An 87,651-nucleotide genomic window follows, 5' to 3' on the forward strand; every position below is an offset into this window, starting at 1 on the left:
AACCGGTTGGTGTCGATCGTCGCACCGGGGCCAACGAGTTGCTCCCACCAGCCTTCCTCATCGGTGGCACCGCGGGCCACGTGCGTGCTTCCCGTCAGTGCGTGCTGAACCAGGACGGCGTTGGACGCATCCTCGTTCAACTGACCCCAGGTCTCGTAGGCAAGCACAACGTCCGGGAGAAAACCGCCGGCTTCAAGTTCCAGCGAACCTACGCCGGCGTACTTGACCGTCCCATCTTCTTTGCCTGGTTTTGGGGGTGCTGTAGCAGTAATGGTCATTCCTTTGACACCTAACCTCGCGCTTGCCTGCCGCCTTGCGTGCGACAGGCCAGGTCTTCACCCGGGGCACCCCACCGCGGAGGAGGGTTGCCGGCCAGCAAGCCGGGGCTGTCACTGGCACTCATGACCTAATACGTAGAGTCTAGGAAAAATACCGCTGTTTTGGCGAAGAATGTGACAGCTGTGTGACGGTTTGGGGCCGCTTCGTTCAGGAACACGCACTGCGGAGGGCCGCCCGGCGAATTTTCGTCGACAGGCGGCCACGCCGCGCAGGCGTTGTCTTAACGGCTCAAACGCGAGGTTCAGCTGCCGTAATCGGACTCCCCCTAAGCGCCTTTGGCAGCCCGGAAACCGGCCTCCAGGTCAGCAATGATGTCGTCCACATGCTCTATTCCCACGGACAGGCGGACAAGGCCTGGATTCACGCCCGCAACCAACTGCTGTTCGGCCGTGAGCTGGCTGTGGGTAGTCGACGCCGGGTGGATAACCAGCGAGCGGACGTCACCAATGTTGGCAACATGGGAGTGCAACTCCAGGCCATCGACGAATCGCTTACCGGCCTCGACGCCACCCTTGATGTTGAATGCCACCACTGCACCGGTACCCCTGGGCCCGTACTTGCGGCCACGGTCGTACCAAGGGCTGGACGGCAGGCCCGCGAAGGCGACTGACTCGACGTCGTCATGGGCTTCCAACCACTCAGCTACTTTGGTGGCGTTCGAGACGTGGCGCTCGACCCGCAGGCTCAGGGTTTCCAGCCCCTGGGCGATGAGGAAGGCGTTGAACGGGGAAACCGCCGAACCCAGATCACGCAGCAACTGCACACGTGCCTTGAGAATGTAGGAGAGGTTGGCTCCAAGCGCGCCGTCCTTGCCAAGGTCACGGGCGTAAACGAGTCCGTTGTAGCTGGGGTCGGGAGTATTGAATCCAGGGAAGCGCTCCGGGTCCTTGCCGAAGTCAAAGTTTCCGGAGTCCACGATCACGCCGGCGATCGCTGCGCCGTGGCCGCCCAGATACTTGGTAGCCGAGTGCACCACGATGTCCGCACCCCACTCGATGGGACGGATGAGGTAGGGGGTGGCGAGCGTGTTATCCACGATGAGCGGCACACCAGCCTCATGCGCGGTGCGCGAAATACCCTCGATGTCCAGCACGTCTTGGCGCGGATTGGACACCACCTCGCCGAAGAACAGCTTGGTGTTGGGCTGCACGGCGTCCCGCCACTGGTCCAGGTTGTCCGGATCCTCCACGAACGTCACGGAGATGCCGAACTTCTTCAGCGTGTGCGCCAGCAGGTTGTAGGTGCCGCCATAAAGGCTGGGACTGGCGACGACGTGGTCTCCGGCCTCGGCAATGTTCAGGATGGCGAAGGTTTCCGCGGCCTGTCCTGAGCTAAGGAGCAACGCGCCCAGCCCGCCTTCGAGGCTGGCGATCCGTTGCTCCACGGCATCCTGTGTTGGGTTGCCGATACGAGTGTAGATCGGGGCGAGCTCGGCCAGTGCAAAGCGGTTGGCTGCGCTCTCTGCGCTCGGGAAAACGAAGGACGTGGTCTGGTAGATCGGAAGCGACCGCGCTCCCGTGGCAGAGTCAGGCTCCTGGCCTGCGTGGATCTGGCGGGTTTCGAAAGACCATCCTTGGGACATTGAATTCTCCTCTTAGTGGCGCGCGGATTTGCCGTTGATCGCTGTAGGCGTGGGCTGGGGCCAGTCTAGGAAGCGCCCGGGGACTTGGACAGTTTTGTGACGAAGACAGTATTTTTCAGTCTTTACGCGACCCGGCGTGACGCGTTCCGGTAGCGCGGAATAACGTCCCATGTTAGTTAGGCTCGCCTTAGCTGAGACCCCGATCACAAAGTGCCAAGATGAAGCCATGCGCATGGATCACGTCTCTTACGCTTGTGAACGAGATGGCCTTTTGGCCACTACCGAACGAATTTCCGCAGCTCTGGGAGTGGACGCAGTCCGGGGCGGAGTGCACCCGCGCTTCGGCACCCGGAACATGATCATTCCCTTGGCGGATAACAAATACCTGGAAGTCGTAGAGGTCCTGGACCACCCTGCTTCTGACAAGGCACCCTTTGGCCAGGCAGTCCGCGCACGCTCGGCGGCTGGCGGCGGTTGGATGGGCTGGTGCGTCGCCGTTGACGACCTCGCCCCCTTCGAGGAACGCCTCGGCCGCTCCGCTGTTCCGGGCAACCGCAAGTTCCCGGATGGCCGCGAACTCGTGTGGCAGCAGATCGGCATTCTCGGCTTGATCGCCGATCCCCAGGTGCCGTACCTGCTCAAGTGGGAGGGCGATCCCTCACTGCACCCGTCCAAGGTCTACGAGAGTGACGTCAAGATGTCCAGCCTCACGATTGCGGGCTCGGCGGAACGCGTTACCGAATGGCTGGGCGAACCCGTGGAGAAGCCGCTCGAGGACGTCGCTGTCCAGTGGATGGCCCCGCACGGTACGCCTGGCATCATGTCCGTCACTTTCGAAACCGCATCCGGCGCCGTCACCATCTGACGCACGCCTTCAAGCTTCGGCCGCCATCAGCGGGTGCCAACGACGTCACCCACCGATGGCGGCCGAATTTCTCTTTAAGGGTCCACTAGCTTTAAGGGGCCCTACCCCAGGCCGATCGCCTTGCCGAAGAGGCTGAAGCCAACGAACGCGACGATGTCCAGCAGCGCATGTGCAATGACTAAAGGCATCACTCGCTTCGTCTTTGTATAGATCCAGGCGAAGACCAAGCCCATGGCGAAGTTGCCGATGAACGGCCCGAAGCCTTGATACAAGTGGTAGCTGCCACGAAGGGCCGCGCTCACGACAATGGCCAGCGGCGTACTCCAGCCGAATTTTCCGAAGCGGTCCATGAGGTATCCCACGACGATCACTTCCTCAACGATCGCGTGGCGAATCGCGGAGAGAATCAACACAGGTACTGTCCACCAGTAAGCCTCCAGGCCGCTGGGCACAATGGCGGTGGTGATTCCGAGGGCGCGACCGGCCGCGTACAGGCCAAGTGAAGGAATGCCAATGGCGGCTGCGAGTCCCAGTCCGTGCAAGAGGTCCTTGCCGGGGCGTGCGAAGTTGAACCCCAGGCGGGCAAAGCCACTTGCACTTTCCCGGCCACCTTGGGCATGCGATGACAGGAAATAGAACACCAGGACCACCGGCACCAAAGCGAAGATAATGTCCAGCAGTTGGTACGTGAGGTCGAAGTACTCGCGGGTGCTTTGGGACCTGTTAAGCGTCGACGTTGCCTCGGACAGCGGCGCGCGCGTCATCTTGTCCAGTAGCTGCACCACGGAGTACACAGCGGACTGGCCCAAAGACAGGCCCAGTACGATGAGTACTTCGGCGCGCAGGCGGCGGCGGGAAGCAAGGAGCATGTACCTATCTTGCCTGTAGTTCCTGCCACTTTGCCGTGAACTGCGCACGTTCCCGTTCCACCCTTAGGCAGCCCCCCTATGCTTGGTGGGATGAGTGCCCCAGGGAGAATCTTCATGATCCGGCACGGCCAGTCAGCCGCGAATGCCGACACGTCAATCTACAACCGTGTGCCGGACTACCGCATTCCGCTGACCGAACCCGGAATTGAACAGGCCCGGATAGCGGGCGAAGCCCTTCGGCGGAAGCTCGACGGCGAGCAGGTCTGCGTTTATGTCTCCCCCTATTTGCGGGCGTACCAGACTCTTGAAGCGTTGGACCTGGGACCGCTGATCGAGCGCGTGATCGAAGAACCCAGGCTCCGTGAGCAGGACTGGGCCAACTTTCAGATTGCCGGGGAGATCGAGGACCAGAAGGAACTGCGCAACCTTTACGGCCACTTCTTCTACAGGTTCCGCGAGGGCGAGTCAGGCTCGGATGTCTACGACCGCGTGTCCTCGTTCATGGAGACCCTTTACCGCCATTGGGAAAAGCCGACGTATGCCCCAAACACCCTGTTGGTCACTCATGGACTGACCATGAGGCTGTTCTGCATGCGCTGGTTCCACTGGACTGTTGAGTATTTCGAATCGCTGAACAACCCTGACAACGCCGAACTCCGAACGCTGATAAGGACCGACGACGGCCAGTACAGTCTGGACAAACCGTTCAGCCAGTGGGTGCCAAGGGATGTTGACGATTCAGTGCTTCACGCGCCGAGAATGCGTTTCTAGCACTTGTCACGTAGTTGCAGGATCGCTTAGGTGGCAGGTGCGACGATGACTTCCGTGCCCTTGGCTTCAAATGCGGCCTTGTCCTCGGCGCTGATCCCGGCGTCCGTGATGAGGTGCCGGAAGTCGTACCCGGACATGGCCGCAAAGGAGCGGCGGCCCACCTTGGAAGAGTCCGCCACCACGTAGGACTCAGTGGCCCGGCGCGCCATGACGGTGTTCACCATGGCTTCGCCTTCATCGGTGATGGTGGGGCCGAGGTCCGGGTCAACGCCGTTGACCCCGATGAACGCAATATCCAGGGCAACCTTCTGCATGATGACGTCGGTGTACGGCCCCACGAGCTCATAGGAGCGCGGATTCAGGATGCCCCCGGTAACCATGATCTTGATGTTCGGACGAACGGCGAGCTGCGAGGCAATGTTGATCGCGTTGGTCACCACCGTGAGGGTGGGCCTGTTGGACGGCGCGTTGAGGTCCTCGCGGGTGGACAACAGCTGCGCCAGCGCCGTGTTGGTGGTTCCCCCGCTCAAGCCGATCACCGCGCCGGGGCGGATCAGGGCCGATGCCGCCTGGGCGATCTCCTGCTTGGCCACGGCGTGGTCATCACGGTTATAGCGGCCCGGGAGATCATAGGCTACGGATCCGGTGGTGGCGCCACCGCGGGTACGGCTGAGCAGTCGTTGTTTCGCAAGGCTGTCCAAGTCCCGGCGTGCCGTGGCCGGTGACACGCCAAGCCGCGTCACGATGTCCTCGACTTCCACATGGCCGGATTCGGCCAGGAGGTCAAGGATGGCGGTCAGCCGATCGGTGCGGGTCATGACGAGCCTTTCGCGGGGTCTGGCTATTTCGCTTTGGCGAACAGCGTGAGCAAACGTGCGGATTCCTGCACCAGTGCGTCCCGGCCGGCCTTGATGTACTTCCGGGAATCCACCACTGCAGGGTTGGCATCGAGGTACTCACGGACGGCGCGGGTGAAGAACCCGTTCAAATGTGTGGATACGTTGATCTTAGTCATACCTGCGCCGATCGCAGCTACAAGCATCTCGTCTGTGACGCCCGAAGAGCCGTGCAGGACCAGCGGTTTTCCGACCGCAGACTTCAGTCGAGTGATCAGGTGCAGGTCCAGTGCGGCGCTGCGTTCGGTCATGGCATGGGAGGAACCAACGGCCACCGCGAGCGCATCCACACCCGTTGCTTCAACAAACGCCTGCGCCTCCGCAGGGTCGGTCCGGACACCGGGTGCATGGGCGCCGTCCTTGCCTCCAACTTTGCCGAGTTCAGCCTCCACGTAAACGCCTCGCTCATGGGCGTAGCGGGCTACCCGTTGTGTGGCTTCCACGTTCAAGTCATAGGGCAAGTGCGCGCCGTCGAACATCACGGAGCCAAAGCCCAGGTCCACGGCCGCGATGGCGAGGTCCTCGGATTCAGCATGGTCCAGGTGAACCGCAACGGACACTGATGCGTCGCGGGCGATCGCCAAAGCCGCCACCGCGATCGGTTCGAGTCCACCGTGGTACTTGGCGCAGTTCTCCGAAATCTGCAGGATCAGTGGAACTCCCGCCGTCTCGGCACCCGCCACCAGCCCCTCCGCTGTTTCCACATGGATGACGTTGAACGCACCTTGGCCCGTACCGTTGGCCGCGGCCCTGTCCATCAATTCCCGCGTGCTGACAAGGGTCACCGGGTCTCCTTCCATGTCACGATCAGTTGTTCTTCGAGTTCCTGGTACCTCGGCGAAATTTCGCCCGCTGCAGGCATGAGCACTGCTGCGGCGGACCAGGCGGTGGCCCGGCGAAGAATCTCGCGGGGTTCGGTAATGCCTTCGGCGAGGGCGACGGCGGCAGCCGCCACACCGGCGTCGCCCGCCCCTGTGGGGTTGCCGCTCAGCGGCCCGGGGAGGCTAGCGCTCCAGTACCCGCCGGGTGCTGCGTGGTCGAAGGCGAGCATTCCGTCCGCACCGGCGCTGACGAGGACCGTGCGGGCGCCCATGGCAATCAGCGAGAGCGCAGCTGCTTCCACGCTGGACTCCCCCGTGGCTTCCGCGAGCTCGTGGTGATTGGGTTTCAGGACATCGGCCCCGGCCTGGGCAGCGGCGATGATTCCGGGTCCTGAGGTGTCAATAATGGCCGGGATGCCGGCGTCGTGTGCCAGCTTCACCAGGGACGGGTAGAAATCCGCCGGTGCATCCGGCGGCAGGCTGCCGGACCCCACCAGCACAGCGGCGGGAGCTTCTCCGTCGTCGCCGCGTATGGCTTTAACGACGGCGGCGGTCAGCGAGCGCCAATCGTCCGGCAGGAGCGCCTGGCCTTCCTCGTTGAAGATGGAGGTCTCGCCGGCGAGGGTGTCTACGAGCGCGATACTGCGGCGTGTTTCGGCGGCGACGGACACCAGCGTGTGGGGCACCCCGCTCGTCCAAAGTTCAGCAGCCAGGGTCTGTCCCGCGGCTCCTCCGGTAGGAGCAATGGCCAGCACGGGATGACCTACTTGGTGAACCACCCTGGCGACGTTGAGCCCTTTGCCTCCGGCGCGGCTGATGGGTGTGGGAACCCTGTGGCTGGCGCCCTCGGTGATTCCGTGGACGGTATAGGTCATGTCGATGGCTGGGTTCGGGGTGACGGTGACGATGCGGGTTGCGGCGGAGCCGGTCATCGCGCACCATCCAGGAGTGCGCGTGCGTTCAACGCTGCGCCAAGGAGCCCGGCGTCCTGGCCAAGCTGGGCTTGGATGAGGCGTGGGCGTCGTTGGAAGTCCAGGATCTGGTCCACCCGCGCCCGGAGCGGTTCGAGGAGGTCCTCGCCTGCTTCGGCCAGGCCTCCCCCAATCACTACGGCTTCAGTGCCGATGATGTTTACGCATTGGCAGATGGTGAAGGCCAGGGCGTCCACGGCGTCTGCCCACACGCGGGCAGCCACGGCATCTCCCTTTTGGGAGCGGAGCAGGACATCCCGGGCACCGTCTACCGTATTCCCCGACTTCCTGCTGTATCGCTTGGCGATGGCGCCTGCCGAACCCACGGCCTCTAGGATGGTGGCCCCTATTGGTTCAGTTATGGTTGCTGCAGTTCCGGCGTCGGGGTCCGGTACCTGAGCGTGGCCGAGCTCGCCGGCGAAACCACCGGCCGTGACGGGCACGCCACCGGAGAAGACTGCGGCGGCAATTCCAGTGCCCACCACCATGACCACTACGTCGTTGAACTCCTTGGATCCGCCAAAAGCGCGTTCCACGGCAGCGGCGGAGCGGACATCGTGATCGAACGCCACGGGAAGCCCCAGCCTCTTTTCGGCTTCAGCAGTGAACGGGAAGTTACGCCACCCGAGATTTGCGGAGTAGATCCCGATCCCTCCCACGGAATCCACGATGCCGGGGACGATGACCCCCGCTGCTTTGGCCGGGATGTCCGGGAACTCGGATGCGAGCTCATCAGCAAGCCCTGCGAGCCTGTCCAGCACGGCTTCCCCTGGATTCAATGGATCCAGGGGCGTGGGGACGCGACGCATGCCAAGGACGTTTCCGGATGGATCCACGAGTCCGGCCTTCACATCGGTACCGCCAACGTCGAAGGCCAGGACTGCTGATTCTGCGTGCCCGAGAACCATGGCGGGCGCCTAGGCGGAGGGGTCAAGGATGACGGAGCGCGTCAGGTTCCGGGGCAGGTCCGGGTTGAGGCCGCGGACGCGCGCACGTTCCAGGGTCACTTTGTGGACGCGGGCCAGTTCAGCCAGCGGGTGCTTGTCCGTGTGGAGGTAAAGGGCACCCGTGGCCGCCATGTCCTTGTCAAGGCCCTCGGGCTGTGCGCCAAACAACCAGGTTACGCGTCCTGGCGCCGCGATGGAGATGGGACCATGGCGGTATTCCATTGCAGGATAGGACTCGGTCCAGCCCTGCACGGCTTCGCGCATCTTCAGTCCTGCCTCGTGGGCCAGGCCAACAGTCCATCCGGTACCGAGGAAGGTGAATTGCTCAGCATCCAGGAGTTCCTGGGCCACGGGACCTGAGACTGCATCCCTTGCGTCTTCGACCGCTTGCTTCAGGTCAATCCCAAGGCTGGCGAGCAAGTACACCAGTGCCGAAGTTGCGAAGCGGGTCTGCACCACGGATCGCTCATCTGCGTACGGGAGGCCGATCACGGCGTCGGCCAGGTGAACGATTGGAGACGCCGTATCGCCAATGATGGCAACAGTGGGGACGATGCCCTTCAGCCCGGCCAGAATCTCCAGCACCTCAGTGGTGGTGCCGGACCGCGTAATGGCCACAACGGCGTCGTACTGGCGCTCCGGGCTGTTGCTGTTCAGGAAAGCCTCCGACGCCGCAAAGGCATCCGTCACGCCTTTGCCCGCGGATTCACGGGCGGCAGCATAGCTCTGGGCCATGAACCAGGAGGTGCCACAGCCGATGACGGCGATCCGCTGGCCGTCGGCGGGAAGCATCTGCTCAGAAGCGGCCTGCTCGATGGCCCGCTGCCAGACATCGGGCTGTGATACCAGCTCTTCTTCCATGAAGGCGCCCTGTGTGTTCTCGCTCATCGTGTGTTTCGCTCCTGCTCAGTCAATGACGTTTTATGATCTATAGAAACACTAAACGATCAGTTTCGATCTCACAAGGATCATCTACAGGAGTGGAACGGGCAATTGGGCACTTGTTCCCTTTAGCCGATGATGGGCCGTTCTTCGGGCAGGTTGAACAGGCGGGGGCGGGAGGATAGGGCCAGTGCCGAAGCTACCGTGACGCTCCCGATGCGGCCGGTAAACATCAGAACCATGAGTACCCACTCAGCCGATGGAGGGAGGTTGTACGTGATTCCTGTGCTCATCCCGACTGTGCCGAAAGCCGAGATGGATTCGAACAGGACCTTCTCGAGGCTGTAGTCGGTGAACACGAGCAGCAGCATGGTTCCAGTAATGACTGCGCCTATGCCGAGCAGGGCTACCGAAAGGGCCTGCCGTACCGAGGCAGGGCTAATGGATCGGTGGGCTATGGTCACATCGTCCCGGCCGCGGACTTCATTCCAGATGGCGAATGCCAGGAGGAGGAAAGTGGTGATCTTGATTCCCCCTGCAGTTCCAGCGCTTCCCCCTCCGATGAACATCAGAATGTCGCTGACCATCAGCGTCTCCGGTGCAGCCACCCCGTAGTCGATGCTGTTGAATCCCGCGGTGCGCGGGAACACGCTTCCAGCGAGGGACCCGACGATCTTTCCGGGGACGGACAGCGGCCCCAGGGTTTCGGCCCGGTTCCATTCGAACGCGGCGAACAACACGAAGCCGGCTATGAGCAGGAAGACCGTCCCGAACACTGTGAGCCGCAAATGTACCGTCCAGTTCCGGACCCGCAGTCCCCCGCCGTTGAGCAAATGGATGAGTACGGGGAATCCGAGGCCACCGGCAATGATGGCCAGGCAGATCGGTACCAGGATGTAAGGGTCCTCGCGGAAACTGATGAGGTTGTCGCTGTAGAGCGCGAACCCGGCATTATTGAAGGCGGACACTGCGTGGAAGACTCCATGCCACAGGGCAACGGCTGGGTTTGGGTCGTAGGCGAGCCAGAACCTGACAGCCAGGATTGCTGCCGTTACCGCTTCAAAAACGACCATGATCCTGGCAACCCGAAACAGCACGGAGCGGACATCCCCGAGGTTGAGGGTGTGCGTTTCTGACTGCACAACAAGCTGCCCGCGCAGGCCGATGCTTTTACGCACGAGCAGGGCAAGCAGGGTCGCAAGGGTCATGATGCCGAATCCGCCAACCTGGATGAGCGCCAGAATCACGACCTGCCCGAAGGGTGTCCAGTAGGTTGCCGTGTCGACGGTAATCAGGCCCGTGACACACGTCGCGGACACGGCGGTGAACAGGGCCGTCATGAACGTCTCTGGATCACTGCCATTGTGGGAGATGGGCAGCATCAGCAGGCCTGCGCCGAGGAGGATGACCGCCAGGAAAGCGATGGGTACTGAGCGGACTGGATGCAAGAGGGCGCGACTGAGGACGTTCTCACGGCGCGTCTGTGGGTCACGGTGCTTCCAGAACGTGCGTGCGTGGCCGCGGCCCAGCAGGTGTTCAGGGTTTGGGATGCTGTCCGGAATGTCCTTCCGGGCCGAAGTTGTCACTGCCTCGTCTCTCTGTTTGCTCACGTGATCTCCGGGAGCGTAGCACCGGAGAAAATGTGGAAACAGGAAAATCGGGAATCCTTAACGGTTCCTTTACGCTGGCCCATTCATGCCAGGAACGGAACTACACGCCAACGCGGGGAATGCCCGCGGCAACGTTTGCAGCCTCTTCGTAGCTGGAGGGCAACTTTTGGTGGAAGGCGGCATCAGCGTCCGCACGGAGTACGTCGGTGGCCAGCACCCGTATGTGAACAAGCTCGTCGTAGGATTCGCTGCAGCCCAGGACATCTCCACGAACCTTGGGTCCGTGAGAAAGCGGGTCGGGAGATACCTGGAAAATGATCCACCAGGTGTCGCCGGCTTTATCCCTGAAGAGGTAACCCCCCGGAGGGCGATACGCTGCGCCGTCTACACCGCGGCCTCCGTAACCCTCCACTGAGTCCGGCGGCGCAGCGAACCTCAATCCGCCGTCGAAATCGTCTCGATGCGGGCCCATGCGCGAACACCTCCTTGGTCAGCCGACGTGGACCCACGGGCGTTGGGTGACATCGGGCACTGCCTCACGCAGCACCTCCCTGGTGACGGGAGCGATTTCGCCCTCGCCCAGGAACAGGAAGCGCAGGAGATTGGTGAAAGGATTTCCTTCGGTCCACCGGAAGTAGATATGTGGCATGAGCCCGGTGACGTCCCGGATGTGGAGCAGGACGGACGCGATCGTGTTCGGTACCACGGGACCGTGGACCTCCAGGATCCGGTACCCGTGCCGCGTCACGCCGTGTACTTGTAGTTCCGTTTCGAAGTCCGATGAATCGTCGACTATCACTTCGAGGAAGATGGCTTGCTGTTCCAGCGGCAGATGGCTGACCTCGATCGCTGAGGTGAGCTTGTCCCGGTACGCTGCGGCGGTGAGCCGGAGCGGTTCGTGGGCAATGATCGCGATGGGGCCTTCGAGGGTGTCGGACATGAACTCCAGGGCTTGGCGGTCCAGATGGACGCGTGTGGCGTGGAGTTCGAAGGAGCGGCGGATGCGGGAGAGCAGGGAAATTACGATGATGCCCAGAATGAAGACTGCTGCAATCCTGATGCCCTCGGGCCGTTCGAAGATATTGGCGATCGTGGTGTATGTGAACACCAAGGAGATGATGCCAAAGCCCATGGTACGTTTTCGCTGCCTGCGCCGGCGTGCAGAGAGCGTGACGGCAACGGCTGCCGAGGTCATGAGCACAAGAACGCCGGTGGCGTAGGCACCGCCCTGGGCGTCGACGTCGGCTTCAAAGAGGAAGGTGATGAGGAAACCGACGAGGGTGAAGACGAGCACAAGGGGGCGGACAGCCTTGGCCCAGCCGGGGGCCATCCCGTAGCGGGGCAGGTATCGCGGGACGAGGTTGAGCAGTCCTGCCATGGCGGACGCCCCGGCGAACCACAGAATGGCGATGGTACTGATGTCGTAGATACTGCCGAACCCCACGCCGATGTACTCGTGGGCGAGGAACGCCAGGGCGCGGCCGTTCGCCTGTCCACCGGGTTGAAATTCCTGCTCCGGGATCAGCACGACGGTGATGAAACTGGTGGTGATGAGGAATCCACTCATGATGACAGCTGCGGTAGTGAGCATTCTGCGGGTTCCGCGGATGCGGCCCTCCGGGTTTTCCACCGTATCGGCCTCGTCTCCACGGACCTGGGGCATGACGGCGACACCTGTTTCGAACCCTGACAGACCGAGGGCAAGTTTGGGAAACACGAGCAGGGCGATTCCCACCACCATGATCGGGTCCCCGTGCGAGGTCCAGAGCGCGTTCCACCAGCCGCCCATGGCCACCGGGTGCATGAACACCTGGGTAAGGGTCACCACTACGACCACGGCGTTCAGGCCTAGGTAAAGAACGACGAGGACGACGGCCACTCCGATGGCTTCCTTGAAGCCGCGGAGGAAGACGGCAGCCAGCAGCGCCAAAAGGAAGAGTGTGACGAGGATGTTCTGGCCCTGCAACCAACCCGGGGCCACCGGGTTCTGAATCAGGTGCGCGCTTGCGTCCGCGGCGGAGAGGGTCATGGTGATCATGAAATCCGTTGCGGCGAATCCAAGCAGGATGAGGACGAAGAGCTTGCCGCCCCAGCGTGGCAGGAGCCGTTCAAGCATCGCGATGGAGCCTTCGCCGCGATGGCTTTCCCGGGCCACGCGACGGTAGACCGGCAGGGCACCGAACAGCGTGACGGCGATGAGGACCAGGGTCGCCAATGGCGAGATCACACCGGCGGCCAGAGCGGCGATGGCCGGCTGGTAACCCAAGGTGGAGAAGTAGTCGACGCCGGTTAGGCACATGACCTGCCACCATGGATGCTTCTTCTCGTTGGCGGCGGTTATCCCGCCGGGACCCTGGTGGGTGCCTTTGCTGTCCTGGAGCCCGAACAGCAGCCAGTTTTTCAGCGCTGCTTTGCCGGCCGGCTTGGGGGCCGATGGGTCGGCCGGGGGCCTGCTCAACGTGGTCATTGTTTCCTTTCCGCGCGGAACAACGCACCGCGGTCACAGCCGAAGCTAACACCCACGGAACGCATCAAACCGGGAAAGGCGTTTCTATTTACGAATCATTTACGCCGCGTCCGTACACTCCCACTGTCCCCTAAGGACATGCGCGACGCGGCCGGTTATGGCTCGAACCGGTACCCCATTCCGGCTTCTGTGAGCAGATGCTTGGGACGGGCAGGGTCGGCTTCAAGTTTGCGACGCAACTGTCCCATGTAGACGCGGAGGTAATGCGTTTCTCCGTCGTAACCAGGACCCCAGATCCTGGCCAGCATCTGCTGCTGGGTAATGAGTCGCCCCGGGTTACAGACCAGCAGTTGCAGGATGGCCCATTCGCGCGGGGTGAGCCGCACTGGAGAGCCGTCGCGTGTCACTTTCTTCTTTTCGAGGTCCACTGCGAAGTCCCCGACGTCGACAACCACGACTTGTTCGCCGAAGTCGGAAGAGCCCAGACGGCGTTCGGCGACGCGCAACCGCGCGAGTAGTTCATCCAGGCCAAAAGGTTTCGTAACGTAGTCATCCGCCCCGGCGTCCAAGGCACGGACTTTGTCCACGGACCCTTGCCTTGCGGACAAGACTATGATCGGCGTGCTGCTGGAACGGCGGATCGCGGTGATGACGTCAACGCCGTTAATATCCGGCAGTCCAAGATCCAAAACGATAAGGTCCGGATGATTGCCCGAGGCATGCTGCAGAGCCGTGGTGCCGTCCAGTGCCGTGAGCACCGTGTATCCCTCAGCGCGCAGATTTACCTGTAAAGCACGCAGCAGTTGTGGTTCGTCGTCTACTACGAGTACGGTCCTCATGGCTCACTTCGTTCTTCACTGCCGAGTGCGTGACGCGGGTTCCCGTCGCCGGTGGAAAGAGGAAGCCGGATGACAACCGTCAATCCCCCTCCCGGTGTCGGTTCAGCACTTAGCTGGCCGCCCATCGCTTCGGTAAAGCCCTTCGCAACGGCCAGTCCGAGTCCTATGCCCAGGCCAGCCGGCGCGTCGTCCAGCCTCTGGAACGGCTCAAACATGGCGATCACGTCCGCGGCGGCCACACCTTGGCCGTGGTCTACGATCCTCAGTTCTCCGCAGCGGCGCCCTTCAATCGTGGCCACCCCTGCTCCATTGGCAGCTCCCACGATGGCGATATCCGAGCCCGCCGCGTATTTCAGCGCATTCTCGACGATATTGGCAATGACGCGTTCCAGCATGCCCAGGTCGGCATCAATGGCTGGCATATCAGGAGCCAGATCGATGCGGATGGCTCCTTCCGGCAGTCCCCGCAGCGCGTCTTCGATGGCATCGCGCCATGTCACCGAGGATGTGAGCGGGGCGGTGGACCCGCTGGAGATCCGCGACATGTCCAACAGATTGCCCACCAAGGAGTCAAGGCGGTCCGCGTAGGAGTCGATGGTATGGAGCATCTCGTCCCGTATATCTTCGGGAAGCCGCCGTTTCTGGCGCTGCAAGGCGGTCACAGCCAGCTTGATTCCGGCCAACGGTGTCCGTAAGTCATGGCTGACGGCATTCAGAATGGACGTCCGGATGCTGTTGCCCTCAGCCAGTTTCGCGGTCGCCTTCAGCTTGAGCTGGAGTGCATGACGTTGCCGGAGTAAAAGCAGGTGGGTCGCGTGGGCCGCCAGCAGCCGCCGCTCGCCGGCCGTGAGGGTCCTGCCGGAAACCATAAGAGCCGTCCGGGTATCTGCCATCTCGTACGCACCGTCCCCTGATTCAGCCGAGCCCGGAGGCTGGGGCGGCGATTCACCTGACTGGGCCTGGAGCTCCCAGCCGTCGCCTGTGCGGGAAGTTCTGGTAAATAATCCCACCGAGCGGACCTGGAAGGTCTCACGGACCTTATCCAGAAATGCCGCAATGGTGTCGTCCTCCACCAGGGCGTTCCTGGCCAGGTCCAAGAGTGTCGCAGCCTCGGCACGGGCATAACTAGCCTCCTGAGCCCGCTTGGCCGAGAGGCCTACGACCAAGGACACAGCAATCCCCGCCCCCAGGAACACGAGCACGGCAAACAAAATCTGCGGGTCATTGATTCTGAAAGTCCCAACGGGTTCGGTCTCGAAATAATTCAGCAGCAAAGAGTCCAGAATCGCGGCCAACACAGCAGGCCAGAGACCACCGATGAACGCCACCGCCATCACCCCGGTCAAATGCACCAGGACATGGGTAGCAAAGTTCAGATCCGGGGCAAACGACATCACCGTCGTGGTCAGCACAGGGATGAAGACCGCTAAAACAAAACCCACCGCGGTCCTGGCCCGGCCCAGCCCTCCTGAGCGTATGCGAAGAATTCCCCTTGCCATGTCCCCCAGTCTGTCAGCTATTTTCAACCTGTCTTTAGACGGCGCGCACGCCCGCCCGCCACACCGAATGCGTCAGAGGAATCCCAGGCCGGTACGCCAAGTGCGTGGCCGAAGGCGCCTTCAGCATGTGAAGGTCTGCGCGATGACCGATGGCGAGCGAACCCACCGCGCGTTCGCCGTCGACGTCGTTCCCGGACTCCCGGCCCAACGCCAGAGCGCCGCCGAACGTCGCCGCCCGAACTGCCTCGTGGACGCTGAGGTGCATCTGCAGGACCGCCGTGGTCACGCAGAACGCGATGGAACTCGTGTAAGAGGTGCCGGGGTTGCAGTTGGCTGCCAGGGCGATCTGGACGCCGGCATCGATCAGCTCCCGGCCTGGCGCGAGCGGCTGTCGCGTGGACAAGTCACAGGCAGGCAGGCAGGTTGCCACGGTTCCACGGACGCCACTTCCCGTAGCCGGGTCCCAGCCCGCCCAGGTTCCCGCGAGCGCGTCAATGTCCTTCTCCGACAGATAGTTCACGTGGTCCACGCTGGCGGCCGCGAACTCCACGGCCAACGCAACGCCTGGCCCCTCGCCCAGCTGGTTGCCATGCACGCGCAGTCCCAGCCCGGCATCCCGGGCAGCCGTCAAGACCCGGCGCGACTGCTCTTCCGTGAAGGCACCGCGCTCGCAGAATACGTCCGCCCAGCGCACGTGCGGCAGAACGGCGTCGAGCATTTCACCGCAGACCAGGTCCGTGTACTCCTCCGGATCGGACCCGGCCGGCACTAGGTGCGCGCCGAGGTAGGTGACCTCGTCCACCAGGGCAGCGGCGATGCGTGCACTGCGGGCCTCGTTCTCCACGTCCAAGCCGTAGCCAGTTTTGCTCTCAAGGTAGGTAGTTCCCTGCGAGACGGCTTCAGTGACGCGATCCCTCACCAGCCTCGTCAGTTCATCGTCACTCACGCTTCGCGTGGCACCAGTGGTGACGGCAATCCCGCCAGCGCTGTAGCTCTGCCCCGCCATCCGGGCCTCAAACTCGGCTGTGCGGTCACCAGCGAAAACGAGGTGCGAGTGCGAGTCGACCCAGCCAGGAAGGACGGCGCGGCCCTCGGCGTCGATCTTTGTATCGGCTACGGGAGCGTCGTTGATGGACCCGATCCAGGCAATGCGCTCGCCTTCGAACACGATCGCGGCGTCCTTGAGGACACGATGCTCCAGGTCCTGGGTCATCAGCTCGCCGATGTTGGTGATGAGAGTGCTGTTTTGTCCTGGACTGCTGATTCCGCTCATGTCCCTATTGTTCAGCGCCGGATCGACCAGCGAACGGCCGCAAGCTGCTCAGCTGTCCGGGATTCCGGACTGTCCGCCTCTACATTCCCCAGGATGAGGTCTGCGGCAAGTTCTGCGATGGCCGAGGACGTCTGGAATCCGTAACCGCCCTGCCCGGCCAGCCAGAAGAAGCCCTTCGCTTCGGCGTCGAAACCAACCACCGGGATTCCGTCCGCAGCTTCTGTGCGCAGCCCCGTCCACGCCCGGTCCACTGAACGGATGCCCAAGGATGTCAGGGAGTTGAGCCTGCTGATGAGTTTGTCCACGTCGCCGGCATACGGTTTGGCGTCTTCTGCCCCACTGGGCACGGTTTCCGACGGCGAGATAAGCACTTGGTCGCCCTCTGCGCGGAAGTAGAACGAGTGGTCGGCCGCAGCCACCATGGGCGTTTGCCGCGTCAGCGATTGCTCGACGTTCACAATCGCCGCAGTCCGCCGATACGGCTGCAGTCCGAGCTTCTCCACGCCGCTGATGACGGCCAACTCATCCGCCCACGCGCCCGCGGCGTTAACCACGACGGCGGACTGGAAACCTTCCGTTCCGGCACCCGCCTGCCAGCCGCTTCCGAGGCGCTGGGCGGAGTGGACACGCGCACCGGTGATGATGTCGGCTCCTGCGGCCTCGGCCCTAATCCGGTGATCTTCCAACAAGGCAGGTGCGTTGCAACCAAACGAGCCATTATCCAACCCTGCCGCCGTGAACGACTCCGGCTTCAGGACCGGGCAGAGCTGCATGGCTTCTGCGTGGGTGATTGTCTGCATGTTGCCGCTGGCCTCTGCCCGGACTGTTTCCTCATCGCCAACCAGCATGAAGCCGCGCGGTGTAAGGACCGGCTCAGGAAGTTCAGCGTCGCGCGCCCTCATCATTTCCAAGGTTCGGACGGTGAGTTCCTGCACCACGGGCGGCCCGTAACTCGGAATCAACTGGCGGGCTGAGCGCGAGGAGGTGTGGAAGGCCAACGATTGCTCGGCCTCTACCAGTGCCACCGTGCACTTCCCTGCGAGCGCGGACGCCAGGGAAAGCCCCGCAATGCCGCCGCCAACGATTACCACGTCATAATTCGAAGCCATGGCTCCATCCTGTCAGAAGGCACGAGGGGTGCACAGATCGATCTTCTCTCACATCCAACCCCCAACGGCCCGATCTTCTCTCACATCCAACCCCCAACGGCCCGATCTTCTCTCACATCCAACCCCCAACGGCCCGATCTTCTCTCACATCCAACCCCCAACGGCCCGATCTTCTCTCCCTTGCGTCAAGAAAGTGAGAGAACGTCCGGTCAAAAGCCGCAGGATGTGAGAGAAGATCGGGGACGGTTAGGCGACCGCTGCGCGACTCTTCACGAACGCCTGAACGCAAGCTTCGACGTCGTCGCTGCTGTGCGCGGCTGAAAGCTGGACGCGGATGCGGGCTGCTCCCTTCGGCACCACGGGGTAGCTGAAGGCGGTGACGAACACGCCGTGGCCGAGCATCTCGTCAGCAACCTTGGCCGCGACCACGGCGTCACCGAACATCACGGGAATGATGGCGTGCTCACCCTCAAGGAGCTCGAAGCCTTCCTCGCTCATGCGGCGGCGGAACAGGGCTGCGTTCTCGAAGAGGCGGGTGCGGAGCTCCCCGGATTCCTGGACGAGCTCGATCGCCTTGATGGTGGCGGCGACGATGGCAGGGGCCAGGGAGTTGGAGAAGAGGTAGGGGCGGGCCTTCTGGCGCAGCATCGCGACGATTTCGCCGCGGCCTGAAACGTAGCCGCCGGAGGCGCCACCCAGGGCCTTGCCGAACGTGCCCGTGTAGATGTCCACGCGGTCAGAAACTCCGGCGTGCTCAGGGGTACCGGCACCGGTGGGTCCCATGAAGCCGACGGCGTGTGAGTCGTCAACCATCACCAGGGCGTCGTGCTTCTCGGCAAGATCGCAGATGGCTTCAAGCGGCGCGAGGTATCCGTCCATGGAGAACACACCGTCCGTGACGATGATCTTGCGGCGGGATCCCTCGGCCTCAACCAGCTTGGCCTCAAGGTCAGCCATGTCCTGGTTGGCATAGCGGAAGCGCTTGGCCTTGCTCAGGCGGATGCCGTCGATGATGGATGCGTGGTTGAGGGAGTCGGAGATGATGGCGTCTTCAGGGCCGAAGAGGGACTCAAATACGCCGCCGTTGGCGTCGAAGCAGCTGGAAAACAGAATGGTGTCCTCAGTGCCCAAAAAGGCCGAGACACGCGCCTCGAGTTCCAGGTGAAGATCCTGGGTGCCGCAAATGAAGCGCACAGAAGCCATGCCAAAGCCGCGCTCGTCCATCGCGGACTTGGCTGCGGCAATGATGTCCGGGTGGTCGGCAAGGCCAAGGTAGTTGTTGGCGCAGAAGTTCAGCACGGTGTTGGCTGGCTGGCCGAGTTGGCCTGCGGCGATGTGGCTAGCCTGCGGGGAATCGATGTGGCGTTCGGTCTTGAAGAGGCCTGCGCTGCGGATCTCGTCGAGTTCGCCTTGGAGTTGGTCTTTGATGGCTGAGTACATGGTGTGCTCCTGAATACGTCGGGAATGGTTCGGTGGCGGCAGCGGAGGTTAAAGTTCGGTCCAGTCGAGGACTACCTTGCCGCCGGTTCCGGCGCGGGCGATCTCGAAGCCCTTCTCCCAGTCGGCCGCAGACAGCTTGTCGGTGACCACCGCGGAGATGTTCCGGTGCAGCACGGGGTTGGAAGAAAGCATGGCGCTCATCGCGTACCACGTCTCGAACATTTCGCGGCCATAAATGCCCTTGAGCGTGAGCATGTGGGTGACTACCTTGCCCCAGTCGATGTCGATGGACTGGCTGGGAAGTCCCAGCATGGCGATCCGCCCGCCGTGGTTCATGTTGTCGATCATCTCAGGCAGCGCCGTGGGGTGTCCGGACATTTCCAGGCCGATATCGAATCCTTCGCGCATACCCAGCTCCCGCTGTGCGTCACGGACTCGCATTTTGGAAACGTCGACTGCGAGGTCGACGCCCATTTGACGGGCCAGTTCCAGCCGCGGAGCGGATACGTCAGTGATGGCGATCTTGCGGGCGCCGGCGTGGCGGGCGACGGCAATGGCCATCAGCCCGATGGGTCCTGCGCCGGTGATGAGGACGTCTTCGCCCACCAAGGGGAAGCTGAGGGCTGTATGGACGGCGTTGCCGAAGGGATCGAAGATGGCGCCGAGTTCCGGCGTCACGGATTCGTCGTGGTGGACCCAGACGTTGGTCTCGGGAATGACTACATATTCGGCGAACGCGCCATCGCGCTGCACTCCAACGGATACGGTGTGGATGCACATCTGGCGGCGTCCTGCACGGCAGTTGCGGCAGATTCCGCAGACCACGTGGCCTTCGCCGGAGACCCGGTCTCCTACTTTGACGTCACGGACGTCCTCCCCGACTTCCACCACTTCACCGTAGAACTCGTGACCCGCGATGAGCGGCGTTTCGATGATGCTTTGGGCCCAGGCGTCCCAGCTCTGGATGTGGAGGTCGGTACCGCAGATCCCCGTGGTCATGACACGGATCTTGACGTCGCTGGGTCCCGCTTCGGGCTCGGGACGGTCAACGAGTTCGAACCCTGCGTGGGGTCCGGATTTGTAGAGAGCCTTCATGGGATTCCTCACTGCTGGGGCTGCTTCGCTGCTGCTGACTCCATTAGAGCGCCGCCAACGATTTAGCACAACTAGATTCTTCTCAATCAACGATTTAGGATTTGCTAATGGAAATCCACCAGTTGCAGATGCTCCGTGAACTCGGTGACCTCGGGAGTGTCAAAGCTGTGGCCGAGACTCTTATGGTCACCCCATCGGCCGTTTCGCAACAGCTCGCGCTCCTGCAGAAATCGGTGGACGTCCCGCTGACACGCAAGGAAGGTCGCGCCCTGGTGCTGACCGACGCCGGAAAGGTGCTCGCCGAGGCGGGGGCCGCCGTCGTGAACGCCATGGCGGATGCACGGGCAGCGATCGGCGCCTTTCACGACGCTCCGGATGCGCCGGTGAGCGTCAGCGCCTTCCACAGTGCGGGGCAAGCGCTGTTCGCGCCGTTGGCAGCGCTGGTGGCGTCCGACGGCGGAAAGTCGCCAAGGCTTCGACTCTCGGATGAGGATGTGGCCCAGGAAGATTTCCCGGGCTTGGTTGCCCGCTACGACCTCGTCCTGGCACACAGGATGGATAACAGCCCGCCGTGGCCCCAAGACAAAGTGGCCGTGGTCCCGCTGGCGGACGAACCCCTGGACGTCGCCCTGCCCGCGGACCACCCACTGGCATCCCGGCGCGAACTGAAGCCGTCCGACGTCGTGGGCGAAACCTGGGTGACCAGCCGCGACGGCTACTCCCCCGCGGATGTGCTCGCCGCCGTCGTTGCCGTGAGTGGACGGCCCGCAGAAGTGCTGCACCGCATCAACGACTACTCAACCGTTGCCGCGCTAGTGGCGGCGGGCGGCGCGATCGGACTCCTGCCAAGGTTCACGGCACGGCGTGTCCTCGATGCCGGCGTTGTGCTGCGGCCCCTTTCCGGAGTGAACTCGGTGCGCAAGATCGACATCCTCGCCCGCCCGGAAACGTTGAAACGGAAATCGGTCATGACGGTTTGCGAGTCACTTCAAACCGTCATGACCGAGCTTATCGAGCTATCCAGCAGGGCCTAATCCCGGATCAGGGCGGGTTGACCGGCGTCGAAGTATGCCACGAGCCCGGCGGGCAGGGCAGGGACTTCCCGTGCGCACCCGTCGCCGCGCAGCGATTCGGCGGCGAGGATACCGGCCACCACTGCCTGCCGTGCAGCCACCGGGCTGGTTTGCGTCGGGCCACCCTGGGCGGCGAAGCGCAGGAATTCCTCGATCAGGCGCGGGTCTGCGCCCCCATGGCCTCCGTCACCGGCCTGGATGGTATGCACCTCGTCCGGTGCCGCGTAGCCGGAAGTCCGGCTGGTCCAGACGTTGATGGTGTTCCCGGGGCCGTCGCCGAAGTTCTCGATTCTGCCCTTGGTGCCGATGATCGTGTAGTTGCGCCAGTAATCGGGTGTGAAGTGGCACTGCTGGTATGAAGCAAGGACGCCGTTGTCCAAGACCATGTTCATCATGGAAATGTCCTCGACGTCGATCACCTCGGCCAGGTCTTTCTGCTCCGTGGGGGGCCAGTTGTCCACCGAGAACCATTCGCCCATGCGCTTGCCGGCGTTATTGCCGCGGTTGGTGACGTTACCGTAGACGGCAAGATCGCCGACGGCGGCAACCCGCTTGGTGTACGCGCCGGCAAGCCAGTGGATCACATCGATGTCGTGAGCACCCTTTTGGAGGAGCAACGAGGTGACATTGGCGCGCTGGGCATGCCAGTCCTTGAAGTAGTAGTCCCCACCATCGCCAACAAAGTGCCGGCACCAGATGGCCTTGACCTCACCGATCCTGCCCTCCTGAATGATTTGGCGCATCTGTACTACAACCGGCATGTGCCGCATGTTGTGCCCAACATACAAGCGCGTTCCGGTCTCGTACGCCGTCTTCAGGATCAGGTCCGCTGCCTCCACGGTGATATCCAGCGGCTTTTCGCAGAAGGTCGCAAAGCCAGCCTTGAGCGTACGGACTGCGACGGCGGCATGCTGGTTATCGGGGGTTAACACCAGGACTGCGTCAAGGCCGCTGGCGAGCAATTCCTCGAGGTCGTCCGTTATGCGGGCTGACGGAATGCTCGCCGCGGCGTCCGCCCGTCCCCTCTCGCTCACGTCACAGACGATGGTGACTTCAGAGCCCTGGCCCGGCTTATGGGCGTGCCTCCACAACCCGGAGCGCAGACCGAAACCCACGATGCCGACCTTCAAATCCTTTTCCATGAGGTGCAATTTCCTTCTGCTGGTTCGTTTAATAAAGTCTGGTTGCGGAGCTGCGGTGGGGTGCCGATTCACGCACGAACAAGTGCCACGGGAAGTCCAGGACCGCAGGCTCGCTCTTGGCGTCAGGCGTAGTGGGCGACGTGGCCCGCTGCAAAAGAAGCCGGGCAAGCTTGCCGAAGAAATCCACGGGGCCCACCGTGCTGAGCGACGGCGACATCCGTTCCCCCTCCACCGTGTTGCCCACACCGATGATGTCCACGTCCACACCAGCGGCGAGCCCGATCCGTTGGGCCGCATTGATGGCTGCGACGGCGGCGAAATCCGTGGTGGCGTAGATGGCAGTAGGCCGGTCCGGCAGGCTGAGCAGCCGTGTTGTGGCAGCATACGCACCGGCAGACGTGCCATCGAAGAGGCCCACATAGTCCTCGTTTTCCGGAATGCCGGCTTCCATCAAGGCCTCTGAGTAGGCCCGGTAGCGGGTGCCGCCAGAGGCACCGCCAGCCGTGGCCGGGGTGAGGCAAGCAATCCTCCGATGGCCGTGGAGGAGATGCTGCACGGCCATGCGGCACCCCGGTCCCGCAATTGACCTGATGACGTCAAAGCCCTCGGGTTCAAGCCCTTCGTCGAAAACCACCAGCGTGGTCCCGTGCTCCGCGAGCTTCCGCAAGGCATCACGTTGCCCGGGGCGGACTGCATCCACGAAGACGGCATCGGCGCTATGAGTGCCAAGGACCTTCACCCAGTCGGCGTCGCCGAGGATCATCGGCGTAATTCCCAACGGAGCAGCCGCCTTTTGCACCGCCTCGATGACGGACAACGACCAAGGATCGGACAGCATCGTCAAAGACAGGATGACGGTGTTCGTCCGCCCTGTCCGGATAGCCCGGGCTGCCTGGTTGGGACGGTAGCCAAGCCGCTCCGCAACAGCCTTGACCTTCTCCGCCGTCGGGTCCGAAACTCCCGGTCCCGCATCGCCCCGGCGACCGGACAACACATAGGAAACCGTGGCCGTGGAAACACCCGCGAGTTCGGCGACCATACGAATGGTGGGCCGGACTCCCGTGTTACTCGCTTTTCCCATGATTCCCCCTGCTTGTGATGCCGTCTAATATCTGATTTCGTCTTATTTTTGAGGCTAGCTCCTGAACACCGGAGCGGCGGGATCCAACGCGGCCTGGTATTCGTCGCGCATCTTGTCGCCACCTTCGCTCTTCCAGCGTTTGACCGCGTCCTTGAGTTCATCGATCTTGGCCCGTCCGGTGATGATGTCCACCACCTTGTCGCGGAGCTGTTTGGTGATCTTCGCCCCCACCTTGGCGTTCGTATCCGAGTAGGAACCATTCGTGGGGTTGCGCCACGCGAGCTCCAGCAATTTTTCTTCCTGTTGGCTGACATAGCGGGTGTCGTCGTCGAATCCCGGATTGAAGATGACGTTTTCCGGGCTGGACATGATGTTCAACGCCGATACCAAACCAGGCGCATTGGTGGTTCCAGTTTCCGTACGCACCGGGTTGCCCGAGCCATCCAAGGTGTAGTCCTGGCCGAGCTCGCCGAAGTTCTTCTGCATGTACTCCACGGTGCCGAACGGTGCAGACAGGTAGTTGATGAGGGCCAGAAGTTCGCGGACCTTGCTTTCCCCAGCCTTCTTGAACGGTGTGAAACCCACCGTTCCATAGCCCATGTCGTAGGTTGGCTTGACCTTGCCGTCCGCGCTGAACGGAATGAGGATGTCGAACTTGGCGGTCCTGTTCAGTGCCCGGTAGCTGCGGAGGTCATGGGGACCCACCACAACCTGCGCCGCAACGCTGCCATTGGCAACGCGGGAACGAATGTCCGTGGCCTTGGAGTCCGGATAGAAAACGCCCGCTGCAAACATCTTGGCCGTGAATTCAACGCCGGCCATGTACTCGTCCGTTTCGTATAAATGCGTCAGGGTACGGTCCTTATTGACGGCCCAACTGTTCGGAGCGCCAAACCACTCGGTGACCATGTGCAGAGCATTAATATAGGCGGGCTCAAGGGCATACTTCTGATCGCCCGGACGCGTCAATTCCTTGGCCTTGTCCAGGAACTCGTCCGCGCTCGCAGCCTCGAAACCACCTACTTGGGCCCATACATCATGGTTGCCCAGGTACACCTGCCCGAACGGAGTGCTCGGGATGGGCGCACCCCAGATCTTGCCGTTTACGACGGCGGTCTTCCAGGAATCGGGCTTCAGCGCGGCCAGGTTGGGGTACTCAAGCACTGCGTCACCTGAGAGGTAGGGCGTCAGGTCCTGGAACTTCGCCTCGAGCATGGGGCCGACATTGGGAATTCCCTGGTTCGGCGGCACCCACATCATGTCCGGCAGGTCATTGCTGGCCAGGACAGTGGCGAACTTGGCCGGATAGCCGTCTCCGATGTCCTCGGCGATCTGCAGTTCGAGGTCGCCGCCGAGCTTGGTGTTGAGGCGTTGCCAGAAGGGGTTGTCCTTCAGCCCCGGACTCATGGTGTCGAAGGTTTCGGTCAAACCGGTCACCTTGCCCTTAAGCGGCGGTGTCTTCACGGACTGCACAGCGGTGGGCAGCTTGAAGTAGCCGGCCTGCAGGCCTTTGGCGTTACCGGCAAGATCCGGAGTGACGCCTGTGAATTCCTTGTAGGTGGGCAGCTTGACCGAAGCGGAGGCAGCTGCGCCTCCGCTGTTCGAAGCTCCGCCACCCCCGCAAGCAGACAGGCCGACGGCGGTGACGGCCAGGCCCGCGAGGCCAAGGAAGCCGCGACGGCTGAATCCAGCCTGTCCTGAGGTAGTGCTCGTCATGGCATAACCCTTTCTGGTTATTTACTGGTAATTGATGCTGTGCTTGTTGCAGGCATGCCGCGGCAGCGGCTAACCCTTCACTGCGCCGGTGATGACGCCCTTGGCAAAGTGCTTTTGAAGGAACGGGTAAACCATCAGGATGGGAACCAGCGCCACCACTACTACAGCCATCTGGATGGATTGCGGGGGCGGAGTGGTGGTAATTCCGAGCTGGTCTGCCGCCCCGCTGCCCTGGACCACGAAGTTGCGGAGCAGCAACTGGATGGGCCATTTGCTGTGGTCATTGATGTAGAGCAGTGCGTTGAAGAACGAATTCCAGAAACCAACGGCATAGAACAAACCGACGACGGCGATGACGGCTTTGGACAGTGGCATGACGATCCGCCACAGGATCTGCCAGTCATTGGCGCCATCGATCCGTGCGCTTTCGATCAGTTCGCCCGGGATGTTCATGAAGAACGAGCGCATCACCACAAAGTTGAAGGCCCCGAATATGCCCGGGAGGATCAGCGACCACAGGGAATCCAGCAGCCCGAGCTGTCGAATCATCAGGAAGGACGGGATCAGGCCCGGAGCGAACAAGAGCGTGAACAACACCGCGAGTACCACAGGGCGGCCGAAGAGGACTGACCGGCTGGTGGCGTACGCCATGGTGATGGTGACGAACAGCGCCAGGATGGTGCCCACAACAGTGATGAGCATGCTCACGCCGAGGGACTGCAGGACCATGGGACCCTTGAAGATCGTGGCGTAAGCCTCCAAGGTGGGCCGCTCAGGCCAGAGCACGAATCCACCGGCCTGCACGAGTTGTTCAGTGTCCGCCAGGGACGTGGACACCACCAGGAGGATCGGCGTCAGGATGGACAGACTGAAAAGGACGAGGACCACGGCCTTTAGCGTTTGGTACAGAGGTGAAGGGCGTTCCTTCCATACGGGTCGTTTGGGGTTGTAGCTCAATTCCCGCGGTTTCCTCGTGAAAAGTGTTGTTGCCATGGGGTTCTCCTTGTGCAGCAGCCGCGTGGGCTCAGCGTGCTTGCTTAGCAAAAATTCCGTCTTCGCCGAAGCGGTGGGCGAGTTTGTTGGCGCCGTAGATCAGCAGGGCACTGACCACACCCTTCGCCAGGCCCGCTGCGGCACCTGAACTCCAGCCGCCACCAACCACACCCGTGTAGTAGGTAAAGGTGTCCAGCACTTCCGCTGCCCCTGCGCCCACGGCGTCGCGTTGGAGGATGAACTGCTCAAAACCGACGGAGAGGATGTCGCCAATGCGCAGGATCAGGAGGAGTACGATCACGGGCCTTAGCCCAGGCAGGGTGATGTGCCACATCCGGCGCCAACGTCCCGCGCCGTCAGCAGCCGCTGCTTCATACAAGGAGGCATCGATGCTTGCCAGGGCGGCGAGGAAAATGATCATGGCCCAGCCGGCGTCCTTCCAGATCATCTGGATGACCACCATGACGGGGAAGGTTTCCGGATTGGTCATGAACGGAATCGGATCCATGCCCATATCGCGGAGCAGGTTGTTCACGAAGCCCGCACCGCCCAACATCTGCTGGAAGAATGCGATCACCAGGACCCAGGACAGGAAGTGCGGCAGATAGGCGATGCTCTGGAAAATCCTGCGGACCCGCGTGCTGATCAGTGAGTCCACAATCAGTGCAAGCACTAGCGGCACCGGGAAAAGGAAAACCAGCTGCCACGCCGCAAGGTAGAGCGTGTTCCAGAACGCATGGATGAAGTCGGGGTTGCCGAACAGGTCCACGAAGTTCTGCCAGCCAACAAAAAGGCTATCCCCGATGCCGAGGTAGGGCTGGTAGTCCTGGAACGCGATGACGTTGCCCAGGATCGGGATGTAGAAGAAGAGCAGCAGGAAAGCAACACCCGGGAGCATCATCAGGAGCATCTGCTTATCGCGCCTCAGCCTTGAGCGGAAGCTTTGCTGCGGTGCCCTGTTGCCCTTGCGCCTCGCCCTGCCGGATTTACCGGGCAATGGCTCCGGGACGCGGCGCGCTTCCGGCAAAGCCGGAGCTTGTTGCGTCGTCGAGTTCATGCTGTCTCCTCAGTGCTGGGGCAAGGGCCATCAATGTTTGCTTGAAGAGTGTGATTCAAAACACCTTCGTTAACCGTTTAACAAACCATAAACGACCTCGTTCATGTTTGCAAGATCATGATTGAAACTGACGATAGAAATCAGTTTTGATCACTGTCGGGCAGTGTGGCCGACGCCACTAAGATTGATGGAGAACCGCAGAGGGAAGGTTGAAATGGCAGATTGCTGCAGCCCGGGCGCCGGCGCCCGGGAACACACCAAACCCGGACTGACGCTCCCCCTACGCGCGGCGGGCGGACACCGGAACCCGAGCACCGGCGTCGTACATTCGGGCAACGACGCCGCGACAGCGGGTCATAACGACGTCCGGATCCCGTCCGGGACCTTCGCCATGGGCGATCCTTTCGGTGAAGGCTACGACGGAGATGGCGAGACGCCAGTCCACGAGGTGTCCGTTTCCGGATTCATCATCAGCGCCACCACCGTCACCAACGCCGAGTTCGCGGCGTTCGTGGATGCCACAGCGCACCGCACGGAATCGGAAGAGTTCGGGACCTCTGCGGTGTTCCATCTTGCCGTCAAGGCCGAGCCACGCGACATCCTGAACCGGGTCAACAACGTCCCTTGGTGGCTCAATGTCCGTGGCGCCGACTGGGCCCATCCGGCCGGACCCCTCTCCCACTGGACGGACATCCCGGACCATCCAGTGACGCACGTGTCCTTCAATGACGCCATGGCCTACTGCGCGTGGGCGGGCCGACGACTGCCCACCGAAGCGGAATGGGAGTATGCAGCACGGGGCGGTGCGGCCGGGCAGCGCTATCCATGGGGCAACGAGCTTCACAATGACAGCGCCGAAGGCAGCGCCCGGCACAACTGCAACATCTGGCAGGGCGAGTTCCCCGTGCGTAACGACGTCGAGGACGGCTACCTCACTACGGCACCGGCCAGGTCCTTCGCCCCCAACGGTTATGGGCTCTACCAGACCAGCGGCAACGTCTGGGAGTGGTGCAGCGATTGGTTCCTGCCCAAGTACTACAAGACGTGCCTGACCGCCGGAACCGTAGAAGACCCCCAAGGCCCAACGATTGGCCGCGGACGGGTTATGCGCGGCGGCTCATACCTGTGCCACGACTCCTACTGCAACCGTTACCGGCTGGCCGCACGGAGTTCCAACACGCCTGACTCGGCCAGCGCCAACCTCGGATTCAGGACAGTGGCTCTCTAAAGGTTCCGGCTTCGACGAGGAGAATCGTCAGTTGATGATTTCGCCGCGCTCGTCCGCAAGTATTGCTGCCAGGCGTTCCTTCCACGCTCGCAGCGCCTCGGGCTCCAGGCGCGTCCAATCGGTGACTTCGCTGAGGACCCTGAGCGGCGCCCTGCTGCGGTATGACCGGGTGGGGTTGCCGGGGAATTTCTTATCGGTCACGTTCGGATCGTCCTCGAAGGCGCCGGTCGGCTCGACGACGTAAACGCGCGGCTCAGTTTCACCGGCCGCGAGTTCGGCAGCCAGTCCTGCGCCATCCCGCAGAGCTGTGAAGTAGATGTGGTTCATCACGACCTCGGGCCGGTAGTTCGACCTGAAGCCCGCGCTCAGGAGATCCCCTTCCCGAAGGTCGGCTTTTGTGCCATGGAAGAACGGACCTTCGTCCAACGGCTGATTCACAGTTACACCCTAATCGCAGAACTCACCGAATCACTGGTTAGGGTCTGGTGCTGTGCGAACTCCAGTCAAAGCACCTTATGTCCGTGCCCCTTGAGATGCCCTTTGAGGATAGCCGGAAGCTCACCGGCCACAATGCGCTGTGCCGTCACGGTGTCGCCGTCCTTGGTCCCGGCAATCCTAACGGTGTCGCCGGCCTTGAGATCCGCCGCGGTAGCTGATGGCAGCGCGGGCTTGCCCTTGCCGTTGCGCAGTTCTGAGACCGCGGTGGGCATGCGTGAGATGCGGGTCCCGGAGTTGATCGCGTACCTCTGCGTGAAGCCATCTTCGCTCTTGACGGTGATGGCAGAATCACTCACGGACTCGATCTTGCCTGTCTGTGTGACCACAGTGCGGAAGGTGCCGTCCTGCTGTTTCACAACGTGCTCGCCATGGATCCCCTGGGCTCGCCCCTCTGGGCGCTTGGCGCCGTCAGATGCGGAGGGACTTGGTGAGGCAGTAGCGCTCGACGGCGATGGGCTCGGTTGGGTGCCTGCCCACACTGCGGCTGCCCCGCCGCCGGTCAGGGCGACGGCGATGCCGCTGGCGATGAGGGCCTTGCGAAGGCCCGGCGTGATGGTGGCCATGAATCAATTGTGCGCCCGGCCGGACAAAAAAGTAGCTGGCAGTTGGGGTTGTTCTGAGCGCTCAAATCAACAACAACTGCCAGCTACTTGGGTGCTTAGGCCTGGACGCCGAGCTTCTCCAGGATGAGCTCCTTGACACGGCCGGCATCGGCTTGGCCGCGTGTGGCCTTCATGACTCCACCCACGATTGCACCAATGGCTTGGAGCTTGCCGCTACGGATCTTCTCCGCAACGTCAGGCTGCGCAGCAAGTGCGGCGTCGATGGCTTCCAGCAACGGACCGTCGTCGGAAACCACCGCAAGGCCGCGCTTTTCAACGATCTCGGCCGGTGTACCTTCGCCGGCAAGAACGCCGTCCAGGACCTGGGTGGCCATCTTGTTGTTGATCTTGCCGTCCTCGACCAGCTTGTTCAGCTCGACGATGACCTGCGGTGTGACACCGAGGGCCGAAGGATCGACGTCGGCAACCTTGGCGCGGCCAACGATCTCACCCATCCACCACTTCCGGGCAACATCTGCGCTGGCACCAGCCGCGATGGTTTCCTCGATCGAGTCCATGACGCCGGCGTTGACCACGTCGCGGAACTCCAAATCCGAGTAGCCCCAGGCTTCCTTGAGCCGCTTGCGGCGTTCGGCCGGCGGCTCTGGAAGGGTGGCACGAAGCTCCTCCACCCACTCGCGGGAGGCGACGACGGGAACCAGGTCCGGCTCGGGGAAGTAGCGGTAATCGTCGGCGTCGGACTTTGCGCGGCCCGACGTCGTCGAACGCGTGTCCTCGTGCCAGTGGCGCGTCTCCTGGATCACCGGCTGGCCGGAGTCCAGGACGGCAGCGTGGCGCTGGATCTCGTAACGAACGGCGTGCTCGACGGCGCGCAGCGAGTTAACGTTCTTCGTCTCCGAGCGGATGCCGAAACGTTCCTGGCCGTGCGGGCGCAGGGAAACGTTGGCGTCGCACCGGACGTTGCCGCGTTCCATCTTGGCATCCGAAACACCAAGGTTCTTCACGATTTCGCGGACCGCGGCAACGTAGGCCTTGGCCAGCTCCGGAGCACGGCTTCCCGCACCCTGGATCGGCTTGGTGACGATTTCCACCAGGGGAACACCCGAACGGTTGTAGTCCACCAGCGAGTAGTCGGCGCCCTGGATGCGGCCCGCGGAACCACCCATGTGGGTGAGCTTTCCGGCGTCCTCTTCCATGTGGGCACGCTCGATCTCGACGCGGAAGACCGTGCCGTCCTCAAGCTCGATGTCCAGGTAACCGTCGTACGCGATCGGCTCGTCATACTGTGAGGTCTGGAAGTTCTTCGGGGTGTCCGGGTAGAAGTAGTTCTTCCGGGCGAACCGGCAGTACTCGGCGATCTTGCAGTTCAGGGCAAGGCCGATCTTGACGGAGGACTCCACAGCCGTCTTGTTCACCACCGGGAGGACGCCGGGCATGCCGAGATCCACCTCGTTGACGTTGGTGTTCGGCTCATCGCCGAAGACGTTCGGGGCGGAAGAGAACATCTTGGTCTTGGTATTGAGTTCCACGTGGACCTCGAAACCCAGAACAGGATCGTACTTCTCCATGGCCTCTTCGAAGCTCAGGGTTGCGTCGACGGACATTAGTTTGAACCTCCGGCGGAGTTGGATGCGGCACCGAGAGCAGGTGTCTTCAATTCAGGAGCCTGGGCAAGGAGCGGGCCGCCCCACTTTTCTTCCAGAATGGATTCAAGCACAGCACCCACACGGTACAGGCGCGCATCCTGGCGGGCAGGGGCCAGCAACTGCACGCCAACAGGCAAGCCGTCCTCATCAGCCAGGCCGCCGGGCAGCGACAAGCCCGGGATACCAGCCATATTGGCGGGTATGGTGGCGACGTCATTCAGGTACATGGCCAGAGGATCGTTCGCCTTCTCCCCCAATTTGAACGCTGTGGTGGGAGCCGTAGGCGAAATGAGGACATCCGCGTTGGAGAACGCGGCGTCGAAGTCGCGCTGAATGAGTGTGCGGACCTTCTGCGCCGAACCGTAGTAGGCGTCGTAATAACCAGCGCTCAGGGCATAGGTCCCCAGGATGATGCGGCGCTTGACCTCATCACCAAAGCCGGCGGCGCGGGTCGCACCCATGACGCGCTCGATCGTCATTGGGCCGTCCTGGGGCAGGGCACGCAAGCCATACCGAACGCCGTCGAATTTGGCCAGGTTGCTGGACGCCTCGGACGGCATGATCAGGTAGTACGCGCCCAGGGCGTACTTCAGGTTGGGGCAGGAAACCTCAACGATGTCCGCTCCGGCATCCTTGAGCAGCTGAAGGGACTCGTTGAAGCGGTTCTCGACGCCGGCCTGGTAGCCCTCGCCGTGCAGCTCCTTGATGATGCCGATCTTCATGCCGGCAACATTGCCCACGCGGGCAGCAGCAGCGAGGTTGTCGAACGGATCGGTCAGGGACGTCGAATCGAACGGGTCGTGGCCACCGATGACTTCCTGCAACAGTGCCGAGTCCAGCACCGTGCGGGACACCGGGCCAATCTGGTCCAGCGAGGATGCCATGGCAATCGCGCCGTAGCGGGAAACTGCACCGTACGTCGGCTTGACGCCGACGGTTCCGGTGACAGCACCGGGTTGGCGGATCGATCCACCGGTGTCCGTGCCCAACGCCAGCGGCGCTTCGAAAGCAGCGACGGCGGCAGCCGAGCCGCCCCCTGAACCACCAGGAATACGGTCCAGGTCCCAGGGGTTGCGCGTGGGCCCATACGCCGAATGCTCCGTGGAGGAACCCATGGCGAACTCGTCAAGGTTGGTCTTGCCAAGGATCGGCATCTTCGCAGCACGGAGCTTCTTGATCACCGTGGCGTCGTAGGGGCTGTGCCAGCCCTCAAGGATCTTGGAACCAGCGGTGGTCGGCTGGCCAATCGTCACGATCAAGTCCTTAACCGCGATCGGCACACCAGCCAGGGCATGAAGTTCCTCGGCCGCGGCGCCACCAGCGGCGCGCGCAGCGTCAACCTCGGCCGCAACAGCCAGGGCTTCTTCGGTATTAACGTGCAAGAACGCGTTAATCTGGCCGTCCACGTCAGCAATACGGTCAAGGTGCGCCTGCGTCACTTCAACAGCGGAAACCTCGCGGGCAGCAAGCTTCGCAGCAAGATCGGCAGCGGAGTGGCGAATGAGTTCGTTCTTCAGCTCAGTCATAGTAATTAGTCCTCATCCAGGATTGCCGGGACCTTGAAACGGTTCTCGTAAGCATCCGGAGCACCGGACAACGCCTGCTCAGCCGTAAACGTGTGGCCCACGACGTCCTCACGGAACACGTTGGTCAACGGAATCGGGTGGGACGTGGCCGGGACATCCTCCCCGGCGGCTTCGCTGACGGACTTCACCGAATCCACGATGACGGCAAGCTCAACCGCCATCCTGTCCAGCTCTTCGGCACTCATTTCAATGTGAGCCAGACGCGCAAGATGCGCGACGTCGTCACGGTTGATCGCAGCCATGGATCTCCCCTGCAAAGTTCAAATGGTTTTCCGAACCAGTCTACTTGGCTTGGGTGAGCCGTCGTACGCCGCAGCACACAACAACGCGGGGTCACTTAGGGCCCATCCAAAGTGTCTGGATGGGCCGCAAGTGACCCCGCGTTGCTTGATGGGGTTGTTTAGCCGATGCCGATTGCTCCGGTCAGGACTCCGACGGCCAACATGACGATCGAGATGACTGCCGTGCGCCAGAGGACCTTCTTGTGGTGGTCACCCAGGTCTACCTTGGCCAGCGACACCAGCAGCAGGATCGCGGGGACCAGCGGGCTCTGGAGGTGGAACGGCTGGCCGGTGATGGAAGCCCGGGCCATGTCCGCTGCGCCAACACCATAGTGGGCTGCGGTTTCACTGAGGACCGGCAGTACACCGAAGTAGAAGGCGTCGTTGCTCATGAAGAACGTCATTGGGATGCTCAGCACACCCGTGATGACTGCCATGAACGGACCCATGTCCGCGGGGATGATCTGGACGAGCCACTCGGACATTGCTTTGACCATGCCGGTGCCGTTGAGGACACCGGTGAGGACTGCAGCGGCCATGACCATGCTGACGACGGCGACGATCGACGGTGCGTGGGCGATCAGCTGGGCGCCCTGGTCCTTGACCTTGGGGAAGTTGACCAGCAGTGCGATGGCAGCGCCCACCATGAAGACGAACGGGAGCGGGACGATGTTCGCTACCAGAGTGACCATGACGGCGACAGTGAGCCCAAGGTTGAACCAGAACAGTTTGGGGCGCAGCGTGGTGCGGTTGGGATCCAGTGCGGTATCAGCCATGGCGGTGTCGTGATCGTCCACCAGCTCTTCAGTACGTTCGAGAACCGCGACGCCGGCGCCTCCGCCGGTTACCGGCTTGGGTGCAGTTGTGGTTGAGCCGGTGCGGCCAAAGCCGAAGCGGCCCTTGCTCGCGCCCGAACCGCCGCGGCCGTTGCCGCCGTCGAACGCGTCAGAAGGATCTGCGCCGTCGCCCCAGATTTCGGGGGCGGTGGTGCGGAGGCGGTTACGTTCCTGCAGGCCGAGCAGCCAGGAGAAGACGAGTACAACGATGAGGCCAACGATGAGGGACGGGACCATGGGGACGAAGACGTCGTTGACGTCCAGCTTCAGTGCTGTTGCAGCGCGGGCTGTGGGTCCGCCCCACGGGAGGATGTTCATGGTGCCGTTGGCGAGGCCGGCCACGCAGGTGAGGACCACGGGGCTCATCTTCAGGCGCAGGTACACCGGAAGCATGGCTGCGGTGGTGAGGATGAAGGTGGTTGAGCCGTCGCCATCGAGGGAGACTGCTGCAGCGAGGATCGCCGTGCCCAGGACTACCTTGGCGGGGTCATTGCCGAGCTTGCGCAGGATGAACTTCACCAGGGGGTCGAACAGCCCGACGTCGATCATCAGGCCGAAGTAGATGATGGCGAACATGAGGAGCGCGGCCGTGGAGGTCATGGACTTCATCGAGTCCATGACCATAGGGCCAATGCCCAAGCCTGCCCCTGCAAAGAGACCAAAGATGGTGGGGACGATGATCAGCGCCAAGACGGGCGTCAACTTTTTGGTCATGATCAGGACCATGAATACCGCAATCATTGCGAATCCAAGCAAAACCAGCACGGCCGGCTCCTTACTACTGTGAATGGCACCACTTCGATGTGATGCGCACTACAGACGTTATAGTGGCGCCCGTCACGGGCTGGGGTTTCCGGGAATTGTTGGGAATACTGATCATTGCGAGCGTTTTGCGCATTGTGCTCAGTGCTTCAATGGAGCTGGAGGAAAGGAGTAACGGTGCCGCGCTTTACCAAGGTCAGTATGCGTTTCTCCACCCAGACGCTCCTCCTCCAACTGGGGGTAGTTCTTCTTGTTGTGCTCCTGAGCGGTGCCGTCCATGCGTGGCTGGTCTACGAACGGATCGGCGACGAAGCCGAAAACCAGGCACTCACGCTAGCCCGCACAGTTGCGGCGGATCCCGATATCCGGGAAGACGTGCAGGCCATCAGCAAAGAAGAAGGAACACCGCCAGCCAGCGTTTTGGCCGCCGGCCCCTTGCAGGCAGCAGCAGAAGCCGCCCGGATCCGCACTGGCGCACTCTTCGTCGTCATCACGGACGAAACGGGACTTCGGCTTGCCCACCCGGAAATTGCACGCCTCGGCGAACGCGTCAGTACCGATCCCTCGGTGGCATTGGCCGGCCAGGAGATCACCACGCGCAACACTGGCACATTGGGGCCGTCGGCGGGGGCCAAGGTCCCCGTGTATGCGCCCGCATCCGCACCCTCACCCGATAATGCAGCCACCCCGGGACCCATCGTGGGCGAAGTCAGCGTCGGCTACTCCATGCAGTCCCTCAGCAAGAGCCTGGCACAGGACATTGTGCCCATTGCCCTGACCGCCGGCGGCGCTCTCCTGGCTGGTGTCCTCGCTTCATTCCTGCTTCGGGCCCGCTTGCAACGCCTCACGTTGGGCTTGGAACCAGAGGAGATCAGCACCCTCGTCCACGACCAAGTGGCAGTGCTCCAAGGCGTGGACGAGGGCGTGATCGGGATCGCAGCCGATGGACGCATCTCCGTGTTCAACGCCGCTGCCGCCAGGCTTCTGGACCTGCCCGACGCCACCGGCCAGGACTGGACTACAGCCAACGTTCCCGGGCAACTCAAGCAGCTCACCCGACCCGCAGCCCGCGACGCCGAAGCCGTGGAGCTGGTAGCTGGCGGAAGGGTCCTGGTGGCCAGCGCCCGAAAAGCCTGGCACCGCAAGGAAGACCTCGGCTGGGTGGTCATGCTCCGAGACCGCACCGAACTGCAACAACTGACCCGCCAGTTGGACGCGGTAGGAACCATGTCCACAGCCCTGCGCGCCCAGCGCCATGAATTCGCCAACCAACTCCATACGATTGCTGGCTTCATGAGCATCGGCCAACACGAGCAAGCCAAGGAATACCTGGCAAGGATCTCCGCCACTGGCCCCCTGAAATTCCCTGTGGAGCAGGCCGAGCTCCTTCAGGACACATACTTGCAGGCATTCGTGGGCGCCAAGAGCGTGGAGGCGTCCGAACGCGGAGTGGCGCTCCGGATCGGGCCTGAAACGTTGGTCCGGGGGCACGTGGCCGATCCGCAGGACGTCACCACAGTGCTCGGCAACCTGATCGACAACGCCGTAAGTGCCGCCGTCGCCGGTTCCGCTTCGGAGCGCTGGGTAGAACTTGAGTTGCTTGACGACGCCGGTCAGGACAGCGGAACCCTGCATATCGTCGTCGGCGATTCCGGAGACGGTTTGGGTGGCCTGGAACCCGAGGAAGTCTTCGCCGAAGGATTCACGACGTCGGAACAACCCGTACGCCCGGGGGCTGGACAAGGTTTGGGCTTGGCTTTGGTGCGGCAGTTGGCCCGGCGCAGGGGTGGGGACGTACGCGTCTTGGAGACCGGCAGGAAAGGCGGCCCCGGAGCTGTCTTTATGGCGACAATACCTGGCGTAATGGGGCGAGCGTCCGACGGCGGCGCTGAAGCCCCAACCGGCACGGCGTCGGGCACGGAAGCCGGTACGACTATGCGGGAGGACAGCAGTGGCTGAGGATTTGAGGGTGCTCATTGTGGACGATGACTTCCACGTCGCCAGACTGCACGCAGCCTACGTGGACTCGGTGGCCGGATTCATGGCGCTCGCTCCGGCCGGTTCCGTGTCCCAGGCTCTGCAGGCGATCCACAGCCTGCGTCCTGACCTGGTGTTGCTTGACGTCTACCTGCCGGACGGTTCAGGGCTTGATTTGCTGGGCCAGCTGGACATCGATGCCATCATGCTGACAGCGGCCTCTGACGCCCCGTCCATCAGGGTGGCGATGCGCCGCGGCGCGCTGGGGTACTTGTTGAAGCCTTTCACCGCGGAATCCTTGTCCCAACAGCTGAGGTCCTATGCACGGTATCGCCGGATCCTTGGGCAGCAAACGGGTGTTGATCAGACATCGATTGAGCGTGCCAAGCGGGCACTGATCCCAGGTGACGTGACGCCCGCTCAAAAACCAAGGTCAGCAACCGAAGCCGCAGTCCTGGAATCGCTGCTTCCCGGCGAACAGTACTCAGCCGCCGAAGTCGCAGACCGGGTGGGCGTTTCCCGGGCGACCGCGCAGAGGTACCTGTCCTCGCTGGCCGACGATGGCGCCGTCGAAATCCAATTACGCTACGGAAGCACGGGCCGCCCGGAACACCGCTACGGCATTCCGGGCTAACCCGGCCAGGCAGCTAAACGTCCGGGTTACGCGGACTTCTGCGCGACGAGCTCGATCTCCACGAGCATCTTGGAATCCAGGAATGGCAGCACGTGCACCAAGGCCAGGGTGGGGCGGATCTCGCCGAAAACCTCACCGTGGGCGCGGCCGGCGTCTTCCCATTTGCTGATATCCGTCAGGTACAGCTTGGACTGTACGACGTCCTCGTAGGAGAACCCTGCTTCTTCGAGGACCGCTCCGAGCTTCTCAAGGATGTATTTGGTTTGCGAGTAGAAGTCATCGCCCACTATCCCATCAGGTCCGGAAGCCGCCGTAGCAGAAATGAAGAGTGTGTTGTCCACATGGACCGCGCGGGAGTATCCAAGGGTCTGTTCCCAAACGGAACCCGTGCCATATGTCTTGCGCATGCCGCGCCTTCCTGATCGCTGTGCCCGTTCCGGTTGTACAAACCTAGCGGGGTTTACGAAAGGAAACTTTATGGCTGCGGGAGGTCCAGCCTGTAAACGAACAGCTTTATGTCGGTGCCGGGGACGAACCAGTCGCGGTGCGGAGCGCGGGCAAAACCGGTCCGGGCGTAGAGGGCGTTAGCACTCTCCCACGTGGCTCCCGTGGTGAGGGAGACAGCACCGATGCCGTCCATCGCTTTGGCTTGCTCGACGACGGCCTGCACCAAAGCGCGTCCGGCGCCGGAACGCTGCACCGCGGGATCTACCACGAGGGTGCGCAGTTCCAGTTCGTCGTCCAGGCCGATGTCGGAGAAACCGCCACCCGCTGGTGCTGCCGTGACGGAACCGATCACCTGGCCGTTCCGTTCCGCGACGAAGATATCGGCGTGCTCCGCCCGCGCTGCCACGTCTTGGAGTTGCTGCAGGTACGGATGGTCCGCGCTGCCGTAGTACCCCGCCGTGACGTATGAATCCTGCGTGATGCGGGCAACGTCGTCGTAGTCTTCGGGCAGGGCTGGGCGGACAGTAATCGACGAATGCACTTATCAATGGTAGTGGCGGGCTCGCCGCACCACGCGCCAAACAGCCCTTTCCGTGACGGAACTATCAGTCCGGCGTTGAATTCCCGACGGCGGATTGTTGCGTCACGTTGATCCCTGGCCCGCCGTTGGGCTGCTTTTTGTGTTGCTTTCCGTGGCTCTGGATTGAGTCCTGTGGCTCGCCATTAAGCCCGGTTTCGCGCTGTTGCGGCCGCATGTCGAGGAGCTGGCGAGGGGTGTTGTGGCCGTGCTTGAGTTGCCACACCCTCACCTGGATCAAAGGAGAAACCCATGTCCACGCCACAGCGCCAACTCCACCTCAACGCTTTCCTCATGAGCACAGGCCACCACGAGGCCTCCTGGCGCCTGCCTGAAAGCGACCCCCTTTCCTCCACCAAAGTGGAGCATTACCAGCACCTGGCCCGCACGGCCGAGCGCGGAAAGCTAGACTCGATCTTCTTTGCCGACTCCCCTGTGCTGTTCGGGGAGGTCGGGCGCCGTCCAGCGGGCAAGCTTGAGCCAACCGTGCTGCTGACCGCCATCGCTGCAGCCACAGAAAAGATCGGCCTGATCGCCACTGCTTCCACCACCTACAACGACCCCTTCAACCTGGCACGCCGCTTCGCGTCGGTGGACTGGGTCAGCGGTGGCCGGGCAGGCTGGAATGTGGTGACGACGGCGGGACCTGACGCTGCGCGCAACTTCGGCGTGGATGACCAGCCCGCCCACGCTGTCCGCTACGAGCGGGCTGCCGAATTCATCGAAGTGGCGCAGAAGCTCTGGGACAGTTGGGAAGACGACGCCGTGCTCGCCGACAAGGCCGAGGGAGTCTGGGGTGATGACACCAAGATCCGCGCAATCGAGCACGAAGGCACGCATTTCCGTGTCCGTGGCCCGCTCAACGTACCCCGTTCACCACAGGGCCACCCGCTGATCGTTCAGGCCGGGTCCTCGGAAGACGGTAAGAAGCTTGCTGCACAGTACGCGGAGGCTGTTTTCACCGCCCATCAAACCCTGGAGGATGCACAAGCTTTCTACGCCGATTTGAAGGCCCGTACCTTGGCCGTGGGGCGCGATCCGGAGGGCATCAAGATCCTGCCGGGCATCGTCCCCGTCATCGGCTCAACGGAAGCAGAGGCGCTGAAGCTCGAGGGTGAACTCGATGAACTGATCAAGCCGGAATATGCCCGTGAGCAGCTGGCAAAGACCTTGCGCCTGGCACCGGAGGACTTGCCACTGGACCAGCAGCTGCCTGCGGACCTCCCCTCCGAGGACGAGATTGAGGGAGCCAAGAGCCGGTACACGCTGATCGTGGAGCTGGCCCGCCGTGAACAGCTTACTGTCCGGCAACTGATCGGCCGTTTGGGCGGCGGACGCGGGCACCGCACCTTCTCCGGCACACCGGAGCAAGTGGCCGACGCCATCCAGGACTGGTTCCAAGCCGGCGCCGCCGATGGCTTCAACATCATGCCGCCGGTCCTGCCCTCGGGCTTGGAGGTCTTCGTGGACCACGTGGTGCCGATCCTTCAGCAGCGGGGCCTGTTCCGCACCGAATACACGGCCTCGACCCTGCGTGGACACTACGGGCTGGCCCGGCCTGGAAACCGTTTCTCCGGTTCCGCGGTGCAGCAGCTCACATCCATCGGCTCGGCTTTCTGACAACCGGCTAGCCTCCGCGTGCTCAGCGCTTAGGCCAACTCCACAACGGGCCTTCGAGGGAACCGAGTCCCTTGATCCGGGTTTCGCCGAGGTCCTTGTAGAGCTCGTGCTCGTGGGCGGCTCCACTTTCCCGGAGCGCGCTGAGCAGTGCTTCGGAGTGCGTCACCACGATCATCTGGCTGTTGGCACTGGCTTGGACGATGAGTCCAGCCAGTGCCGGCATCAGATCGACATGGAGGCTCGTTTCGGGTTCGTTGAGGACCATCAACTCCGGTGGCCGCGGAGTGAGCAGGGCAGCGGTCAGCAGCAGGAACCGCAACGTTCCATCAGAGAGTTCTGACGCCTTCATGGGCCGCAGCATGCCAGGTTGCCGCAATTCCACACTGAAGCGGCCGTCGCTCACGGCAATCTCCAGGCGGCTCCCCGGAAAAGCGTGATCGACGGCGGCATCCAACTGACGCTCAAATCCCACTTCCCGCAGTGTCTGCAGGGCCGCGGCCAGATCCTTTCCGCTGTGGTGCAGCACAGGAGTGCGGGTGCCAAGCTGTGCTTGCCTGGCGGGCGCTTCCGCATCTGTCCGGAAGTGATCGTAGAACCGCCAGGAACGCACAGAGTCCCGGACCCGGAGAACTTCGGGAGCCCTATCCTGGTCCGATACTTCGGTCAACATGCTCTGGAAAGTGTCCAGCCGCCGCGAAAGCTCAGTCCAGTCCCCATCAGCTCCCCGGAGCTTCGCCAGGCTTCCTTTACGATCCACCAACAGGGAGCCTGGCCTTGCCACTGGTCCGGAAAAGATCTGCTCGCGCTTGATCTCGGGATCCAGGCTAAAAGCCGAAGGGCGGGGCCTGCCTGTTTCCTGATCGAATCCGGCGCCACTGGACACGGGCATGCCCAAGTCCACGAGGTAGCCGAAGTCGTCCCCGGAATACCCCAGTTTCAGGTTGACGGAGTCCCTGCGGACCGTGCCTTGAACAGGTACTTCACCACGCCGCATCGCCTCGCTGATCGACTCAGGGCCGGCCCAGAGCGTGGACGCCAGCCCGCCATCCCTGGCCAAGGATCCCACCACGTTTCCGGAGTCACCCCCGGCGCATTCGGCCAGCAGGCGCAGCGCACGGTAGAGGGAGGATTTCCCGCTGCCATTCGCCCCCGTGACCACGTCCAGGCCATGGAGCTCAACCGCCAGGTCCCGGATGGAGCGGTAGTTGGCGATGGCGAGGGTCTTGATCACGGGAACAGGGCGTTGATCAAAGGGGGAATTTCCCGGAGAGTTCCAGGGCGCCTGCGCACGTCCACGCGGCCAAGCGATCCTCGATAGTTGGGCCTCCGTCGAGTGGGCTCTCCAGCCGTGGCCTGCGCACCCAACAGCCCGCTTCCTCGGCGATCAGGGCGCCGGCAGAGAAATCATGCTCGTTCAATCCGCGCTCCCCAAAGGCGTCGTGGGTGCCGTCTGCCACCAGGCACAGATCCAAGGCCGCTGAACCCAGCCTCCGAACATCCGCGAAGCCGTTCATCAGTTCAGCGAGGCCTTCCGCTTGATTGGCGCGGGTATCGGGATCGTAACTGAATCCTGTGGCAAGGATGAGGCCGGTGCGTCCGGGAACGGGGCCAGCCAAGCGGGTTGTCTCCCCCGCGACTTCCAACCAGGCGCCCTTGCCCCGGGCGGCCGAGTAGACCCGTCCCAGGGCCGGCGCATGAACTACTCCCGCCCGCCAGACGCCGTCGGCATCGGCGACGGCCACTGATGTGGCGTAATAGACGATGTTGCGGATGAAGTTGGTGGTGCCATCAAGGGGATCAATGGACCAGCGGTAACCCGAGGGTTGCTCGGGCCTCGTGGTCCCGTGCTCCTCGCCCGTAATGGTGTCATTAGGCCGTTCGGCCAGGATTGCCTCGCGGACTGCGTTCTCTGCTGCGACGTCGAACTCGGTCACCCAGTCGCCGGCATCGCCTTTGTTGGACATTCCCAACCCGGCGCCGCCTGTGCCCGCGGCAGATCTCCGGGACAGGACAGCCGCGCCCGCAGCAGCAGCGCGTTTCGCTACGGCGAGCAACTCGATGGCGTCGGTCATTCTGCGTCTGCTTTCACTGTCTCTGCAGCGTCGGCTTCGGATTCAAACTCGGCCCCTGCCTCGGAGTCAGCATCGGCCTCGGAGTCAGCGTCAGCATCCGCCTTTGCCGGGCCGTTCGCCAACAGCTCGCGGAAGCCGTCCTCATCCAAGATCGGAACGCCGAGCTGCTCGGCTTTATCCAGCTTGGTCCCAGCACTTTCACCAGCAACGAGGTAGCTGGTGTTCTTGGACACCGAGCCGGAGGCCTTCCCGCCACGGATGATGATGGCTTCCTTGGCCTCGTCCCGGCTGAAGTTGGGCAGCGTCCCCGTGACCACGATGGTGAGTCCCTCCAGGGTTCGCGGCATGCTGGTATCGCGTTCGTCTTCCATCCGCACGCCGGCAGCGGCCCAGCTGTCCACGATCTCGTTGTGCCAGTCCACAGCGAACCATTCCTTTAGGGCTTCGGCGATGGTGGGTCCAACTCCGTCAACATGCGCAAGCTGATCTTCAGTGGCGTTCCGGATCGCGTCCATGCTGCCAAAGGCCGTCGCCAGGGCACGGGAGGCAGTGGGTCCCACATGGCGAATGGACAAGGCCACGAGGACGCGCCACAGGGGCTGCTTCTTCGCTTTCTCCAACTCGGCAAAGAGTTTTTCCGTGGTTGCCGTTGGCTTCGATGGCGACTTTGCCGTCCCACGTGAGTAGAAGTACGGAACAAGCTCGTACTGGCCCGTGCCTACGCCCTTGGACCTCTTCTCCCGGCGGATCATGACATTCGCCAGATCCTCACGCTTCAAATTGAACAGCCCGGCTTCGCTGGTCAACGGCGGAGTCTCCGGCTCTGCCGGCTGCGTCAAGGCGATCGCCGCTTCCCAGCCCAGGGCCTCGATATCGAACGCACCGCGGCCAGCCAGATGGAAAACACGCTCACGCAGCTGTGACGGGCAGGACTTGGCATTGGGGCAACGGATGTCCACGTCGCTTTCTTTTGCCGGTGCCAGCGGGGTGCCGCAAGACGGGCACTCGGTGGGCATCACGAATTCGCGCACGGGTGGATCCTGTTGGTCGCGCAGCGCCAGTACAGGTCCAACGATCTCGGGAATCACATCACCGGCCTTGCGGAGAATCACGATGTCGCCGATCATGACGCCCTTGGCCTTGACCACATCCTGGTTATGCAGAGTGGCCATTCCCACGGTGGAACCCGCCACCTTCACCGGCTCCATCATGCCAAACGGCGTGACGCGCCCCGTGCGGCCCACGTTGACGAGAATGTCCAAAAGTTTGGTGTGGACTTCCTCCGGCGGGTACTTGTAGGCGGCGGCCCATCTGGGGACGCGGGAGGTGTAGCCGAGGGCACGTTGTGTGGCGAAATCGTCAATCTTGACCACGATGCCGTCGATTTCGTGGAGGAGATCATGCCGGTGCTCGCCATAATGGGCGATAAATTCCAGGACGCCTTCAAAGGAATCCAGAACTTTGAAGTAGGGGCTGACAGGCAGCCCCCAGTCAGCCAGCAACTTATAGGTTTCGGATTGGCTCATGGCATTAAGGCCCTCCCGGGCGCCGATACCGTGAACGAACATGCTCAAGGGACGCTTTGCTGTTTCTGCCGGGTCCTTTTGGCGGAGCGAGCCCGCAGCCGCATTGCGTGGATTGGCGAGGGGGGCTTTGCCTGCGGCAACCAGGGCTTCGTTGAACTCCACGAACGCCTTGGAGGGAATGAACACTTCCCCACGAATTTCAACTTCCGAGGGATAACCCGAGCCGCTGAGCTGACGCGGGATCTCCTTGATGGTGAGGACGTTATGGGTGATGTCCTCACCTGTTGTGCCGTCACCTCGGGTGGCCGCCCGCACCAATTTTCCGTCCCGGTACAGCAGGTTCACGGCGAGCCCATCGATTTTCAGTTCAGTCAGCCAGGCGATCGGCGGGACGCTGTCCCCGAGCCTCGCTACTGAAGATTCAGCCTTGCGAACCCAGGCTTCGAGCTCCTCGAGGGAAAAGACGTCGTCGAGGCTGTACATCCGCTGCAGATGCGCGACGGCGGTGAAGGCAGCCGAGACTTCGCCGCCAACTTCCTGCGTGGGCGAGTCGTTGGAGACGAGTTCCGGGTGCAGCGCCTCGATTTCTTCCAGGCGACGGTACAGTTCATCGAACTCGGCGTCGGAAACCGTGGGCGCGTCCTCTTGGTAATAGGCATAGCGATACTTGCGAACGAGGTCGGCAAGTTGCTCATACTCGTCCCGCAGGCTCTCCGAAGGAGGTGTTCCCTCTTCTGCGACTAAGGCCGCAGCGCCAACCTGGGTTGTGGTGTCGACCGGATCTGGATTCTCTGGTGTGCTCACAGGTCTATCTTGCCGCAACCCACGGACATTATTGACCCATCAGGATGTGAGCCAACGCCCATCGATTCCTAGCTGCGGTTCTCCGGCGGCATGGCGATCTGCAGCTTGCGGACCTTTCCACGTCCCACGATGTACCCGCGGCCCGGGATGAAGTCCTTGCTGATCCTGCCCAGCGATGTGTTCAAGAGGGTATCCCCTTCCACATCTCCAGGGTTAAGCAACAGTCCACGCCTGCCCGACTTGAAGGGTTGGGCCAGGGACCACGCCTGGGACCATGTGGACGTTTCGGACTCACCGACCACCCATTGATCGGCCTTGATGGCAGCCGTGACCAACCGTCCCACGCCCGATTCCGCCAACGTGTCCGTGAACTCCGTCAGGCCCTCGATGAAGATGGCCATGCTGCCCGGGTTGTCCGTGGCTTTGTCGATGAGATCATCCACCACGTCCGAGACCTCGTCCGGCCCCACCAGGGACCTGCTCCAGATGTTCAGGGAGGCAACCGCGGAGCGACGGGACCCGATGTAGATAAGGTCTGTCCGCGGGTTGGACCGCCGCAGGGCGTACGCCAACGTGACCAAGGCAACTGTGCGGCCGGCACCCGGCGGCCCCGCGAGCAAGAGCGAACCCTTGGCAGCGATGGTGGCCGAACCCAGGGTCTCGTCGTCCACGCCAATAACAGGATTGTCCGGGGCGCCGGTGGGCAGGATATCCAAATCCACGAGTTCCGGAAGCCGTTGTATCTGTGGAGCCTGCTCCAGGCCCTGACGCACCATGGCCTGGCTGAGCTTGGACACTTCGCGGGCTTGCAGCGCCAGGTTCGAGTTGCCACCCAGCACGGCCAGTTGGACTTCCAGCCCATCGAGCAAGCCGCGGCCGGGAGGCGAGGCTGCGTTGAGGACGTCCTTGGGCACATCGAGCGTCATGTAGTCGTCTTCGGAGCTAAGACGCAGGACCAATCGTTTTTGGATCGAGGCAAGGAGCGACGCCGGTACAGAGTTGGTTCGGTCACCGCTCACTACCAGGTGGATACCCAGGGGACGTCCATCGGTTGCCAGTTGGAGGAAGATGTCCCAGAGTGCGGACAGGTTGCTGTACTCATAGCCTTCACGGAACGCGGACATACCGTCCACCAGGATGAAGATACGTTTTTCGTCCGGACGGTTTGCGAGTTCACGGTATTCAACAATGGTGGAGGCCCGGACCTCGGCGAAGCGCGCGGCACGGTCATCGGCAACCTCCTTGAGCCAGCGCAGAAGGCGGCCAACCCGCTCGACGTCGTCACCGTTGATGACCTCCCCCACGTGCGGAAGTCCTTCCAGCATCTTCAAACCTGAAGAACCACAGTCAATGCCATACACGTGGACGGGCCCACCACGAGGGGTGACGGCGGCGGCGATGGCGATTCCGCGCAGCGCCGCTGACTTGCCCGAACCACCCGTACCGTAGACGGCCATGTTGCCGTCCTTGTCCGGTTCATAGAACACGGTGGGCTGGTCCTGGTGTGCGGGGTCATCGGCCACGCCCAGCAGGAGTCGCTCGTCCGTGCGTGGGTTTGGCAATTTGGAGAAGTCGTAGGTCATGGCGAGTTCGTTCAGCCACGGCTTGCGTGGAGGTGCAATCGCCAGGAAGTCCGCGGCGCGGATGATGTTGCCGGTCATTCTGGCGATGTCGTTGGGGCCAGCGGGTTCTTCCTCCACAGTTGTGGCAGGCGGTGGCTCCCACGAGGGACCGGATCCGAAGGCCATCTCAACGATGTCGATCCGGGGGCGCTGCGGCTTCTCGGTGGTCCAGCCACCCGCATATCCGGTCTGGAACCCCTGGATGCGGCCGGGGCCGGTTTTCGCCGCACCGCGGCCTGGAATGGAAGGATCGAAGTAGGCTGCCGTGGGGACGCCAAGAATGTCCACCGCATCCACTTCATCTGCCATGCGCAATGCAACGCGAAGGTTCGTGTTTGCCCGCAGATTGTCCTTGATGACGCCCGCAGGGCGCTGGGTGGCGAGGATCAGGTGCAACCCCAGGGATCGTCCACGGGCAGCAACGTCCACCACGCCGTCAACGAACTCAGGAACCTCAGTGGCCAGCGCCGCGAATTCGTCCACGATGATGATGAGGTACGGCGGTGCCTCGGGGTCTGCTTCCCGCTGCAGCGCCAGCAGGTCCTTGGCCTTTTTACGGTTCAGCAGGCGTTCACGATAGTGAAGTTCGGCCCGCAACGAGGTCAGGGCCCTGCGGACCAGGTGCGGAGACAAGTCGGTGACGAGCCCCACGGTGTGTGGCAGGTGGAGGCAGTCGGCAAAGGCAGCACCACCTTTGTAGTCCACGAACAGGAAGCTGACGCGGTCCGGGCTGTAGGCTGCTGCCATTCCCATCACCCAGGACTGAAGGAACTCCGATTTACCTGCGCCAGTGGTTCCGCCTACGAGGGCGTGGGGTCCTTCGTTCTTGAGGTCCAGGTAGAACGGTTCAACGCCTTTGGAGCCAACCAAGGCACGCAGGCTTCCGTTGTCCTTGCGGTTGGGCACTGCCGTGGCATGGACTGAATTGTTCTCCTGCCAGCGTTCGGCAACGGCCTGCGGGTTGTCCATCAGTTCCTTGCCGATCAAGGTGGCGTAGGAAACGGCACGCGGGAGGTCCGAATCGTCCTCGAGCGGATTTCCGACATCCACCAACGGCGACATCATGCGCGCCAGCTGTGTGGCGAGACCGGCGTCGAGGCTTTCGCAGCTTACAGGGTAGGTGTGGCGGCCAAGCCGTACCTGGCCGGTAGTGGTGCCGTGATCGCCGTCGACGGAGAGGAAGTCCCGGCAAGCAGCAGGCAGGGACTGCACATTCGCTGCCACCCACATGACGTGCACCCCGAAGTCCGGGCCGCGTTCCACCAGCCGCGTCAGCCGTCCCCGGTCCACCGGTGCATCGTCCTCAACGACCACCAGGACAGCAGGTACCACGGGGCCGGGAATCTCTTCGTGCTCGTCCTTGAGCGCGGGGCGTGGCTGCGCCCCGGGCTCTTTGGCCTGGGCCTCGCGCTGCTCCACAAGGTCTTCCAGGCGGGAGAGCAGCGAGGTGCCGGCAGCAGGGCCGGCGGCCAGATGGTCCCCGGAGAGCGGGCTGTGGCCGGAACCAACGTGCGGGAGCCACTGCAGCCAGTCCCAGCGCTCACGCGAGCGGGCCGAGGTCAGTGCAGTCAACACCACCTCCGCGGGCGAGTGGAGTCCCACCAGCTGAAGCACCATGCCCCGGGCGACATCGTCCACCACGTTGCGGTCCCCTGCCACGCCGAACGAACCCGAAGTACGCAGCTGGGACACGATCGGCACGCCATCAATGACGCGGACCTGCTGCAGGCATTCCTGGATTTCCCTCATGTACCGGGGTTCGGTTTCGTTGGCCCCGGGTTCTTCGAACTGAATCCGAGAGGGCGAAGATCCGAGTCCGAACCGGACACCAAGGAAATGCTGATGCTCAGGACGGTTGGTCCACAGGAGCGGGCCGAGTTTGTAGATCGCATCCACGGTATCGCTCACCGACGGCGCTTCCTGAAGGCGCACGGCCCGTTCAATGTTCTGTTGCCGGTCAATGTCCTCCCGGAACGCAAGCATGGAAGCCTGGAATTGCTTATGGCCTTCCTTCGCCTGGCGCTTGCTCTGCATCTTGTGATCCACATAGTGGCCAACGATGAACAGCGGCATCATTGCCATGAAAAGCACCGAGAGCAGGTTCTGGGTGAATGCGAAGAGGACGCCACCCATCAGCAGCGGCGCGATCAACATGATGTACGGGAATGGTTGGTGTTCAGGGCGTTTGGGCCCAGCCGGCGGCACACGTTTGGGAGACTCAAACCTCGGCAGCACACGCGGCGAGCGGTTGAAATCGACCAGCGGCGATGATGGGCCGCCTCCATGGTTCCGCGACAGTGAAACAACCCCAACGGTGGTATCGCCCAGGGTCACCGTATCCGAGGATTCAAGCGTTGCCCGGGTGACCGGCAAACCTTCCATGAGGAGTCCGTTGGCCGAGTTCGTGTCCACGATCTCCACAGTCTCGCCAACGGTGATGCGTGCGTGGCGCTTGGACGTCAGCGGATCCGAGAGGCGGATGTCGGCGTCCCTGTCCCGGCCAATGTAGCTGGTACCGAATGGCAGCGAAAATTCGCGTCCGACGTCGGGCCCTGACATAACGCGCAGGGTCGCCGCGGCAGGTCCACGGTTTTGGCCGTTGGTACCCCCGTTGCCGTTCGACGCAAACTGCTCGCTCACCTGCGCAAGCGAAACCTTGGAACCGGGCCGCAGGCCGGACTCGAGCAGGTTGTCCGAGGGCCTGAGGACATGGCCGGACAGCCCGCCGCCAACGAACGCTTCGTCCACGCTGATGGACAGGTTCGACGGCGGTTCAGTGCCCTTGCGCGCGGGGTCGGCAGCCCACAGTTCGGTGGCGATGTCCGCCACCGTTGCGCGACCATCCACGGTAACGGCGAGGTCCTTTGCTTCCGCGGGGTCTCGCCGCAAGGTCAAGCGGAACTTCATGCTTCGTCTGCTCCAGTCATGGTTTCCAGAAGGTACAGGTCCGCGGCAGTCACCAGGTGTGAGGTCACGGCGTGCTCCACCAAGCGGGCGCGGCGGTTGGTGGCGAGTTTGCCGGCGCCACCACGCAGGCCCACGACGCCCACGCGGTCCAACTTGTCGCAGACGTTATCCAGCTTGCGATTGAAGCGGGTCAGGGCCCAACCAAGCCTCTTGGCTGCCTGCGCCGAGGACGGAATCGCGCTGAACCCGGTGCCATCCCGGCGCAGCATGGGCTCAGCGAGGGCGACGATCAGTGCTTTCTGCGAGTCGGTAAAGACGACAGGGCCTATGGTGGTGTCCCCCGCTTGGTCCTCGTCCCTGGCTTCATGCCGGAACGAGGGCGTCTTCAAATGCACGGCGAACTCATAAGTGGTGGGCCCAGCGGTGAAGATGACATTGGTGTGGCTGAAAACGAGCGGAATCCGGGCGCCGGGAGCCAGCCAAGCCTGCATGCCGCCCGATCCGTCCGCGACGGTTGCAGAGAGCATGCTGCCTACGTTGCTCAGCCACCACATGCCGTCATAACGTGCAATCTGCAAAAAGCGCCGGTGCAGGTACGGGTTGTCGTCGACCTCCAGGTCGCCTTCCCGACCGATGTCAAAGACGTCTTCGTCGGATGGTTCGTACCATTCGCCACAGAAATCTATTGCTAGATCCCCCATGATCTGTGCCTCCTCAGTCGGCTGTAAGTGTGTGTCATGCGGCCGCTTCTAGTCCACGCAGGCGATGGAACCCTCGCCCCCGGACGAGGCACTGCCATCAGCGCGGACAATGATCACCTGGATGCAGAGTGGCGATTCCGTGCCATAAGCCCGTGCGCGAGGCTCCTTTTCGGAGGTGCTGTAGTCACTTTCGGTGAGGACGACAGTCCTGTAACGCCACTTGTAGGTATCACCGTCCTTGGGCTGCGGGTTCTTCCACTTGAAATCAGCGAAGTCCGGATTTTTGGGGTCCCGGGTGCCGATCAGCCCCTCCACATCCGGAACCCCGCCATCTCCCAAGGCATCCACGGGGGATTTGCTCCCGCTCTCCGTGGGGACAACCTTCGGCTGCGCCTGGGCACCCAGCACCACACCCACAACAATCGCGACAACCAAGACTGCGGCGCCCGTCGCCGCCAGCCAGAGGTTGCGTTTGCCGTGGTCGGCAACTGCGGCTTCCTCCGGGCTGTCGGTGGGGGCCTGCACAGCGTAGCGGGCCACCGTCGCGTCTACTTCATGTTGCCGGCCCGAAGGCTGCCAGCCGCGAAGGACCGTGGACTCGGCGGGGTCGGGTTCAGGCGTGCCAGGCTGAGGAGCGTGGAACGGCGGATAGGTGTGTGCCGAAGGAACCTGCGGTGGCTGCGACCGGGGAGGTGACGGCTGCGGGTGTGCGCTGCTTCCGGGAACAGTGGCGCTTCCTGGAACAGTGGAAGGGAAGGTCCGTGCCGGGAACGTGGGAGCCGAGCCGGTTGTAGCCGTCCCGGGCGCGTCCGGATCAATGGACGCGATGCTCCTGACCCTGGTTTCTTCGTAGGTGTCGTCCGGGTGCTCGTCGCCGTGCGCTTGTTCTTCGAGCACCTCAAAGGGCGTCACGGACAAGTTCAGCTCTGTCTGGATCCGCTGCAACGCCAAGGCAAAAGCGTGGGCCGAGGAATAGCGGGATTCCGGGGACTTCGCCATGGACGTAGCCAAGACGAGTTCCAAGGACTCCGGAACGTCGGCACGGCCGAGCCTGGGCAGCGGCGAATTGGTGATGCGGGAGATCAGTTCCCGCTGCGAGTTGTCCTGGCCAGGAAGGACAAACGGTGAACGACCCGCAAGGAGCGTGTACAGGGTGGCACCGAGGGCCCAAATGTCCACTGGAACGCCGTCAACTGCCCCGCCCCGGAATTGCTCCGGCGGTGACCACGGGATGGACATTCCGGCGTCGTCCTCGGTATCGGCCCCAATGGTCCCGGAAATGCCGAAGTCGGTGAGGGCGGGACGGTTGTAGTCGGTGACCAGGATGTTTGCGGGCTTAATATCCCGATGCACGATGCCAGCCCTGTGCGCGGTCTCGACGGCGGATGCCACCTGGATGCCGACGGCCAGGACCTCATCCACGCTGAAGCGCTGGCGGCGGTAGCGCACATCGAGGCTGGGCCGGGAGCAGTACTCCATGGCCAGGTAGGAATGGCCGCTCTCCGTGATTTCCGCCTCGAAAATCGTCACGATGTACGGGTGCGAGGACAACTGCGCCATCAGGTTCGCTTCGGACTCGAAACGGCGGCGTGCACCCTCGGTCTTCAAGTCGGACAGCAGCACCTTGACGGCCACTTTACGGCGCGGCCTGTCCTGCTCGTACAGGTACACGTCAGAGAAGCCACCTGAGCCCAGCAGGCTTACGTACTTGAAGCCGGGAATCGGTGGAGGCGGCGCGGGGGGCCTCTTGGAACTCAAAGAATCTCCTCGAAACGCAATGAAATGTCGTCGCCCAATTCAGCGATGTCGCCGTCCAAAAGGATGGCCATCTCGTTTTGGGCGAGTCGGCGGGGTGCTTGGCCTTCTCGAATGAGCACTGTTCCGTTCGTCGCTTTGAGGTCGCACAGCATGACGTGCCAACCCTCCAACCGAACCTCGACGTGTGAGCGGGAAATGTCCCCTCCGGGGCTCTCCACCTGGACCAGTCGTGGCATGGTGCCGCCCTGCACGCGGGACACTGACGGCTGCCTTCCAATGATGAGTGACTGGTCCAAATCGATCAGCTCACCAGTGGATAACCGCATCCTGCCCAAGCGGGGTCGCGGGACCTGAAGCGAATCACCGGATAGCGCGAAACCACACGTGGCACATTGAGAGTACGTGGGCGGGTTGGCATGACCTTGGGAGCACACCCGCGCTAAAACGCTGGGACCGTTGCCGGTCGGGGCATCCTTCGGTGCAACCTTGGGCTCGGCACCTTGTGCGTCCTGGCCGGCGATGCTGCTCTTCATGATCGTCTGGCCGTCATGGTCAGCATCCTCCGCCGCGGGGACGCTATCCAAGCGCGGACTATTCATGGGCATGGTGGGCCGAAGCGCTGGCATCGACGCCAAACCCGCCGGGGCAGACTCCCATCCCGCCGGAACCTGAGGCGCAGGCCGGTTGCCATTCGCTGAAGTGGAAGGGGCTTGTGGCGGAGCAATCGATTCGGCCCGGCCCTCAGGGGCGGGTACTTCGCCGGGGCTGCGCAGCCAGGGAACGGACTCGATCAGTGCAGGCACATGCCCGACGCCGGATCCACCGTCCGCTGCCTTGTCACTTCCCGCTTCGGCCGACCCAGGCGCGGGACTTGGTGCCGAAGCTGACATTGGTGCTTCTGACGTGGGTGTTTCCGAGCCCGATGTTTCTGATGCCGGAGTTTGTGCCGCAGGGGCATGGGCCGCCGGAGCATCGTGATCGTCAGATTCGTCGTCCACGCGCACAGCTGCGTCTTCGATGTTGCGCACCACCGTCTTGTCCCAAAGGTGGTCATAGTTGGTGGTGGTCTCCAGCGAAGGAATTATGGGATCCGTGGTGCTGGTGTGGACGGGAACGCCCGAGGATTCTTCAGCGCTTTCGGGCTGTTCAGTGCTCTCGGGGTGTTCAGTGCTCTCGGGCTGTTCGGGCTGTTCAGTGCTCTCGGCATGACCTTCGGAATGTCCGGGCGCGATGGTGAGACCCAGGTCTGCGTCGGCGTAGCCAATCATGGTTTCATCGGACACCACAGCCGGCGCCGGAACATTCACAGCGCCGGGTTGGAGCACCACCTCGAGGGAGGCAAGGAGAACCACGCCCTCCCCCAGCGGCAAGCTGCCGCCCGGCGTCGAGGTTTTACCAGCTTTTGCCGGGATACCAAGGTTTGCCGGGACGGAAGGGGAACGCGTTCCCGAGCCTATCCGCAAGCTGTATGAATCAGCGCCGGTGAGCCGGCGCTCCGTCCAGGTAGTCACGTCCCGTCCAGAGAGCACCTCGTCCCCGGCGGACATTTTCACAACGAGTTCAAGGTCGCCGCGAAGAAACACGCGCAGCGCGTCCTTGGAGTCGATGATTCCAAAGGGTGGGATGCGGCTGAGGGAAACCCCGAAAGCCTCGGTCACTTCGTGGAGGACCTCATGGGCTTCAGGCGCGGACGCTAGAAGTTCCCACACCGAATCGATCAGGGCAGGCGACGTGTCGGGGCCCAACAGCACCACAGTGCCCTGACGCACGACGCCGAACCAGTCACCACGCTGGTATCGGGCGTGGGGTGGGTTGTTAGTGCTTGCCATCTACGCCCTCCTCCTGGTCAGTTCCTGTCACCCAGGCCCTGGGGAGGGTGTCCTCCTCCACCTCTGATTCGCTCTCCGGGCGCGGCGCGGTGGTGGCGATGCCGGCGTCGTTAAGGACGTTCTTGGCGTCAACCACGATCACCGTGACGTTGTCCCGTCCGCCGCTGCGCAGGGCAGCCTGGATCAAAGCATCTACTGCGTCCTGCGGGTGGGCCACGGTGCTGAGGATGCGGAACAGATGGTCATCCCCCAGTTCGCCGTTCAGACCATCGGAGCAGACCATGATCCGGTCCCCCTCCTGAATGGGCAGCAACCAGAAGTCCGCCTCGGTTTCGTCGCCAGTGCCCAAAGCGCGGGTGACCACATGCCGGCGCGGATGAACGGCCGCTTGCTCGGCCGTGATGTCACCGGAGTCCACCAGTTCCTGGACTTCTGAATGGTCCACGCTGATCTGGGCGAAATGACCCTGGCTGAGGCGATACGTCCGGGAATCCCCAATGTTCATGACCAGCCAATAGGGAACGCCCATCTGTTCCACCACCACGACGCCGGAGAGCGTAGTCCCCGCGCGCGCTCCTGTGGCTTCGCGGATGCTGGCATCGGCCTTCAAGAGGCACTCCTGCAGGTCCGCTGCCGAAGCCGAACGGACCCCTGCCGCCAGGACAGGGGAACTGCCCAGGGTGCGCACACACACGCCACTGGCGATCTCGCCTGCCTCATGGCCCCCCATGCCATCGGCCACCGCGAAGACGGGATCCGATGCAATGAAGGAGTCCTCGTTCAGTTCGCGGCGCAGTCCGCGGTCCGTCCCGTATCCATAGCTGAGTTGAAAGGAGGATCCAGCGGCGTTGGCATCCGCATCGGCGGGACTGGCCGGCTGTGAGTTCATGCTTGTCCTAGGTGGAAGGAACGGTCCCCGAAGTGAACGGTGGAACCTGGTCTGACGAAAACTGCTTCCCCCGGATGAAGCCGGGTCTGGAGGCCATCGGGCGTAGTGACGGCACTGCCATTGGTTGAGTTGCGGTCTGTAACCCACACACCATCGCCATCAACCCGGAGATGCAAGTGGGTCTTGGAGATGGACCTTCCTGGATCCGAAACGGCCAGCAACTGCTCGGCAGCTTCCCCAGGCTGGGGTGCCGGATTGCGGCCAACCAGAACGGTTCCACCGAGTTCCACATTCTGGCCGTCGTCAACACGGATCCGCAGCACGGCCTCCGCCCGGGCAGTTCCGGGCCGCATCTGCGTCCTCTCCACGTCATCGTCCGGGTGCGCAGGGGCAACAGGAGCTGGCTGCTGAACCGCCTGCGCCGTCCCTGCCGGAGCCTGCTGCGAGTGAGTCCCAGGACGCGGGGCAGCAGGAGGACGCCACTGGTTGGGATTGTGGGAAGGTTGCGCTGTTGGCATTGGGGCTGGGGTGGGTGCTGGAACAGGGTTTGCCGTTGCTGGTGCGCCGGACGTTGCTGATGCCCTGGACATTGACGGCATGGGTGACACCACTGGCTGCACGGGCGGTAGCTCGACGGGCGCGAAACTGTAAGGCCCCTGGATCCCTCCAGTAGCAACCGGGTTGCGGCCTGCGTGGACATCGAACACCAAGGACTTCGCAGCTTTGTCATGCCAGCCACGCAGCTTGCCGTTCTTGTCCCAGGCATTGGAAACAACCACCAGGACGGCCCAAACCACACCTAGGACCATGAGCGGGAGGGCGATCCACAGGACCAATCCAAGCAACCCAAGCCCCAACAGCACGGCGCCGAGGATTGCCCCCAGCAGGAGGAGCCCGCCCGTGAGAATGCCACGGACAAAGACCACACCCCCGCCCGGAGCGTAGCCGTCGGCATCGGCACTTCTGATGCCCATCAGTTGATTACCAATGGTGTTTCCAGACCGGGCTTCGATTCCAAGAAGTACAAACACGTACACGACCGTGACACCGAGGCCGATGCTCCCCAACAGGACCAGCAGAGCGGTGTCGTAGACGATAAAGCCGTTCCGCCGGGTTTGGGTGATGCCCGCGATGCCAAGTGCGAAGGTGGTCGCCAGGACGGCCACAGGTCCCAACCAGTCCAGCACTGCCGCACCGAGGCGTTTTCCCGCGGATGCCGGTACCAGGTCGAGCTGTGTAGTCATTGTGGTCCCTCCCCCTGGCCCCGGATGTACGTTTGCAGCTGCTTCACGTCCCGGCTGCATCGGTGCTGTTGACGCCGGCACTACCGAGATACTACCGGCATCGGGCAGGCCTTGCCGGGTTGCGAAGTCGAGGGCGGCAGCCTGGGCACGGTTGACGTTGCGTTCCTTCCGGGCTCCACGATTGGTCAGCGGCGATCCACAATGAGTACAAAAAACTGCGCCGGGACGCACCGGGTGTTTGCAGGCCGGGCACAGCTCAGCTTCACTACTCATCAATGCTGCCCTTCTTCTTGAACAGGTTGCCGGCGGTGAACTTGCCACCCTTCGTGGGGTCCGGGGGTGTCTGTTCCCGTCGGCGCAGCGCGGCCCTGCCATCGGAAAGCAACGATCTAGGCGAGAACCTGGCCTGCTGCCGCTTCCAGAAACCAACGCTTCCGGTGATGTCCTCAAGCGAGGAATCCACGATTTCCCAGTACTCCTTGACTTCTTCCTCGCTGGGTTGACCCGCTCCGAAGACTGCGGCGTCAGCCCTGTGCGCCAGCATCGTGGTGGTAGTTCCGGTCACCGGGAATGCCTCCGCGATGACGGTGGCCGATTCCCGCCGCGTGGACTTGTTGTCTATCGAGGCGCCCATGTCGGTGGCAAGGCTCAACACTTCGTTCCACCCACCGCCCACCCGCTGGGCGGGGTGGCCATCACGAAAACGTGCCTTCCGGCGTCGTGATTTGAGCAGAAGGATCAGCAGGAGCGGCACGGCGAGAATTCCGAGCGGAATCATTGCCACGCCGATCGCGGCCAGCAGCGGCCCCCAGAACAGCCACGGGTTGTTTTTCTTCTCGTCAGCATCCAAGGCATCCGGGGTGGAGTCCGGCGGGAGGTCCGCGGGCTCCTGCGGCGGGGGCGGCGGCTGCAGCACCTGCGGCTTGGGCTTGGACTTGTTCTCGGGGTCCGGCGGGATGGGTACGTTGTCCTTGGGCGGGGTGGGATCGAACGACACCCAGCCGACGCGGTCGAAGGCCACTTCCACCCAGGCGTGCACGTCCTTGCCCGTGATCTTGACGTCCCCTGCACCGTTTTCCGGGCTCTTGGGATCGGGATAGAACCCCATGACGACGCGCGAAGGGATGCCGAGGTGACGCAGCATGAGCGACATAGCCACAGCGTATTGTTCGTCGTCGCCCAGCATTTGCTTGGCGGAGAGCAGGCTGCGAACGCGTGCTGCACTGTGACCAGGCAAACTCGGCAACTGGCCATCAACCACGAGGCCGTTACTGAACGCCCCGCTCTTCTGGAAGTGGGCTTCGATCTGCCGAACACGGTCGATTGCCGTGGGAGCGTCAGCCGAGAGCTCGTTCGCCTGCGAGGCGACGATCGGCGGTACTTCCTGGGCTTCGGGCAACGTGAGCTTGGCGAAGTCGTACTGCGTCAGCTGGCCATGTTCAAGAGTTCCCGGATCAGAAACCTGGACCGTGTAGTTGTCGCCCTTTGCCAGGCCCTTGGTGGTCACTGCGGTATCGGTGCCGGCGTTGAAGTACAGTCCCGACGCCGCCCCGGAGCTCTCCAGGAAGCTCATACCTGTGGTGTGGCGGCCTCCTGGGACAAAGTATCCCTGGTAGTCCTCGATGTTGATTTCCAGCGTGTAATTGGTTCCGGCTACGGGGCTTCCCGTATCGGCCAGCGTGTTCAGCGAACGGGCATCACCCACCTTGCTGAAGTTGCCGGAACTGTTGGGATCCATGGTGTAGTTCAGGCCGTTAAAGGCATCCAGCGCCGCGAGTCGCACGCGCGCGTCCTTGGGTAGGCCCTTCACAGTGAACAGCGTGTGGTCTTTCTCGTCCTTCACGAAATTCCGGAAGCTCGCAAGCGGCGTGATGTAGTCGCGGGGGTCGAACGGCGGAACGATCGTGTTGCGCAGTACCTTCCGGTCGTCGCTGGCGGTCACCAAAGGCGAAGCGACTGCGGTGATCCCGACGGCGGCGACCACCACGGCAGCAGCAGTCCCCAGGCGGCGAAGCTTCCCGCGGCGGGCCGCACCGGCGTCGGACTCAGCCCTGTTGGCCGAAACGGTCTTGGTGCTGCTCTGCCGGAATGCGTCACGGCGGAACGTCGCCCAGACAATCGAGACAATGGTCAAGGACACGCCGCGCTCCACATTTAGGAAGCCCGCGCTGGTACTGAAGGCGATGCCGGTGACGAAAAGGACCAGCACCGGCAACAGCGGCCAATACGGGCTCTTCAGGCGCCAGGTCAACAAGCCCGCAGCCAGTGCTGTGATCAGCGAGCTGAGGAACGGCACAATGAGCATGCCGTTGGCCGTGCCCACGGGCACGCCCACCGTGAGCATGTCCTTCCACGCAAAGACGATCCCCAGCAGCAAGATCCGCAGCGAGTCCAGGCTCGGCAGGAACCCGAGGACGGCTGAGTCGGGCACTGCCAGTGCCGAACCGAACAGCATGTACGCGCCGAAACCCAGTGCGGTGGTGATCAGCAGTCCCAAGCGAAGGTGCGCGTTCAGGATCGCGATGCCGAGTCCCAGGAAAATGCCGCCCAGGCCCGCGATGATGTAATGCGGATCGCCACCGAAGCTCAGGCTGAAGCCAAGCACGCCCAGGAACAGCAGGACCACCAAGGCGCCGCAGTCCACGGCAAAATGCCAAAGGGGCCGGCCATCGGCGAAGACCGAGCCAGCGCTGGCGCGCCTGGCGCCGCTGGTGTCCCTGCGGCGTGCGCGAAGATTTGGTGCGGTGCTCATGCTGCCGCCTTTCTCAGCACGATTGCCAAGTCATCGAGGTCGCCAACGGTGAGGACCGTCAGGTCTGCAATGTTGGCCCGCGACGGCGCCGCTCCGGGTTGGACGCGGACGGCCAGGCTGCGGACACCCGGCGGAACGGACGCCGCCGCGGTGCGAAGCTGCGTGGCCGTAACATGGCTCCCCGCCACGAAAAACACCACGGATGCGTTGGGAACGGTGTCCGAGAGGTTCCGGGCGAGGTCGACGGCGGTCTTCCGTAGGGGTGCCCCCACAATCCTGGTCATGTCGTCCAGCAGGTTGCGGCCAGTTTCACAGCGGAGCGGTCCCTTTTGCGTCAGGACGTCCAGCTCACGCTGCTCCCGGATGGCTTGTCGGCCGATGGAGGCGGCAACGGAAATGGCCATTTCGAATTCGGGTTCGGAATCGTACTCGTCGGTGTTGATGGAGAGCGAAATAGCCAGGTGCGCTCGGCGCGTTTCCTCGAACTGCCGGACCATAAGTTTGTTGGTGCGGGCCGTGGTCTTCCAGTGAATGTGACGGCGATCGTCCCCGGGAACGTAGTCGCGCAGTGCGTGAAAGGACACATCGGCACTGGAAAGTTCCGTGGTGGGCATGCCTTCAAGGTCTCGGATGAAGCCGGCAGCCGAGCCTCCCAACGGTACCGTGCGTGGGTGGACGAAAAGGTCCACCGGCTCAGTCCAGAGCACGCGCCGCCGCAGTAGATGGAGCGGGTCAGCACGCACGGATCGTACGGGACCGACAACAATCACAGCGCGCCGCGCCGTCGGAATGGTGAAAAGGTCCTCATGTACCTGGGCCGGCTTCATGCGGGGCAAGTGGAAGATAGCGGTCGCGGCGCCCACCGGCAACTCCAACGCCGCGGGCAACAACGGCCTGACCGAAACGTTGGACACGGCGATGCTACCCACGGCGTCGTCCCCCACTGCCACGCGGGTTCGGGCCAGATCCAGGACAACGCCGTAAGCCGAGCGGCCCACGATGAAGCCCACGGCCAACACAAAGAGCAGGAAAGCAACCATCGCGGCAGACTTCGCCTCTTGCCACCCCCAGGCCTGCCCGGCGATCCACAGCCCAATAGCCGCAGCAAGGACCACCCAGCCGAGCACGCTCACCACGGAAAGGACAGGCCAGGCGAAGCGAAGCCACAGCTCCCGCACCTTGGCCCATGCCGGCGCGACAAACTCGCCCGCCGTTCCCACAGCTTCAGCCCATACGGCCGAGGGATGGAGTTTGCCGGGTTTCTGGATGCCGGGTTTGCGCTGCCAGGCACCGACTACTTTGTTAAGCGTTCGCACAGCCCTATGCGCTCGCGCGTTGCTGCGGGGCGGCGACGTCGGCCAGGACACGCGTGAGCACGACCTCCGGCGTCGCGCCGGAGAATTCGGCCTCGGGATCCATCACCAAACGGTGCGTCCAGACCACGGGGGCAAGTTCCTTGATGTCATCCGGAAGGACAAAGTTGCGTCCCTGTCCGGCTGCCCAAACTTTCGCGGCGCGAACCATGGCCAAGGCACCACGGACCGAGACGCCAAGGCGGGTCTCGGAAGCGTTGCGCGTCTCTTCGCAGAGCCGTGAAATGTATTCCAGCACTGCAGTGTCCACGTGGGTGGTGGCGGCGAGGTCCGCCATGTCAGCCACGGCCTGGGTGGTGATGATGGCAGTGAGGTCCTTGGAACGGTCCTTCAAGTTGGCCCCTCCCAGGAGCCTTACAGTGGAGGCGTGGTCCGGGTAGCCGATGGACGTTTTGATCAGGAATCGGTCCAGCTGCGCCTCGGGCAGGCGGTAGGTACCGGCCTGTTCAATCGGGTTCTGCGTAGCCAGGACCATGAACGGACGGCCTGCCTCGTACGTGGTGCCATCCACGGTGACGCGGGATTCTTCCATGACCTCCAGCAACGCCGACTGGGTCTTCGGCGAGGCACGGTTGATCTCATCGGCCAGGACAATGTTGTTGAAGACCGGGCCCTTGTGGAACTCGAACTTCTGGGTCTTTTGGTCATAGATAGTCACACCCGTGACGTCCGAAGGCAGGAGGTCCGGAGTGAACTGGATGCGGTTGTGGGAACCCTGGACTGTCGCGGCCAAGGCACGGGCAAGGGAGGTCTTGCCAGTACCCGGCGCATCTTCAAACAGGACGTGGCCTTCAGCCAGCATCGCCGTGAAGGTGAGCCGGATCACGTGGTCCTTGCCCAGAACGGCCTGGCCCACGTTGGCAACGAGCTTCTCGAACGTTTCTGCAAACCACGCGGCCTGCTCGTTTGTCATGGTCATTGGGTTCAGTCCTTATCTGGGTATGACGGGTTGGGATGATGTGTGGTGGGCAATTCAGCAACCGCCTGGCCGGGGTCCGTAGAGATCCACCGTGGTGGACTTGACGAACCAGCCGTCCTTGGCAGTGCCCTGTAGCCGGTACCAAGGGGTGCCGTTGCCGTAGATGTCTTTGGTGCAATTGATGGTGATCTTGCCCCAGGAGCGCTCCACCCAGCCGACGCCGCAACTGGCAGGGCTGCCCGGAGTGTAGGAGTCCGGCAGACCGGGCTTGCCCGGGCAGGTGCGGACACTGCTGGCGTCCACCTGGATCTGTGACGCTGGCGGCGGTGGGGTGGGGTCGTCGCCGCTGGTGGAGTTGGCGCTGCCGGCCGGTCCGGCCACAACAGTCACTGCCCTGACCTTCAGGTTGCGTGTGTTGTTCCATCCACCACCGGAGGCATCAAAGCTCGTGGCCTTACCCACGCCGTTCCAGCCGCCACCGTCCAGGCTGACCTCGTAGTGATCCAGGGGCCGGCCGTTCATGGATGGGTTGTTCCACGTCCAGTGCACCTGGCCATCGCCCTTGGCGGACTTTCCACCGTTGACGTTCGGCGCGTTCGGAGGCCCATAGGGGTTCCCCGTGCCGATTGCCTTGGCATCACTGGACATGCCGTTCTTCACTGAAGTGGCAATGATGTTGACCACCACGTTGGTGCCGTTTGGCTGACCGCCGATGTCTCCGCCGCCACGGCCAATCGGACCCGAACCGTAGGCAGTCTGCCAGCGGTAGGTGATTTCGTTGTCCTGCGAGCCATTGCGTTCCGCGGCGGTCAGCGGTGTAAATGCCACCCGGAGCTGTCCACTGGTGCCGGTTGCGGTGACCGAACCGCTTCCTACCGTGCCGGGTTTGCCCGCAGCACGAATAGCAGCCGACTGCTGGCTGACTCCGCTGACACCGGCCTTGTTGGTAGCCGAAACCGTAAAGGTGTAGTCAGCTTCAGCGTTTGCCACGGTGACATTCTGCGATGTCGCGGCTACAGACTGGGAACCCACGACGGCGCCACCCCGGTAGGTGGTCAGCGTGTAGGCAGACACGGGGTCGCCATTGTTGTTCGGTGCTACCCAGCTGACCTTCAGCTGGCTCTGGCTGCCCACTGATCCTGCGCCGGACACGGAGGGAGCAGCCGGTGTTGCCGGTACCCCCGCCGGAGTTTCCGCGGCGGAGTAGGGACTCCATTCCGAGGGTTCTTTGGCATCGTTTCTTGCCAGGACACGGACCTTGTAGGCAACGCCGTTCGTCAGGCCTTTCCAGACGTAGCTTGCACCGGTGAGGTTCTGGATCTGGGGATTCTGGCCCGCAGGAGCCGGGGAGATCTCAAGATCGTAGGACTTGACGGGCGAGCCCTTACTGGCTGGCGGGACCCAGGCTACGGACAACTGCTTGTCCCCGAACTTGAGCGTCGGTGCCACGGGGGTGTCCGGTTTGACGTCGGGTCGAACCTCCGCGGACACCGGCGAGCGATCGGACTCATTGATGGCATTGGTGGCCGTCACTGCGAAGTGGTACTTCGCGTTGTTGGTCAGGCCCGTCAGCGTGCAGGTGTTGGCTGGGCAGTCCTGTTTGAAGCCGCCTTCGCCGTACACCGTGTATTTGGTGATGGGCGAACCACGGTCGGCAGGGGCATTCCAGGTCAGCAAGGCAGTCTGGTCGCCAACGCTCTGCGCAAGCGGGGTCGTGGGAGCAGCCGGCTTGTCCTTCACCGTGAGCCGGATGCGTGCCGTGGCGTACCGCGAGAGCTCCCCGGTCTTGTCCTGCACTGTGTATGCCACAACCATTGTTCCGGTGAAGCCCGTTGCGGGCGTCACTGTCACGTTTCCACCACTGGAATCCGCCGTACCCTGTCCAGTTTCAGTCACGGCCGAGACGATCTTCAGCGGCGTATCGGGGAACGGGTTCGAATCGTTGGCCAGCGCATTCACTGTGACCGGTTTGCCCGATTGGGCATCGGGTTCCACATCATCATTGGCCACAGGTTTGGGCCGGTTGGATGCCGACAGGGAGAGCTTGTAGGTAGCGAGGGCTTCCAGTCCGCGGCGGTCCTTGGCTTTCACCTGGACTGTGCCGCTCTGGCCGATCTGCACCGAATCGTCAGCGGACACCTTGAGTGTCTTGCCGTCGATGTTCACCCGGAAACCGCCTGGCGCCGCGCCCACCAGCTCGTAGCTCATGTTCTGGACGTCGTCGGCATCGGGATCCGAGGTCAGCTTCTCCAGGTCCAGGCTCGCCGAGTCGCCCTTGGGAACCTCAACCTGGCTGCCAAGCAGCGTGGGCGGATTGTTCTTATTGGGGTCCGGAAGCACCTTGGTACGGATGCTGAGCGTGGACTTCAAGCCGTTGGGGTCATCAGGACCTGTTCCATCCGTGACTTCAAAGCTGATGGATCCCGGGCCCACGTATTCTGCACCCGCGGTGTACTTGATTGCAGTGCCACCGTTGGCAATAGGATCGCTGCCGTCAGCCCCGATGAGCTTGATGCGGTCCGCCTGGGTGAGGCGGGGGGAACGTCCACCACGGACCTTGACCCAGTCGGCCAAATTTACGGTGACGGACTGGCCCGATACCAGCTCCACCACCTCATCCTTTGCCAATGTGGGAACCTGCTGCCCGATGCCCGGCACCCAGATGATGGCCGTGGACTTCTGTCCGTCCACGTCCTCCACGGTGTAGGGCACCAGTTGCGGCTGCTCCGTGAGGTCAACGATGACGTTGCCCTCAGAACCGGGCCGTGCCGTCTCCAACCCAGTACTGATCTTGAGGTTCTCCCCCACACCATCGGGGTCTTCGTCGTTCTTCAGGACGGGCACGTCCACGGCCGTCTTCCCGAGAGTCTGGGCCGACGTCACGCGGTCGTCGCGGGCAATGGGCGCCTGCAGGGGGATATCGTTCTTGACGATCACCCGGATGCTGGCCTGGCCCACTGCGTCGCGGTCGTCGGCGACAGAATAGCGGACGTTCACCGTGCCTTCGGCAGCAGGCGCAGTAATAAGGATGCGGCCACTGGTCTTGCTCACATGGGCGTCCAAGCCGGGGTCAGCTTCGATGCCATCGGCCACGATCCGGATCAGATCACCATCCGGGTCAGTGTCGTTGGCAGTAGCATCCACCGCGATCTGCCGGCCTGGCCTGACCTTGACTTCGTCATCCACCGGTGCCGGCTTCTGGTTGTCTTCACCACGCGGCGCCACCCCGACTGTGACAGTTCCCGTGTTAACTGCTCCTTGGCGGTCAATCACTTTGTACCGGAACGTATCGGTACCCGCACCGTCGCCTGCGCCGACGAAATCGATGAAGTTGCTACCCGCCGTCGCGGTTCCCATGCTGGGTGTGCTGTCAATGCCGGTGAGCTGAACCGAGTCGCCGTCGGGGTCAATGCCATCCAACGGAACCGGAATGCGGACGCTGCCGCCAGCCACCACCCGCGCTGTCAGGTTCTTGGGCTGTGGCCGCGAATTCTGGGCGCCTTCCAACGGGAGGATATGGATGGTCACTGCAGCGGCGCTTTTCTGCCCCTGTGGATCCACGGCGTTGTAGATGGCGCGCACGGTCTTGGGAACAGGACCTGCGATAAAGCGGAGCGTGTCTTCGGAAACGAACGCCTTGCCGTCTCCTTCGGCAATGGGCTGGGCCAACACCGGATCAACAGAGAGCTTTTCGCCCTGCGGATGTGTGTCGTTGTCCAGGACGGGAATGGTGACGACGTCGTTGACGCGTACGTTCACTTCGTCGGGTTTTGGCTGGGGAGCCTCGACGACGGCGGGGGCCGGCACCGGGACGACGCCCACCGTTCCGGTGGCCGAGGCGCGGCCGTTGGACATGGTGTAACTGAACACAAAAGGTTCCTTGGCCCCGAGGACGTCAGTGACGCGAAGGACGCTGTGGTCGATCACACTGACCGATGCCGAGGAGCCGTCCGGCACCGTAACCGACTGGAGGACGAGGACTCCGCCGGAAGGATCGGAGTCGTTGGCCAACGGATCAACCAACACGCTTCCACCCACAGGCAGCAAGGCGACGTCGTGGACGGCAACCGGGGCTCCGGCGTCCTTGCCGGACTCCACGTCCACTCGGATCAGGCCCTGGCTGCTTTGTGGTCCGTTGCTGGCGATGTAGCTCAAATACACAGGGCCGGGGGTATTGCTGCGGAACGTGAAGGTTCCGCCGTCGGTGACAGGGCCCAGCTCTGCCGGGCCGGCAGCCTCAACATGGGCCACGCGCAAGGCGCCGCCGTTGGGGTCGACGTCATTCTTCAACGGGGAAATGACCAGGTCCTGGCCCACCACTGCTGTGACGTGGTCCGCGTTGACCACCGGTGCGAGGGCTCCCGGCGGCTGCACGTTCACCACCACCTTGCCTGTGGTGGTGGCGCGGCCGTCCCAGACGGTGATGGTGACGTTCTTTTTCCCCGGCGCTGCGCCGGAATCCTGGTACGTGAGCAACCCGTCCCGGCGGACCTTGACCTGGTCTTGGTCATTGTCAGCCTTGGCGTCCAGCAGGACGAGGTCGTCGCCGTCGGGATCCATCCAGTCGGTAAGGATGTTTTGGCTAACGGATTTGCCCTGCTCCACGAGCATCGTAGTGGGCTCGGCACGCTTGAACAGTGGAGGCTTGTTCTCTTCCGGTGCCACGACGTGCAGCGTCACCTTGCCACCGGCGGACAGGCCACGGCCGTCCGCGGCGTTGTAGTCGAAGACCTCCGTGCCGGGCTTCGCGGTGGGAGGGACCTTGATCTGGAAAGCTGAGCCCCCGTAAATGTTCTCCAGCGCACCCGATTTGGGGCCGTTGGCGCCAACCGAGGCGGTGAGCACATCGCCGTCGGGATCTGAATCGTTGTCCAGGACGCTCAGGACGGAAGTGCGGCCGGGACGTACGCCGAACTCATCGGGTTTGGTCTCCGGCGGGCGGTTCGGCTTGGTACGGTCCGGTAGGACGTTGATGGTGTTGTTGTCCGCGGATTCCTGGTCCTGGTCATCGGATTGATTCTTTGGCGGGACAACATCGTCCCAGTTGTTCACGAGCTGCATGTTCTGGTTGACCAGCCAGACGCTGCCGGAGTTGATGTCGTTGAGGACTACGAGGTCCCGGTTCACGCGGAAGACGTAGCTGGGCGATGCGCTGGCCTTGGGGACATCGTTTTTCTTATCGTCTGCGTCGTTATCGCAATCGCGGACATACTTATTGGCCCCGGCCCACGCTGCGTGGACACATTTGCTGACCTGCACGGGCGCGGCGGGAACTCCCTCTCCGTCCACGTTGACCGTGGCTGCCGTGGACCCGTCCAAAGGCTGCTTCAGGAGGGCTTTGCGCGTAGCGATGGCTACATATCCGCTGTCTTCGCTGCTCTGCTGGAGCTTGGCTTCCCGGGCGTCCTGTAGCTGGAGCTTGCGGCCACCGGGGAGGAAGAGGTTTCCGGATGCGGCATCCAGCACTACCGGCTTGTCGCCCACAACCGCAATCTGCAGATCGCCGGCGCCCTTGAGCTCGTCCACCTTGGTTACTTCCGAGGCAGCCCGTTCGCCATTGGCGTCCACGGTGGTGATGGTGATTTCGCCCTTGCCCGGGTCCGCCGTGTAAATGCGGTTGTCCTGTCCGACGGCTGACACCATGTTCTGCGAGCCCGTGAGGACTGGTTCGGTGGATTCTTCATCGAAGCCGTTCACGGTGGACGGCGAAAGTGCCCACACCTTTCCACGGGCGGGGTCCGTGACCGAGAGGACGCTGGAACCGTAGCTGACCTGCGAGGACGAGGGCAGTTGATTGTCGCCACCCAACTTAAGGTTCGCCGCAGAGACCTGGTTGATGGTGGAGCCGGACTCATCGTCCACAAAAACATTGCCGTCATGCTGCAGGACATCGAAGGTGGTGGTTGCCGGTGTCACGGCTCCATCAAGAACCCGGGAGGGATAATTCAACCGTCCCACGGCGTTCTTGGTCTTGCTCACAACCCACACGCCGCCGTCGTTTAGATCGACCTCGGCCGTCTTGAACCCCGGATAGAGGACTGCGCCCGCTACCAGCAAGGCGCCGGCCGCAGTCACAGCAGTGGCAGATACGAGTTTCCTGTTTCGACGCTTTTTCAGCCCCAGCTTGCCGAAGAAAGATGTCACAGCCCCAAAATTCCCTTGTTGTACAGCCGCCCCCAGGCGGCGTCCAGGCCAACCGGCATGTGCCAGCAGCCTTGCATTCCGCAGTACCCCCATACGGCGGCGGAATTTTCAGTCCCTAAGACTATCCCACGCACCGGACGAGGAGCCAAGGGAACCCGAGATTGGACTCTCCATTGGCTTTGACAGCCTATGGCCTTCCCCGGGGACGCGGCGATGGGGAGAACTCCCCTCGCGTGGACGGCGGCTAACATTGCGGCGCGCCTACCCGGCCAGGCTCACCCACCGTGGTGTGGAAGGAGATGATGTAGCGGCCCACGTTCCTGTCCGAACCGTCTTCGATCCTCCACCAGGTGAACATTTGGTCGGACTGGTCGCCTTGGACGATGTAGCACTTCACCACCATCTTCTGCCCGGGGTATTCCCACGGCGGCAGGTTGGCATTCACGCCATCGCAGTCAAAGTAGGGCGTTGGCCGGTAGTTGTCTCCGCCCAACGTGTAGGTGCAGGAACGCTGAACCACCGAGGTGTTCAGAACGCCCTCCCAGACTCCCTGCCGGCCCGATGTGGCACTTGCGCTGACTTCCGGCCCTGGCGTCCCCAGTGAATTGAACGTCTGGACATAAATGGTGCGGGTTTGCTCCCAGCCGCCGGTATTGATCGTCCTGCTTCCGGAAGCCGCAACCGTTTCCCAGGCACCGTTGTCGATCCTGATCTTTGTGGTCTTGACGTCGTTGCTGGACGGCGGGGGCGAGGCCCAGTTAAGCGTTACGGACTGGTTGTTCAGAGCACCGTTCGTTCCGGATGCAGAAGGCGTGCCCGGCGATCCATAAGGCGTGGCCGTTGCAGGGGCACTCGCATCCGAGCTGGGCGCCACCGAGGAATGTGCGGTGATGGTGACGCTGCTTGCCTGGCCGTTGGCGAAGCCGCCCACGGTCTGGCCCGGCTGGATAGCCCCTGACTGGCCGGTACTCGCCGTATAGGTATAGCTGACTTCATTCGCGCTTGAGCCGTTGCGTTGCGCAGCAGTCAACGGGTTGAAGTTGATGGTGAGCTGGGTGCCTGCTCCCCCTGCGTTGGCGGGTGTGGCGCTGACATTTCCTACGGTTCCGAGCTTGCCCGTGGCGCGGCGCGGTGCTGACGCGGCACTGACTCCGCCCTTGCCCGCTTTATTCTCGGCCTGCACGGTGAACGTGTAACCGGCCTCGGAGTTGCTGGCGGTGAAGGTGGCACTGCGCACGTTGCCGGGTACGGTTTGTGACTGCGCTGCTCCGCCACCACCACTCATCGTGACGTAGTAGTTCTTGATGGGATCGCCGTTGATGTCCGGTTCAGACCAATCGGCGCGGAGCTGGTTCTGCGTGCCAACAGAAGATACGACGGCGGTGCTGGGCGCCGCCGGGGCGCCGGGCAGCCCGGCTGGGTGGTCTTCCACGGAGTACAGGCTCCAGTCGGAAGGGCCGAGTTCGTTGACAGCCTGCGCGCGGACTTTGTACTTCACGCCGTTGGTCAGGCCCGGCCACGTGTAGCTCAGCCCGGTGACCTCGTTCTTGACCGCAATGCCGCTGGCTGGTGGCGGTGAGATCTCCAGGTTGTAATGCTTCACCGGTGACCCCTCGGTCTTCGCTGGGGTCCAGGTGATGGCCAGGTTCTTGTCCCCAGCCTTGACCGACGGCGCATCCGGTGGCGAGGGCTTCTCGTCCGGGCGGATCTCGTTGGATGGGACGGAGGCGGCAGAATCGCCCACCTCGTTGGTAGCAAAGACCGTGAAGACGTACTTGACGTTGTTGGTCAGGCCGGAGAGCGTGCATGTGGTGGTGGGGCACTCCTGCTGGAACCCGGCTGCCTTGACCGTGTATTTGGTGATGGCTGCGCCATTGTCCGACGGCGGCGCCCACTTGAGCACGGCCGTGCGGCTCCGGACGTCGGTCGCCACCGGGGCAGATGGGGCGTCTGGCTTGTCGCGGACCGTGATTCGTACGCGTCCAATGGCCTGCCGGCTGGGGTCCCCGGTCTTATCCTTCACCGTGTAGCGGACCACCAACACGCCCTTGAACCCGTCCGCGGGCGTTACCGTGATCGAGTCGCCGGAGATGGCGGGCTGACCGGAGCTGGAACCTGTTTCCACCACCGCTCCCACGATGGTCAGTGGTGATTCATTGAAGGGGTTGAAATCGTTCCCCAGCACGTTGATGGTCTCCGACCGCCCGGCGTCGGCCTTATCCACCACATCATCATTGGCTGCCGGGAGTGGACGGTTTGAGGAAACCACCGTCACTGTCACAGCAGCCCTGACGGGCTCGGACCGGCCGTCGGTGACCTTGAGCGGGAAGGTACCACGGGCCCCGGGGTTGCTGGACGGGCCCGGGGTGACTTTGAGGACGGTACCGTCAATCCGGGCGTCGAATCCGCCCGGCTGTTGGCCGTCGAGTTCGAACTTCAATTTGCCTTGGTCCCGTGCGTCCACATCCTTGGCGAGATTGGCGAGGTCAAGCTCTGTGGCGTCGCCCTTGGGAGCATCGATCGCAGCGCCGCTGAAGGTAGGGGCGTGGTTGGCATTCGGATCCGGGAGTACCCGCGTCATGATGGTGAGGGTGGACTTAAGCCCCTCGGCGTCGTCCGGTCCATTGCCGTCCGTCACTTCGAAGGTCACGGAACCTGGACCCACATAATCTGATCCGGCGGCATACCGCAGCGCCGTCCCGTCGCCCGCGATCACGTTCAAGGGATCTCCGCCCAGGACCTGGATCTTGTCCGCCACGGTGATGCGTGGCGTCCGACCCTCCCTTACCTTGACGTATTCCTGGAGGGCCAACGTGAGCTCATCCCCGGCGGTGACTTCCACGACGTCGGTCTTGGCGAGGGTCGGGTACTGAAGGCCTTGGCCGGGAACCCACATCACCGCGGTTGCCGTCTGGCCGTCGATATCGGTGACGGTATAGGGAATCAGCTGATCCTGCGGGGCCAACGTCACCACCACATGTCCAGCGGTACCCACGCGGGCGTTCGGGTTTCCGTCAGGAAGGGAGATCTTCAGGTCTTCGGCTATGCCATCGGGATCGGAATCGTTCTTCAGGACGGGTACGTCTACAGCGGTCTTCCCAAGTGTCTCGGCCAGGGTGACGTGATCGTCCTGTGCCAGCGGCAGGTGCAGGTCCGCCGTCGGGCTTGTTTGAACCCGGATAACAGCGCTGGCTTCTGCCTTCTTGTCATCCTGGATCTGGTAACTGATGCTTTCGTTTCCGGCCACACCGGGCGCCGTGAGAACTACCTTCCCCGCAGCTGCTTCTACCTGCAGCCCAGGATTCGCTTCGAACGCGGACGCCAAGCCGATGGGATCGCCGTCGGGATCTGAATCGTTCTTGAGCGCATTCACTGCAACCCGGCGTCCGGGGCGGACGTCAATGGCGTCGTCAACGGCGATCGGCTTCTGGTTATCCACGTCAGCCGGGGCAATGCCCACGATCACCGTGCCAGTGTTTTCTGCCCCGATTCGGTCCTTCACGCGGTAGCTGAAAGTGTCCGTTCCGGAAGACTTGCCGCCGGCCGTGAACTCAAGGTATCCGTCCCGCAGGATAGCTGTCCCCATCGTCGGGGCTTTGTCGATCCCGATGAGCTGGACAGAGTCGCCGTCGGAGTCGATGCCGTCCAGCGCAACAGGGATCTTCACGGTCATGCCCGCCACAACGCGGGCCGTGAGGTTCCGCGGCTCCGGTCGGCTATTCGTGGCATCGTCCCGGGCACGAATTCGGATGGTGACCTGCTGGGAGTCCGTTTGGCCGGAGGCGTTGCTGACCTTGTAAATCGCATAGACCGTCTTGGGCTCGTCCCCCGCGATAAAGCGGAGCGTGTTTCCGGCCACGAACATGCGGCCGTCTGCTTCGTCCGGCCGCTGGGCCAGGGCAGGGTCCAGGTCGAGTTCGCCACCGTTGGGATCCGTGTCGTTCTCCAGGACGGGGATCGTTACGATGTCACCCGCCCGGACCGTCACTTCGTCGGGCTTCGCCTGCGGAGCCTGCAGCTTAGTGGGCGCCGGAACCACCTGGACCGAGATGTCACCCGTCGCCAAAGCTTTGCCATTGGAAATCGTGTATTTCACGGACAGTTGCCCTTCCGCCCGGATGTCGCTGATCTTGACCACCGAGTGGTCAAGGACGGCCACACTCACCGGCAACCCATCAGCCGCCGTTACCGACTGCACTACCAGGACGCCGCCTGCGGGATCCGAGTCGTTGCCGAGGACGTCAACCACTGTGCTCCCGCCGCTGGGCAGGAGGGCGATATCGCGCACGGCTACCGGCGCACCGTCGCTGTTTCCGGACACGACGTCGATGCGCACCAATTGCTGGGCACTCGCCGGTCCGTTGGTCACCATATACGTGACGTAATGGGGTCCGACCGCGCCGGAGTTGAAGGTGAACGTTTGCTGGTCCGGCCCGACCAACGCCGTCGATTGGCCGTCGGGCTGCGTCTGGGCAAGCCGAAGCGCGCCGCCTTGGGGGTCCGTGTCGTTCTTCAATGGGGCGATCACCGTGTCCTGGCCCGCCACAGCGACCACGTGGTCCGCATTCGCGATGGGTGGCAAGGCTCCCGGAGCGCGCACATCCACGCTGATCTGGCCCTCCGTGGTGAGAGTGCCATCCGAGACTTTGACGTTGAGGGTCTTTCGGCCGGGCCCCGCACCTGAGTCCTGGAAGGTGAGCAGGCCGTCCGGCCTGACCCGGACCTGGTCAGCGGGGTCGCTGCTGGAGGCAGCAACGGCGAAGATGTCGTCGCCGTCGGGGTCCGTCCAATCAGTGAGGACAAACTGGCTGGCGATCTTGCCCGACTGAACCACCAGCGCGTTGTTGCGGTTCGGCTTGGGCTGGGGCGCCCTGTTTTCCTCAGGAGGGACGATTCGGAGGTCTACATCAGCAGCGCCCGATCCTCCGCGGCCATCGTCCACCGAATACTTGAATGTTTCCGAACCGGAAGCGCCGGCCGGCACGGCAATCTGGAAGCCGGTGCCACCGTAGACGGCTGACAACGCTCCTGACTTCAGCGGCTCCCCCACTCCGACCGTCAGGACGTCGCCGTCCGCATCGGCATCGTTGTCCAGGACCGGAAGGATGGTGGTCTTTCCTGCCCGGACACCGTACGAGTCCGGCTTGGCGATAGGTGGCGTGTTGGGTTTGCTGCGGTCCGGGAGAACCGTCTGCTGGACTTCGTCCGCAGAGTCCTTGTCGGCGTCGTCCGAGGTCTGCTGCGGCGGAATGACGTCATCCCAGTTATTCACCAGCTGCATGTTCTGGTTGACCATCCAGACGTTTCCGAAGTTTACGTCGTTCAGCACCACAAGATCACGGTTGACCCGGAAAACGTACGACGGCGATGCACTCGCCTTGGGGACGTCGGCGCGACGGTTGTCCGCTTCATTGCTGCATTCCCGGACGTATTTGTTGGCCCCGGACCAGGCAGCGTAAGTGCAGGAGCCCAAGTGCACGGGTGCTGCGGGAGTTCCCTGGCCGTCGGCCCCGATCGTTTTGGCCGTTCCGCCATCCAAGGGCTGCAGAAGAAGGGCCTTGGGCGTAGCAATGGCTACGAAGTCAGCTGCTGGACCGCTCTGCTGCAGCCTGGCGTCCCTGGCGTCGTCCAAGTGCACCTTGTTTCCGCCGGGCAAGACAATGTCGCCCGTGGCCTGGTTGAGGACGATCGCCTGGTCGCCCACCGCGGCAAGCTGGATTTCGCCGTCGGCCTTCAGGGTGTCATCGGTCCGCACCTGCGATTCGGTTGCGTTGCCATCGGCGTCTACCTTCGTGGCAGTAAGCTTCCCTGCTTTCGGATCCAAAGTGTGGATGGTGTCGTCCACACCCACCACCGAGGCGATACCCGCGGACTGCTCAAGCAGGGGCTGGGATTCATCGCTGAAGCCCCCGATGGACGTTGGCGAGACAGCCCAGACTTTGCCCTTGGAGGGATCTGTGACCGCCAATACCTTGGTGCCGAAGCTGACTTCCGCCGCGCCAGGCAGCTTCTGGTCTCCCCCGAGGCGCATGTTCGCCGCACTGACCAGGTTAATGCTGGCTCCGCTGGCGTCGTCGATGAAAATGTCGCTGGCCTGCTGGAGAATCTCGAAATCAGTGCTGGCCGGGGTGACCGCACCGTCCAACGACTTCGAAGGGTAGTTGAGCCGGCCTGCCGCGTTCTTGGATTTACTGACCACCCAAACGCCGCCGTCGTTGAGGTCTACGTCAGTGGTTTTGAAGCCTGGATAAAGGATGGCGCTGGTGACAACCACAGCTGCGGCGGCGAGGAACGCTGCCGTGCTCAGACCCTTTGGCCGGCTGAATGGGCGCCTGTTGGAACTGCCCGGTTTTTTGGAACGCGTTTTGGAACGGCCCTTGCCGGACACATCAGGCAGAGCCATTCACATTCCCCCACTATGCGGCGACGGGCAGACCCTGTCGCCATACGAGCACGAACCAACCCCAAGACTACCCGTTTTGTCCATCGATTTGCGCAGATGTGACGGGTGGCCTCAGCCCCATCCCTCTCTCACATCCCCACCGCTTTCCCCCATCCCTCTCTCAGATCGAGGTGAAGGAAGGCAGGCTGAAATCTGACTTCGCAAGCATCGGTAACGTCAACGGCCCGGCACCGTGGGATCACGCCAACGAGGGGTTCATTTTCCGGCTTAGCCGCGCTGTGGAACGCCTGGCCGCCCCCGGTGCAATGAGCCGCTACGAGTCGTCTAATTGGCTCCCGCGCTCAAAAATTGCTTGGCCGCCCAAACAGGACCCATGGCGATGTGAGAGAACGATCCCCAAAAACCCTCAGGATGTGAGAGAAAAACACTCAAAAACCCGCAGGATGTGAGAGAGCGTTTAGTCCAGCACCAAGCCCTTGCCGCGGCCGCGGGCCAGCATCACGGGGTGGATCTCGCCGAAACCACGGACATTTTCGGACTTTTGAGGGACCAGCACGAAGCGTTCGTCCTGTCCGAGTGCGGCGGCGGTCATCGCGTCAACCAGCACCGTCCCGGGCTGGGCCAGGGTGGTCAGCCGCGCAGCAAGGTTCACGGTGGGGCCATAGATGTCGCCAAGCCGGGACAGGATGCGGCCCCACACCATGGACACGCGTGCCTGGGGCAGGATTTCGTCTTCCGTGAAGGCTTGTGCCAGTGCGAGGGAAATCTCAGCGCCCGCCGCCGGGGTCTCGGCAATATAGAGAACTTCGTCGCCCACGGTCTTCACTAGGCGGCCGCCGCCCACGGAGATAATCTCGGCGCATTTGTTCTCGAAGCGCTGGACCATTTGGGCCAGCGTTTTCTCGTTCATGCGCCGGGAGAGGCTTGTGTAGGAGACGAGATCGGCGAACCCTACGGCACGGGCCAAAGGCAAGGGGGAATCGTCTTCGTCCCCTTCGCGCCCTTCTTCGCTGGCTTGCAAGCCCGCCTCGGCACGCACGGCAAGCCGCTGAACACCGGCGTTTAGTTGGCGACGATACGAGTAGACCAGGATCTCTTCCAGGGAATCCACCAGCGCCGGCAGCTGACCCACCAGCTGTTTGCGGGCCACGGCATCGGGAATTCCCTGCTCCTGGACCATGTCTTCAACGAGTGCTTCGATCTGCCAAACCACCATGCGGTCCGTCATCTGGCCGATCGATCGGGTAACGGATATCGCGGCTTCCTCGGTGAGGATCCCGGCACGGACGAGGTCAAGAATTGTGGACAATGCTGCTTGGTCACGTTCGGTGAAAGCGACGTCGTCGTCGCCGAAATTGGGGAAGCCCAAAGCCCTCCACAACTTCCGCGCGGAAAGAATGGAGACACCGGCACCTGCAGCAACTTCACGACGGCGGAGCTTGCGTTCGCCGCCAAGCAACCTCGCCTCAAGCGCTTTGATGGCCAGGCGTTCTGCGGACATCACGCCGGTCGGCGGGCCAATGGTCACAGGCGCCTGCACGGGCGCTGGTTCCGTGTCCTCATCCACTGAAGGTTCGGGTACGGCGTCGAATTCCTCGTCCAGGTCCTCGCCGGACTGCTGATCCTCAACGCTCATCTCTTCCACCTTCTCTCAGTTCCCACGGCAACCCATCAGAGTCCGACAGGACTTCACCCTCAAAAATCCCACCGTTGGCCTCTAAAGTTCCACCACTGGGCAGTTCATCCATGGCGTCAAGAATGTAGCCCCTGAATTTTCCGACCTCCGGCACGTCCGTCAAGACAACTTCGCCAGAGGGCCCGGTATCCAAGGATATATTCCCGGAGTGCAATGTCCGCTGCAGCAGGTTCTGATGGACCCCCACGCTGCGGACGGCCATCAATGACACTTGCCAGTCGCTGCGGCGAAACATTCCATACTTGGCAATTATCCGGCGGCTTGTCAGGATGAACCTGACTGAACGCCATTTCAACAGCCTCTTGAGGCTGTAAGCCACCAACACGAGCCCTGCAACGGCCACACAGGCACCGACTAGCCAAGGCGTCCATTCCACTGTAATGAATGGGGCGAGGCGCTGCGGATTTCCTTTGATGATCCACGCACACGCGTAGGCTGCCAGGGCCGGAACCACGATGAAGGCCAGCGTTGGCAAGAACAGCGAGCGGGGCTGCTGCCGCGTGATGGTGATGACCTGCTCCCCCGGAAGCAACTCTTTACGCATAACCGCTTTCCGTGGCGCGCAAATGGACCACATCACCAGCTGTCACAACATGTTCCCGGCCGCCGTGGTCCACCACCAGGAGCGAGCCGTGCTCGTCCAAGCGTGAGGCGTGGCCCACCAGTTCGTGATCACCGGGCAGGTGCGCGCGCACCTCGCGTCCCAAGGTGACCATTGCCGACTCAACGCGCTTATGCAGTGAGGGCCCGCCTGCCAACCCTGCCGCGGGATCGCCTTCTGAGTTGCAAAAGCTGCGGTAAAGCCGGGTGAAGCGTGAAAGATAGCTCTTCAGCAGCGCGGTGCGGTCCGTCGTCGTGGCCCCTTCCAAGGCCAGGGACGTTGCGGTTGGTACCGGCAATTCATCCTGCTTCAGCGACACATTGAGGCCGACGCCGAGGATCACCGCGGGGACCGATCCGTCACCCAGTGGCGTCATCTGGGCCAGGATTCCGGCGACCTTGCGTCCGTTAACCAGGACGTCGTTGGGCCACTTGATTTCTGCCGTAACACCAGCTGTTTCCTGCAAAGCTTCGCGCAGGGCAACGGCGGCAAGCAGTGAGAGCCACGAGTAGGTCTGGGTCGGCACGGGCATGCCTTCGGCTGTGACGGGACGCAGCACCATTGACACTGAAACGGCAGAGCGCTCCGGCGATTCCCAGTGCCGGTCCAGCCGTCCGCGTGCCGCCGTCTGGTGTTCGGCGGTCAACACGGCAAGATCAGCCCATTTTTTAGGCTCCACGGTTACGGCCCTCACGAGGTCCTGGTTGGTGGACCCCGTGGACTCGACAATATTCATTTGGGAAATACCGGTTGCCGACAGGAAATCAGGCTCGAGCAGCGCCTCACGGTTCAATGCCTCACGGTTCAATGCCTCACGGTCCCGTGGGGGCCGGTCTTCCCCGGGCGTGGGGCGGGGTTCGCTGCTGGCAGGCTGTTCGGCATCCATAGCTGAATCCTATCCAGTTGCGGCCCGCAGAACTTGCCCGAAACATGGGAATCCGCTTAGAGGAAGATGTCTGGCACCAGACGGTCCTCGGGTGCGCCAAGGCTGTATGGCGCAAAGTCCTTCACGCCAGCAGCGCTGAGGACTTCTTCGTCAGTGTAGAAGTTCCCCGAACCCGAGACGCCGTCGGCAAGGTTGGCGCCAGTCAGCACTGCGTGCGCAGCGTCGGCCATGATCTCCGGTCCGCGGGCGGCCTTCACCATCTGCTGCCCACCAGGCATGTTCCGGATCGCCGCGGTATCGATCAGTGTGCAAGGCCAGAGCGAGTTGACCGACACGGCGTCGTCCTTAAGCTCTTCGGCGAGTCCCAGGGTGGTGAGGCTCATTCCGTACTTGGCCATGGTGTAGGCCAGATGCATCCCGGCCCATTTTGGATCGAGGTTCAGCGGTGGAGACAGCGTGAGAATGTGCCCGTTCCCGGATTCCCGCAGTGCCGGAAGCGCCAACTTGGAGAGCAGGAAGGTTCCACGGACGTTGATGTCCTGCATGAGGTCGTAGCGCTTCATGTCAATCGCGTCCGTGCGCGAGAGGTCGATGGCTGACGCGTTGTTGATGACGACGTCGATTCCCCCAAAGCGCTCGACGGCGGCACTCACGGCTGCGGCGACGTCGTCGTCATTGCGGACATCGCCCACGAGGGGAAGCGCCTGGCCACCTGCGGCGACGAGTTGGTCGGCAGCGGTGTAGACAGTCCCCTCAAGTTTCGGATGGGGTTCGCCCGTCTTGGCCATCAGTACGATATTGGCGCCGTCGCGGGCCGCACGCGTGGCGATGGCCAATCCGATGCCACGGCTGCCACCGGACATGATGATGGTGCGGCCCTTGAGCGAACCGCTGGCTGCATAAGGGGTGCTGCCCTTCGGCATACTCTGTTCGGAAGCCGGGGAAGCATCGTTGCTTGGAGTCATGGAGACACTCTAACCCAAGTATGTTACTCACGGGTAACATACTTGTAGCTTTGGCTTGGGCGCTGAAAATTGTAGGGTTTCTACAGCGGTTCGCGGCAATGGCGTCACTAGACTGGCCAGCGGGGCCTTTTCTTTGTACGGAAGCTACTTAAGTCAGCTACTTGTTTGCACCAGAACTGCGCCAGCGAAAATCAGCTACAGAGCCGGAGACACTTGATGAGCCACGATCTGACAACGACAGCGGGAAAGATTGCAGACTTCCGCGACCGCCAGGCCCGTGCAGAGCAGCCTTCCGGCCCGGAAGCGATCGAAAAGCAACACGCACGCGGTAAGAACACTGCCCGCGAACGCATTGACCTCCTGGTCGATCCCGAATCATTCGTTGAGTTCGACGCCCTCGCCGTCCACCGCTCCACAGCCTTCGGCATGGAGAAAAAGAAGCCCCTGGGCGACGGCGTCGTCTCCGGTTACGGCACGGTAGACGGGCGCCTCGTGGCCATCTACAGCCAGGACTTCAGCGTCTATGGCGGCTCCTTGAGCCAGGTCAACGGCGAGAAGATCGTCAAGGTCCAGGAATTCGCCCTCCGCAATGGCTGCCCTGTAGTGGGCATCAACGACGGCGGTGGTGCGCGCATCCAGGAAGGCGTGGCTTCCCTTGCCATGTTCGCGGATATCTTCCGCAACAACGTCCACGCATCAGGCGTAGTCCCCCAGATCTCGCTCATCATGGGCCCATGCGCCGGCGGCGCTGCCTACTCCCCCGCCCTGACCGACTACGTGGTCATGGTGGACAAGACTTCGCACATGTTCATCACCGGCCCTGATGTCATCAAGACCGTCACGGGCGAGGACGTTGATATGGAAACGTTGGGTGGTGCCCGCCAGCACAACGCCACCACTGGAACGTCCACGTACCTTGCCTCCGACGAAGCCGACGCCATCGAATTCGTCCGCGAACTCCTGGATTTCCTGCCTTCCAACAACCTCTCAGAGGCCCCGGTTGTAGAACACGACCAGGAATTGGAACTCGACGACGACGACCTCGCCTTGGATGGACTGATCCCGGATTCGGCCAATCAGCCGTACGACATGCGCAAGGTTATTGAGCAGATCGTGGACGACGCCCACTTCCTTGAAATGCAGTCGCTTTACGCCCCCAACGTGATCATTGGCTACGGGCGGGTCGAAGGCCACACAGTGGGCATCGTCGCCAACCAGCCCATGCAGTTCGCAGGCACCCTGGACATCTCCGCCTCCGAGAAGGCCGCCCGGTTCGTCCGGCACTGCGACGCTTTCAACATCCCTATCATCACGTTGGTGGATGTGCCCGGTTTCCTCCCCGGCAAGGACCAGGAATTCCAGGGAATCATCCGTCGAGGCGCCAAACTCCTGTATGCCTACGCTGAGGCCACTGTGCCGAAGCTCACCGTCATCACCCGCAAGGCCTACGGCGGGGCTTACATCGTGATGGGCTCCAAGAAGCTGGGCGCGGACCTGAACCTCGCGTGGCCCACGGCCCAGATCGGTGTCATGGGCGCCCAGGGCGCAGTGAACATCCTTTACCGTCGCGATCTCGCAGCGGTTGCCGAGGCCGGCGGCGACGTCGAAGCGAAGCGCGCCGAGATCATCCAAGGCTATGAGGAAGAACTCCTCAACCCTTACCAGGCAGCTCAGCTGGGCTACGTGGACGCCGTCATCGCGCCCTCCGACACCCGCCTCCAAATAATCCGCGGCCTGCGAGCCCTCCGCGACAAGCGGGCTAGCCTGCCCACCAAGAAGCACGGGAACATCCCGCTGTGACCCCGGCAAAGCATCGGGCAGATGAAACCTCCACAGCGGCAACGCCCGAGCCTGCTGCGCCGATGTTCTCGGTGCCGATGTTCTCGGTGGTCAAGGGAGATCCCACCGCTGAAGAGCTGGCTGCGCTTGCCGCCGTCGTCGCCTCCGTGGGAGTACCCCAGACGCCGGCACCTGCAAAGCCGAACGTTCGTCATTGGGTGCGCCGCCAGCAACTGCGCCTGGACCCCACACCGGGTCCGGGCGCGTGGAAGCGCAGCCGGGGATAGCTTCGCTTCTCCCGCTTCTCCCGGTGGCGGGAAGAAAGTGCAACAACCCTTTCACGTGAGCCGACTCACGGTTAGGCTCTGTGGGTGACTACTGCAAACACGCCTGCACGACCCAAGACCGCCATCGATTCCGTTGCTGACGCGTACACGGAAAAGCTGATCGAACTCAATCCCAGCTTCGCCACCACGTTGGGGTTGCCGGGGCACGAAACCGAATATCAGGACTATTCGCCTGCGGGTGCCGAGGCCCATGCGCAGGCCGCCCGGCAGGCGTTGGAATCGTTGGCGGCGTTGGAGCCGACCGACGAATCCGACGTCGTCACCCTGGACGCAATGCGCGAGCGGCTCGGCCTGGAACTGGAGATCCATGAAACCGGCTGGGATGCTGCCGACCTCAACAACATCGCCTCGCCCGCGCAGGATATCCGCGCCATTTTCGACCTCATGCCAACGGACACCGCGGAGCAGTGGGAGCACATCGCAGGCCGCGCCGCCAATGTTCCCGGCGCTATCGAGGGCTACATTTCCTCCCTTCGTGCCGCAAAGGACACCGGCAAAGTAGCCGCCGCCCGTCAGGTCCGGATCGTCATCGAACAGACCGCCCGCTATGCCGCCGAGGATGGCTTCTTCGCCAAGATGGCGGCCGGAGCCACGCTGGCTGGTTCGCCGCTTCCGGCAGACCTGCAGACCAAGCTCGACGCCGGAGCCTCAGCTGCGCGATCAGCCTACGAATCGTTGGGCACTTTCCTCCAGGACGAGCTACTCCCCGTTGCCCCGGAAAAGGACGCGGTGGGCCGGGAACGGTATGCCCTGGCCTCCCGGTCGTTCCTGGGCGCGGCCGTTGACCTCGAGGAGACCTACGCTTGGGGCGTCCAGGAGCTGGAGCGGCTCATCAGCGAACAGGAAAAGGTAGCCGCGCAGATCAAGCCCGGCGCCAGCATTGAAGAAGCCAAAAGCATCCTCAACAACGATCCGGCCCGCCAGATCAAAGGAACGGACGCTCTGAAGGCGTGGATGCAGGAGCTCTCGGACCGCGCCGTATCCGAGCTCGCCGACGTCCATTTCGATATCCCGGACGTCATGAAAACCCTCGAATGCATGATCGCACCCACCGACGAAGGCGGCATCTACTACACCGGCCCGTCCGACGACTTCTCCCGGCCCGGCCGCATGTGGTGGTCCGTTCCCGCCGGCGAAGACACCTTCACCACCTGGTCCGAAACCACCACGGTCTACCACGAAGGCGTGCCCGGCCACCACCTCCAGGTCGCAACCGCCACGTACCGCCGCGAACTCCTCAACAACTGGCGCCGCAACGTCTGCTGGGTCTCCGGACACGGCGAGGGCTGGGCACTCTACGCTGAGCAGCTCATGCTCGAACTTGGCTACCTCAAGGACCCTGGTGACCACATGGGCATGCTGGACGGCCAGCGCATGCGTGCCGCCCGCGTTGTTTTCGACATTGGCGTCCACCTGGAACTACCCGTCCCCGAACGCTGGGGCACCGGAACCTGGACTCCTGAGAAGGGCTTTGACTTCCTCAAATCCAACCTCGACATCAGCGAAGGCCAACTCCATTTCGAATTCACCCGCTACCTCGGCTGGCCCGGACAAGCACCGTCCTACAAGGTGGGCCAGCGGCTCTGGGAGCAGATCCGGGCCGAGCTGGAAACCCGCGAAGGCTTCGACCTGAAGTCCTTCCACAGCAAGGCGCTGAACATCGGTTCGGTGGGCCTGGACGTGCTGAGAAGGGCGTTGCTGGGTTGATCTTTGGTGTGTCCGGAGGACACACATCCTCGGCGTGCTGCTCCTTCGTCGCCTTGACGCACGCTGCCGGATGTCTGTCCTCCGGCTTCCCTACTGAGAGCATCACCACACTCACGTTGGGAATAAGTTGAGAGTCCCGTAACATTTCTAAACGTCCGTTCGCTATGTTATTTGGGGTGCACCTAGCGTGTTCCTGTGAGCACCTCAAACAACATCACTTCAGCGCCTGGAAAGAACGGCTTCCAGCTCCCCAAGTGGGCAGGATCCTTCGGCGTCCAGATCATCGCAGCCCTCCTCATTGGCCTCGTGCTTGGCCTCATCGCCAAGTACACCGGCAGCACCAAGACCGCCCCCAATGGCCTCGGTGCAACCCTTCAAACGATTGGTTCCAGCTACGTCTCGTTGCTGCAGACCGCCGTCGTTCCTTTGATCTTCACCGCGGTGGTGAGCTCCATCGCGAACCTTCGCCAGGTCTCCAACGCGGCCCGCCTCGCTTGGAACACGCTGCTTTGGTTCGCCATCACCTCGCTGGTTTCGGTGCTCATCGGCATCGGCCTGGGTGTGCTCCTGCAGCCTGGTGCAGCTACCGGGATCACGCAGAAGGCCGAGTACGCCGGCAAAACCGGTGACTGGTGGGCGTTCCTGATCGGGCTCTTCCCGAAGAACTTCCTCGGACTCGGCGCAAGCTCCACTGTCACGGAAAGCGCCAACGCTGCCACCACGGTCAGCACCTCCGTCAGCTTCAATGTGCTCCAGATCCTCGTGGTCGCGATCGCCGTCGGCATCGCTGCCCTCAAGGTCGGCAAGCAGGCAGAAGCGTTCCTGACCTTCAACGCCTCCGCATTGGCTGTCATCCAGAAGGTCCTGTGGTGGATCATCCGCATCGCTCCACTGGGCACTATCGGCCTGATCGGTAACGCCGTTGCCATCTACGGCTGGGACACCATCGGTTCCCTTGGCAAGTTCACTGCCGCCATCTACATTGGCCTGGCGCTGGTGCTCTTCGTCCTCTATCCCATTCTGGTCCGGGTCCACGGCCTTTCCATCAAGCAGTACTTCTCGGGTGTGTGGCCGGCCGTGCAGTTGGCGTTCGTTTCTCGTTCCTCCATCGGTACGCTGCCGCTCACGCAGCGCGTCGCCGAGCGCAACCTCGGCGTCCCCTCGGGCTACGCCTCCTTTGCCGTGCCGCTGGGCGCCACCACCAAAATGGACGGTTGCGCGGCGATCTACCCTGCCATCGCAGCCATCTTCGTGGCCCAGTTCTTCGGTATCAACCTGGACTTCAGCCAGTACCTGCTCATTGTGCTGGTGTCCGTGCTGGGTTCCGCGGCAACAGCAGGAACCACCGGCGCCGTCGTCATGCTCACACTGACCCTGTCCACGCTGGGACTGCCGCTTGCCGGCGTCGGACTCCTGCTGGCCATCGACCCCATCCTGGACATGGGCCGCACGGCCGTCAATGTTGCCGGGCAGGCGCTCATTCCTGCAATCGTCGCCAAGCGCCAGGGCATCCTGGATGAGTCGCTGTACAACGCGCCCCGCAATGGTGCCGCGTTCGCTGACGAGTTTGCCAACGACACGGCTGCTGCCGAGACCGAGGCGCGCGAACTGGCCGCTTCCAAGGCATAGCACCTGCTGGCTTTTCGCGCCGTGCAATCCCTTGGGGACTTCTCCCCCGGGGATTGCGCGGTTTAACGGCGAAAGCTGGATAGGCTCGGAGCATGTTGATCGTCACCTCCAATGAGATACCCGGCCACCGAATCGACGCCGTCTTCGGCGAAGTCATGGGCCTCACTGTCCGTTCCCGCGATATCGGCTCGCAGATGCTTGCAGGTTTCCGTTCCCTCGGTGGCGGCGAGCTGCCCGAAATGACCAGGGCACTCTACGAAAGCCGACAGGAAGTCATGGCCCGCATGGTCAACGAAGCACAGCAGCGCGGCGCCAACGCAATTGTCGCCATGCGCTTCGACACCTCCGAAATGGGGACCAACTGGACGGAAGTCTGCGCCTACGGCACGGCTGTGTACGTCCTGCCTCTCGGAGAGGGAGAGCCCGGCGCCACGGGACAGTCGGTGTACTTGACCAAGAACGCGGGCCAACAGGCCGCCCAGCCGCAGCAGAACACTCCTCCTGCTCCCCCGCAGCAAACCACACCTCCGCACCAGTTCTGAGTCAGCCGGAATACTTAGTCCCCCATCCCGTCCTTGTTCGCAGAACCTGACCTTGAAAGTCGGGACTCGCGAACAAGGACGGGATTCTTGGTTCCAAGCAGAGTCCAACCCCGTGGCCAGACTCCTTGGTCCACGATTTTGCAAAGATCCGCGGGGCACACCCCCCGCGGAAATATTGCGCAGAGTGCAAAGTTGCACTTAGTGTAAGTATGTGACTTCAACCAGCAGCGAGCCGAGCGTCGCGGAATCCGCCGAACCCAGCGGCCCCTCCCGGCGCGAGCTCAACAAAGCAGCAACCCGCGCCTCCATCGCCACCGCAGCGCTTGACCTTCTGCGCAGCAACGGCCCCGGCAATTTCACCGTGGAAGACATCACCGCCAGTGCAGGCGTTTCCCGACGGACCTTCTTCAACTACTTCGCGAGCCTCGAGGCTGCCTTGGCCTCCGTGGCCGACGGCTTCATGGATCGTGCCCTCGAGCAATTCCGTCTGAGGCCAGCGGACGAATCGATCCTCGAATCCGCACAGGCCGCGCTGATGGCCCTCGCTGACCCCATGTCCGTGGCACCCATGGCCGAACTTTTCAGCCTCACCCAGGAGAACCGTTCTCTGGCCCGTTCCGAACTCGAAGCCTGGGAACACTGCACGGGACAGATTATCGACGCGGCCCGCAGCAGACTTGGACCGGACACCAGCGAGCTTTACCTGCATGCCCTTGCCGGATCCGTCATCTCGTGCGGCAAGGCGGCCATGACGGTCTGGTTCGCCGAGCGCGGCCCCGACCTATCGTCCGAGTCGCTGGCGGCTCTGCGCCAGCACCTCATCGACGCCATGGGCCTGCTGGGAGCCGGCTTCGCGCCGTCGTCGGACATCACTCTTTCAGCGGCAACTGCCGCCCCCTCCTCCACAGATCGGTTCTGACATGGCCTCGTTCCTCTACCGTCTCGGCAAGTTTTCTTACCGCCGCCGCTGGCTGGTCATCTCGCTGTGGCTGGCAGTCCTGGTGGCCGTGGGAGGTTCGGCCGCCGCTTTCCACGGCACCATGTCCAACAACTTCAGCATCCCTGGCACGGAAACGCAGAGGATGGCCGACAAGCTCAAGGAAGCCCTGCCCAACGCGTCTGGCGGCTCGGCGAGCGTGGCCTTCGACTCCGGCGACTCCGGTTTTGACCAAGCCAAGAAGGACGCCGTAGCCACTGCGCTCACCAAGCTTGAAGCCATGCCGGACGTGCAGGGAACGGTGAATCCGTTCACCACGCAGGACCAGTTGGATAAGGCCGCCGGGGAGATTGCCGCTGGCGAAGCGAAGGCTGCCGAAGGCAAAACCCAACTGGACACAGCCCGCGCCCAGCTGGAGGCGGGCGAAGCCCAGCTTGCGGGAGCGGAACAGCAGATGGCGGCCTCAGGCCTCACACCAGCACAAATCGAGGCCCAACTCGCGCCGCAGCGTGCCGAACTCGCCGCCAACAAAGCAAAGCTCGACGCCGGTGCCAAGGAAGCAGCCGACGGAGCCACGGCATTGGCCTTGGGAAAGCGCCAGCTGGAGTCCTCCCAGGGGATGCGCTTCGTGTCCACTGACAACAAGGCCGCCATCGCCCAGGTCCAATTCAAGACCTCCATCAATGCCGTCGATCCCACCGTCCGCAAACAAGTTCAGGACATTGTTCAGGGGGTCTCCTCGGCCGGTGTCACGGCTTACGCCAGCAAGGAAATCACCGAGGACGTCTCACAGATCTTCGGAGTCGCAGAGATCGTCGGTGTCGCAGTGGCAGCCCTCGTTCTGATCCTCATGCTCGGCACACTCATCGCAGCCGGCCTGCCCCTCGTCATGGCACTGATTGGCGTGGCTGTCGGCGTCGGCGGAACGTTCGCACTAACTGGCGTGATCAACATGAGCTCCATCTCCCCGATGCTTGCCCTGATGCTTGGGCTTGCAGTCGGCATCGACTACTCCCTGTTCATCGTCAACCGCCACCGCAACCAGCTTCTGGCCGGGATGGACGGCGAGGAATCCGCGGCCCTCGCCACCGGTACGTCAGGCAACGCCGTGCTGTTCGCGGGCCTCACCGTCATCATCGCCCTGGCGGCACTTGTGGTTCCGGGGCTGCCCTTCCTGGCTGTGATGGGTGTTGCCGCCGCAGCGACAGTTGCTGTCGCCGTCGTCGTGGCTTTGACGTTGACGCCCGCCGTTCTTGCTTTGATCGGCCGCAAGCTGATCTCCAAGCGCGCATGGGCCAAGGCCGCCAAGCACAATGCCGAGCCGGGCCACGAAGCCGCGGACCGGGCCCTGGAAGAGAAGCGCAGCAGCAGTGGCTGGGGCGGCTTGGTTACACGGCACCCCTGGCTTTCACTCGTGGCCAGCGTCGTGCTGTTGGGCGCCCTGGCGCTGCCGGCTTCCCAGCTTCGTCTGGCACTTCCCGACGGCGGATCCGAGCCCGTCGATTCGCAAGCCTTCAAAGCCTACGACCTCACACGCAACAGCTTCGGCGAGGGCGTCACGGGGCCGATCGTCGTGGTCGCTGAATTCCCCGAAGGCCTCAGTGAAACCGATGCCAAGAACAAGCAGTTCGACGTCGCGGACCAGCTACGCGACGTGGAGAACGTCACAGCTGCAGTCCCCGTGGCTTTGAGTGAGGACCGGCGGACTGCCGTCTTCCAAGTCATTCCGAAGGAAGGCCCTGCCAGGGCCAGCACCGTCCAGGTTGTTTCGGATGTCCGGGCCAAGGGCAACCAAATCCGCGAGGACCTCGGCGCGACCAATGGCCTCACCGGTCAGACTGCCGGCAACATCGACGTCTCCGCAAAGCTCGGGGCTGCACTGCCGCCGTACTTGGCGATCGTCGTCGGACTTTCGCTGATCCTGTTGCTGCTCGTCTTCCGGTCGATCGTGGTCCCGCTACTCGCCACCGGTGGTTTCCTTTTGTCGCTGGCTGCCGCATTTGGCGCCGTCGTGGCCGTCTACCAGTGGGGCTGGCTGGGAGCGATCTTCGACGTCGCCAACCCGGGCGCCGTGCTGAGCTTCCTGCCGATCATCCTGATCGGCGTGCTGTTTGGCCTCGCGATGGACTATCAGGTGTTCATAACATCGGGCATGCGGGAGTCCTTTATGCATGGTGAGAACGCCAAACACGCTGTTCGGACCGGCTTCAGCCACGCCGCAGCGGTGGTCACGGCGGCTGCGATCATCATGGTCAGTGTGTTCTCAGGCTTCATTTTCAGTCACCTCACCATGGTCCGGCCGTTGGGCTTCGCGATGGCGTTTGGTGTGCTGATCGATGCGTTCGTCGTCCGCATGACCATCGTTCCCGCCGTCATGTACCTGCTTGGCGAGAAGGCGTGGTGGTTGCCCACGTGGTTGCAGCGCATCCTGCCCGACGTGGACGTCGAAGGCGCGAAACTAAACCGCAGCGACCGCCCGAAGGCCGGTTCCGAGGAACTGGTCCACTAACGTTCTCTCACCTCCACCACCGATCTGACCGATCCTCTCTCACATCCACCACCGATCTGACCGATCCTCTCTCACATCCACCACCGATCTGACCGACGCTCTCTCACATCCACCACCGATCTGAGCAACGCACTCTCACATCCACCCCCGATCTGACGACGTCGGTGCTCAACTTTGGGTGCCGACGTCGGGCATTTCAGCGTGCATGATGAGCAGGTCCGCATCTCACGGGATGAGGTGGTGCCCGGCGTCGCGCTGAATCAGAGCGTTTATAACTTCGGCCGCCGTGTGGCGAGTGAGGGTCGGCGGCGGCACATGGTTGGGCCAGGCCTGCCCGCGGGAGACCCAACCGGTCTTTAACCGCGCCGCGCGGCCGCCGGAGATATCGGCGATCGGATGATCTCCCACCATCCAGCCATCAGTCAGATCGCCACCCAACTCCTGAGCCGCCAGTCGAAAAATCTCAGCATCAGGCTTCTTCATGCCAACGGCCTCGGAAATCACGACGCAATCGACGTAGGGGTCAAGTCCAAGGTGTTCGATCTTCAGTGTCTGCTGCGCCGTGGCCCCATTCGTGACGATGCCGATCCTCCAGCCGGCCTCCCGTGCCTCCCTAAGAGCGATGGGTGTAGGCGGATCCATCGTCATCAGTGCCACATGTTCGTAGAGCAAGATGTCCACTAGGGCTTCGACCCCACGGTCCATGCCAAAACGCTCCTTGAGAGCAAGCGCCAAGGATGCCCTCGGCTCATAACCATCCCGGTCCGCAGTAATGAGCCATGCTGCGTCAGAATCCGGCCTGCCCAGCGAGCGGACGAAATTCGTAGCCCAGCAAGCAAAAGCAGAGGTCCTGTCGACCAGGGTGTTGTCCAAGTCCACAAGCAGCAGCATCCGACCATCGTAGGCGATGCGCGAGAACATCCCCCGAAACCGGCAGGAACTGATAGAGGAACCACAGGAAACCGGCAGGAACTGATAGAGGAACCACAGGAAACCGCAGGCTGTCAAGCTGTGTGGAGTCAGTGGGTTGGTTGTTTGTTTGGTTCGGGGAGGTTGATTCCTACGTAGGTTTGCGGTGCTGGTGTTGTGGGGCGTTGTCGGAATCGGTGTGGGTATTG

The 87,651-nt window shown here is 62.7% G+C and carries 63 protein-coding genes and 1 riboswitch (1 of these 64 only partly in view); of the genes, 14 read left to right on the forward strand and 49 right to left on the reverse strand.

Annotated elements, in window-relative coordinates; all coding sequences use genetic code 11:
• Positions 1-278: the beginning of a homoserine O-acetyltransferase MetX gene (metX, locus tag KSW38_RS13125; protein ID WP_216925362.1), read on the reverse strand. The gene continues 844 nt to the left of window position 1, outside the view; 278 of the gene's 1,122 nt are visible here — the first part of the coding sequence; it begins with the start codon at positions 276-278; the stop codon falls past the left edge of the window.
• A 14-nt stretch (positions 279-292) separates the two neighbouring features.
• A riboswitch (SAM riboswitch) is annotated at positions 293-407 on the reverse strand.
• 197 nt (positions 408-604) lie between these two features.
• Positions 605-1,921 (reverse strand): bifunctional o-acetylhomoserine/o-acetylserine sulfhydrylase, encoded by a 1,317-nt coding sequence (locus KSW38_RS13130; protein WP_216925363.1) that lies wholly within the window; start codon positions 1,919-1,921, stop codon positions 605-607.
• Positions 1,922-2,147: 226 nt separating this feature from the next.
• On the opposite strand from KSW38_RS13130, the gene KSW38_RS13135 reads away from it, so the two are divergent.
• Positions 2,148-2,786, forward strand: coding sequence for a VOC family protein (locus KSW38_RS13135; RefSeq protein WP_216925364.1), 639 nt, complete (start codon positions 2,148-2,150; stop codon positions 2,784-2,786).
• A 101-nt stretch (positions 2,787-2,887) separates the two neighbouring features.
• Here KSW38_RS13135 and KSW38_RS13140 read toward each other — a convergent pair whose 3' ends face one another.
• Positions 2,888-3,655 (reverse strand): CPBP family intramembrane glutamic endopeptidase, encoded by a 768-nt coding sequence (locus tag KSW38_RS13140; protein WP_216925365.1) that lies wholly within the window; start codon positions 3,653-3,655, stop codon positions 2,888-2,890.
• Between the two features lie 114 nt (positions 3,656-3,769).
• On the opposite strand from KSW38_RS13140, the gene KSW38_RS13145 reads away from it, so the two are divergent.
• Positions 3,770-4,426, forward strand: coding sequence for a histidine phosphatase family protein (locus tag KSW38_RS13145; protein WP_216925366.1), 657 nt, complete (start codon positions 3,770-3,772; stop codon positions 4,424-4,426).
• A gap of 26 nt (positions 4,427-4,452) precedes the next feature.
• Here the strand turns inward: KSW38_RS13145 and KSW38_RS13150 are convergent, their stop codons facing one another.
• The 14 genes from KSW38_RS13150 to tdh form a co-directional block, all read right to left on the reverse strand.
• Positions 4,453-5,244, reverse strand: coding sequence for a DeoR/GlpR family DNA-binding transcription regulator (locus KSW38_RS13150; protein ID WP_216925367.1), 792 nt, complete (start codon positions 5,242-5,244; stop codon positions 4,453-4,455).
• Positions 5,245-5,267: 23 nt separating this feature from the next.
• Positions 5,268-6,122 (reverse strand): class II fructose-bisphosphate aldolase, encoded by an 855-nt coding sequence (locus KSW38_RS13155; RefSeq protein WP_216925368.1) that lies wholly within the window; start codon positions 6,120-6,122, stop codon positions 5,268-5,270.
• The gene (locus tag KSW38_RS13160; protein WP_216925369.1) at positions 6,104-7,075 is read right to left on the reverse strand and encodes a 1-phosphofructokinase family hexose kinase; all 972 of its coding nucleotides are present in this window, start codon (positions 7,073-7,075) and stop codon (positions 6,104-6,106) included. The genes KSW38_RS13155 and KSW38_RS13160 overlap by 19 nt, the downstream gene beginning before the upstream one ends.
• A complete protein-coding gene (locus KSW38_RS13165; RefSeq protein ID WP_216925370.1) occupies positions 7,072-8,022 on the reverse strand; it encodes an ROK family protein in 951 nt (316 codons plus the stop codon). The genes KSW38_RS13160 and KSW38_RS13165 overlap by 4 nt, the downstream gene beginning before the upstream one ends.
• 9 nt (positions 8,023-8,031) lie before the next feature.
• Positions 8,032-8,949, reverse strand: a complete 918-nt coding sequence (locus tag KSW38_RS13170) for an SIS domain-containing protein (RefSeq protein ID WP_216925371.1) — start codon at positions 8,947-8,949, stop codon at positions 8,032-8,034.
• 122 nt (positions 8,950-9,071) lie between these two features.
• Positions 9,072-10,391 (reverse strand): TrkH family potassium uptake protein, encoded by a 1,320-nt coding sequence (locus KSW38_RS13175; RefSeq protein ID WP_254186477.1) that lies wholly within the window; start codon positions 10,389-10,391, stop codon positions 9,072-9,074.
• 262 nt (positions 10,392-10,653) lie between these two features.
• On the reverse strand, positions 10,654-11,025 hold the full coding sequence (locus KSW38_RS13180) for a hypothetical protein (RefSeq protein WP_216925372.1): 372 nt from the start codon (positions 11,023-11,025) through the stop codon (positions 10,654-10,656).
• Between the two features lie 18 nt (positions 11,026-11,043).
• Positions 11,044-13,020 (reverse strand): APC family permease, encoded by a 1,977-nt coding sequence (locus KSW38_RS13185; protein ID WP_216925373.1) that lies wholly within the window; start codon positions 13,018-13,020, stop codon positions 11,044-11,046.
• A 155-nt stretch (positions 13,021-13,175) separates the two neighbouring features.
• Positions 13,176-13,859: a response regulator gene (locus tag KSW38_RS13190; RefSeq protein ID WP_216925374.1), complete on the reverse strand. Its 684-nt coding sequence runs from the start codon at positions 13,857-13,859 to the stop codon at positions 13,176-13,178.
• Positions 13,856-15,358 (reverse strand): sensor histidine kinase, encoded by a 1,503-nt coding sequence (locus KSW38_RS13195; RefSeq protein WP_216925375.1) that lies wholly within the window; start codon positions 15,356-15,358, stop codon positions 13,856-13,858. Before KSW38_RS13195 ends, KSW38_RS13190 begins: the two co-directional genes overlap by 4 nt.
• 34 nt (positions 15,359-15,392) lie before the next feature.
• Positions 15,393-16,631, reverse strand: coding sequence for an imidazolonepropionase (hutI, locus tag KSW38_RS13200; protein ID WP_216925376.1), 1,239 nt, complete (start codon positions 16,629-16,631; stop codon positions 15,393-15,395).
• A gap of 11 nt (positions 16,632-16,642) precedes the next feature.
• Positions 16,643-17,740: an NAD(P)/FAD-dependent oxidoreductase gene (locus KSW38_RS13205; RefSeq protein ID WP_216925377.1), complete on the reverse strand. Its 1,098-nt coding sequence runs from the start codon at positions 17,738-17,740 to the stop codon at positions 16,643-16,645.
• 246 nt (positions 17,741-17,986) lie between these two features.
• On the reverse strand, positions 17,987-19,180 hold the full coding sequence (locus tag KSW38_RS13210; RefSeq protein ID WP_216925378.1) for a glycine C-acetyltransferase: 1,194 nt from the start codon (positions 19,178-19,180) through the stop codon (positions 17,987-17,989).
• A 48-nt stretch (positions 19,181-19,228) separates the two neighbouring features.
• Positions 19,229-20,275, reverse strand: a complete 1,047-nt coding sequence (gene tdh / locus KSW38_RS13215) for an L-threonine 3-dehydrogenase (protein ID WP_216925379.1) — start codon at positions 20,273-20,275, stop codon at positions 19,229-19,231.
• Between the two features lie 107 nt (positions 20,276-20,382).
• Here tdh and KSW38_RS13220 point away from each other — a divergent pair, with 107 nt between their 5' ends.
• Positions 20,383-21,309 (forward strand): LysR family transcriptional regulator, encoded by a 927-nt coding sequence (locus KSW38_RS13220; RefSeq protein ID WP_216925380.1) that lies wholly within the window; start codon positions 20,383-20,385, stop codon positions 21,307-21,309.
• Here KSW38_RS13220 and KSW38_RS13225 read toward each other — a convergent pair.
• The 5 genes from KSW38_RS13225 to KSW38_RS13245 form a co-directional block, all read right to left on the reverse strand.
• The gene (locus KSW38_RS13225; protein ID WP_216925381.1) at positions 21,306-22,490 is read right to left on the reverse strand and encodes a Gfo/Idh/MocA family protein; all 1,185 of its coding nucleotides are present in this window, start codon (positions 22,488-22,490) and stop codon (positions 21,306-21,308) included. The two genes, KSW38_RS13220 and KSW38_RS13225, sit on opposite strands and share 4 nt — an antisense overlap.
• A gap of 28 nt (positions 22,491-22,518) precedes the next feature.
• Positions 22,519-23,571 carry a LacI family DNA-binding transcriptional regulator gene (locus KSW38_RS13230; RefSeq protein WP_216925382.1) on the reverse strand — a complete coding sequence of 351 codons (1,053 nt, stop codon included), beginning with the start codon at positions 23,569-23,571 and terminating at the stop codon, positions 22,519-22,521.
• Between the two features lie 54 nt (positions 23,572-23,625).
• Entirely contained in the window at positions 23,626-25,287 is a 1,662-nt protein-coding gene (locus KSW38_RS13235) for a type 2 periplasmic-binding domain-containing protein (protein WP_216925383.1), read from the reverse strand.
• Positions 25,288-25,356: 69 nt separating this feature from the next.
• On the reverse strand, positions 25,357-26,280 hold the full coding sequence (locus KSW38_RS13240; protein ID WP_216925384.1) for a carbohydrate ABC transporter permease: 924 nt from the start codon (positions 26,278-26,280) through the stop codon (positions 25,357-25,359).
• Positions 26,281-26,311: 31 nt separating this feature from the next.
• Positions 26,312-27,337: an ABC transporter permease gene (locus tag KSW38_RS13245; protein ID WP_216925385.1), complete on the reverse strand. Its 1,026-nt coding sequence runs from the start codon at positions 27,335-27,337 to the stop codon at positions 26,312-26,314.
• 214 nt (positions 27,338-27,551) lie between these two features.
• On the opposite strand from KSW38_RS13245, the gene KSW38_RS13250 reads away from it, so the two are divergent.
• Positions 27,552-28,565 (forward strand): formylglycine-generating enzyme family protein, encoded by a 1,014-nt coding sequence (locus KSW38_RS13250; protein ID WP_216925386.1) that lies wholly within the window; start codon positions 27,552-27,554, stop codon positions 28,563-28,565.
• Positions 28,566-28,592: 27 nt separating this feature from the next.
• Here the strand turns inward: KSW38_RS13250 and arr are convergent, their stop codons facing one another.
• The 6 genes from arr to KSW38_RS13280 form a co-directional block, all read right to left on the reverse strand.
• Complete coding sequence (arr, locus tag KSW38_RS13255; protein WP_216925387.1) at positions 28,593-29,003, reverse strand: NAD(+)--rifampin ADP-ribosyltransferase; 411 nt, start codon at positions 29,001-29,003, stop codon at positions 28,593-28,595.
• Positions 29,004-29,068: 65 nt separating this feature from the next.
• Positions 29,069-29,626, reverse strand: coding sequence for a DUF5666 domain-containing protein (locus KSW38_RS13260; RefSeq protein ID WP_216925388.1), 558 nt, complete (start codon positions 29,624-29,626; stop codon positions 29,069-29,071).
• Positions 29,627-29,721: 95 nt separating this feature from the next.
• Entirely contained in the window at positions 29,722-31,230 is a 1,509-nt protein-coding gene (gene gatB / locus KSW38_RS13265; protein ID WP_216925389.1) for an Asp-tRNA(Asn)/Glu-tRNA(Gln) amidotransferase subunit GatB, read from the reverse strand.
• Positions 31,230-32,798: an Asp-tRNA(Asn)/Glu-tRNA(Gln) amidotransferase subunit GatA gene (gene gatA / locus KSW38_RS13270; protein WP_216925390.1), complete on the reverse strand. Its 1,569-nt coding sequence runs from the start codon at positions 32,796-32,798 to the stop codon at positions 31,230-31,232. Before gatA ends, gatB begins: the two co-directional genes overlap by 1 nt.
• A gap of 5 nt (positions 32,799-32,803) precedes the next feature.
• On the reverse strand, positions 32,804-33,100 hold the full coding sequence (gene gatC / locus KSW38_RS13275; RefSeq protein ID WP_017199363.1) for an Asp-tRNA(Asn)/Glu-tRNA(Gln) amidotransferase subunit GatC: 297 nt from the start codon (positions 33,098-33,100) through the stop codon (positions 32,804-32,806).
• A 158-nt stretch (positions 33,101-33,258) separates the two neighbouring features.
• Positions 33,259-34,740, reverse strand: a complete 1,482-nt coding sequence (locus KSW38_RS13280) for a CitMHS family transporter (protein ID WP_216925391.1) — start codon at positions 34,738-34,740, stop codon at positions 33,259-33,261.
• A 198-nt stretch (positions 34,741-34,938) separates the two neighbouring features.
• Between KSW38_RS13280 and KSW38_RS13285 the strand changes: the two genes are divergently transcribed.
• Positions 34,939-36,696 carry a sensor histidine kinase gene (locus KSW38_RS13285; RefSeq protein ID WP_216925431.1) on the forward strand — a complete coding sequence of 586 codons (1,758 nt, stop codon included), beginning with the start codon at positions 34,939-34,941 and terminating at the stop codon, positions 36,694-36,696.
• Positions 36,689-37,348, forward strand: a complete 660-nt coding sequence (locus KSW38_RS13290) for a response regulator (protein WP_216925392.1) — start codon at positions 36,689-36,691, stop codon at positions 37,346-37,348. Before KSW38_RS13285 ends, KSW38_RS13290 begins: the two co-directional genes overlap by 8 nt.
• A gap of 26 nt (positions 37,349-37,374) precedes the next feature.
• On the opposite strand, the gene KSW38_RS13295 is transcribed toward KSW38_RS13290, so the two are convergent.
• Together KSW38_RS13295 and KSW38_RS13300 are read right to left on the reverse strand one after the other, a co-directional pair.
• Positions 37,375-37,755 carry a RidA family protein gene (locus KSW38_RS13295; RefSeq protein WP_216925393.1) on the reverse strand — a complete coding sequence of 127 codons (381 nt, stop codon included), beginning with the start codon at positions 37,753-37,755 and terminating at the stop codon, positions 37,375-37,377.
• Between the two features lie 68 nt (positions 37,756-37,823).
• Positions 37,824-38,336, reverse strand: a complete 513-nt coding sequence (locus KSW38_RS13300; RefSeq protein WP_216925394.1) for a GNAT family N-acetyltransferase — start codon at positions 38,334-38,336, stop codon at positions 37,824-37,826.
• A 288-nt stretch (positions 38,337-38,624) separates the two neighbouring features.
• Here KSW38_RS13300 and KSW38_RS13305 point away from each other — a divergent pair, with 288 nt between their 5' ends.
• Positions 38,625-39,992, forward strand: a complete 1,368-nt coding sequence (locus tag KSW38_RS13305; RefSeq protein ID WP_216925395.1) for an LLM class flavin-dependent oxidoreductase — start codon at positions 38,625-38,627, stop codon at positions 39,990-39,992.
• Between the two features lie 22 nt (positions 39,993-40,014).
• On the opposite strand, the gene KSW38_RS13310 is transcribed toward KSW38_RS13305, so the two are convergent.
• From KSW38_RS13310 to KSW38_RS13395, 18 genes are all read right to left on the reverse strand, one after another.
• Positions 40,015-41,223: an AAA family ATPase gene (locus tag KSW38_RS13310; protein WP_216925396.1), complete on the reverse strand. Its 1,209-nt coding sequence runs from the start codon at positions 41,221-41,223 to the stop codon at positions 40,015-40,017.
• Positions 41,224-41,239: 16 nt separating this feature from the next.
• Entirely contained in the window at positions 41,240-42,064 is an 825-nt protein-coding gene (locus tag KSW38_RS13315; protein WP_216925397.1) for an inositol monophosphatase family protein, read from the reverse strand.
• Positions 42,061-44,394 carry an NAD-dependent DNA ligase LigA gene (gene ligA / locus KSW38_RS13320; protein WP_216925398.1) on the reverse strand — a complete coding sequence of 778 codons (2,334 nt, stop codon included), beginning with the start codon at positions 44,392-44,394 and terminating at the stop codon, positions 42,061-42,063. The genes KSW38_RS13315 and ligA overlap by 4 nt, the downstream gene beginning before the upstream one ends.
• 68 nt (positions 44,395-44,462) lie before the next feature.
• On the reverse strand, positions 44,463-48,923 hold the full coding sequence (locus KSW38_RS13325) for a type VII secretion EssC family protein (RefSeq protein WP_216925399.1): 4,461 nt from the start codon (positions 48,921-48,923) through the stop codon (positions 44,463-44,465).
• Positions 48,920-49,624 (reverse strand): hypothetical protein, encoded by a 705-nt coding sequence (locus KSW38_RS13330; protein WP_216925400.1) that lies wholly within the window; start codon positions 49,622-49,624, stop codon positions 48,920-48,922. The genes KSW38_RS13325 and KSW38_RS13330 overlap by 4 nt, the downstream gene beginning before the upstream one ends.
• A 48-nt stretch (positions 49,625-49,672) precedes the next feature.
• Positions 49,673-51,382, reverse strand: coding sequence for a serine/threonine-protein kinase (locus tag KSW38_RS13335; RefSeq protein ID WP_216925401.1), 1,710 nt, complete (start codon positions 51,380-51,382; stop codon positions 49,673-49,675).
• Positions 51,379-53,211 (reverse strand): hypothetical protein, encoded by a 1,833-nt coding sequence (locus KSW38_RS13340; protein WP_216925402.1) that lies wholly within the window; start codon positions 53,209-53,211, stop codon positions 51,379-51,381. Before KSW38_RS13340 ends, KSW38_RS13335 begins: the two co-directional genes overlap by 4 nt.
• On the reverse strand, positions 53,198-54,100 hold the full coding sequence (locus tag KSW38_RS13345) for a PP2C family protein-serine/threonine phosphatase (RefSeq protein ID WP_216925403.1): 903 nt from the start codon (positions 54,098-54,100) through the stop codon (positions 53,198-53,200). Before KSW38_RS13345 ends, KSW38_RS13340 begins: the two co-directional genes overlap by 14 nt.
• Entirely contained in the window at positions 54,097-55,617 is a 1,521-nt protein-coding gene (locus KSW38_RS13350; RefSeq protein WP_216925404.1) for an RDD family protein, read from the reverse strand. Before KSW38_RS13350 ends, KSW38_RS13345 begins: the two co-directional genes overlap by 4 nt.
• Positions 55,610-58,096, reverse strand: a complete 2,487-nt coding sequence (locus tag KSW38_RS13355) for a transglutaminase TgpA family protein (protein WP_216925405.1) — start codon at positions 58,094-58,096, stop codon at positions 55,610-55,612. Before KSW38_RS13355 ends, KSW38_RS13350 begins: the two co-directional genes overlap by 8 nt.
• The gene (locus tag KSW38_RS13360; protein ID WP_428982385.1) at positions 58,093-59,412 is read right to left on the reverse strand and encodes a DUF58 domain-containing protein; all 1,320 of its coding nucleotides are present in this window, start codon (positions 59,410-59,412) and stop codon (positions 58,093-58,095) included. The genes KSW38_RS13355 and KSW38_RS13360 overlap by 4 nt, the downstream gene beginning before the upstream one ends.
• 4 nt (positions 59,413-59,416) lie before the next feature.
• Positions 59,417-60,388 (reverse strand): AAA family ATPase, encoded by a 972-nt coding sequence (locus KSW38_RS13365; protein ID WP_216925406.1) that lies wholly within the window; start codon positions 60,386-60,388, stop codon positions 59,417-59,419.
• 54 nt (positions 60,389-60,442) lie between these two features.
• Entirely contained in the window at positions 60,443-66,532 is a 6,090-nt protein-coding gene (locus tag KSW38_RS13370) for an Ig-like domain-containing protein (protein WP_216925407.1), read from the reverse strand.
• 244 nt (positions 66,533-66,776) lie between these two features.
• Positions 66,777-72,935: an Ig-like domain-containing protein gene (locus KSW38_RS13375; RefSeq protein ID WP_216925408.1), complete on the reverse strand. Its 6,159-nt coding sequence runs from the start codon at positions 72,933-72,935 to the stop codon at positions 66,777-66,779.
• 457 nt (positions 72,936-73,392) lie between these two features.
• Positions 73,393-74,571: an adenylate/guanylate cyclase domain-containing protein gene (locus tag KSW38_RS13380; RefSeq protein WP_216925409.1), complete on the reverse strand. Its 1,179-nt coding sequence runs from the start codon at positions 74,569-74,571 to the stop codon at positions 73,393-73,395.
• Positions 74,561-75,175: a PH domain-containing protein gene (locus tag KSW38_RS13385; RefSeq protein ID WP_216925410.1), complete on the reverse strand. Its 615-nt coding sequence runs from the start codon at positions 75,173-75,175 to the stop codon at positions 74,561-74,563. Before KSW38_RS13385 ends, KSW38_RS13380 begins: the two co-directional genes overlap by 11 nt.
• Positions 75,168-76,118 (reverse strand): biotin--[acetyl-CoA-carboxylase] ligase, encoded by a 951-nt coding sequence (locus tag KSW38_RS13390; RefSeq protein ID WP_216925411.1) that lies wholly within the window; start codon positions 76,116-76,118, stop codon positions 75,168-75,170. The genes KSW38_RS13385 and KSW38_RS13390 overlap by 8 nt, the downstream gene beginning before the upstream one ends.
• Positions 76,119-76,174: 56 nt before the next feature.
• Positions 76,175-77,083, reverse strand: a complete 909-nt coding sequence (locus KSW38_RS13395; protein WP_216925412.1) for an SDR family oxidoreductase — start codon at positions 77,081-77,083, stop codon at positions 76,175-76,177.
• A 216-nt stretch (positions 77,084-77,299) separates the two neighbouring features.
• Between KSW38_RS13395 and KSW38_RS13400 the strand changes: the two genes are divergently transcribed.
• From KSW38_RS13400 to KSW38_RS13430, 7 genes are all read left to right on the forward strand, one after another.
• Positions 77,300-78,883, forward strand: coding sequence for an acyl-CoA carboxylase subunit beta (locus tag KSW38_RS13400; RefSeq protein WP_216925413.1), 1,584 nt, complete (start codon positions 77,300-77,302; stop codon positions 78,881-78,883).
• Positions 78,880-79,149, forward strand: a complete 270-nt coding sequence (locus KSW38_RS13405) for an acyl-CoA carboxylase epsilon subunit (protein ID WP_416418763.1) — start codon at positions 78,880-78,882, stop codon at positions 79,147-79,149. The genes KSW38_RS13400 and KSW38_RS13405 overlap by 4 nt, the downstream gene beginning before the upstream one ends.
• 84 nt (positions 79,150-79,233) lie before the next feature.
• Entirely contained in the window at positions 79,234-80,916 is a 1,683-nt protein-coding gene (locus KSW38_RS13410; RefSeq protein ID WP_216925414.1) for a DUF885 domain-containing protein, read from the forward strand.
• A 195-nt stretch (positions 80,917-81,111) separates the two neighbouring features.
• Positions 81,112-82,545, forward strand: coding sequence for a dicarboxylate/amino acid:cation symporter (locus tag KSW38_RS13415; RefSeq protein WP_216925415.1), 1,434 nt, complete (start codon positions 81,112-81,114; stop codon positions 82,543-82,545).
• A gap of 92 nt (positions 82,546-82,637) precedes the next feature.
• Positions 82,638-83,087: a YbjQ family protein gene (locus KSW38_RS13420; RefSeq protein WP_216925416.1), complete on the forward strand. Its 450-nt coding sequence runs from the start codon at positions 82,638-82,640 to the stop codon at positions 83,085-83,087.
• Positions 83,088-83,298: 211 nt separating this feature from the next.
• On the forward strand, positions 83,299-84,006 hold the full coding sequence (locus KSW38_RS13425; protein WP_216925417.1) for a TetR/AcrR family transcriptional regulator: 708 nt from the start codon (positions 83,299-83,301) through the stop codon (positions 84,004-84,006).
• Between the two features lies 1 nt (position 84,007).
• Complete coding sequence (locus KSW38_RS13430; protein ID WP_216925418.1) at positions 84,008-86,533, forward strand: MMPL family transporter; 2,526 nt, start codon at positions 84,008-84,010, stop codon at positions 86,531-86,533.
• A 225-nt stretch (positions 86,534-86,758) separates the two neighbouring features.
• Here the strand turns inward: KSW38_RS13430 and KSW38_RS13435 are convergent, their stop codons facing one another.
• The gene (locus KSW38_RS13435; RefSeq protein ID WP_216925419.1) at positions 86,759-87,424 is read right to left on the reverse strand and encodes an HAD family hydrolase; all 666 of its coding nucleotides are present in this window, start codon (positions 87,422-87,424) and stop codon (positions 86,759-86,761) included.
• Positions 87,425-87,651 lie beyond the last annotated feature (227 nt).

The sequence above is a fragment of the Paenarthrobacter aromaticivorans genome, assembly GCF_019038615.1.
Classification (GTDB): Bacteria; Actinomycetota; Actinomycetes; order Actinomycetales; family Micrococcaceae; genus Arthrobacter; species Arthrobacter aromaticivorans.

What these genes read in the sequence shown, in the direction of transcription:
- KSW38_RS13185 (WP_216925373.1), bottom strand. Translation starts at nt 13,020, where the DNA reads ATGACCACGTTGAGCAGGCCCCCGGCCGACCCATCGGCCCCCAAGCCG.
- KSW38_RS13260 (WP_216925388.1), bottom strand. Translation starts at nt 29,626, where the DNA reads ATGGCCACCATCACGCCGGGCCTTCGCAAGGCCCTCATCGCCAGCGGC.
- KSW38_RS13180 (WP_216925372.1), bottom strand. Translation starts at nt 11,025, where the DNA reads ATGGGCCCGCATCGAGACGATTTCGACGGCGGATTGAGGTTCGCTGCG.
- KSW38_RS13350 (WP_216925404.1), bottom strand. Translation starts at nt 55,617, where the DNA reads ATGAGTAGTGAAGCTGAGCTGTGCCCGGCCTGCAAACACCCGGTGCGT.
- gatB (WP_216925389.1), bottom strand. Translation starts at nt 31,230, where the DNA reads ATGTCCGTCGACGCAACCCTGAGCTTCGAAGAGGCCATGGAGAAGTAC.
- KSW38_RS13420 (WP_216925416.1), top strand. Translation starts at nt 82,638, where the DNA reads ATGTTGATCGTCACCTCCAATGAGATACCCGGCCACCGAATCGACGCC.
- KSW38_RS13395 (WP_216925412.1), bottom strand. Translation starts at nt 77,083, where the DNA reads ATGACTCCAAGCAACGATGCTTCCCCGGCTTCCGAACAGAGTATGCCG.
- KSW38_RS13155 (WP_216925368.1), bottom strand. Translation starts at nt 6,122, where the DNA reads ATGGAAGGAGACCCGGTGACCCTTGTCAGCACGCGGGAATTGATGGAC.
- KSW38_RS13365 (WP_216925406.1), bottom strand. Translation starts at nt 60,388, where the DNA reads ATGACCATGACAAACGAGCAGGCCGCGTGGTTTGCAGAAACGTTCGAG.
- KSW38_RS13165 (WP_216925370.1), bottom strand. Translation starts at nt 8,022, where the DNA reads ATGGTTCTCGGGCACGCAGAATCAGCAGTCCTGGCCTTCGACGTTGGC.
- KSW38_RS13160 (WP_216925369.1), bottom strand. Translation starts at nt 7,075, where the DNA reads ATGACCGGCTCCGCCGCAACCCGCATCGTCACCGTCACCCCGAACCCA.
- KSW38_RS13205 (WP_216925377.1), bottom strand. Translation starts at nt 17,740, where the DNA reads ATGGCTTCGAATTATGACGTGGTAATCGTTGGCGGCGGCATTGCGGGG.
- KSW38_RS13170 (WP_216925371.1), bottom strand. Translation starts at nt 8,949, where the DNA reads ATGAGCGAGAACACACAGGGCGCCTTCATGGAAGAAGAGCTGGTATCA.
- KSW38_RS13130 (WP_216925363.1), bottom strand. Translation starts at nt 1,921, where the DNA reads ATGTCCCAAGGATGGTCTTTCGAAACCCGCCAGATCCACGCAGGCCAG.
- KSW38_RS13400 (WP_216925413.1), top strand. Translation starts at nt 77,300, where the DNA reads ATGAGCCACGATCTGACAACGACAGCGGGAAAGATTGCAGACTTCCGC.
- KSW38_RS13330 (WP_216925400.1), bottom strand. Translation starts at nt 49,624, where the DNA reads ATGGGGGATCTAGCAATAGATTTCTGTGGCGAATGGTACGAACCATCC.
- KSW38_RS13145 (WP_216925366.1), top strand. Translation starts at nt 3,770, where the DNA reads ATGATCCGGCACGGCCAGTCAGCCGCGAATGCCGACACGTCAATCTAC.
- KSW38_RS13150 (WP_216925367.1), bottom strand. Translation starts at nt 5,244, where the DNA reads ATGACCCGCACCGATCGGCTGACCGCCATCCTTGACCTCCTGGCCGAA.
- KSW38_RS13345 (WP_216925403.1), bottom strand. Translation starts at nt 54,100, where the DNA reads ATGAACTCACAGCCGGCCAGTCCCGCCGATGCGGATGCCAACGCCGCT.
- KSW38_RS13225 (WP_216925381.1), bottom strand. Translation starts at nt 22,490, where the DNA reads ATGGAAAAGGATTTGAAGGTCGGCATCGTGGGTTTCGGTCTGCGCTCC.
- KSW38_RS13385 (WP_216925410.1), bottom strand. Translation starts at nt 75,175, where the DNA reads ATGCGTAAAGAGTTGCTTCCGGGGGAGCAGGTCATCACCATCACGCGG.
- KSW38_RS13230 (WP_216925382.1), bottom strand. Translation starts at nt 23,571, where the DNA reads ATGGGAAAAGCGAGTAACACGGGAGTCCGGCCCACCATTCGTATGGTC.
- KSW38_RS13390 (WP_216925411.1), bottom strand. Translation starts at nt 76,118, where the DNA reads ATGGATGCCGAACAGCCTGCCAGCAGCGAACCCCGCCCCACGCCCGGG.
- KSW38_RS13140 (WP_216925365.1), bottom strand. Translation starts at nt 3,655, where the DNA reads ATGCTCCTTGCTTCCCGCCGCCGCCTGCGCGCCGAAGTACTCATCGTA.
- KSW38_RS13210 (WP_216925378.1), bottom strand. Translation starts at nt 19,180, where the DNA reads ATGTACTCAGCCATCAAAGACCAACTCCAAGGCGAACTCGACGAGATC.
- KSW38_RS13305 (WP_216925395.1), top strand. Translation starts at nt 38,625, where the DNA reads ATGTCCACGCCACAGCGCCAACTCCACCTCAACGCTTTCCTCATGAGC.
- KSW38_RS13315 (WP_216925397.1), bottom strand. Translation starts at nt 42,064, where the DNA reads ATGACCGACGCCATCGAGTTGCTCGCCGTAGCGAAACGCGCTGCTGCT.
- KSW38_RS13220 (WP_216925380.1), top strand. Translation starts at nt 20,383, where the DNA reads ATGGAAATCCACCAGTTGCAGATGCTCCGTGAACTCGGTGACCTCGGG.
- KSW38_RS13325 (WP_216925399.1), bottom strand. Translation starts at nt 48,923, where the DNA reads ATGAAGTTCCGCTTGACCTTGCGGCGAGACCCCGCGGAAGCAAAGGAC.
- gatA (WP_216925390.1), bottom strand. Translation starts at nt 32,798, where the DNA reads ATGACTGAGCTGAAGAACGAACTCATTCGCCACTCCGCTGCCGATCTT.
- KSW38_RS13245 (WP_216925385.1), bottom strand. Translation starts at nt 27,337, where the DNA reads ATGAACTCGACGACGCAACAAGCTCCGGCTTTGCCGGAAGCGCGCCGC.
- KSW38_RS13375 (WP_216925408.1), bottom strand. Translation starts at nt 72,935, where the DNA reads ATGGCTCTGCCTGATGTGTCCGGCAAGGGCCGTTCCAAAACGCGTTCC.
- KSW38_RS13235 (WP_216925383.1), bottom strand. Translation starts at nt 25,287, where the DNA reads ATGACGAGCACTACCTCAGGACAGGCTGGATTCAGCCGTCGCGGCTTC.
- KSW38_RS13190 (WP_216925374.1), bottom strand. Translation starts at nt 13,859, where the DNA reads ATGAGGACCGTACTCGTAGTAGACGACGAACCACAACTGCTGCGTGCT.
- KSW38_RS13195 (WP_216925375.1), bottom strand. Translation starts at nt 15,358, where the DNA reads ATGGCAAGGGGAATTCTTCGCATACGCTCAGGAGGGCTGGGCCGGGCC.
- KSW38_RS13240 (WP_216925384.1), bottom strand. Translation starts at nt 26,280, where the DNA reads ATGGCAACAACACTTTTCACGAGGAAACCGCGGGAATTGAGCTACAAC.
- KSW38_RS13135 (WP_216925364.1), top strand. Translation starts at nt 2,148, where the DNA reads ATGCGCATGGATCACGTCTCTTACGCTTGTGAACGAGATGGCCTTTTG.
- hutI (WP_216925376.1), bottom strand. Translation starts at nt 16,631, where the DNA reads ATGAGCGGAATCAGCAGTCCAGGACAAAACAGCACTCTCATCACCAAC.
- gatC (WP_017199363.1), bottom strand. Translation starts at nt 33,100, where the DNA reads ATGGCTGCGATCAACCGTGACGACGTCGCGCATCTTGCGCGTCTGGCT.
- KSW38_RS13250 (WP_216925386.1), top strand. Translation starts at nt 27,552, where the DNA reads ATGGCAGATTGCTGCAGCCCGGGCGCCGGCGCCCGGGAACACACCAAA.
- KSW38_RS13285 (WP_216925431.1), top strand. Translation starts at nt 34,939, where the DNA reads ATGCGTTTCTCCACCCAGACGCTCCTCCTCCAACTGGGGGTAGTTCTT.
- KSW38_RS13340 (WP_216925402.1), bottom strand. Translation starts at nt 53,211, where the DNA reads ATGGCAAGCACTAACAACCCACCCCACGCCCGATACCAGCGTGGTGAC.
- KSW38_RS13355 (WP_216925405.1), bottom strand. Translation starts at nt 58,096, where the DNA reads ATGAGCACCGCACCAAATCTTCGCGCACGCCGCAGGGACACCAGCGGC.
- tdh (WP_216925379.1), bottom strand. Translation starts at nt 20,275, where the DNA reads ATGAAGGCTCTCTACAAATCCGGACCCCACGCAGGGTTCGAACTCGTT.
- KSW38_RS13435 (WP_216925419.1), bottom strand. Translation starts at nt 87,424, where the DNA reads ATGCTGCTGCTTGTGGACTTGGACAACACCCTGGTCGACAGGACCTCT.
- KSW38_RS13295 (WP_216925393.1), bottom strand. Translation starts at nt 37,755, where the DNA reads ATGCGCAAGACATATGGCACGGGTTCCGTTTGGGAACAGACCCTTGGA.
- KSW38_RS13380 (WP_216925409.1), bottom strand. Translation starts at nt 74,571, where the DNA reads ATGAGCGTTGAGGATCAGCAGTCCGGCGAGGACCTGGACGAGGAATTC.
- KSW38_RS13430 (WP_216925418.1), top strand. Translation starts at nt 84,008, where the DNA reads ATGGCCTCGTTCCTCTACCGTCTCGGCAAGTTTTCTTACCGCCGCCGC.